101 protein-coding genes, 1 tRNA gene and 1 pseudogene (2 of these 103 only partly in view) are annotated in these 113,203 nt (G+C 71.9%); 66 read left to right on the plus strand and 37 right to left on the minus strand.

The window, feature by feature from the left end; all coding sequences use genetic code 11:
* The 4 genes from FHR36_RS02025 to FHR36_RS02040 form a co-directional block, all read left to right on the plus strand.
* Positions 1–9, plus strand: the final stretch of a protein-coding gene (locus FHR36_RS02025; protein WP_253793214.1) for an FtsB family cell division protein. Its footprint begins 447 nt before the window's first position; only the last 9 of its 456 coding nucleotides appear in the window; its start codon lies off the left edge, out of view; the stop codon is at positions 7–9.
* 14 nt (positions 10–23) lie between these two features.
* Positions 24–659 (plus strand): DUF501 domain-containing protein, encoded by a 636-nt coding sequence (locus FHR36_RS02030; RefSeq protein ID WP_253793215.1) that lies wholly within the window; start codon positions 24–26, stop codon positions 657–659.
* Positions 656–1,594, plus strand: a complete 939-nt coding sequence (locus FHR36_RS02035; RefSeq protein WP_253793216.1) for a Ppx/GppA phosphatase family protein — start codon at positions 656–658, stop codon at positions 1,592–1,594. The genes FHR36_RS02030 and FHR36_RS02035 overlap by 4 nt, the downstream gene beginning before the upstream one ends.
* Before the next feature lie 365 nt (positions 1,595–1,959).
* Positions 1,960–3,327, plus strand: coding sequence for an NAD(P)/FAD-dependent oxidoreductase (locus FHR36_RS02040; RefSeq protein ID WP_253793218.1), 1,368 nt, complete (start codon positions 1,960–1,962; stop codon positions 3,325–3,327).
* 269 nt (positions 3,328–3,596) lie between these two features.
* Here FHR36_RS02040 and FHR36_RS02045 read toward each other — a convergent pair whose 3' ends face one another.
* Entirely contained in the window at positions 3,597–6,152 is a 2,556-nt protein-coding gene (locus tag FHR36_RS02045) for an ABC transporter permease (RefSeq protein WP_253793220.1), read from the minus strand.
* A 47-nt stretch (positions 6,153–6,199) separates the two neighbouring features.
* The gene (locus tag FHR36_RS02050) at positions 6,200–6,973 is read right to left on the minus strand and encodes an ABC transporter ATP-binding protein (RefSeq protein ID WP_253793222.1); all 774 of its coding nucleotides are present in this window, start codon (positions 6,971–6,973) and stop codon (positions 6,200–6,202) included.
* 343 nt (positions 6,974–7,316) lie between these two features.
* On the opposite strand from FHR36_RS02050, the gene FHR36_RS02055 reads away from it, so the two are divergent.
* The 4 genes from FHR36_RS02055 to FHR36_RS02070 all read left to right on the plus strand — a co-directional run bounded on the left by FHR36_RS02055 (position 7,317) and on the right by FHR36_RS02070 (position 10,262).
* Positions 7,317–7,401, plus strand: a tRNA-Leu gene (locus FHR36_RS02055).
* A gap of 138 nt (positions 7,402–7,539) precedes the next feature.
* Entirely contained in the window at positions 7,540–8,904 is a 1,365-nt protein-coding gene (locus tag FHR36_RS02060; protein WP_253793223.1) for a VanZ family protein, read from the plus strand.
* Positions 8,905–9,020: 116 nt separating this feature from the next.
* A complete protein-coding gene (locus FHR36_RS02065; RefSeq protein WP_253793226.1) occupies positions 9,021–9,875 on the plus strand; it encodes a Bax inhibitor-1/YccA family protein in 855 nt (284 codons plus the stop codon).
* A gap of 63 nt (positions 9,876–9,938) precedes the next feature.
* A complete protein-coding gene (locus FHR36_RS02070; RefSeq protein ID WP_253793229.1) occupies positions 9,939–10,262 on the plus strand; it encodes a hypothetical protein in 324 nt (107 codons plus the stop codon).
* 74 nt (positions 10,263–10,336) lie between these two features.
* On the opposite strand, the gene FHR36_RS02075 is transcribed toward FHR36_RS02070, so the two are convergent.
* From FHR36_RS02075 to FHR36_RS02085, 3 genes are all read right to left on the minus strand, one after another.
* Positions 10,337–11,275: a hypothetical protein gene (locus FHR36_RS02075; protein WP_308199128.1), complete on the minus strand. Its 939-nt coding sequence runs from the start codon at positions 11,273–11,275 to the stop codon at positions 10,337–10,339.
* A 292-nt stretch (positions 11,276–11,567) separates the two neighbouring features.
* The gene (locus FHR36_RS02080; protein WP_253793230.1) at positions 11,568–12,788 is read right to left on the minus strand and encodes an acetyl-CoA C-acetyltransferase; all 1,221 of its coding nucleotides are present in this window, start codon (positions 12,786–12,788) and stop codon (positions 11,568–11,570) included.
* A 58-nt stretch (positions 12,789–12,846) separates the two neighbouring features.
* A complete protein-coding gene (locus FHR36_RS02085) occupies positions 12,847–13,914 on the minus strand; it encodes an SGNH/GDSL hydrolase family protein (protein ID WP_253793233.1) in 1,068 nt (355 codons plus the stop codon).
* 172 nt (positions 13,915–14,086) lie between these two features.
* Between FHR36_RS02085 and FHR36_RS02090 the strand changes: the two genes are divergently transcribed.
* The 4 genes from FHR36_RS02090 (at position 14,087) to FHR36_RS02105 (ending at position 19,268) form a co-directional block, all read left to right on the plus strand.
* The gene (locus FHR36_RS02090) at positions 14,087–15,511 is read left to right on the plus strand and encodes a cystathionine beta-synthase (RefSeq protein WP_301329681.1); all 1,425 of its coding nucleotides are present in this window, start codon (positions 14,087–14,089) and stop codon (positions 15,509–15,511) included.
* A gap of 467 nt (positions 15,512–15,978) precedes the next feature.
* Complete coding sequence (locus tag FHR36_RS02095; protein ID WP_253793236.1) at positions 15,979–16,308, plus strand: hypothetical protein; 330 nt, start codon at positions 15,979–15,981, stop codon at positions 16,306–16,308.
* Between the two features lie 126 nt (positions 16,309–16,434).
* Entirely contained in the window at positions 16,435–17,706 is a 1,272-nt protein-coding gene (locus FHR36_RS02100) for a L,D-transpeptidase (protein ID WP_253793239.1), read from the plus strand.
* Positions 17,707–18,308: 602 nt separating this feature from the next.
* Positions 18,309–19,268, plus strand: coding sequence for a hypothetical protein (locus FHR36_RS02105; protein ID WP_253793242.1), 960 nt, complete (start codon positions 18,309–18,311; stop codon positions 19,266–19,268).
* 63 nt (positions 19,269–19,331) lie between these two features.
* On the opposite strand, the gene FHR36_RS02110 is transcribed toward FHR36_RS02105, so the two are convergent.
* Positions 19,332–19,694 (minus strand): cupin domain-containing protein, encoded by a 363-nt coding sequence (locus FHR36_RS02110; RefSeq protein ID WP_253793245.1) that lies wholly within the window; start codon positions 19,692–19,694, stop codon positions 19,332–19,334.
* Between the two features lie 180 nt (positions 19,695–19,874).
* On the opposite strand from FHR36_RS02110, the gene FHR36_RS02115 reads away from it, so the two are divergent.
* Entirely contained in the window at positions 19,875–20,351 is a 477-nt protein-coding gene (locus FHR36_RS02115) for a hypothetical protein (RefSeq protein ID WP_253793247.1), read from the plus strand.
* A 74-nt stretch (positions 20,352–20,425) separates the two neighbouring features.
* Here FHR36_RS02115 and msrA read toward each other — a convergent pair whose 3' ends face one another.
* Positions 20,426–21,094 carry a peptide-methionine (S)-S-oxide reductase MsrA gene (gene msrA / locus FHR36_RS02120; protein ID WP_253794663.1) on the minus strand — a complete coding sequence of 223 codons (669 nt, stop codon included), beginning with the start codon at positions 21,092–21,094 and terminating at the stop codon, positions 20,426–20,428.
* Between the two features lie 136 nt (positions 21,095–21,230).
* Between msrA and FHR36_RS02125 the strand changes: the two genes are divergently transcribed.
* Positions 21,231–22,385, plus strand: a complete 1,155-nt coding sequence (locus tag FHR36_RS02125; RefSeq protein ID WP_253793249.1) for a cystathionine gamma-synthase — start codon at positions 21,231–21,233, stop codon at positions 22,383–22,385.
* Between the two features lie 82 nt (positions 22,386–22,467).
* Here FHR36_RS02125 and FHR36_RS02130 read toward each other — a convergent pair whose 3' ends face one another.
* Positions 22,468–22,941 carry a MarR family winged helix-turn-helix transcriptional regulator gene (locus FHR36_RS02130; protein ID WP_253793251.1) on the minus strand — a complete coding sequence of 158 codons (474 nt, stop codon included), beginning with the start codon at positions 22,939–22,941 and terminating at the stop codon, positions 22,468–22,470.
* A gap of 181 nt (positions 22,942–23,122) precedes the next feature.
* On the opposite strand from FHR36_RS02130, the gene ilvA reads away from it, so the two are divergent.
* The 3 genes from ilvA (at position 23,123) to FHR36_RS02145 (ending at position 26,419) form a co-directional block, all read left to right on the plus strand.
* Entirely contained in the window at positions 23,123–24,334 is a 1,212-nt protein-coding gene (ilvA, locus tag FHR36_RS02135) for a threonine ammonia-lyase (RefSeq protein ID WP_253793253.1), read from the plus strand.
* A 203-nt stretch (positions 24,335–24,537) separates the two neighbouring features.
* The gene (locus tag FHR36_RS02140; protein ID WP_253793255.1) at positions 24,538–25,548 is read left to right on the plus strand and encodes an ATP-binding cassette domain-containing protein; all 1,011 of its coding nucleotides are present in this window, start codon (positions 24,538–24,540) and stop codon (positions 25,546–25,548) included.
* Position 25,549: 1 nt separating this feature from the next.
* Positions 25,550–26,419 carry an ABC transporter permease gene (locus FHR36_RS02145; protein ID WP_253793256.1) on the plus strand — a complete coding sequence of 290 codons (870 nt, stop codon included), beginning with the start codon at positions 25,550–25,552 and terminating at the stop codon, positions 26,417–26,419.
* Positions 26,420–26,492: 73 nt separating this feature from the next.
* On the opposite strand, the gene greA is transcribed toward FHR36_RS02145, so the two are convergent.
* Both greA and FHR36_RS02155 read right to left on the minus strand, forming a co-directional pair.
* Complete coding sequence (greA, locus tag FHR36_RS02150) at positions 26,493–26,990, minus strand: transcription elongation factor GreA (RefSeq protein ID WP_253793257.1); 498 nt, start codon at positions 26,988–26,990, stop codon at positions 26,493–26,495.
* A 244-nt stretch (positions 26,991–27,234) separates the two neighbouring features.
* Positions 27,235–27,645 carry a DUF4307 domain-containing protein gene (locus FHR36_RS02155; RefSeq protein ID WP_253793258.1) on the minus strand — a complete coding sequence of 137 codons (411 nt, stop codon included), beginning with the start codon at positions 27,643–27,645 and terminating at the stop codon, positions 27,235–27,237.
* Between the two features lie 151 nt (positions 27,646–27,796).
* On the opposite strand from FHR36_RS02155, the gene mca reads away from it, so the two are divergent.
* The 4 genes from mca to FHR36_RS02175 are packed head-to-tail and all read left to right on the plus strand — an operon-like array spanning position 27,797 to position 31,884.
* Positions 27,797–28,666, plus strand: a complete 870-nt coding sequence (mca, locus tag FHR36_RS02160; protein ID WP_253793259.1) for a mycothiol conjugate amidase Mca — start codon at positions 27,797–27,799, stop codon at positions 28,664–28,666.
* 57 nt (positions 28,667–28,723) lie between these two features.
* On the plus strand, positions 28,724–28,918 hold the full coding sequence (locus FHR36_RS02165; protein ID WP_253793260.1) for a hypothetical protein: 195 nt from the start codon (positions 28,724–28,726) through the stop codon (positions 28,916–28,918).
* Positions 28,919–28,952: 34 nt separating this feature from the next.
* Positions 28,953–30,989, plus strand: a complete 2,037-nt coding sequence (locus FHR36_RS02170) for a thioredoxin domain-containing protein (protein WP_253793261.1) — start codon at positions 28,953–28,955, stop codon at positions 30,987–30,989.
* Positions 30,990–31,032: 43 nt separating this feature from the next.
* Positions 31,033–31,884, plus strand: a complete 852-nt coding sequence (locus FHR36_RS02175) for a GNAT family N-acetyltransferase (protein ID WP_253793262.1) — start codon at positions 31,033–31,035, stop codon at positions 31,882–31,884.
* Positions 31,885–31,909: 25 nt separating this feature from the next.
* On the opposite strand, the gene FHR36_RS02180 is transcribed toward FHR36_RS02175, so the two are convergent.
* Positions 31,910–32,839, minus strand: a complete 930-nt coding sequence (locus tag FHR36_RS02180; RefSeq protein WP_253793264.1) for a hypothetical protein — start codon at positions 32,837–32,839, stop codon at positions 31,910–31,912.
* Positions 32,840–33,081: 242 nt separating this feature from the next.
* Here FHR36_RS02180 and FHR36_RS02185 point away from each other — a divergent pair, with 242 nt between their 5' ends.
* The 3 genes from FHR36_RS02185 to FHR36_RS02195 all read left to right on the plus strand — a co-directional run bounded on the left by FHR36_RS02185 (position 33,082) and on the right by FHR36_RS02195 (position 35,025).
* Entirely contained in the window at positions 33,082–33,747 is a 666-nt protein-coding gene (locus FHR36_RS02185; RefSeq protein ID WP_253793266.1) for a papain-like cysteine protease family protein, read from the plus strand.
* A gap of 11 nt (positions 33,748–33,758) precedes the next feature.
* A complete protein-coding gene (locus FHR36_RS02190; RefSeq protein WP_253793268.1) occupies positions 33,759–34,610 on the plus strand; it encodes a hypothetical protein in 852 nt (283 codons plus the stop codon).
* Between the two features lie 163 nt (positions 34,611–34,773).
* Positions 34,774–35,025 carry a hypothetical protein gene (locus FHR36_RS02195; RefSeq protein WP_253793270.1) on the plus strand — a complete coding sequence of 84 codons (252 nt, stop codon included), beginning with the start codon at positions 34,774–34,776 and terminating at the stop codon, positions 35,023–35,025.
* A gap of 24 nt (positions 35,026–35,049) precedes the next feature.
* Here the strand turns inward: FHR36_RS02195 and trhA are convergent, their stop codons facing one another.
* Complete coding sequence (trhA, locus tag FHR36_RS02200) at positions 35,050–35,712, minus strand: PAQR family membrane homeostasis protein TrhA (RefSeq protein ID WP_253793272.1); 663 nt, start codon at positions 35,710–35,712, stop codon at positions 35,050–35,052.
* A 264-nt stretch (positions 35,713–35,976) separates the two neighbouring features.
* Here trhA and FHR36_RS02205 point away from each other — a divergent pair, with 264 nt between their 5' ends.
* Positions 35,977–37,803 carry a phosphoenolpyruvate carboxykinase (GTP) gene (locus tag FHR36_RS02205; protein ID WP_253793274.1) on the plus strand — a complete coding sequence of 609 codons (1,827 nt, stop codon included), beginning with the start codon at positions 35,977–35,979 and terminating at the stop codon, positions 37,801–37,803.
* Positions 37,804–37,933: 130 nt separating this feature from the next.
* Here FHR36_RS02205 and FHR36_RS02210 read toward each other — a convergent pair whose 3' ends face one another.
* Positions 37,934–39,148 (minus strand): pyridoxal phosphate-dependent aminotransferase, encoded by a 1,215-nt coding sequence (locus FHR36_RS02210; protein WP_253793275.1) that lies wholly within the window; start codon positions 39,146–39,148, stop codon positions 37,934–37,936.
* 105 nt (positions 39,149–39,253) lie between these two features.
* Between FHR36_RS02210 and FHR36_RS39145 the strand changes: the two genes are divergently transcribed.
* Both FHR36_RS39145 and FHR36_RS02220 read left to right on the plus strand, forming a co-directional pair.
* Complete coding sequence (locus FHR36_RS39145) at positions 39,254–39,919, plus strand: prepilin peptidase (RefSeq protein WP_308199130.1); 666 nt, start codon at positions 39,254–39,256, stop codon at positions 39,917–39,919.
* Between the two features lie 130 nt (positions 39,920–40,049).
* Positions 40,050–40,568, plus strand: a complete 519-nt coding sequence (locus tag FHR36_RS02220; protein ID WP_253793276.1) for a hypothetical protein — start codon at positions 40,050–40,052, stop codon at positions 40,566–40,568.
* A 102-nt stretch (positions 40,569–40,670) separates the two neighbouring features.
* Here FHR36_RS02220 and FHR36_RS02225 read toward each other — a convergent pair whose 3' ends face one another.
* On the minus strand, positions 40,671–42,254 hold the full coding sequence (locus tag FHR36_RS02225) for a chitinase (protein WP_253793277.1): 1,584 nt from the start codon (positions 42,252–42,254) through the stop codon (positions 40,671–40,673).
* 320 nt (positions 42,255–42,574) lie between these two features.
* On the opposite strand from FHR36_RS02225, the gene FHR36_RS02230 reads away from it, so the two are divergent.
* The 4 genes from FHR36_RS02230 to FHR36_RS02245 all read left to right on the plus strand — a co-directional run bounded on the left by FHR36_RS02230 (position 42,575) and on the right by FHR36_RS02245 (position 47,856).
* Complete coding sequence (locus FHR36_RS02230) at positions 42,575–43,369, plus strand: isoprenyl transferase (protein WP_253793278.1); 795 nt, start codon at positions 42,575–42,577, stop codon at positions 43,367–43,369.
* Positions 43,370–43,623: 254 nt separating this feature from the next.
* A complete protein-coding gene (locus tag FHR36_RS02235) occupies positions 43,624–44,952 on the plus strand; it encodes an RNA 5'-3' helicase PhoH2 (protein ID WP_253793279.1) in 1,329 nt (442 codons plus the stop codon).
* 402 nt (positions 44,953–45,354) lie between these two features.
* Entirely contained in the window at positions 45,355–46,029 is a 675-nt protein-coding gene (locus FHR36_RS02240) for an aggregation-promoting factor C-terminal-like domain-containing protein (protein ID WP_253793280.1), read from the plus strand.
* Between the two features lie 417 nt (positions 46,030–46,446).
* Positions 46,447–47,856 carry an AI-2E family transporter gene (locus FHR36_RS02245; RefSeq protein WP_253793281.1) on the plus strand — a complete coding sequence of 470 codons (1,410 nt, stop codon included), beginning with the start codon at positions 46,447–46,449 and terminating at the stop codon, positions 47,854–47,856.
* A 103-nt stretch (positions 47,857–47,959) separates the two neighbouring features.
* Here the strand turns inward: FHR36_RS02245 and FHR36_RS02250 are convergent, their stop codons facing one another.
* Both FHR36_RS02250 and FHR36_RS02255 read right to left on the minus strand, forming a co-directional pair.
* Positions 47,960–48,490 (minus strand): alkyl hydroperoxide reductase, encoded by a 531-nt coding sequence (locus FHR36_RS02250; protein WP_253793283.1) that lies wholly within the window; start codon positions 48,488–48,490, stop codon positions 47,960–47,962.
* Between the two features lie 3 nt (positions 48,491–48,493).
* The gene (locus FHR36_RS02255; protein ID WP_253793286.1) at positions 48,494–49,045 is read right to left on the minus strand and encodes a peroxiredoxin; all 552 of its coding nucleotides are present in this window, start codon (positions 49,043–49,045) and stop codon (positions 48,494–48,496) included.
* Positions 49,046–49,167: 122 nt separating this feature from the next.
* On the opposite strand from FHR36_RS02255, the gene FHR36_RS02260 reads away from it, so the two are divergent.
* The 3 genes from FHR36_RS02260 to FHR36_RS02270 all read left to right on the plus strand — a co-directional run bounded on the left by FHR36_RS02260 (position 49,168) and on the right by FHR36_RS02270 (position 52,077).
* Positions 49,168–50,118, plus strand: coding sequence for a LysR substrate-binding domain-containing protein (locus tag FHR36_RS02260; protein ID WP_253794667.1), 951 nt, complete (start codon positions 49,168–49,170; stop codon positions 50,116–50,118).
* Positions 50,119–50,431: 313 nt separating this feature from the next.
* Positions 50,432–51,358, plus strand: coding sequence for an AAA family ATPase (locus FHR36_RS02265; RefSeq protein ID WP_253793288.1), 927 nt, complete (start codon positions 50,432–50,434; stop codon positions 51,356–51,358).
* Positions 51,355–52,077, plus strand: coding sequence for an HNH endonuclease (locus FHR36_RS02270; RefSeq protein WP_253793290.1), 723 nt, complete (start codon positions 51,355–51,357; stop codon positions 52,075–52,077). The genes FHR36_RS02265 and FHR36_RS02270 overlap by 4 nt, the downstream gene beginning before the upstream one ends.
* An 8-nt stretch (positions 52,078–52,085) precedes the next feature.
* Here FHR36_RS02270 and FHR36_RS02275 read toward each other — a convergent pair whose 3' ends face one another.
* Entirely contained in the window at positions 52,086–53,852 is a 1,767-nt protein-coding gene (locus FHR36_RS02275; RefSeq protein WP_253793292.1) for an ATP-binding SpoIIE family protein phosphatase, read from the minus strand.
* Positions 53,853–54,447: 595 nt separating this feature from the next.
* Complete coding sequence (locus FHR36_RS02280; RefSeq protein WP_253793294.1) at positions 54,448–57,420, minus strand: AfsR/SARP family transcriptional regulator; 2,973 nt, start codon at positions 57,418–57,420, stop codon at positions 54,448–54,450.
* A gap of 193 nt (positions 57,421–57,613) precedes the next feature.
* Here FHR36_RS02280 and FHR36_RS02285 point away from each other — a divergent pair, with 193 nt between their 5' ends.
* On the plus strand, positions 57,614–57,817 hold the full coding sequence (locus tag FHR36_RS02285; RefSeq protein ID WP_253793296.1) for a hypothetical protein: 204 nt from the start codon (positions 57,614–57,616) through the stop codon (positions 57,815–57,817).
* A 55-nt stretch (positions 57,818–57,872) separates the two neighbouring features.
* Here FHR36_RS02285 and FHR36_RS02290 read toward each other — a convergent pair whose 3' ends face one another.
* Positions 57,873–59,540, minus strand: a complete 1,668-nt coding sequence (locus FHR36_RS02290; RefSeq protein WP_253793298.1) for a fumarate hydratase — start codon at positions 59,538–59,540, stop codon at positions 57,873–57,875.
* Positions 59,541–59,758: 218 nt separating this feature from the next.
* On the opposite strand from FHR36_RS02290, the gene FHR36_RS02295 reads away from it, so the two are divergent.
* Positions 59,759–60,472 (plus strand): DUF1707 SHOCT-like domain-containing protein, encoded by a 714-nt coding sequence (locus FHR36_RS02295; RefSeq protein ID WP_253793300.1) that lies wholly within the window; start codon positions 59,759–59,761, stop codon positions 60,470–60,472.
* A gap of 214 nt (positions 60,473–60,686) precedes the next feature.
* Positions 60,687–61,037 carry a WhiB family transcriptional regulator gene (locus FHR36_RS02300; protein ID WP_253793304.1) on the plus strand — a complete coding sequence of 117 codons (351 nt, stop codon included), beginning with the start codon at positions 60,687–60,689 and terminating at the stop codon, positions 61,035–61,037.
* A gap of 103 nt (positions 61,038–61,140) precedes the next feature.
* On the opposite strand, the gene glpX is transcribed toward FHR36_RS02300, so the two are convergent.
* Positions 61,141–62,172: a class II fructose-bisphosphatase gene (glpX, locus tag FHR36_RS02305; RefSeq protein WP_253793307.1), complete on the minus strand. Its 1,032-nt coding sequence runs from the start codon at positions 62,170–62,172 to the stop codon at positions 61,141–61,143.
* Positions 62,173–62,331: 159 nt separating this feature from the next.
* On the opposite strand from glpX, the gene FHR36_RS02310 reads away from it, so the two are divergent.
* On the plus strand, positions 62,332–62,856 hold the full coding sequence (locus tag FHR36_RS02310) for a DUF4245 domain-containing protein (protein ID WP_253793309.1): 525 nt from the start codon (positions 62,332–62,334) through the stop codon (positions 62,854–62,856).
* 128 nt (positions 62,857–62,984) lie between these two features.
* Here the strand turns inward: FHR36_RS02310 and FHR36_RS02315 are convergent, their stop codons facing one another.
* Both FHR36_RS02315 and FHR36_RS02320 read right to left on the minus strand, forming a co-directional pair.
* A complete protein-coding gene (locus FHR36_RS02315) occupies positions 62,985–63,575 on the minus strand; it encodes a malonic semialdehyde reductase (protein ID WP_253793311.1) in 591 nt (196 codons plus the stop codon).
* 121 nt (positions 63,576–63,696) lie between these two features.
* The gene (locus tag FHR36_RS02320; RefSeq protein ID WP_253793313.1) at positions 63,697–63,984 is read right to left on the minus strand and encodes an exodeoxyribonuclease VII small subunit; all 288 of its coding nucleotides are present in this window, start codon (positions 63,982–63,984) and stop codon (positions 63,697–63,699) included.
* A gap of 72 nt (positions 63,985–64,056) precedes the next feature.
* Between FHR36_RS02320 and FHR36_RS02325 the strand changes: the two genes are divergently transcribed.
* Complete coding sequence (locus FHR36_RS02325; RefSeq protein WP_253793315.1) at positions 64,057–64,536, plus strand: GNAT family N-acetyltransferase; 480 nt, start codon at positions 64,057–64,059, stop codon at positions 64,534–64,536.
* 36 nt (positions 64,537–64,572) lie between these two features.
* On the opposite strand, the gene FHR36_RS02330 is transcribed toward FHR36_RS02325, so the two are convergent.
* Entirely contained in the window at positions 64,573–65,124 is a 552-nt protein-coding gene (locus FHR36_RS02330) for an RNA polymerase sigma factor (protein ID WP_253793317.1), read from the minus strand.
* A 175-nt stretch (positions 65,125–65,299) separates the two neighbouring features.
* Here FHR36_RS02330 and FHR36_RS02335 point away from each other — a divergent pair, with 175 nt between their 5' ends.
* Complete coding sequence (locus FHR36_RS02335) at positions 65,300–65,761, plus strand: helix-turn-helix domain-containing protein (protein WP_253793319.1); 462 nt, start codon at positions 65,300–65,302, stop codon at positions 65,759–65,761.
* Positions 65,762–65,768: 7 nt separating this feature from the next.
* Positions 65,769–66,254 carry a hypothetical protein gene (locus FHR36_RS02340; protein ID WP_253793321.1) on the plus strand — a complete coding sequence of 162 codons (486 nt, stop codon included), beginning with the start codon at positions 65,769–65,771 and terminating at the stop codon, positions 66,252–66,254.
* A gap of 20 nt (positions 66,255–66,274) precedes the next feature.
* Here FHR36_RS02340 and xseA read toward each other — a convergent pair whose 3' ends face one another.
* Entirely contained in the window at positions 66,275–67,492 is a 1,218-nt protein-coding gene (xseA, locus tag FHR36_RS02345) for an exodeoxyribonuclease VII large subunit (protein WP_253793323.1), read from the minus strand.
* Between the two features lie 139 nt (positions 67,493–67,631).
* Here xseA and FHR36_RS02350 point away from each other — a divergent pair, with 139 nt between their 5' ends.
* Together FHR36_RS02350 and ppgK are read left to right on the plus strand one after the other, a co-directional pair.
* Positions 67,632–68,606 (plus strand): 4-hydroxy-3-methylbut-2-enyl diphosphate reductase, encoded by a 975-nt coding sequence (locus tag FHR36_RS02350; RefSeq protein ID WP_253793325.1) that lies wholly within the window; start codon positions 67,632–67,634, stop codon positions 68,604–68,606.
* A 147-nt stretch (positions 68,607–68,753) separates the two neighbouring features.
* Complete coding sequence (gene ppgK, locus FHR36_RS02355) at positions 68,754–69,497, plus strand: polyphosphate--glucose phosphotransferase (protein ID WP_253793327.1); 744 nt, start codon at positions 68,754–68,756, stop codon at positions 69,495–69,497.
* Between the two features lie 26 nt (positions 69,498–69,523).
* Here the strand turns inward: ppgK and FHR36_RS02360 are convergent, their stop codons facing one another.
* The gene (locus tag FHR36_RS02360) at positions 69,524–70,096 is read right to left on the minus strand and encodes a DUF6542 domain-containing protein (protein ID WP_253793329.1); all 573 of its coding nucleotides are present in this window, start codon (positions 70,094–70,096) and stop codon (positions 69,524–69,526) included.
* Positions 70,097–70,206: 110 nt separating this feature from the next.
* Here FHR36_RS02360 and FHR36_RS02365 point away from each other — a divergent pair, with 110 nt between their 5' ends.
* Together FHR36_RS02365 and ychF are read left to right on the plus strand one after the other, a co-directional pair.
* On the plus strand, positions 70,207–70,587 hold the full coding sequence (locus FHR36_RS02365; protein WP_253793331.1) for a VOC family protein: 381 nt from the start codon (positions 70,207–70,209) through the stop codon (positions 70,585–70,587).
* A gap of 76 nt (positions 70,588–70,663) precedes the next feature.
* Positions 70,664–71,737: a redox-regulated ATPase YchF gene (gene ychF / locus FHR36_RS02370; protein ID WP_253793333.1), complete on the plus strand. Its 1,074-nt coding sequence runs from the start codon at positions 70,664–70,666 to the stop codon at positions 71,735–71,737.
* Between the two features lie 80 nt (positions 71,738–71,817).
* Here the strand turns inward: ychF and FHR36_RS02375 are convergent, their stop codons facing one another.
* From FHR36_RS02375 to FHR36_RS02390, 4 genes are read right to left on the minus strand one after another with little or no spacing between them, the layout of a single operon-like run.
* Complete coding sequence (locus tag FHR36_RS02375) at positions 71,818–72,081, minus strand: type II toxin-antitoxin system RelE family toxin (RefSeq protein WP_253793334.1); 264 nt, start codon at positions 72,079–72,081, stop codon at positions 71,818–71,820.
* Entirely contained in the window at positions 72,074–72,343 is a 270-nt protein-coding gene (locus FHR36_RS02380) for a type II toxin-antitoxin system Phd/YefM family antitoxin (RefSeq protein WP_253793336.1), read from the minus strand. The genes FHR36_RS02375 and FHR36_RS02380 overlap by 8 nt, the downstream gene beginning before the upstream one ends.
* Positions 72,344–72,393: 50 nt before the next feature.
* Positions 72,394–74,961, minus strand: a complete 2,568-nt coding sequence (gene lanL, locus FHR36_RS02385) for a class IV lanthionine synthetase LanL (protein WP_253793337.1) — start codon at positions 74,959–74,961, stop codon at positions 72,394–72,396.
* Positions 74,962–74,963: 2 nt separating this feature from the next.
* Complete coding sequence (locus tag FHR36_RS02390; protein WP_253793338.1) at positions 74,964–75,143, minus strand: SflA family class IV lanthipeptide; 180 nt, start codon at positions 75,141–75,143, stop codon at positions 74,964–74,966.
* Between the two features lie 290 nt (positions 75,144–75,433).
* Here FHR36_RS02390 and FHR36_RS02395 point away from each other — a divergent pair, with 290 nt between their 5' ends.
* The 3 genes from FHR36_RS02395 (at position 75,434) to FHR36_RS02405 (ending at position 80,179) form a co-directional block, all read left to right on the plus strand.
* The gene (locus tag FHR36_RS02395) at positions 75,434–76,546 is read left to right on the plus strand and encodes a transposase domain-containing protein (protein ID WP_253793339.1); all 1,113 of its coding nucleotides are present in this window, start codon (positions 75,434–75,436) and stop codon (positions 76,544–76,546) included.
* A gap of 178 nt (positions 76,547–76,724) precedes the next feature.
* Complete coding sequence (locus tag FHR36_RS02400) at positions 76,725–78,776, plus strand: phosphocholine-specific phospholipase C (RefSeq protein ID WP_253793340.1); 2,052 nt, start codon at positions 76,725–76,727, stop codon at positions 78,774–78,776.
* A 146-nt stretch (positions 78,777–78,922) separates the two neighbouring features.
* Positions 78,923–80,179, plus strand: coding sequence for a serine hydrolase domain-containing protein (locus tag FHR36_RS02405; RefSeq protein ID WP_253793341.1), 1,257 nt, complete (start codon positions 78,923–78,925; stop codon positions 80,177–80,179).
* 19 nt (positions 80,180–80,198) lie between these two features.
* On the opposite strand, the gene FHR36_RS02410 is transcribed toward FHR36_RS02405, so the two are convergent.
* Positions 80,199–81,569: an FAD-binding oxidoreductase gene (locus tag FHR36_RS02410; RefSeq protein WP_253793342.1), complete on the minus strand. Its 1,371-nt coding sequence runs from the start codon at positions 81,567–81,569 to the stop codon at positions 80,199–80,201.
* A 210-nt stretch (positions 81,570–81,779) separates the two neighbouring features.
* Entirely contained in the window at positions 81,780–83,132 is a 1,353-nt protein-coding gene (locus FHR36_RS02415; protein WP_253793344.1) for an ALF repeat-containing protein, read from the minus strand.
* A 150-nt stretch (positions 83,133–83,282) separates the two neighbouring features.
* On the opposite strand from FHR36_RS02415, the gene FHR36_RS02420 reads away from it, so the two are divergent.
* The gene (locus FHR36_RS02420) at positions 83,283–83,639 is read left to right on the plus strand and encodes a VOC family protein (RefSeq protein WP_253793346.1); all 357 of its coding nucleotides are present in this window, start codon (positions 83,283–83,285) and stop codon (positions 83,637–83,639) included.
* A 260-nt stretch (positions 83,640–83,899) separates the two neighbouring features.
* Here FHR36_RS02420 and FHR36_RS02425 read toward each other — a convergent pair whose 3' ends face one another.
* From FHR36_RS02425 to FHR36_RS02435, 3 genes and pseudogenes are all read right to left on the minus strand, one after another.
* Positions 83,900–84,559 (minus strand): HAD-IA family hydrolase, encoded by a 660-nt coding sequence (locus tag FHR36_RS02425; RefSeq protein ID WP_253793347.1) that lies wholly within the window; start codon positions 84,557–84,559, stop codon positions 83,900–83,902.
* A 64-nt stretch (positions 84,560–84,623) separates the two neighbouring features.
* Positions 84,624–85,753 (minus strand): annotated as a pseudogene (locus tag FHR36_RS02430) (dihydrofolate reductase family protein).
* A 100-nt stretch (positions 85,754–85,853) separates the two neighbouring features.
* Positions 85,854–86,438 (minus strand): pyridoxamine 5'-phosphate oxidase family protein, encoded by a 585-nt coding sequence (locus FHR36_RS02435; protein WP_253793349.1) that lies wholly within the window; start codon positions 86,436–86,438, stop codon positions 85,854–85,856.
* Positions 86,439–86,512: 74 nt separating this feature from the next.
* Here FHR36_RS02435 and FHR36_RS02440 point away from each other — a divergent pair, with 74 nt between their 5' ends.
* From FHR36_RS02440 to FHR36_RS02465, 6 genes are all read left to right on the plus strand, one after another.
* Positions 86,513–87,325 (plus strand): methyltransferase domain-containing protein, encoded by an 813-nt coding sequence (locus FHR36_RS02440; protein ID WP_253793355.1) that lies wholly within the window; start codon positions 86,513–86,515, stop codon positions 87,323–87,325.
* 181 nt (positions 87,326–87,506) lie between these two features.
* Positions 87,507–87,659, plus strand: a complete 153-nt coding sequence (locus FHR36_RS02445) for an SPOR domain-containing protein (protein WP_308199132.1) — start codon at positions 87,507–87,509, stop codon at positions 87,657–87,659.
* Positions 87,660–87,669: 10 nt separating this feature from the next.
* Entirely contained in the window at positions 87,670–88,065 is a 396-nt protein-coding gene (locus tag FHR36_RS02450; RefSeq protein ID WP_253793356.1) for a (deoxy)nucleoside triphosphate pyrophosphohydrolase, read from the plus strand.
* Positions 88,066–88,287: 222 nt separating this feature from the next.
* Complete coding sequence (locus tag FHR36_RS02455; protein WP_253793357.1) at positions 88,288–91,035, plus strand: SpoIIE family protein phosphatase; 2,748 nt, start codon at positions 88,288–88,290, stop codon at positions 91,033–91,035.
* Between the two features lie 186 nt (positions 91,036–91,221).
* Entirely contained in the window at positions 91,222–93,696 is a 2,475-nt protein-coding gene (locus tag FHR36_RS02460) for a SpoIIE family protein phosphatase (protein ID WP_253793359.1), read from the plus strand.
* 136 nt (positions 93,697–93,832) lie between these two features.
* Positions 93,833–95,560 (plus strand): ABC transporter family substrate-binding protein, encoded by a 1,728-nt coding sequence (locus FHR36_RS02465; RefSeq protein ID WP_253793361.1) that lies wholly within the window; start codon positions 93,833–93,835, stop codon positions 95,558–95,560.
* Positions 95,561–95,578: 18 nt separating this feature from the next.
* On the opposite strand, the gene FHR36_RS02470 is transcribed toward FHR36_RS02465, so the two are convergent.
* Complete coding sequence (locus tag FHR36_RS02470) at positions 95,579–96,727, minus strand: hypothetical protein (protein ID WP_253793363.1); 1,149 nt, start codon at positions 96,725–96,727, stop codon at positions 95,579–95,581.
* 211 nt (positions 96,728–96,938) lie between these two features.
* On the opposite strand from FHR36_RS02470, the gene typA reads away from it, so the two are divergent.
* The 11 genes from typA (at position 96,939) to FHR36_RS02525 (ending at position 110,905) form a co-directional block, all read left to right on the plus strand.
* On the plus strand, positions 96,939–98,843 hold the full coding sequence (typA, locus tag FHR36_RS02475; protein WP_253793364.1) for a translational GTPase TypA: 1,905 nt from the start codon (positions 96,939–96,941) through the stop codon (positions 98,841–98,843).
* A gap of 366 nt (positions 98,844–99,209) precedes the next feature.
* On the plus strand, positions 99,210–100,844 hold the full coding sequence (locus tag FHR36_RS02480; protein WP_253793365.1) for a peptide ABC transporter substrate-binding protein: 1,635 nt from the start codon (positions 99,210–99,212) through the stop codon (positions 100,842–100,844).
* A 141-nt stretch (positions 100,845–100,985) separates the two neighbouring features.
* A complete protein-coding gene (locus FHR36_RS02485; protein ID WP_253793366.1) occupies positions 100,986–101,912 on the plus strand; it encodes an ABC transporter permease in 927 nt (308 codons plus the stop codon).
* Positions 101,905–102,846: an ABC transporter permease gene (locus FHR36_RS02490; protein ID WP_253793367.1), complete on the plus strand. Its 942-nt coding sequence runs from the start codon at positions 101,905–101,907 to the stop codon at positions 102,844–102,846. Before FHR36_RS02485 ends, FHR36_RS02490 begins: the two co-directional genes overlap by 8 nt.
* Positions 102,847–102,865: 19 nt before the next feature.
* Positions 102,866–103,918, plus strand: a complete 1,053-nt coding sequence (locus tag FHR36_RS02495) for an ABC transporter ATP-binding protein (RefSeq protein ID WP_253793368.1) — start codon at positions 102,866–102,868, stop codon at positions 103,916–103,918.
* The gene (locus FHR36_RS02500; RefSeq protein ID WP_253793369.1) at positions 103,911–104,927 is read left to right on the plus strand and encodes an ABC transporter ATP-binding protein; all 1,017 of its coding nucleotides are present in this window, start codon (positions 103,911–103,913) and stop codon (positions 104,925–104,927) included. Before FHR36_RS02495 ends, FHR36_RS02500 begins: the two co-directional genes overlap by 8 nt.
* A 190-nt stretch (positions 104,928–105,117) precedes the next feature.
* A complete protein-coding gene (locus FHR36_RS02505; protein WP_253793370.1) occupies positions 105,118–106,743 on the plus strand; it encodes a peptide ABC transporter substrate-binding protein in 1,626 nt (541 codons plus the stop codon).
* 81 nt (positions 106,744–106,824) lie between these two features.
* Positions 106,825–107,751: an ABC transporter permease gene (locus tag FHR36_RS02510; RefSeq protein ID WP_253793371.1), complete on the plus strand. Its 927-nt coding sequence runs from the start codon at positions 106,825–106,827 to the stop codon at positions 107,749–107,751.
* Complete coding sequence (locus FHR36_RS02515; protein ID WP_253793373.1) at positions 107,744–108,751, plus strand: ABC transporter permease; 1,008 nt, start codon at positions 107,744–107,746, stop codon at positions 108,749–108,751. Before FHR36_RS02510 ends, FHR36_RS02515 begins: the two co-directional genes overlap by 8 nt.
* Before the next feature lie 41 nt (positions 108,752–108,792).
* The gene (locus FHR36_RS02520) at positions 108,793–109,830 is read left to right on the plus strand and encodes an ABC transporter ATP-binding protein (RefSeq protein WP_253794671.1); all 1,038 of its coding nucleotides are present in this window, start codon (positions 108,793–108,795) and stop codon (positions 109,828–109,830) included.
* Entirely contained in the window at positions 109,820–110,905 is a 1,086-nt protein-coding gene (locus FHR36_RS02525; protein WP_253794672.1) for an ABC transporter ATP-binding protein, read from the plus strand. The genes FHR36_RS02520 and FHR36_RS02525 overlap by 11 nt, the downstream gene beginning before the upstream one ends.
* Positions 110,906–110,972: 67 nt before the next feature.
* Here FHR36_RS02525 and FHR36_RS02530 read toward each other — a convergent pair whose 3' ends face one another.
* Both FHR36_RS02530 and FHR36_RS02535 read right to left on the minus strand, forming a co-directional pair.
* Positions 110,973–112,109: an ABC transporter ATP-binding protein gene (locus FHR36_RS02530; RefSeq protein ID WP_301329685.1), complete on the minus strand. Its 1,137-nt coding sequence runs from the start codon at positions 112,107–112,109 to the stop codon at positions 110,973–110,975.
* Positions 112,110–112,140: 31 nt separating this feature from the next.
* Positions 112,141–113,203: the 3' portion of an ABC transporter ATP-binding protein gene (locus FHR36_RS02535; RefSeq protein WP_253793374.1), read on the minus strand. The gene runs 11 nt beyond the window's last position; only the last 1,063 of its 1,074 coding nucleotides appear in the window; its start codon lies beyond the right edge, outside the window — the gene reads right to left on this strand; it ends in the stop codon at positions 112,141–112,143.

The raw sequence follows: 113,203 nt of genomic DNA on the forward strand, positions 1-113,203 counted from the left end.
TCCCACTGAAGACAGACCTGCCGATGACCAACGAACACCCGGCCGTCCCCGACGCCGACGTCGCCGCCATCGCGGCCCAGCTCGGCCGCGTCCCGCGCGGCCTGCGCGGGGTGGCCCACCGCTGCCCCTGCGGCAACCCGGACGTCGTGGAGACCGCCCCCCGGCTGCCCGACGGCACGCCGTTCCCCACGCTGTACTACCTGACCTGCCCCAAGGCGGCCTCGCTGATCGGCACCCTGGAGGCCGAGGGCGTGATGAAGGACCAGACCGCCCGGCTGGCCACCGATCCGGACCTCGCCGCCGCCTACCAGCGGGCCCACGAGGACTACATCGCCCGCCGCGACGCCATCGAGGTGCTGGAGGGCTTCCCGAGCGCCGGCGGCATGCCGGACCGGGTGAAGTGCCTGCACGTCCTGGTCGGCCACGCGCTGGCGGCCGGCGAGGGCGTCAACCCGCTCGGCGACGAGGCGATCGGCATGCTGGAGGACTGGTGGGCCAAGGGCCCCTGCGTCTCCCCGGCCGAGGTCGAGGCGGCCGGCGAGCGGGTCTCCCGCAACCGCGCCAAGGACGAGGACCACGCGGCCGTGATCGCCGCCAAGGAGCAGAAGACGGCCGAGCGCGCCGAGAAGCGGCGCCAGGCCGAGGAGGAGGGCGAGTGACGACGACCCGGGTGGCCGCGATCGACTGCGGCACCAACTCGATCCGCCTGCTGGTCGCCGACCTCGACCCGGACACCGGCGCGATCACCGACCGCGACCGCAGGATGATCATCAACCGGCTGGGCCAGGGCGTCGACAAGACCGGCCGCCTCCACCCGGACGCGCTGGAGCGCACCTTCGCCGCCTGCCGCGAGTACGCCGAGGTCATCGCCGAGCACGGCGTCACCCCGGACCGGATCCGGATGGTCGCCACCAGCGCCTCGCGCGACGCCGAGAACGCCGCCGAGTTCACCGACGGCGTCCGGGAGATCCTGGGCGTCACCCCGAGCGTGGTCAGCGGCGACGAGGAGGCCCACCTCTCCTTCACCGGCGCCACCAAGGAACTGCTCGGCGGCCCCGCCAAGCCCCCGTACCTGGTCTTCGACCTGGGCGGCGGCTCGACCGAGTTCGTGCTGGGCGGCGAGGACGTGCAGGCCGCCCGCTCGGTGGACATCGGCTGCGTCCGGCTGACCGAGCGGCATTTCGCCGGGAGCGAGCGGCCGACCCAGGATCAGATCGCCGCCGCCCAGGCCGACATCAACGCCGCCCTGGACCGCGCCGCCGAGGCCGTCCCGCTGGACGGCGACGCCACCCTGGTCGGCCTGGCCGGCACGGTCACCACGGTCGCCGGCATCGTGCTCGACCTGCCCGAGTACCGGTCCGAGCGGATCCACCACGCCCGGCTCACCGTCGACCAGGTCCGCGAGGTCACCGCCCGGCTGCTGACCGCGAGCCACGACGAGCGGGCCGCGATCCCGGTCATGCACCCCGGTCGGGCCGACGTGATCGCCGCCGGTTCGCTGGTGCTGCTGGAGATTATGGAGCGGACCGGAGCCCTGGAGGTTCTGGTCAGCGAGCACGACATCCTCGACGGGATCGCCTGGAGCATCGACTGAGAGGCGTGTCGCCGAAAAGGTTCGTGAATTTCTTCACATGAGGATCCCGCCTTTCGTCGCACTCACGTGTCCGGTCCGTCCGATATGTGGGACCGAAGGCCGTCTCGGTGGGCGGACCACCGGATCGCAGGTGAGGCGGCGAGTTGGCCGGTGGAATCGCAAAGGCGCTCGGGAACCCGGGCACCACAAGGATCGTTGCTGCTCAGAGGCGCCACATGTGTCCGTCCGCTCACCACGGCCCCCCGCCGTCGGTGAGCGGACCGGCCGGCCCGGCTCATGTGGGCGCGTAGTGTAGCACCAGGTGTCCAGCACCTTGTGACGGGCCTCACGAAGTGTCCGTCAGAAGGGGGTGGATACTTTCGGATATGAGCACCACGGAGCGTCCTCGCATCCTGATCGTCGGCGGTGGTTACGTCGGCCTGTATGCCGCGATGCGCATCCTCAAGAAGATGCGCTACGGCGAAGCGACCGTCACGGTCGTCGACCCGCGGTCGTACATGACGTACCTGCCCTTCCTTCCCGAGGCGGCCGGCGGCAACGTCGCGCCTCGCAACCTCGTCGCGCCGCTGCGCAGCGCCCTCAAGAAGGCGGAGGTGCTCACCGGTGCGGTCACCGGTGTCGACCACGCCCGCAAGGTCGCCACCATCCAGCCCGCGGCCGGTGACTCCTACGAGCTGTCCTTCGACTACCTCGTCGTCGCGACCGGCTCGGTGTCCCGCACCTTCCCGATCCCCGGCTTGGCCGAGCACGGCATCGGCATGAAGACGGTCGAGGAGGCGATCACCCTCCGCAACCACGTCATGGCGCAGCTGGACAAGGCCGAGTCCACCACGGACGAGGCGATCCGCCGCAAGGCCCTGACCTTCGTGGTCATCGGTGGCGGCTTCGCCGGCATCGAGACCATCGCCGAGATCGAGGACATGGCGCGCGACGCCGCCAAGATCTACAAGACCGTCAGCCGCGACGACATGCGCTTCATCGTCGTCGAGGCCGCCAACCGCATCCTCCCCGAGATGGGCCCGGACCTCGGTCTGTGGACCAAGGAGAAGCTCGAGGAGCGGAACATCGAGATCTACATCGAGACCTCGATGGACTCCTGCGTCGACCAGCACGTGGTGCTGAAGAACGGCGTCGAGGTGGACGCCTCCACCATCGTGTGGACCGCCGGCGTCAAGCCCAACCCGGTGCTGAACCACTTCGGCCTCCCGCTCGGCCCGCGCGGCCACGTCGACACCGCCGCGACCCTCCAGGTCCAGGGCTTCGACTACGTCTGGGCCGCCGGCGACAACGCCCAGGTGCCGGACCTCGCCGCCGGCGAGGGTGCCTGGTGCCCGCCGAACGCCCAGCACGCGGTCCGTCAGGCCGCCGTCCTCGGCGACAACGTGGTCTCCGGCATGCGGGGCTTCCCGCAGAAGGAGTACAAGCACAAGAACCTCGGTGCCGTCGCCGGCCTCGGCCTGCACAAGGGTGTCGCGATCCTCTTCGGCAAGGTCAAGCTCAAGGGCCGCCTCGCCTGGTGGTTCCACCGCGGCTACCACGGCGCGATGGTCCCGACCATGAACCGCAAGGTCCGCGTTTTCACCGACTGGACCCTCGCGATGTTCCTCAAGCGCGAGACGGTCGGCCTCGGCGAGATGGAGAAGCCGTTCGCCGCGTTCCAGGAGGCTGCGGCGCCCGCGCCGAAGCCCGCCGCTGCCGCCGAGCCCGTCAAGGAGCTCGCGACCAGCAAGTAAGGCGACCAGACCCGACCATTCGGGTACGAGTCGGAGGCCCTCCGCCCGGCAGCGTTGCCGGACCACGACCTCCGTGGTGCTCAGCCGGCCGTGCGACCGGGCGGAGTACAGCAGCAGTTGAGAAGGCCCCTGCCGAGATCCTCGGCGGGGGCCTTCCGTTCTGGTGGGGCCAACCACTGGGGGCGCGAGGAACTGCGCGACCAGCCATGCACTCGGGTGAGTGGTGGGCTGGCCGCGCAGTTCCTCGCGCCCCTGTCGGTGAACCCGGATCAGTCAGTTTTGATGGAGTCGAGGATGTCGAGGCGGGAGGCGCGGCGGGCGGGCCAGAGGGCGGCGATCATGCCGACCAGGCCGGCGAGCGCCAGGAACAGGAGCAGCTGGCCGTAGGGAATCACGGTGGTCAGTCCCTTCAGGTCGGGGGCGAGGGTGCGGTTGGCGGCCCAGGCGACGAAGCAGCCGAGGCCGACGCCGATCAGGGCGCCGAAGACGGAGATGACGACCGACTCCAGCCGGACCATCCGCTTGATGCCGCGGCGGTCGAGGCCGATCGCCCGCAGCATGCCGATCTCCCGCTTGCGCTCGAAGACGGACATCGCCAGCGTGTTGATCACGCCGAGGACCGCGACCAGGACGGACATCGCCAGCAGTCCGTACATCAGGTTCAGCGCGAAGGTGATGATCCGGCTGAACTCGTCCTTCATGTCCTGCTTGCTCTTGACCTCGATCACCGGGTTGCTGCCGGTGGCGTCCTTGATGGCCTGCTTGAGGCCGGAGGTGGCGCCGTCGGTGCCCTTGACCAGGATCTCGCTGATGCTGCCGTCGGGCTCGTGCTTGGCGATGTCGGCGTTGGCCATCACCACGGGGGAGAGCATCTCGGAGCGCTGGAAGACGCCGCCGACGGTCAGGGAGCCGGTGGTCTCGTCGGGGTAGGTGACCTTGAGGGTCGAGCCGACGGAGAGGTGGGCGCTGGCGGCGAGTTCGTCGTTGACCAGGATCTGGCCCTGCTTCAGGGCCTGGGTGGAGCCGCCGTTCATGGTGACCGCGATCAGCTGGTCGAAGCTGGCGGCGTCGAAGCCCTGAATGGCGCGGGTCCTGCCGTCGAGGTCCCAGTACACGTTGGAGACGGCGCTGGCGGCGGTGACGCCGGGGGCCTTGGCGACCGCGGTGACGAGCTCGGGGGCGAGCTGGTCGCGGGTGGCCATGGCGACGTCGTAGTCGGCGCGCATGGAGTTGGTGACGGCCTTGCCGACGGCGTCGTTGACCGAGGCGCCGAGCACGGTGAGTGCGGAGACCAGGGTCAGACCGATGGTCAGGGCGGCGGCGGTGGCGGCGGTGCGGCGCGGGTTGCGGACGGCGTTCTGCCGGGCGAGCTTGCCGGGGGTGCCGAACAGCTTGCCGAGCACCGGGCCGACCAGGGCGATCACCGGGCGGGAGAGCAGCGGCAGCAGGATGAAGATGCCGATCATGGTGATCGGGGCGCCGGCCTCGATCATCTCCCGACCGGACTTGCCCGCGGCGGCGCCGCCCAGGATCAGGGCGATGCCGCCGCCGGTGATCAGCGAGCCGATGACGTTGCGGATCACCAGGCTCTTCTGGGTGGCGGGCTGGTCGCCGCTGCTCATCGCGGCGACCGGGGCGATCCGGGAGGCCCGGACGGCCGGGAGCACGGCGGAGAGCACGGTGACCAGGACGCCGACGGTCAGGCCGGTGACGACGGTGGCCGGGGCGAGCACCAGCGGGCCGGTCGGCATGCTGGGGTTGAGCGCGGCGATGACGGCCTGCATGCCGGCACCGATGCCGACACCGGCCAGCAGACCGGCCAGCGAGGCGGTCACGCCGATCACCAGGGCCTCGGCCAGCACGGACTTGGTGACCTGGGAACGGCCGGCGCCGACGGCGCGCAGCAGCGCCAGCTCCTTGGTGCGCTGGGCGATCAGCATGGTGAAGGTGTTGGCGATGATGAAGATGCCGACGAACAGCGAGATACCGGCGAAGACCAGCAGCATGGTCTTCATGCCGCTGGTCGAGTCGGCGATCATCCTGGTCTGCTCGTCCGTCAGCTGCTTGCCGGTCTCGGCGTCGAACTGGTTGCCGCCGGGCAGCTTCGGGGTGGCCTGGTTCAGCAGCTCGGTCTCGGAGGTGCCGGCCTTGGCGGTCAGCACGATCGAGCTGTACTGGCCAGGGGCGAGCAGCATCTTCTGCGCGCTGGCGGTGTCCAGCAGGGTGAGCGAGCTGCCGGAGGTGACCTCGGGGTCGTCGGTGGTGAAGACGCCGGTCAGCTTGGCGTCGACGGCCGGGCCGTTGCCGGCGATCCGGACGGTGTCGCCGACGTGGTACCCGCCCGTCTTCGCGGTCGCCTGGTCCAGCGCGATCTCACCGGCGGCCTTGGGGCCGCGGCCGTCGGCCATCGGGTAGCGGGGGTCGACGCCGGAGGCGTCCGGCACGAAGTTGGTGCCGCGGGCGCTCCACGCCTGGCCGATCAGGTTGCCCTTGCGGTCGGCGACGCCGGTGAAGCCGGCGACCACACCGCGGGCCTTGGCGGTGCCGGGCAGCGCGGCCAGCTCCTTGACCGTGGCGTCGGTCAGCGTGCCGGGCGCCTTCTCGCTCTTCTCCCGGGCGCTGGCGTGGCTGCCTGCCGCGCGGTCGGTGATCTGTACCGAGACGTCGGTGTAGCTCTTGGAGTAGCTGTTCCGCATGGCCTGGCCGGCCGTGTCGGAGAAGACCATGGTGCCGGCCACGAAGGCGGTGCCCAGCATGACGGCGAGCGCCGTCATCAGCAGTCGGCCCTTGTGGGCCAGCACATTGCGCAGTGCGGTGCGATACATGGGGTGTCCTGATGGGTCGTGACGGACGGGCTGCGGCTGGCGGGTCGTCAGCTCGTCCGGCCCTTGGCGTCGAAGCGGCGCATCCGGTCGAGCACCGCGTCGGCGGTGGGGGCGGTCAGCTCGTCGACGATGCGGCCGTCGGCGAGGAACACCACCCGGTCCGCGTACGAGGCGGCGACCGGGTCGTGGGTGACCATCACGACGGTCTGGCCGAGCTCGCGCACCGAGTTGCGCAGGAAGGAGAGGATCTCGGCGCCGGAGCGGGAGTCCAGGTTTCCGGTCGGCTCGTCGGCGAAGATGATCTCCGGCTTGCTCGCCAGCGCGCGGGCGCAGGCGACCCGCTGCTGCTGGCCGCCGGAGAGTTGCGAGGGACGGTGGCTCAGGCGGCCGGACAGGCCGACGGTGTCGACCACCCGGTCCAGCCACGCCTGGTCGACCTTGCGGCCGGCGATGTCCATCGGCAGCGTGATGTTCTCCAGCGCGGTGAGGGTCGGCAGCAGGTTGAACGCCTGGAAGACGAAGCCGATCTTGTCCCGGCGGAGCTTGGTGAGCTGCTTGTCCTTGAGGCCGACCAGCTCGGTGTCGCCGATCATCGCGGACCCGGAGGAGACCGTGTCCAGCCCGGCCATGCAGTGCATCAGGGTCGACTTGCCCGAGCCGGAGGGGCCCATGATCGCGGTGAACTCGCCCTGCGGGAACACCACGCTGACGTCGTCCAGGGCCACGACACGGGTCTCACCGTCTCCGTAGACCTTGTTGAGGCCGGTGGCGCGGGCGGCCGCCAGGCCGGTGGGTGCGGGCCATGCGGTCGTCGTGGTCATGGGACGTGCTCCTGTCGGGAAGGCGGTGATAAGTCTGGACGGCCGGTCGCACAGGCGCCGGCCGCTACTCCATCGTCCGCCACGTGATCATGGTTTTCCGTCGCTCCGGCGGACGGTTGGACCCACCGCCGCTGGACGTACACCGGGGGCGCCGTCTCCTCCTGCGGTATGACTCCACCCCTGAGGCCCGGCCCGCTGGCCGATTCCGGCCTCCGGCTGGCCGAATCGCGGACGGTTCGTCAGATCGCAAGGAAGCATGACAACTTCCGCAGCCGGAAATATGCGAAACGGGCGGGGAGACGACTAGGCTCAGGGGTAGCCCGCAGGGGCGGGAGTTGGGTCCGCCCGGGTGGTGGAATGCAGACACGGGCAGCTTAAAACTGCTTGGCCGCAAGGCCGTGCCGGTTCGAGTCCGGCTCCGGGCACCAAGCTCCGTATCGCCTCTGGCCTGGGGATATGGCCTGTCCAGGGCGCGCGGTGTTCTCCTTGCGGGAACACGGTGGGAACACCGCGCGTGGTCCGCGACACAGGGCGGGCGTCCACCGCTGTACGAACAGGATCCTTTGGTGCTGGAAGCTGTCTTCCACGGGCACATGACCTTTGTCGTCACCGCGTCGGCCATCACCGCCGCCTCGGCCGTGGTCGCATTCCTGCTCGCGCGGGCAAGGTCCGACCGGCCGGCGCTGATCGCCGTCTGGGTCGCCTCGGCCGTCGGCGCGGTGTGCCTGACCATGTGGTCCACCGGCGGGACCGGCGGCGTCGGCCGCTGCGTGGTCAACCTCTCCCTGTTCGAGCCGTTTCACGAGGTGCAGGGTCGGCTGAACCTGGCGATGTTCGTCCCCCTCGGGTTTCTGGGCGCACTGGTGACGCGGCGCATGGTGCCGGCGGCAGCGGCGGGCGTGATCCTTTCGGCAGGGATCGAGACGATCCAGGGCGCCTTTCCCGTTCTGGGGCGGGCCTGCGACACCAGTGACCTCGTCGCAAACTCCAGCGGTGCGGTGATCGGCGCGATCGCGGGGTGGCTGGTTGTCAGGATCGGATCCGGAAAGCGGCCGCCGATGGCGCTCGGAAGCAGGGTGACCGTGGTCGCACCGGTGGTTGTCGCCGTCCTTCTCGGCACGACCTGGGCCACGTCCATCGTGCCCACGACGGTCGCGGCGACCAGCGCGATCGGTCCGGCCAGCCCGGGGCAGGAGGCTGCGGCGCGGGAAGCCGTCGCTCGCGCTTTCGGTGATTACTACCCCATCAAGAAGGTCCAGTTCACGTCGCTGGACGGCAGGATCGGCACGGTGACGGCCTTCCTCTCGGCAGGAATGCTGGACGTCAGCTGGCCCGACCGCACGAGCATCACCGCCGACCTGGTGGCGTCCGACAGCGGTCCGGAATCCGGCTACCCGGTGCAAGGGGTGGCCGGTCCCGCAGCGTCCGACCGCGACGCGGTCGACATCGCGACGGCCTACGCCCGGCAGCGGTTTCCCTCGGACCTGCCAGGCAGTCAGGTCACGGTCGAGCCGGTCGGGGACAACGCCTCCCTCGGATGGCTGGTGAGCCGGCGCCGGTACCGCGACAACGTCCTCATGCCCATGCGCCTCGACGTCCAGGTCGACCGGGCGGGGCGAATCTCCCAGCTCTCGGCAGTCGACGTCGCAGATCCGGCCGAGCTGCCCACCGTCACCGTGTCGAAGGACATCGCGGGCAGGACCGCGTTGAACCTCGTGCCCTCGTGTCAGAAGGTCGAGGTCGGCGACCTCCTCGCGGTCCGCCACGAAGGCGCGTGGCGGACGGTCTGGCGGACCGTCGTCACCTGCGCGGACACGAGTGAAGTGATCAACGTCGACGCCCACTCGGGGACGGTCGAGTCACGGCAGACGTTCCGCGCACCGCCGAACCGATCTCCCCGGCCTGCTGCGCCCGGCGGCGCCCAGCAGTGATCGTCTTCAGGCTGGCCATTGGCTGCGGAGATCATCCTCGCGGCGTACGCGGATCCCTTTGCCAAACCATTACCCTGGTGCCGTGGGCGGCGTCGCGCCGCCCCGGAGGGAATGAGATGAGAAGCAGCAATCCGGTCTTCTCGCGGGAGGGGTCCTTCACCCGCGACTCGGGGTACGCGGGATTCGACGCCGGTCCCCGGAGTTCGGCCCACGCGGACAACCCGTACGCCCAGCAGGCCCCGTACGGCACCCAGCTGACCGACCAGCAGCTCGCCGAGATGTACGGCGCGCCCTCGGCCGGCCCGCTGCAGACCGGCCGGATGACCATGGACGACGTGGTGGCCCGGACGGCGCTCACCCTGCTCACCCTGGTCGCCGCCGGCACCGTCGCCTGGTTCACCGTGCCGGTCGAGAGCTACAACGTGGCCGTCCTGGTCGCCCTCGCCGCGTTCGCCGTCGGCCTGGTGATCACGTTCAAGCGGAGCGTCAGCCCGCCGCTGATCCTGCTCTACGCCGGTCTCGAGGGCTTCTTCCTCGGCACCCTGTCCAAGGTCTTCGAGACCCTGTGGCCGGGCATCGTGATCCAGGCGGTGCTGGGCACCACGGCCGTCTTCGCGGCCACCCTGATCGCGTACAAGAGCGGCCGGATCCGGGTCACCCCCCGCTACGCGAAGATCGGCATCTCGATCGCGATCGGGTTCGTGATCCTGCTGCTGGTCAACTCGATCGCCTGGGCGTTCGGCGCCGATCTCGGCCTGCGCTCCGGCCCGCTGGGCATCCTGGTCGGCCTGCTCGGCATCGCCCTCGGCGCCTTCTTCCTCACCCTGGACTTCAACGACATCGAGGGCGGCATCCGCGGCGGCGCCCCGCAGCAGGAGTCCTGGCGGGCCGCTTTCGGCCTGACGCTCTCGCTGGTGTGGATCTACCTGGAGATGCTCCGGCTGATCGCCATCCTGCGCGGCGACGACTGACGCACGACCGCCCGCGCAGCAGCCGACGTAGCCCCCGGTCCGCCGGGGGCTACGCTCGCTTCCATGCCTGATCAGACGCCGCTCACGGCCGCCGTCGACCGCCTGGCGGATCGTTTCCGCGCGATGCCGCAGTCCCGGCTGCAGGGCCCCGTGCCCGGCCACCCCTCCCGCGCCGCCGCCGGACTCGCGCTGGCCCGCCGCCTCGCCGCCACCGGCCTCGGGCTGGAGGGCGAGCCCGCCCGCGAGATCCCCGACGCCGGCGATTTCGCCGTCGGCGACCAGCTCGCCGTGGTCGGCCACGACCTCGCCGCCGCGGCGGTAGGCAATCCGGAGGTCCTGGCTGCGGCGCTCGCCGATGTGGAACGGGTCACCGAACTGGTCACGTGAACTGAGTGCGCGACCGGCCACCGCTCTACGTGAGTGCATGGCCGGTCGCGCAGTTCCCCGCGCCCCTGAAAGAGCTAGATCGAAGCGACCACGCGGTCCGCGAGGACGTACACCGCGTCCTCGTCCGTGGAGAAGGTCAGCGAGTACGAGCCGCTGAAGCGGGAGCCGCCGAGGAGGCGGACGTCCTCGCCGGCGCTGATGGCGTCGATGAGGCGGTAGGCGGCCTCGCGGTCGCCGGGGGCGACGCAGAGGGTGGTGCCGTCGGCGAAGGCGTACACGTCGAGGGTGCCGAGCGGGCCGGGGCGGACGTCGGTGAGGGCGACGCACTCCTCGGCGAGGGCGGTCAGCCGGTCGTCGGTCCACTCGCGCGAGGGGGTCGGGCTGGGGACGAAGTCCGGGTGCGAGGGGTGCCGGCGCGGGTCGGGCTTGGCGGCGGGCTCGGTCTCCGTCTCGGCGTCCAGCAGGCCGGCCTCCAGGCCGGTGGCGAGCAGGTCGGCCTCGCGGCGGGCGCGGACGTCGCCGCCGTCGGCCGGCAGGGCGGAGCCGCCGCCGAACACGGGGTGGCCGGGTCGCACGCCGCCGTCGCCGCCGTCGACGGTGTCAGGGACTGAGGGGCCGGCGGGGCCTTCCTTGATCAGGTCCTCGAGGGCGTTGCGCAGCGCCTCGCCGAACGCCGGGTCCATGGTGGGGGCGTTGTCGGCGGCGTCCTGCGGGCCGGTGGGGCGGGGGAAGAACAGCGGCCAGTCCTCGCCGATGGTGGTCAGCGGGGTGTCGAAGAGCGGCGCGTCCTCGGCGGCCCGCGCCTCCTGCTCGGCCCAGAACGCCCGGGCCTCGGTGATCTCGCGCTCACGGTCGGCGGCCAGCGCCTCGGTGACGGCCCGGCGTATCGAGGCCTCGTCGAGGGCAGGGTTCCGGTCCGCTGCCAACCGCCGCGTCAGGGCGCGGACGTGGAGCAGCGCGGCGGTCGCCACGGCGATCAGGATCAGGAGCAGAGAGGTGTAGACGACGCTCACGGAACGTACTCCCAACGAGGGGCGGAACGGGTTTACGCCTCCACATTGCCGTATGTGCGTCCGTTACTGCAGTGGCTGATGTCCGATTTGTGCTGGACTTTCTGCCTTGTCCTCAAATTGTTAGGTAACGCCCTCGACGCAGCGGAGTTGATCCATTCCGGTCCGTCGATGAAAGGCCCTCCGGAGGACGAAAAGAGGGCCGAACCGCACCCGGGGTGTGATTCGGCCCTCAATTACGCTCGGTGAGCCCGGACGAGTGAGTCGGGTGAGTCGAGCGAGTCGAACGAGGTGATCAGCTCAGGCGCTCGATCACCATGGCCATGCCCTGGCCGCCGCCGACGCACATGGTCTCCAGACCGAACTGCTTGTCGTGCCACTGCAGCGAGTTGATCAGGGTGGTGGTGATCCGGGCGCCGGTCATGCCGAAGGGGTGGCCGATGGCGATGCCGCCGCCGTTGACGTTCAGGCGGTCCAGGTCGATGCCGAGGTCGCGGTAGGACGGGATGACCTGCGCGGCGAACGCCTCGTTGATCTCGACCAGGTCGATGTCGGAGATCGACAGGCCGGCCCGCTTCAGCGCCTGCTTCGTGGCCTCGACCGGGCCGTAGCCCATGATCTCGGGGGAGAGGCCGGAGACGCCGGTGGACACCACCCGGGCGAGCGGGGTGATGCCCAGCTCGCGGGCCTTGGTGTCGGACATGATCACCAGTGCGGCGGCGCCGTCGTTGAGCGGGCAGCAGTTACCGGCGGTCACGGTGCCGTCGGGGCGGAACACCGGCTTCAGGCCCTGGACGGCCTCCAGGGTGACGCCGGCGCGCGGGCCGTCGTCGGTGGAGACCACGGTGCCGTCCGGGGTGGTGACCGGGGTGATCTCGCGGGCCCAGAAGCCGGCCTTGATCGCGGCCTCGGCCAGGTTCTGCGAGCGGACGCCGAACTCGTCCTGCTCGGCGCGGGTGATGCCCTTGAGCGCGGCCAGGTTCTCCGCGGTCTGGCCCATGGAGATGTAGGCGTCCGGCAGCAGGCCGTCCTCGCGCGGGTCGTGCCACTCGCCGCCGCCCTCCTGGGCGCGCCGGGCGGTGCGCGCCTGGGCCTCGTCGAAGAGCGGGTTCATGGTGCCCGGCATGCCGTCCGAGGAGCCGTTGACGAAGCGCGAGACGGTCTCCACACCGGCCGAGATGAAGACGTCGCCCTCGCCCGCCTTGATCGCGTGCAGCGCCATCCGGGTGGTCTGCAGCGAGGAGGAGCAGTAGCGGGTGACGGTGGCGCCGGGCAGGTAGTCCATGCCCATCTGGACCGCGATGATGCGGGCCAGGTTGTGGCCCTGCTCGCCGCCGGGCAGGCCGCAGCCGAGCATCAGGTCGTCGATGTCGCGCGGGTCGAGCTGCGGGACCTTGGCGAGGGCGGCGGCGATGATCTGAGCGGTCAGGTCGTCCGGGCGGACGTCCTTCAGCGAGCCCTTGCCCGCCCGGCCGATCGGCGAACGGGCGGCGCTGACGATTACGGCTTCGGGCATGGTGGCTCCTCGCTGCGTGTCCTCGGGCAGGTGCCCGGCCAGGACACCCCGAGGAAAGTTACCGCTTGGTAGCTCCGGCGTCACCGGTCCCGGAGTGTGAGTTGGCTGACGCGTTCGGTGGCGTCTCGGTGCCCGGCAGGCCCAGGCGCAGCCGGTGCCGCAGCGTCGCCCAGCGCCATGTCCCGCTCCCCTCGTCGGCCGCCGTCACCTCGGTGCCGGAGTGACCGGCGGCCGCGGCGGCCGCCACCGCCACCGGCAGCACCGCCTGCGGCTCCAGCGGCGGCTCGGCGCCAGTGAACGTCTCGTCCGGCCACAGGTCCAGGATCGCGCAGAGCGAGGGCAGCAGGGCCATCGCCGCGGTCGCGTACCCCTGGGCGGAGGGGTGGTAGCGGTCGGCGGCGAACATCTCCGGCCGGGCGGCGAACTCCGGACCGAGCAGCGAGCCCAGCGAGACGGTCCGCCCGCCCGCCTCCACCACCGCGATGGTCTGCGCCGCGGCCAGCTGCCGGCTGAGGCGCCGGGCCACCCAGCGCAGCGGCGGTCGGACCGGCTTGATGGTGCCCAGGTCCGGACAGGTGCCGACGACCACCTCGCAGCCCTCGGCGCGCAGCCGGCGCACCACGTCCCCCAGCTCCCGGACGCAGGTGGCCGCCGGGCTGTGCCGGGTCACGTCGTTGGCGCCGACCATCACCACCGCCAGCGTCGGCCGGGCCGACAGCGCCACCTCGACCTGCGCCGCCAGGTCGCAGGAGCGCGCGCCGGACTTGGCCACGTTCACCAGCCGCACCCGGCGCTCGGCGACCGAGGCCAGTCCGGCGGCCAGCAGCGCCCCCGGGGTCTCCCGGCCCCGGGACACCCCGAGCCCGGCCGCGGTGGAGTCGCCCAGGAAGGCCAGCACCAGCGGCGGCTCCCGGTCGGCGGGATCGGTGAACTCCGCCCCGTACACCCCGTCCGCGCGCGGCGGATCACCGTCGAGGAGTCCGATCGCCCGGATCGCCAGCCGGCTCTCGGTGAGCAGCACCCCGGCCAGCCCGACGCCGAGCAGTCCAAGGCCGCCTCCGCCGTACGCCGCCGCGGTGGCGATCCTCCGGGCAACCCGGGCCCTCGACGCCTGTGCCCCTGGCATCAGGTACCCCCTTGTCCGACGCTCGTCCGGTCCGCTCCGGTCCGCTCCGTACTCGTACCCCACTGGTACCCGACTCGTACCCCACTGGTACCCGCCCGCGCCGCGGCCTATGGGTGCGGATCGGCCATCCGGGCGGTGGAACGGCCTAGGCTTGCGGTACCCACAGTCACACATGCCACAGACCGGGAGGACCCCCGTGCGGTACCACAATTCGATCATTGAGCTGGTCGGCAACACGCCGCTGGTCAAGCTCACCAAGGTCACCGAGGGGATCAGCGCCACCGTGCTGGCGAAGGTCGAGTACTTCAACCCGGGCGGGTCGGTGAAGGACCGGATCGCGATGCGCATGATCGAGGCTGCCGAGGCGTCCGGCGCGCTGAAGCCCGGCGGCACCATCGTCGAGCCGACCTCCGGCAACACCGGTGTCGGTCTGGCGATCGTGGCCCAGCAGAAGGGCTACAAGTGCATCTTCGTGTGCCCGGACAAGGTCTCCACCGACAAGATCAACACCCTGCGCGCGTACGGCGCCGAGGTCGTGGTCTGCCCGACCGCGGTCGCCCCCGAGCACCCCGACTCGTACTACAACGTCTCCGACCGCCTGGTCCGCGAGACCCCGAACGCCTGGAAGCCGGACCAGTACTCCAACCCGGACAACCCGGCCTCGCACTACCACTCCACCGGTCCGGAGCTGTGGGAGCAGACCGAGGGCCGGATCACCCACTTCGTGGCGGGCGTCGGCACCGGCGGCACCATCTCCGGCACCGGCAAGTACCTGAAGGAGGCGTCCGGCGGCACGGTCCAGGTGATCGGCGCCGACCCTGAGGGCTCGGTCTACTCCGGCGGCACCGGCCGCCCGTACCTGGTCGAGGGTGTCGGCGAGGACTTCTGGCCCACCGCCTACGACCGCGACGTGGCCGACCGGATCGTGGCCGTGTCCGACAAGGACTCCTTCCAGATGACCCGCCGCCTCGCCAAGGAGGAGGGCCTCCTGGTCGGCGGTTCCTGCGGCATGGCCGTGGTGGCCGCGCTGGAGGTCGCCCGCGAGCTCGGCCCGGACGACGTCGTGGTGGTCCTGCTGCCGGACGGCGGCCGCGGCTACCTGTCGAAGATCTTCAACGACGACTGGATGGCCGACTACGGCTTCCTGCCCACCGCCACCGACGAGGCCCACATCGGCGAGGTGCTGGCCCGCAAGGACGCCATCGAGCACGAGGGCATCCCGCAGTTCGTCCACATGCACCCGGGCGAGACGGTCGCCGAGGCGGTCCGCGTGCTGCGCGACTTCGGGGTCTCGCAGATGCCGGTGGTCTCCCCGGGCGCCGGGCACCCCGACATCATGGCCGGCGAGGTGGTCGGCTCGGTGGTCGAGCGCGAGCTGCTGGAGGGCCTGTTCGCGCAGCGCATCCAGCTCACCGACACCCTGGACAACGTGATGTCCAAGCCGCTGCCGGTGGTCGGCTCCGGCGAGTCGGTGACCAACCTGATGACCGTGCTGGAGAAGGCCGACGCCGTGGTGGTGCTGGTCGAGGGCAAGCCGCAGGGCATCGTCACCCGGCAGGACCTGCTGGCCTTCCTGACCGCCCGGGCCGGTCACTGAGCCGCCGTCCGCGCCGCCCGGGTCGCTGATCCGTCGTCAGGGCGGCCTCGGGGCCGGACAGGTGAAACGGCCTCGCCCCACCTGTTGGTACGTGGACGTCACGTTCACGCATCACCGGGTTAACAACGGACGTGCATCGTAGTGAGCACGGCAAGACGCCGAGCAGGGTGACGGCGGGATCGGGAGCGGCTCCCCGGTCCGCGGTCATCCCGGACACGTCGGTCGGCCCTGACCCGGCCCACCGTGTCCGCCCGTGGGGGCTGCCGTCGTCCCGCCCCTGTCCGGGCTGCCGCGAGGCGGCCGAGGCAGGGTGCGGCGGCTCCCGCGGCACCCATCGCGCCGTGAGGCGCGTCTTTGCAGGCTCCCGGGTGGGGGAGCCTGCAAAGACGGCAGGGCCGGTCCCCGGTATCGGGGGCCGGCCCTCGCCGTTGTTTCCGGAAGCCCGGCGGACCCCCTACGCTCCAGACATGACCAGCACTGACCTGCCCGAGCAGGACGCCCCGCGTTTCGTACGCCTCACCATCGAGCTCATCGCCGAGATCACCGACGAGCAGGCCCTCAAGGCCGCCGCGCTCGCCCAGGTCGCGGAGGACGAGTACCTCGACGACGACGAGCGCGCCCAGTCCGCCGAGGCCATCGAGGTCGACCCGTCCGGGTCGCTCGCCCACTTCATCGACCCGGTCGCGCTGCTCGGCGACGTCCCGGGCGTCGAGCTGACCTCCGCCACCTGGGAGTCGGCCAACACCGACTACGACCCGGACGACGAGAGCTGGGACGAGTACGAGGTGCAGGAGTAGTCACGCACGGTACGCGGCAGGCGCCGCAGAGCCCGGCCCGGACCAGTCCGGGCCGGGCTTTTGTCCGTTATGGCGAAGGAATGGGTACTCTCGTACGATCTGAACATTTTTCGTAGGGAGTGTGACGTGACGGCATCCGAGAAGCAGGACCGCCCGCTCGGCGGTACCTGGAGCCGCCGCGGTGTCCTCGCCGGGCTGCTCGGCGCCCCCGTCCTGATGCTGGCGGCGTGCACCGACGACAAGAAGGGCAGCACCCCGAACGCGGCCGGCTCCGGCCCGGCCGGCGGCAGCGCCGGCCCGAGCCCGAGCCCGAGCCCCAAGGTCTCGGTCGCCAAGATCACCGTCACCCCGGCCGACGGCACCACGGACGCGCCCTTCACCAAGCCGGTCACCGTCACCGTCACCGACGGCATCCTCGGCTCCGTCACGCTCACCGACGGCAAGGGCAGGCAGATACCCGGCCAGCTGGGGCCCTACGGCACCAGCTGGACCTCCACCCAGCCGCTCAGCAGCGGCACCAGCTACACCCTGGCCGCGGCCGCCACCGACAAGGACAAGCTCGAGGCGGACGCCAACGCCAAGTTCGCCACCGCCTCGCCCGCCAACACCTTCGTGGGCTACTTCACCCCCGAGGACGGCTCCACCGTCGGCGTCGGCATGCCGGTCTCGATCAACTTCAACAAGCCGATCACCGACCGGGCCGCCGTCCAGCAGGCCATCACCGTGACCGCCGAACCCGGCGTCGAGATCGTCGGCCACTGGTTCTCCAGCACCCGCCTCGACTTCCGCCCGGAGACCTACTGGGCCAAGGGCACCAAGGTCACCATCCAGCTGCGGCTCAAGGACGTGCAGGGCGCCAAGGGCGTCTTCGGCACCCAGTCCAAGGACGTCGGCTTCACCATCGGCCGCAGCCAGACCAGCGTCGCCGACCTCAAGGCCGACACCCTCACCGTCACCACCGACGGGCAGGTCAGCGCCACCTACCCCGTCATCGGCGGCGGCCCCGACCACCGGACCTGGGGCGGCAAGCTGGTCATCTCCGAGCAGTACAAGGAGACCCGGATGAACTCCGGCACCGTCGGCCTCGGCAGCGAGTACGACATCCCGGACGTCCCGCACGCCCAGCGCCTCACCACCTCCGGCACCTTCATCCACGGCAACTACTGGTCGCCCGACTCCCAGTTCGGCAACGACAACACCAGCCACGGCTGCATCTCGCTGAAGGACGTCAAGGGTGCCGGCGACCCGTCCACCAACGCCGCCAAGTTCTACGCCAGTTCGATGATCGGTGACGTGGTCGAGGTGATCAACTCCGGCGACAAGAGGGTCGACCCGGCCAATGGCCTGAACGGCTGGAACATGACCTGGGCCGAGTGGAAGGCCGGCAGCGCGATCTGACCCGGCCGGCGAGCTGCGAGGGATCGGCCCAGGTGGGAGTGCTGATCAACCAGGTGGGAGGGTGGATCAACCCGGTGTGACCGCGGGTGCCACCATGATGGGCCGAGCGCCGACGACCCAGCCGTCGCGCCGCCCACGCCGCATCCCAGGAGCACCCCATCAACACCGCCACACCCCGCCGTCGCACCCGCACCACCCGGGCCGCGATCGCCACCGCCGCGTGCGCCGCGACCCTCGCCGCCGGCCTCACCGCCTGCGGCACCGTCAAGCAGCTGACCGCCGGGGAGAAGGTCGCGGACGCCTTCCGGCCGTTCGGCGACGGCACCACCTTCAAGGCCGAGCTCTCCGTCGAGGCCACCCCCGAGCAACTGGTCGCCTTCGGCAAGGCCATCGCCGACCCGATCAAGCCGGCGGAGGCCCAGTCCCTCTCCGACCTCACCCTCTCCCTCTCCCTCAGCGCCAAGAAGCCGCTCAAGGACATCAAGGGCCTCAACAACCCGAGCGGCGACGGTGCGGCCGGCGCGCTTCCCGCCGACAAGGACCTCGACTTCGAGTACGTCCTCGGCGGGAAGAAGAGCGGCAAGCCCTACCTCGACCTGCGGGTGGTCGACGGCAAGGGATACCTCCAGGTCGACGCCCACGCGCTGGCCGCGATCGGCGGCGGCGACGCCTCCATGGTCGACGAGATGGCCGACTCCGTCCCCGCCGGGATGAAGGTCGCCAAGGACCTGCTCCAGGGCAAGTGGATCTCCTTCGATCCCACCCTCATGCAGGAACTCGCCAAGGACGCCCCCGCCGGGCCCGCCGGCGCCGCCGGCTCCGGGGCCAAGCCGTCCGCCGCCCCGAGCCCCGCCGCGGCGCCCTCGCTCGATCCGCAGGCGCTCAAGGGCTTCTCCGACGCCCTCAAGGACCTGTTCGCCAAGAACGTCACCTTCGAGGACCGCGGCACCAAGGACGGCGTCAACGACATCCACGTCTCCGCCCAGGCCCGCACCCTGGTCGACGGCCTCCTCCAGGCCGCCAAGCCGCTCACCAAGGACCTGCCGCAGACCAAGCCGCTCCCGGACTCCGCCCCGAGCAGCGTCCCCGACCGCAGGATCGGCGCCGACCTCTTCCTCAAGAACGGCACCCTCTCCTACGCCACCATCGACCTCGCCCAGTTCAGCGACAAGGCGGGCCCCGGCCAGCGCCTCCCGCTCAAGCTCGCCCTCGGCAAGGACGTCCCCGCGATCCAGGCCCCGACCGGCGCCACCGAGGTCACCAAGCAGGACATCGACGGCGTCGTCGCCGGCATGATCGACCCCGCCGCCGGCCTGCCGGGCGGCATCACCGGCCTGGGCACCGGCCCCGGCGTGGGCCTCCCCGACCTCCCCGACCTCGGCGGCCTCGGCGACGCCGGCCCGGGCTCCGGCTCCGGCGTCGGCAAGGCCGACCCGCTCACCGACGCCCAGCTCGCCGAACTCGCCAAGCTCGGCCTGGACGCGACCCAGGCCAAGGCCATGAACCGGGCCGGCATCACCTTCGAGGAGCTCAAGCAGTTCGCGCAGCACCTGAAGGGCTGACCCGACCCCTCCCCGGCCGTCCGGCGCGCACCCCGCGCCGGGCGGCCTTCCGCTGTCCCGCCCTCACCGTTTCGCGTAGTCGGCGAACCCCTGCCAGTCGAGCACCACGCACGCCTCGTCCCCGAGCACCCACGCGTCGTGCCCCGGCGGGCAGACCATGAAGTCACCCGGGCCGAACTCCTCGCTCTGGCCGTCGTTCATCACGATCTTCATCCGGCCGGAGATCACGTACCCCGCATGCGAGGCCTGGCAACTCTCCGTCCCCGCGATCGGCGCCACGTGCTTCGACCACTGCCACCCCGGCTCGAACACCCCCCGCCCGACCCCACCGGTCGCCGTGTTCACCAGCGCCATCTGCCCCATTCCGCCCTCGAACGGACGGACCTCCTCCGGCTCATCCAGACTCATCCGCACCAGCCCGGCCATCACCGCACCTCCCAACCCACATCCCCGCCCCACCAGTCTCCGCGCCCCCACCCACCCCTGCCACGCGGAGGCCGCGGCCCAGGGCCCCGGTCGGTACGGGACGGACGGCTCAGGCGACCGGGACGTCGGGCGCTCCAGCCTGGACGTACAACGTCGGTCCCCCCACCCACAGGAGTCGCCATGCTTGCCAAACACGGACACCGAGCCGCCCTCGCCACGGCGGCGGCCGCTCTCACCCTCGCCGGAGGTCTGGGCGCCGGAGTCGCCACGGCGCAGGCCGCGCCCGCCGCCGTGACCAGCCAGTCCGGTGCCCAGAGCGCCAAGCCCCTGGACGTCTCGATGGGCGGAGGCACCGTCCTCACCCGCGGGGACAAGGTGAGTTCGGCCAAGGCCACGCTCATCATGCAGTCCGACGGCAACCTCGTCGTCTACGACGAGTACGGCAACGCCCGCTGGTCGGCGGGCACTCAGGGGCTGGGCGACTACGCCTACTTCCAGACCGACGGCAACCTCGTGGTCTACGACGAGTACAACTACGCGGTCTGGTCGTCGGGCACCGCCGGCTACACCGACGCCAACCTCAACGTCCTGGAGAACGGCAACGTCACCATCTGGTGGCGGGGTTACGTGGTCTGGCAGACCTACACCGCCCACTGACCCGAACCAGTACCCGCCTCCGGTCCCCGAGCCGGAGGCGGTTCAGTGACAGCCCCTGGGTCGCGACCGGCCGCTCAGCCGTTCGTCTTCGCGACCCCGATCGGGCAGCTCGCGCCGGTGCCGCCGAGGCCGCAATAGCCGCCGGGGTTCTTGGCGTCGGAGAGGTACTGCTGGTGGTAGGGCTCGGCAGGGTAGAAGGGGCCGGCGGGGAGGATCTCGGTGGTGATGGGGCCGAGGCCGAGGGCGGTGAGGGCGGGCTGGAAGGCGTCGCGGGAGGCTTCGGCGGCGGCCTGCTGGGCGGGGGAGTGGGTGTAGACCGCGGAGCGGTACTGGGTGCCGACGTCGTTGCCCTGGCGGAAGCCCTGGGTGGGGTCGTGGGCCTCCCAGAAGGTCTTGAGGAGGGTGTCGTAGGAGATGACGGCGGGGTCGTAGACCACGCGGACGGCCTCGGTGTGACCGGTGCGGCCGCTGCAGACCTCGTCGTAGGTGGGGTTGGGGGTGTGGCCGCCCTGGTAGCCGACCAGGGTGGTGAAGATGCCGTCGCCGAGGCGCCAGAAGGTGCGCTCGGCGCCCCAGAAGCAGCCCAGCCCGAAGTCGGCGGTCTCCAGTCCGGCGGGGTAGGGGCCGGTGAGGGGGTGGCCGAGGACGGTGTGCGGGTCGGTGAGCCGGAAGGCGGGCTCGGTGCGGCCGGGGAGGGCCTGGGCGGCGGTGACCAGTTCGGGCTTGAGGCGGAAGAACGACACGGTCTGCTCCAAAGCGGTGGCGCGGTGGCGGGACACGGCAGCGTGGGTGCCACGGTGGCAGTGGGTTCAACGCGGACCGTCGGCCGACGATTCCGATGGAGGGCTGCGGGGCCTTCGGCGGACTAGGCTCGGGGCCATGACCGAGCACCAGCTTCCCCAGGGCTTCGAGACCCTCGCCATCCACGCGGGTCAGGAAGCAGACCCCCAGACCGGGGCCGTCGTCACGCCGATCTACCAGGTGTCCACCTACAAGCAGGACGGGGTGGGCGGCCTGCGGGGCGGGTACGAGTACAGCCGCAGCGCCAACCCGACCCGGACCGCGCTGGAGGAGTGCCTCGCGGCGCTGGAGGGCGGCGCCCGCGGCCTCGCCTTCGCCTCCGGCCTGGCGGCCGAGGACACCCTGCTGCGCACGATCCTCAAGCCGGGCGACCACATCGTCATTCCGAACGACGCGTACGGCGGCACGTTCCGCCTGTTCGCGAAGGTGCTGACCCGTTGGGGCGTGGAGTTCTCCGTCGCCGACACGCACCACGCGGAGAAGGTGCGCGAGGCGATGCGGCCGAACACCCGTGCCGTGTGGGTGGAGACCCCGTCGAACCCGCTGCTGGGCATCGCCGACCTGGCCGCGCTGGCCGAGATCGCGCACGGCGCGGGCGCCCTGCTGGTGGTCGACAACACCTTCGCCAGCCCGTACCTGCAGCAGCCGATCGCGTTCGGCGCGGACGTGGTGGTGCACTCGACCACCAAGTACATGGGCGGCCACTCGGACGTGGTCGGCGGTGCGCTGGTCGCGGCGGACGCCGGGCTCGGCGAGGAGATCATGTACCACCAGAACGCGATGGGCGCGGTCTCGGGCCCGTTCGACGCCTGGCTGGTGCTGCGCGGCATCAAGACGCTCGGTGTCCGGATGGACCGGCACAGCTCGAACGCCGAGAAGGTGGTGGAGCTGCTGACCAAGCACCCGAAGGTCAGCCAGGTGCTGTACCCGGGGCTGCCCGGGCACCCCGGCCACGACGTGGCGGCCAAGCAGATGAAGGCTTTCGGCGGCATGGTGTCGTTCCGCGTCGCGGGTGGCGAGGAGGCGGCGGTCGAGGTCTGCAACCGGGCGAAGCTGTTCACGCTCGGCGAGTCGCTGGGCGGCGTGGAGTCGCTGATCGAGCACCCGGGCCGGATGACCCACGCCTCGGCGGCGGGTTCGCCGCTGGAGGTGCCGGCCGACCTGGTCCGCGTCTCGGTGGGCATCGAGTCGATCGACGACCTGCTGGCCGACCTGGAGCAGGCGCTCGGCTAGCTCGTAGGACGGTCGAAGAGGGGTCCGTGTCCTTCGGGGCGCGGGCCCCTCGCCGTTGCCGTCCAGGGCGGGGCGGGGCGGTTCAGGGCCGGTGGTCGGTGGTGAAGGTCTCCAGGGAGTCGTTGAAGCGGGTGAGCAGGCGGCAGAAGGCGTGCTGTTCGTCGGCGGGCCAGTCGGCGGTCAGTTGCTTCATCAACTCCTCGCGGTCGGCGCGCACTTCGGCGAGTCGGCGGCAGCCGAGCGGGGTGAGCGCGAGCCGGACGGTGCGGCGGTCGGCGGGGTAGGGGACCCGCCCGACCAGGTCGGCGCGGACGAGCGGGGCGGCCTGCCGGGTCACCGTGGAGGAGTCGATACCGAGGGCGTCGGCGAGCGCCTTGACGTTGGCCGGTCCGTGCCGGGCCAGGTGGTCGAGCAGCAGGTAGGAGGCGCGGTCCAGGGCGCCGACCGCGCCGAGCCGGGCCTGCTCCATCCGGCGGGCGAACACCGCCACCTGGTACTGGAGTTGGCCGTGGAGGGGATCGTTGCTTCCGGCGGTGCGGGGCGAGGGCGTGGTCATCGCGGCTCACGTTCGGGATGCGGTGAGGGTCGGTCGGTGGGGGAGGCGGCGGGGAGGCGGCGGGAGGGAGTAGGCGGTGAGCGACTGCGCGTGAACCAGCAGCGTACGCGCGCGCGGCGGCCCCGGGAACAGGCCCTGCGCTTACCGGCCGGCAACCGCCGGAGCCCCTACGCTGATCGGCATGGAGAGTTGGCCGATCACCGTGGACGACGTCCGGGGCGCTCAGAAGATGCTCGCCGGGATCGCCCGGGTCACGCCGATGGAGAGCAGCCGGCACCTCTCCGCGCTGGTCGGGGCGCCGGTCCACCTGAAGTGCGAGAACCTGCAGCGCACGGGTTCGTTCAAGCTGCGCGGCGCGTATGTGCGGATCGCGGGGCTGTCGCCGGTGGAGCGGGCGTGCGGGGTGGTGGCGGCGAGCGCCGGCAACCACGCGCAGGGGGTGGCGCTGGCGGCGTCGCTGCTGGGGGTGCACTCGACGGTGTTCATGCCGGTGGCGGCGCCGCTGCCGAAGGTGTCGGCGACCCGGGACTACGGCGCCGAGGTGCGGCTGCACGGCACGACGGTGGACGAGTCCCTGCAGGCGGCGCAGCGGTACGCGGACGCCACCGGGGCGGTGTTCATCCACCCCTTCGACCACTGGGACGTGATCACCGGCCAGGCGACCATGGGGCTGGAGATCCTGGAGCAGTGCCCGGAGGTGCGCACCATCGTGGCGGGGGTGGGCGGCGGCGGTCTGCTGGCCGGGATCGCGGCGGCGGTGAAGCCGCTGCGGCCGGACGTACGGGTGGTCGGGGTGCAGGCGGCCGCGGCCGCGGCGTACCCGCCGTCGCTGGCGGCCGGCCGGCCGGTGTCGCTGGAGCAGTTCTCGACCATGGCGGACGGGATCATGGTGGGCCGTCCGGGCGACCTCCCGTTCGAGGTGGTGAACACCCTGGCGGACGGGGTGCGGACGGTGTCGGAGGACGGGCTGTCGCGGGCGCTGCTGCTCGGTCTGGAGCGGTTGAAGCTGGTGGTGGAGCCGGCCGGGGCGAGCCCGATCGCGGCGCTGCTGGAGGACCCGTCGGCGTTCGAGGGGCCGGTGGTGGCGGTGCTGTCGGGCGGCAACATCGACCCGCAGCTGATGCAGCGGGTGCTGCGGCACGGCCTGGCGGCGGCCGGGCGCTACCTGTCGCTGCGGGTGCGGTTGGCGGACCGGCCGGGGGCGCTGGCCGGGCTGCTGGCGGTGCTGACCCGGGTGGACGCCAATGTGCTGGACGTGGCGCACGTGCGGATCGACCCGCAGCTGGGGCTGACCGAGGTCGAGGTGGACCTGCACCTGGAGACCAAGGGGCCGGAGCACTGCGCGGCGGTGCTGGCCGAGCTGCGGGAGGCGGGGTACGTGGTCTCCCGGTAGCCGCTCCGGCCCCTACCACGGCGGGGAAGCGCCGGGAAGCGCCGGGAAGCGCCGAGAAATTCGCTTGACGCGATATATCGCGAGCTGCCACCATCCCGCGATGTATCGCGAGCATCGGCGTCCGCCGGCCCGGGTACGACACAACAGGACAAAACCTCTCGAAACCTTCGACATCCCCCGATCAGGAGATGAGGCAGGTCCACATGGCGCCAGCCATCCAAGCCGAGAACCTGGTGAAGACCTTCGGTGACGTCCGCGCCCTCGACGGGGTCAGCCTGGACGTGCCCGAGGGCACCGTGCTCGGGCTGCTCGGCCCCAACGGCGCGGGCAAGACCACCACGGTCCGGGTGCTCACCACGCTGCTCCAGCCCGACTCGGGCAGCGCCCAGGTCGCCGGGGTGGACGTGCTGAAGCACCCGAACAAGGTGCGCAGCCTGATCGGCCTGTCCGGTCAGTTCGCGGCGGTCGACGAGTACCTCACCGGCCGGGAGAACCTTCAGATGGTCGGCGAGCTCTACCAGATGAGCAGCCGGGACGCGAAGGCCCGGGCACTGGAGCTGCTGGAGTGGTTCAACCTCGCCGACGCCGCCGACCGCACTGCCAAGACGTACTCCGGCGGCATGCGTCGCCGGCTCGACCTGGCCGCCGCCCTGGTCGTCAGGCCGCCGGTGATGTTCATGGACGAGCCGACCACCGGCCTCGACCCGCGCAACCGGCTCGCCCTGTGGGAGGTGATCGAGTCGCTGGTCGAGCAGGGCACCACCCTGCTGCTCACCACCCAGTACCTGGAGGAGGCGGACCGCCTCGCCCACGACATCGCCGTGGTCGACCACGGCAAGGTGATCGCCCGCGGCACCGCGGACGAGCTCAAGGCGCAGATCGGCGGCGAGCGGATCGAGGTCGTGGTGCACCGCCCCGACCTGGTCGCCGAGGCCCTGGCCGCGCTCACCCCGTACGCCAAGGGCGACCCGGCGGTGGAGAAGAACACCCGCCGGATCACCGTGCCGATCAGCGGCGGCGCCAAGGTGCTGGCGGACGTGATCCGCGAGCTGGACGCCCGCTCGATCGAGATCGACGACATCGGTCTGCGCCGCCCGACCCTGGACGACGTCTTCCTCTCGCTCACCGGCCACGCCACCGCGGCCGAGGACGAGAACGGCGAGGACGGGTCCGCGGAGCGCAAGGGCCGCCGCGCCAAGGGGAAGGACGCCTGAGATGACGACCACCGCGAGCACCTCCGCCCAGGGCGCCATCGGCCGCTCCCCGGTCACCCCGCGCAGCGGCGTGGCGGCCGTCCTGCACGACTCCTGGGTGGTGGCCAAGCGCAACCTGCGCCGGATGACCCGGATCCCGGAGATCGTGGTCTTCGGCCTGATGCAGCCGGTCATGTTCGTGCTGCTGTTCTCGTACGTGATGGGCGGCGCGATCCAGATCCCGGGGACGACCGCCAGCTCGGACGCCTACACCCAGTTCCTGATGGCGGGCATCTTCGCCCAGACCGTGACCTTCGCGGTGGCCGGCGCCTCGGCCGGCATCGCGGAGGACATGACCAAGGGCCTGGTGGACCGGTTCCGGGCGCTGCCGATGGCCCGCGCCGCGGTACTGACCGGCCGGACCTTCGCCGACCTGGTGCAGACCGCCTTCACCCTGGTGGTGCTGGCCCTGGTGGCGCTGCTGGTGGGCTGGCGGATCCACGAGGGCGTCCTCAGCGCGCTCGGCGCCTTCGCGCTGCTGCTCCTGCTGGGCTACGCCTTCTCCTGGATCGGCGCGCTGATCGGCCTGTCGGTGCGCAGCCCGGAGGCGGCCACCTCGGCCGGACTGATCTGGCTGTTCCCGCTGACCTTCATCTCCAACGCGTTCGTGCCGATCAGCTCGATGCCGGGCTGGCTGCAGCCGATCGCCTACTGGAACCCGTTCAGCGCCACCGTGCAGGCCTGCCGCAACCTGTTCGGCAACCAGGTCGGCCCGGTCGACCCGGCCTGGCCGATGCAGCACGCGGTGGTGGTGTCGATCGGCTGGTCGATCGTGATCACCGCGGTGTTCTCCTGGCTGTCGGTGCGCAAGTACCGGCGGGCGGCCGGCTGACCTGAACAGTCGCACTGGAAGCGCGAAGCGGCCGCACCCCGAGGGGTGCGGCCGCTTCGGCGTCTGCGGGGGCTCAGCCCTCGTACGGCTTGGCCTCGACGATCTTGACGGAGGCCTTCTTGCCGTTCGGCAGCTCGTAGACGGCGTTCTCGCCGACCGACTTGCCGTGGATGGCCTTGCCCAGCGGCGACTGCGGCGAGTAGACGTCGATGTCGCCGTCGGTGACCTCGCGGGAGGCGAGCAGGAACTCCATGGTGTCGTCCATGTCGCCGTCGAACGCGACGGTCACCAGCATGCCGGGGGCGACGACGCCGGAGTCGGCCGGGGCCTCGCCCACCTTGGCGCGCTCGAGCAGCTGGGTCAGCTGGCGGATCCGGGCCTCGGTCTTGCCCTGCTCGTCCTTGGCCGCGTGGTAGCCGGCGTTCTCCTTGAGGTCGCCCTCCTCGCGCGCGGCCTCGATCTTCTGGGCGATCTCCACGCGCCACGGGCCGGTCAGGTGCTCAAGCTCAGCCTTGAGCTTGTTGTAGTGGTCCTGAGTGAGCCAGGTCACGTCATCGCTGGTCTGGGTCACAGGGTGCTCCTCGTCGGTGCTGGCGGTGCTGAGGGGTTGATCGTCAGCAGGTGGTCGATTTCAGGCGTAGTACGCCGTACTGCGGCGAACTACAAAGCAACGCCCACTCCCGTGCCGACCGGCTCGGAAGGGGCGAAACCACGAGCCTAACAATTTCCCGGTGCGGACGGGAGTGCTGTTTCCCGGCCGCTCCCTCGAATATGCGCCCGAACGGGTGAGATGCGCAAAGGGCCGCCCGGCCTGCTCAGTGGCCCTGCGGCGTGCAACCCAGCAGCTGGGCGGTGGTGCCGCGGGCCGTGGTGCGCAGCGTCACCACCGCGTCGTAGCTGTCGCCCGCGTTGGGGACGGGGAAGTCGTGTTGCCCGACCACCGAACCGTCCTCGCCCTGCGAGCGGACCGTGCACACCCCGCCGGTGCCCTCGGTCTTGCGGACCGCCAGGTGCAGCTGCAGCTCGCTGTCCGAGACCGCCTGGAAGGTCGGCACCGAGCCGTTCATCGCCGTCTCGCGCAGCAGGTAGGACGTGCCGAGCCAGCCGATCAGGCCGAGGAAGAGCACCCCGCAGACCACCGCGGCGATCCGCAGCTTCCGGTCCGCCTCGCGGTCGGTGCGGCGGCTGTACCGGCCCTCGGGCAGGGAAGCGGTGCGCTGGTCCATGGCGGTCGTAGGTCCTTTCGACGAGGGGCCCTCGGTCCACGGCGGGAATGGACCGGCCCTCCAGTCCGTCACTATAGGAGGGGCACGTCCGCGCCGGAGGCGGCGGGGGAGCCGGCCCGACGAACCGGACATACCTGGAAGGAACCAGGCGTTGACTGAGCAGTTGCGACTGATGGCTGTGCACGCGCACCCGGACGACGAGTCCAGCAAGGGCGCGGCCACCATGGCGATGTACGTGTCGCAGGGGGTGGACGTGCTGGTTGCCACCTGTACCGGGGGAGAGCGCGGCTCGATCCTGAACCCGAAGCTCCAGGGCGACAAGTGGGTGGAGGAGAACATCCACGAGGTCCGCCGCAAGGAGATGGACGCCGCCCGGGAGATCCTCGGCGTCCAGCAGGCCTGGCTGGGCTACGTCGACTCGGGCCTGCCCGAGGGCGACCCGCTGCCCCCGCTCCCCGAGGGCTGCTTCGCCCTCGAGGACGTGAACGAGGCGGCCGGCGCCCTGGTCAAGCTGATCCGCGAGTTCCGCCCGCACGTGATCACCACGTACGACGAGAACGGCGGGTACCCGCACCCCGACCACATCATGACCCACAAGATCACCATGGTGGCCTTCGACGCCGCCGGCGACCCGGACGCCTACCCGGAGGCCGGCGAGCCCTGGCAGCCGCAGAAGCTGTACTACAACCACGGCTTCCCGATGGCCCGGATGCGCACCCTGCACACCTACCTCACCGAGCACGGGCACGACTCCCCGTACGGCGAGTGGATCGCCGGCTGGGAGAAGAGCGGCCGCAAGGAGCGGGAGATCACCACCCGCGTGACCTGCGACGACTTCTTCGAGATCCGGGACAAGGCGCTGATCGCCCACGCCACCCAGATCGACCCGGACGGCCCCTGGTTCCGCGTCCCGCTGGACATCCAGCGCGAGATCTGGCCGACCGAGGACTACGAGCTGGTCCGCTCCCACGTCGACACCGACCTGCCGGAGAGCGACCTCTTCGCCGGTCTGCGCAAGTAACGCCCCCTGCGGTACCCCGGTGACCCGGCCGCTGTCAGGCCGGGTCACCATGGAGGAATGAGCACCCCCGTGACCCTGAACCACCTCGCCGCCGCGAACCTCGCCCTGGACGACACCAAGGTGACCCCCGGCCTGCTGGGCTTCGTCGTCTTCGCCGCCCTCGGCGTGGCGACCTGGTTCCTGCTGAAGTCGATGAACGCCCGCTTCAAGAAGATCGACTTCGCCGAGGAGCCCGAGCAGCCCAAGGAGTAGCCGCCGCGGCGCCGCGATGCGCAAGGATGGGGGCATGCCGAACCGTCTCGCGGACGCGACCTCGCCGTACCTGCTGCAGCACGCCGACAACCCGGTCGACTGGTGGCCCTGGGGGCCCGAGGCCTTCGCGGAGGCGGAACGGCGCGGGGTGCCCGTGCTGCTCTCGGTCGGCTACGCGGCGTGCCACTGGTGCCACGTGATGGCCCACGAGTCGTTCGAGGACGAGACCGTCGGGGCGTACCTGAACGAGCACTTCGTCGCGGTGAAGGTCGACCGCGAGGAGCGGCCGGACGTGGACGCCGTCTACATGGAGGCCGTCCAGGCCGCCACCGGGCAGGGCGGCTGGCCCATGACGGTCTTCCTCACCCCCGAGAAGGACCCGTTCTACTTCGGCACCTACTTCCCGCCGCAGCCCCGGCACGGCATGCCCGGCTTCCGGCAGGTGCTGGAGGGCGTCGCCGCCGCCTGGCGCGACCGCCGCGACGAGGTCGGCGAGGTGGCCGGCCGGATCCGCGCCGACCTGGCCGAGCGCGCCTCGGTGTACGCCGTCGGCAGCGGCGTGATGAAGCCCCCCGGCGACGCCGAACTGCACCTCGCCCTCACCGAGCTCAGCCGCACCTTCGACGCCACCCACGGCGGTTTCGGCGGCGCCCCCAAGTTCCCGCCGTCCATGGCGATCGAGTTCCTGCTCCGCCACCACGCCCGCACCGGCTCCGAGGCCGCCCTCGAAATGGCGCAGCGCACCTGTGAGGCGATGGCCCGCGGCGGCCTCTACGACCAGCTCGGCGGCGGCTTCGCCCGGTACGCCGTCGACAACCGCTGGGTCGTCCCGCACTTCGAGAAGATGCTGTACGACAACGCCCTGCTGCTGCGCGGGTACCTCCACCTGTGGCGGGCCACCGGCAGCGCGCAGGCCCGCCGGGTCGCGCTGGAGACCGCCGACTTCCTGCTGCGCGAACTGCGCACCCCCGAAGGCGGATTCGCCTCCGCCCTGGACGCCGACAGCCTCGACGAGGAGACCGGGAAGAGCGCCGAGGGCGCCTACTACGCCTGGGATCCGGGACAGCTGGTCGACGTCCTCGGACCGACCGACGCCGCCCTGGCCGCCCGCCTGTTCACCGTCACCGCCGAAGGCACCTTCGAACACGGCACCTCCGTGCTCCAGTTGCTCGCCGACCCCGAGGACGAGGACGAGTACCGGCGCATCCGCGACCTGCTGCTCACCGCCCGCGGCCGCCGGCCCGCCCCCGCCCGCGACGACAAGGTGGTCGCCGCCTGGAACGGCCTCGCCGTCGCCGCCCTCGCCGAGACCGGCGCCCTGCTGGAGCGCCCCGACCTGATCGAGGCCGCCGAGCGCGCCGCCGACCTGCTGATCACCGTCCACCTCACCCCCGAGGGACGCCTGCTGCGCACCTCCCGCGACGGCCGGGCCGGCACCAACGCCGGCGTCCTGGAGGACTACGCCGACACCGCCGAGGGCTTCCTCGCCCTGTACGCCGTCACCGGCGACAGCTCCTGGCTCGACCTGGCCGGCGAACTGCTCGACATCGTCCTGCTGCACTTCACCGACGACGTCTCCGGCGCCCTCTACGACACCGCGGACGACGCCGAGGAACTCATCCGCCGTCCCCAGGACCCCAGCGACAACGCCACCCCCTCCGGCTGGACCGCCGCCGCCGGCGCCCTGCTCGGCTACGCCGCCTACACCGGCTCCGAGCGGCACCGCACCGCCGCCGAACGCGCCCTCGGCGTGGTCACCGCACTCGGCACCCGCGCCCCCCGGTTCATCGGCTGGGGCCTCGCCGTCGCCGAGGCCCTGCTCGACGGCCCGCGCGAGGTCGCCGTGGTCGGCGCCGAGGGCGACCCCGCCCGCGCCCTGCTGCACCGCACCGCCCTCGCCGCCACCGCCCCCGGCGCCGTCGTCGCCGTCGGCGAGCCCGGCAGCACCGAGGTGCCGCTGCTGGCCGACCGGCCGCTGCTCGACGGCCGGGCCGCCGCGTACGTCTGCCGGCACTTCACCTGCGACGCGCCGACGGCGGACGCCGAGGCGCTGGCGGAGAAGCTGGCGTAAATCCGTTGGTGCCAGGGCGCGGACGGGGGACAGGCTTGGAAACATGACCTGGACCCTGACCGCATCCCTGGACGAGTTCCGCGCCGAGGCGGGCGCCCTCCTCACCGCCCACCCTGCGCAGAACACGGTGCTGCTCACCATCGCCGACCGGCTCGCCCGGAGCGGCCCGCACGTCTTCGGCACCGAGCCGCCCCGCTTCGGCTGGTGGCGGCCGGAGCCGGACGGCCCGGTCACCGGCGTCTACCTGCAGACCCCGCCGTACCCGCCCCGGCTCGGGGTGATGCCCGTCGAGGCAGGCGCCGCCCTCGCCGACGCGCTGAACGCCCGCACCCCGGCACCGACCGGGGTCAGCGGCACCAAACCCGCGGCGCTCGCCTTCGCCGAGCGGTGGCAGGCCCTGACCGGCACCACCGCGCACCTGCTGCGGGACGAACGGCTCTACCGGCTCGGCCGGTTGACGCCGCCCGACCCCGCGCCCGCCGGGCACGTCCGCACCGCCGGGCCGGGCGACCGGGAGCTGCTGATCCGCTGGTTCGGCGCTTTCGCGACCGAGGTCGGCATCGACCGGCACGCCGACCTCGGCGCCCAGGCGGACCGGTGGATCGCCGAGGGCAGCTCGCACCTCTGGGAGGACGGCGGCCGCCCGGTCTCCCTGGCGGGCGCCGGTCCGGTCGTCGCCGGCATGTCCCGGATCGGCCCGGTCTACACGCCGCCCGAGCTCCGCGCCCGCGGCTACGCCGCCGCCGTGGTCGCCGCCGCGTCCGCCCACGCGATCGCCGCGGGCGCCGGCGAGGTCCTCCTCTACACCGACCTGGCCAACCCCACCAGCAACTCCCTCTACCAGCGCCTCGGCTACCGCCCGGTCGAGGACAGCGTGGTCCTGTCGCTGCACTGAGCCGTCCGGGCGCGGGAGTCCAGGCTCAGTCCCACTCCCAGGTGATGCCGAGGAGGCCGGGGCGGAGGTCGGTGGCGACGAGGTGGACGCAGTGGTGGCCGTCGAGGGTGAGGTCCTCGGTCTCGTACGGTCTGCCGCCGGGGTCGCGGACGGCGAAGCGGGCGCAGCGCACGGGGAGGGCGCGGGGGTGGAAGCTCACCTGGAGGACGTACTGGCCGGCGCCGGCGTTGAAGCCGCGGACGTACTCGCGGCTGGGTCCGGTGCCCGGGGCGTCGTCGAAGCCGTAGGCGAGCAGGTGGGTGTCGCCGGTGCGCAGCCGGCGGTCCAGGAGGAGTTCGGCGACCAGCATCTCGGCGGCGGGGTCGCGGCGGATCCGGCCCGGACGGCAGTTCTCCTCGGCGCGGACGGCGACGCGGTCGATGTCGCAGCCCGGGTCGCCCTGGTAGAGCGCGAGGTAGCGGTCGAGGCCGTCGCGGTGGGCGCGCAGCACGTGCTGGGAGTCGCGGCGGACCTGGCGGCGGTCGGGGCCGATCCGGATCCGTTCCAGGTGGGTGACGGTGTGCAGGCCGGTGTCGGGCGGTCCGGCGATGACGGCGAGCAGGCCGTCGACCGCCTCGGCGGGGGCGATCAGGTCGCGGTACGGGCGGACGGCGGGCGCGGCCGGTCCGCCGGGCGCACGGCGGGGGCCGAGCAGCCGGGTGAGTGAGTGGGCGGGGAGGTCGAGCACCTCCTCCAAGGCCCGGACGGCACGCAGGGATTCGGGCCGTTCGGGCCGGCGCCGCCCCTGCTGCCAGTAGCTGAGGCTGGTCACGCCGACCCGGACGCCGCGCCGGGCCAGGTGCTGCTGCACCCGGTGCAGGGCGAGGCCGCGGGTGGCGATGGCGGTGCGCAGGGCGAGGTGGAACGGCCCGGTGCGCAGGGCCGCGGCGAGTTCGGGCTGGACGGTCTGCTGCATGGCCACCTCCGGAACCGATGGTGAATGTTCACACCATCACGGCGGGTTGTCACCGGTCGCGGCGAGACAACGGCGGCCGGGCGAGGCCCCGTTCACACCCGAGCCGGTCCGTTCACATCCGAACTCCGGCCGGAAACACGCTTGTTGACCGCTTTCGGTCAACGGCTCGATGCTCACTCCCAGCGCGTCCGGACGCCGCCCCCACATCCCTCTCCTGCGTATCGCAAGGAGGTCCATCCCCCATGCCCCACACCCCCACCGGATGGCGCCGCACCGTGGCGGCCCTCGCCCTGGGCGTCCTGGCGCCGGCCCTGACCGTCGCCACCTCCACTCCCGCCTCCGCCCAGGCGGGCCCGCCGGCCGTGGTGGCGCCCCCCACCGCCACCACGGCCGGTACCGCCCGCGCGGCCTCGACCGCGCTCGACGGCACCTGGCGCACCCTCGACATCTCCATGCAGCAACAGCAGCAGGACAACTGGTGCTGGGCGGCGAGCGGCAACACCATCGCCACCTGGTTCGGCTACTCGTACAGCCAGAACCAGTTCTGCAACGCCGCCTTCAACCGCTCGACCGACTCGACCTGCCCCAACAACCAGGCGACGCTCGGCAACGTGCAGACCGCGTTCAGCCGGATCGGCATCAACCCCGGCTCGTACGTGACCGGCTACCTGCGCTACGCCACGGTGCAGAGCGAGATCGACGGCAACCGGCCGATCGAGACCCGGATCCAGTGGAGCTCCGGCGGCGGCCACATGCACGTGGTGTACGGCTACGACGCCGGCAACGACTGGGTCTACTGGGGCGACCCGTGGCCGTCCAACTACCGCTACAACTGGGCGGACTACTGGTACTACGTGAACAACGACTCGTTCTCGTGGACCCACTCCCTGTACCGGATCGGCGCGTGAGGAGCGAAGCCATGACCGACCACCGCAAGCACCTCGCCCGCGCCGCCGCCGCGGCGCTGCTGGCCTCGGCCCTGAGCCTGGCCGCCGCTCCGGCCGCCACCGCGGCGGACGCTTCCGCCCCGCTCGCCCCGGTGCCCGGGGCCGACCTGGCGGCCGCCCGCGGCGCCGTCCAGGCCCCCGCGGTCCTGGACCAGCTGGGGCACTTCTTCGCCCGCCGGGGAGTGCCGCCCACCCAGCCGTCGGCGCTGAGCCCGGCCCAGGAGGCGCAGGCCGCCGCCGAGGCCTCCCCGCGGCTCAGCGGTGACACCGTCCCCGTCTACAGCCTGGCCGCGGACTTCGTGGCCGGCAGCCCCGGGGCGGCCGTCGCCCGGGCCGAGTTCACCGCCACCCGGGCGGTCTCGGCCGACGGCCAGGTCGCCTCGGTCTGGACCGTCCGGCAGGGCGGCTCCTGGAAGGTGGTCAACATCGCCTCCGGCGGCGACGAGACCGACTACGCGGCCCGGGCCGCGGCCGGCGGGGGCGGCACCGCCTTCCGCGAGCCGCAGATCGACGCCTGGTACGTGCTGCGCGGCGGCCGCGTGCTGCCGCTGGACGACGCCGCCCGCCGCTCGGTCGGCGACGGCGGGGTGAGCCTGGCCGGGTACCAGAAGCTGGTCCACCAGCGGTACGGGGACAAGCTGCCCGGCTCGGCCTACGACCGGGCCGGCCGCGGCGGCGGGTATGCCGCGGAGCCGCCCGGCGTCGGTGACGGGGCCGGTGGCGGGCTGCTGCCGGCGACCGCCGCGGCGGCGCTCGGGGCGACGGCGCTGGCCGGCGTCGGGCTCGCCCTGCGCCGTCGAAAGGCGGTGGGGCAGCGCGTCTAGAGCGGCGTGGCGCGGCGGCCGGGTCCGGGCAGGACCCGGCCGCCGTGTGTCGACCACTGGAATTGATGCAACGTTGATCCCCCGTTCGCCCCGGCAGGTGCTGAACATGTCACCGTAGGTGGGGAGGTTTCTGACACCGGGTCACACGGCGGGAGGTTGCCGGATGGAGCTCAGTGGAGCGCAGTTCTGGGGCGCGGTGACGGCGGTGACCGCCGCCCTGGCCGTGGTCGCGGGCTATCTGCTCGGCGGGCCGCGGATGGTCTGGGCGGTCTCCGCCGTCGAGGTGCTGGTGCTGATGGCGTACGTCGGGTGGAAGTTCCGCGCCAAGGCGCATGTGCGCACGGCAGGCGAAGGGCCCGACGCGGCGCACTGCGAGCGCTGCCGTCGGGCCCGGGAGAGGCTGGACGCGGCCTGAGTCGTCCCGAGTGGGCCGCCGGGTTCAGACCGAGGTGTAGGCGACCATCGAGATGCCCACGTACTGCACGATGAACGCCCCCAGGGTGAACGCGTGGAAGACCTCGTGGAAGCCGAACCAGCGCGGTGACGGGTCCGGCCGCTTCAGGCCGTACACCAGGCCGCCGAGGGTGTAGAGCACGCCGCCGACGATGATCAGGGTGACCACCGCCGCGCCGCCGCGGTGCAGGAAGTCCGGCAGGAAGAACACCGCGGCCCAGCCCAGTGCCACGTAGCAGGGCGTGTAGAGCCAGCGGGGTGCGCCGACCCAGAACACCCGGAAGGCGATCCCGGCCAGCGCGCCGCCCCACACCAGCCAGAGCAGCAGCTGCTGGCGCGCGCCCTGGAGCAGCAGCATGGTGAACGGCGTGTAGGTGCCGGCGATGATCAGGAAGATGTTGGCGTGGTCCAGCCGGCGCAGGATCGCGTCGCCGCGCGGACCCCAGGTGAAGCGGTGGTAGACCGCGCTGACACCGAACAGCATCCAGGCGCTCGCCGAGTAGACGGCGCAGGCCACCGTTGCCGCGGTCGAGTCGGCAAGACAGATCAACACGATTCCGGCGGCGATGGACGCCGGGAACATCCCGGCGTGCAGCCAGCCGCGCCACTTGGGCTTGATCACGAGGGCTTCGGCAGTCATGCGCAGCATCCTACGGAACCGTAGGTTACTCGATGGTAGGAAGTGGCAATGGTCACTTTTAGACGTTCTGGAGTGTTCGACGTCTCTCCGAGGCGCCCTTGAGTCGGCCCGATCGACCCTCTCGGGGCCACCAAATCTGCCACTTCGTAGTAAAAATTGCGTCAATAGCGCCGATCCGACGAAGGACGGGCTGGTGTACGGGGCTACGGTGTAAGCACCCTCAACCCCCCGCGATGCCGTCTCCTGGCCGAGATGGTGTGAAACGGAGCGATCGTGAACTTCGAGATCTCTGCGCTCGCCGAGTCCGCGCCCACCCGCCACCAGCGACTGCTGGCCTGGGTCAGCGAGATCGCCGAGCTGACCCAGCCCGACCGCGTCGAGTGGTGCAACGGCTCCGAGGAGGAGTACGAGCGCCTCGCGGACCTGCTGGTCGCCCAGGGAACCTTCACGAAGCTCAACGACGAGAAGCGCCCCAACTCGTACTACGCCGCCTCCGACCCCAGCGACGTGGCCCGGGTCGAGGACCGCACCTTCATCTGCTCCGAGAAGGAGGAGGACGCCGGCCCGACCAACCACTGGAAGGCCCCGGCGGAGATGAAGGACATCTTCCAGGGCGAGCAGGGCCTGTTCCGCGGCGCGATGAAGGGCCGCACGATGTACGTCGTGCCCTTCTCCATGGGCCCGGTCGGCTCCCCGCTGGCCGCGTACGGCGTCGAGATCACCGACTCCGCCTACGTCGCCGTCTCGATGCGCGTGATGACCCGCATGGGCCAGGCCGTGCTCGACCAGCTGGGTGAGGACGGCGACTTCGTCAAGGCCGTCCACACCGTCGGCGCGCCGCTCGCCGAGGGCGAGGCCGACGTCGCGTGGCCGTGCAACACCACCAAGTACATCTCGCACTTCCCGGAGACCAAGGAGATCTGGTCCTTCGGCTCCGGCTACGGCGGCAACGCCCTGCTCGGCAAGAAGTGCTACGCGCTGCGCATCGCCTCGACGATGGCCCGCGACGAGGGCTGGCTGGCCGAGCACATGCTGATCCTCAAGCTCACCCCGCCGAGCGGCGAGGTCAAGTACGTCGCCGCCGCCTTCCCGTCCGCCTGCGGCAAGACCAACCTGGCGATGCTCCAGCCCACCATCGAGGGCTGGAAGGTCGAGACCATCGGCGACGACATCGCCTGGATGCGCTTCGGCGCCGACGGCCGCCTCTACGCCATCAACCCGGAGGCCGGCTTCTTCGGCGTCGCCCCCGGCACCGGCGAGGACACCAACGCCAACGCGATCAAGACCCTCTGGGGCAACACCGTCTTCACCAACGTCGCGCTCACCGACGACGGCGACGTCTGGTGGGAGGGCCTCACCGAGGAGCCCCCGGCCCACCTCACCGACTGGCGCGGCAACAGCTGGACCCCCGAGTCCGGCACCCCCGCCGCCCACCCCAACGCGCGGTTCGCCGTCCCGGCCGCGCAGTGCCCGACCATCGCGCCCGAGTGGGAGGACCAGGCCGGCGTCCCGATCTCGGCCATCCTCTTCGGCGGCCGCCGCGCCAGCGCCGTCCCGCTGGTGACCGAGTCCTTCGACTGGCAGCACGGCGTCTTCCTCGGCGCCAACATCGCCTCGGAGAAGACCGCGGCCGCCGAGGGCACCGTCGGCGAGCTGCGCCGCGACCCGTTCGCGATGCTGCCCTTCTGCGGCTACAACATGGGCGACTACTTCGCCCACTGGCTGAAGGTCGGCCGCCAGGCCGACGCCGAGAAGCTGCCCCGGATCTACTACGTCAACTGGTTCCGCAAGAACGCCGACGGCCAGTTCGTGTGGCCCGGCTACGGCGAGAACAGCCGCGTCCTGAAGTGGATCGTCGAGCGCCTCGAGGGCACCGCCGAGGGCGTCGAGACCCCGATCGGCGTGCTGCCGGCCGTCGACGGCTTCGACCTGGACGGCCTGGAGCTCGCGGACGCCGACAAGGAGCTGCTGTTCACGGTCGACGCCGAGATCTGGCGGCAGGAGGCGGCCCTGGTCCCGGCCCACCTGGAGATGTTCGGCGAGCACACGCCGACCGAGCTCTGGGACGAGTACCGGGACCTGGTCAAGCGACTGGGCTGACGCCCGCACTGACAGGGGCGCGTGGGGGCACCTCCCGGCCGAAGGCTGGGGGAGAACTGCGCGACCGGCCAATGCACTCGGGTGAGAGTGTGGCCGGGCGCGCAGTTCCCCGCGCCTTTTGTGGTTGCCGCTACGGCTGCGCGTAGCCCGAGAGGAAGTCCCCGATCCGGGTCACCGCGTCGGTGATGTCCTCCGGCCGCGGCAGGGTGACCAGGCGGAAGTGGTCCGGGTCGGGCCAGTTGAAGCCGGTGCCCTGGACGATCAGGATCCGCTGACTGCGCAGCAGGTCGAGCACCATCTGCGCGTCGTCCTTGATCTTGTACACGTTCGGGTCCAGCCGCGGGAACGCGTACAGCGCACCCATCGGCTTGACGCACGAGACACCGGGGATGTCGTTCAGCAGCTGGTACGCCGCGTCGCGCGACTCCTTCAACCGCCCGCCGGGCAGCACCAGGTCGCGGATCGACTGCCGGCCGCCGAGCGCGGCGGCCACCGCGTGCTGGGCCGGCATGTTGGCGCACAGCCGCATCGAGGCCAGTACGTTCAGCCCCTCGATGTAGCTGCGGGCCCGGTGCCGGTCGCCGGAGAGCACCATCCAGCCGCTGCGGAAGCCGGCCACCCGGTACGACTTGGACATGCCGTTGAAGGTGACGCAGAACAGGTCGGGGGCGAGCGTCGCGAGCGGCACATGCTCGGCGTCGTCGTAGAGGATCTTGTCGTAGATCTCGTCCGCGTAGACCACCAGGTCGTGCCGGCGGGCGATCTCGACGATCCCCTCCAGCACCTCGCGCGGGTAGACGGCACCGGTCGGGTTGTTGGGGTTGATCACCACGATGGCGCGGGTCCGGTCGGTGACCTTGGCGGCGATGTCGGCCAGGTCCGGGTACCACTCGGACTGCTCGTCGCAGCGGTAGTGCACGGCGGTGCCGCCGGACAGCGAGACGGAGGCCGTCCACAGCGGGTAGTCGGGGGCAGGGACGAGCACCTCGTCGCCGTCGTCGAGCAGCGCCGTCATGGCGAGCTGGATCAGCTCGGATACGCCGTTGCCGAGGAACACGTCGTTGACGTCCAGGCCGTGCAGGCCGCGGTCCTCGTAGTGCATCACCACCGCGCGGCGGGCGGAGAGCAGACCCTTGGAGTCGCCGTAGCCGTGTGCGCCGGCGAGGTTCTTCAGGATGTCCTGCAGGATCTCCGGGGGCGCGTCGAAGCCGAACGCGGCGGGGTTCCCGGTGTTCAGCTTGAGAATGCGATGCCCCTGGTCCTCCAGTCGCATCGCCTCGTCGAGCACCGGGCCGCGGATGTCGTAGCAGACATTGGCGAGCTTGCTGGACTGGATGACCTGCATACCGCATCACTTTACGGCGCCGTAACACCGAAACCCGAGTGGTGTTCGCCACCTGGACTCCAACGGACGCATTACTCTCGCACCGACCGCATCGGGGGAGGGCGTGTGATCGGGGCACTGCTGGGCCTGGCGCTGGCGCCGCTGCTGCGCGCCGGGGTGGTGCGCTTCGCCGTCCCGTACGGGGAGCCGCGCGTCGCCTGCTGTCCGGGGCCGGTGCCGGCGCTGCCGCACGGGCGGTGCCTGCGCTGCGGGGTGCGGGGCGGGCCGCCGCCGGGGGCAGTGGAGCTGGTCGCGGTGGCCGTCGGGTGGGCGGTGGAGCGGGCGGCGTCCTGGCCCGAGGTGCTGGTGCTCGGCTGGCTGGCGGCGTTCGGGGTGGTGCTGGCGTTCGTCGACGGCGCGGTCCACCGACTGCCGGACGCGCTCACCCTGCCGTTGCTGGCCGGTACCGCGGTGCTGCTGCCGCTGGTCGAGCACCGGCCGGTGGTGCTGCTGCGCTGCCTGGAGGCGGGGGCCGGGCTGGCGCTGCTGTTCGCGGTGCTGGCGCTGCTCGGCCCGGTCGGGCTCGGCGATGTGAAGCTCGCGCCGAGCCTCGGGGCGGTCCTCGCGCTGTACGGCCTGCGGGCGGTGGCGACCGGGCTGGTGTACGCCTGCCTGCTGGCCGGGCTGTGGGCCGCGGTCCTGCTGCTCACCCGCCGGGCCGGCCGGGGCGCCGAACTCGCTTTCGGCCCGGCCCTCCTGTTGGGCACACTGCTGGCGGTCTGGAATCACTGAGCGGGGGGCCATGGGCAGGAAGACGGAGCGTCGGCGGCGGATCCGGGCCGATCGGAAGAAGGTGGCGCCCACGCCGCGCCGCCCTCCGCGGCGACAGCCGCCGCGGCCGTGGTCGCGACCGAAGGGCCTGGTGGCCGCGTCGGTGGGCCACCTGGGCATCGCAGCGGCCGGCGTGGCGCTGCTGGTGTACTGCGGGGCCGACCTGGACTTCGTCACGGGGCAGAGCGGCAGCCCGCGGCTGGCGATGACGGTCTCGGGCTGCGAGTCCCATCAGAGCGGGAAGAACCGCGTCACCGACTGCTACGGCAGCGGCGATGCGCACGGCGGGGCGGTCGGGCCGGTCTGGAACATCCGCGAGGTCGCGAGGCCCTACCGGATCGGCGCGGTGGTTCCGGTGCGCTGCCACGACGGCGGGGAGTGCGAGGAGACCGGGACCGGACCGGTCGCCGCAGACCTCGGCGGGCTGGCCTTCGGGCTCGGGATGCTCTCCGCCGCCGTCCTCGGCGGCTTCAACCTGTTCGCCCAGGCGCGGCCCGCACCGCGGTTCGCCCCGCTCGGCACCCGGCGCCGCCGCCGCGCGGTCACCGGCTGGTTCGGTGCGGTCGGCGCGTTGGCGGTGCTGTTCTTCGTGGTGTCCCTGGCCGCCTGACCCGGGCGGGGCCATGGGCGGGGCCCGCCGTACCCCAGCGGTACGGCGGGCCCCTTCTGTTGTGCGTGACCCCACCCTCGAGAGGCCCCGCACGTTCGGGAGTTACGGCATGGCGTGGGCGTGGGCACCCACGTTGGTGGAGAAGTCGTTGCCGTTCTTGGCGTCCCAGTTGGTCGACCAGGTCATCGCGCCGCGGATGGTCGGCCACTTGGCCGGCGGGACGAAGCTGCCGCAGTGGGTGCCGGTGGCCAGGCAGTCCAGGGCGTTGTTGACGACGGTGGAGTTGACGTAACCGCCGCCCGCCGCCTGGGCGGAGGCCGGGACGCCGATGCCGACCTGGTCCGGACGCAGGCCGCCCTGGATGTGGGTGCAGATCTGCGAGGTGATGAAGTCGATGGTGCCCTGGGTGTAGACCTTGCCGTCGCAGCCGTTCATGCCGCCCGAGTTGTAGAACTGGGTGTTGACGACGGTCAGGATGTCCTTGGTGTTGAGCGCCAGCTGGAAGTACGCGCCGGAGGTGGAGTACATCCCGATGGTCTCGGGGGCCATGGTCAGGATGAAGTTCGGGCCGACCTTGGACTGCAGGGTGTGCAGCGCCTGCGCCATGTAGGTCGGGTCGACGCCGTTCTCCAGGTCGATGTCGACGCCGTCGAAGCCGTACTGCTGGATCAGCGCGTAGGCGGTGTTGGCGAAGTTGGTCGCCGCGGTGGCGTTGCCGACCGAGATGGCGCCGTTCTGGCCGCCGACCGAGAGCACGACCCGCTTGCCGGCCGCGTGCTTGGCGGCGATGTCGGCCTTGAAGTCGGCGTCGGTGTAGCCGCCGAGCTTGGTGCCCAGGGCCGGGTCCAGGGTGAAGCTGATCGCGCCCTGGGTGGTGGTGGCGTCGGCGAAGGAGACGGCGATGATGTCGTACGCGCTCTGCACGTCGCGCAGGCGCTGGACGGTGGCGCCATTGTCGAAGTTCTGCCAGTAGCCGGTCAGCGCGTGCTTGGGCAGGTTCCCGCCCGGCGGGGTGGTCTGCGTCGCGGTCGGGCTGGGGCTGGTGGAGGTCTGCGACGGGGACGGCGAGGCGGAGGTCTGGGTCGGCGAGGGGGACGGCGTCGGCGAGGCCGAGGTCGCGGAGGGCGACGGGGTCGGCGAGGAGGTGCCGGCCGGGCCGGTCAGGGTCAGGTCGTCCGCGTTGTACGCGCCCTGGCCGTACCAGCCGTGCACGTAGAGCGTGACGCTGGTGGTGTTCGCGCCGGTGGTGAAGGCGGTGGAGAGCTGGTTCCACGAGGTGAGGCTGGACCAGGTGGACGGGTCGGTACCGCCGGTGCCGCGGGCGCCGAGGTAGACGTACGGGCCCTGGACCCAGCCGCTCAGGGTGTAGGCGGTGTTCGGCAGGACGCTGACGGTCTGGGTGCACTCGGCGGTGTCCGAGGCGCTCGGCGACGCGGTCAGCGCGTACGAGCCGCTGTGGACCGGGGAGCCGGCCGCGCTCGCGGTGCCGGTGCAGGTCCAGCCGGAGAGGTTGCCGGCCTCGAACCCGCCGTTGGTCACCAGGTTGCCGACGGCGGCGTTCGCGCCGCCCGCGAACAGGGCCAGGCCGGTGGCGGCCAGGGCGGCGGCGGTGGTGCCGGCGGCGAGGACGGCGGGGAGCTTGGAGCGGCGCCGCCGGTGGGACGGCTGCTGCAGCGTACGGGCCATGTGGGGGGCTCCTGGGGGGATCCGGACAAGCAGGAGAAGGGGGAAGGAGCCGCCGCGGTGGGGGTCACGGCGGCTCCGCGTGGGGGAGGGTCCGCGTGGTGCCGGTGTGGTGCTGACCACACGCTGGACTAGACCAATGGCAAGCGTCAAGGACCCCGCTGCGGGCTTAGGGGTCGTTTAAGGAAGCGGAGACCGTTCCGTATCCGTACGCGGACTGTGACAACCTCGGTACCTGCGGCTTTACCGTGCTTCACGCGGCGGGAGTAGGCTGCGCCGGGGGAGTTCGCACCCGGAGATGAGCACGGAGGGGCCGTACAACCATGGGTCTGCGCGATGTGGTCGAGCGCACGCCGGGTCTTCGCACCCTGCTGGACAACGCGTACCGGCTCTACGGCCGCCGGGTCGAGGTCCACCTCAACAACACTCCGCGCCACATCGGCGTGATCCTCGACGGCAACCGCCGCTGGGCCAAGGCCACCGGCGGCACCACCGCGTACGGCCACCAGCGCGGTGCCGACAAGATCAGCGAGTTCCTCGGCTGGTGCGACGAGACCCACGTCCGGGTCGTCACCCTCTGGATGCTCTCCACCGACAACCTCTCCCGGCCCGCCGAGGAACTGGTCCCGCTGCTCGGGATCATCGAGGACGCGGTCCGCGGGCTGGCCGCCGCCGGCCGGTGGAAGGTCAACCCGGTCGGCGCGCTCGACCTGCTGCCCGCCCGCACCTCCGAGGTGCTCAAGGAGGCGGCCGAGGCCACCGCCCACATCCAGGGCATCACCGTCAACGTCGCGATCGGGTACGGCGGGCGGCGCGAGATCGCCGACGCCGTCCGCTCGCTGCTCCAGGAGCACGCCGGCCGGGGCACCTCGATCGAGCAGCTGGCCGAGATCCTGGACGTCGAGCACATCGCCGAGCACCTCTACACCAAGGGCCAGCCCGACCCCGACCTGGTCATCCGCACCTCGGGCGAGCAGCGGCTGTCCGGGTTCCTGCTCTGGCAGAGCGCCCACAGCGAGTTCTACTTCTGCGAGGCCTACTGGCCCGCCTTCCGCAAGGTCGACTTCCTGCGGGCGCTGCGCGACTTCCAGGAGCGCAACCGCCGGATGGGCCTGTAGAAGCCGGTTCCAGCCCCGGCGGCGGACCGCGGGGGCGGGGGGCGCCGTCGGCGTGCGCTGACGGCCGGTCAGTGCGGCATACCCGCAGGCCAGCGGCGTGAAACGTTCACCAGTTGTGACCCCGCTGTTCTTCCCTGCGGGCATGCGGTGCGTTTCCACTGGGAATAGAACCAGTCAGACCGGTACCCCGGCCACCGGGGCCGCGGGGACCGGTGAGCCGCGGATGACGTCGGGTCATCCGCTCTGGAGGCCTAGTGGTCAGTACCAAGAGCCGCCGGACACCAGACCGGCGCACGTACGTTCTCGACACCAGCGTGCTCCTGGCCGATCCGCTGGCCATGACCCGCTTCGAGGAGCACGAGGTCGTCCTCCCGGTGGTCGTGGTCACCGAGCTGGAGGCCAAGCGCCACCACCCGGAGCTGGGCTACTTCGCCCGCCAGGCCCTGCGGATGCTGGACGACTACCGCGTCCGGCACGGCCGCCTCGACGAGCCGATCCCGGTCGGGGAGCTCGGCGGCACCATCCGGGTCGAGCTCAACCACTCGGACACCTCGATCCTGCCGGCCGGCTACCGCGCCGGCGGCGAGGCGGACACCCGGATCCTGGCGGTCGCCCGCAACCTGCAGGCCGAGGGGTACGACGTCACCGTCGTCTCCAAGGACCTGCCGCTGCGGATCAAGGCGAGCTCGGTCGGCCTGCTGGCCGAGGAGTACCGGGCCGAGCTGGCGATCACCTCGGGCTGGACCGGCATGTCCGAACTGCACGTCTCCGGCGACCAGGTCGACGCCCTGTTCAACGCCGAGCACGCCGCGGTGGACATCGACGGCGCCGCCGAACTCCCGGTGCACACCGGTCTGGTGCTGCACTCGGAGCGCGGCCGGGCGCTCGGCCGGGTCACCCAGGACGGCGGGGTCCGGCTGGTCCGCGGCGACCGGGAGGCGTTCGGCCTGCGCGGCCGCAGCGCCGAGCAGCGGGTGGCGCTCGACATCCTGCTCGACCCCGAGGTCGGCATCGTGTCGATGGGCGGCCGGGCCGGCACCGGAAAGTCCGCGCTGGCGCTCTGCGCCGGCCTGGAGGCCGTGCTCGAGCGGCGCCAGCACCGCAAGGTGATGGTGTTCCGCCCGCTGTACGCGGTCGGCGGCCAGGAACTCGGCTACCTGCCCGGCAGCGAGGCCGAGAAGATGGGCCCGTGGGCGCAGGCGGTCTTCGACACCCTGTCCGCGGTCACCACCCCGGACGTGATCGAGGAGGTGATCTCCCGCGGGATGCTGGAGGTCCTGCCGCTCACCCACATCCGCGGGCGTTCGCTGCACGACGCGTTCGTGATCGTCGACGAGGCCCAGTCGCTGGAGCGGAACGTGCTGCTCACGGTGCTCTCCCGGATCGGCCAGGGCTCGCGGGTGGTGCTCACCCACGACGTGGCCCAGCGGGACAACCTGCGGGTCGGCCGGTACGACGGCGTGGTCGCGGTGGTGGAGAAGCTGAAGGGGCATCCGCTGTTCGCCCACATCACCCTGACCCGCTCGGAGCGCTCGCCGATCGCCGCGCTGGTCACGGAAATGCTGGAGGACATCCAGCCCTAAACAGGACAGAGTCGGGCAAAGGAACCTGCATGCATAGCGTGCAGGTTCCTTTGCTGTCATCACATCTGACTACCTCTTGTCGGACTGACTGCCAAAGCCCCAGCTCGCAAACTCTGTGAGATGCGCCACGCAACAGGGAATTGCGTAGACACGTCCCCGTGCGGCATGGTGAGGGTTCTGTCAGGCCCCGCGTACGGCAGAATCGCGCCCGGCAACTCCGGTCGGCGGGCGGACAACTGAACACCGATAGGTCGTACGCCGCTCGATTCACCCACCGCTCCGAGGCGACTCGGCTCGGAGGCCGAGCCAGTGCCTCCCGCGACCAGAGCTGGGTGGAGGCGAGCGCCAAGGGGTAGATCGCACCCGTACGGTCGCGCATGGGTGCTGCTGGAAGGAAACCATGTGACTCGGATCTCGGTCCGGGGAGTCGCTGTCGCCTCCGCCACCGCGGTGACCGCCGTCGGTGCCGTCGTGGGCGCAGCCTCGGGTAGTGAGGGCAAGACCGTCCAGACGGTCGACGTCGCGAGCGCCACGCTGCTCGCCGACGTACCCACCGGCGCCCAGGCGCAGAACGTCAGCGACAGCTTCGCCGCCCAGGCGACCGCGCAGCAGGCATCGGCCGACGCTGCCGCCAAGAAGGCCGCCGAGGAGGCAGCCCGTCAGAAGGCGGCCGCCGACGCCCAGGCCAAGGCGGACGCGGACAAGGCGGCCAAGGCCGCCGACGACAAGCGCAAGGCCGAAGAGGCCAACCGCTCCGCCGCGCGCAGCGCACTGGCGGCCATCAGCCCTGGCTCGGTCCAGGACATGGCGCTCCAGATGATCGGCGACGCCAACCAGTTCCAGTGCTTCTCCCAGATCGTGAAGCGCGAGAGCGGTTGGGACTACACCGCCACCAACGCCTCCTCCGGCGCGTACGGCCTCGTCCAGGCGCTGCCCGGCTCCAAGATGGCCTCGGCCGGCGCCGACTGGCGGACCAACCCCGCCACCCAGATCAAGTGGGGCCTCGGCTACATGAACGACCGCTACGGCAGCCCCTGCGGCGCCTGGTCGTTCTGGCAGGCCCACCACTGGTACTAGGCCGACCGCCGGTACCGGGCCGCCACTTTGTGAGCGCGCCGAAGGCCCCGACCCGTTGCAACGGGTCGGGGCCTTCGTGCTGCCGCGAGACAGCGGCGACGGGGGGCCGCGCCGCCCGGGCGGCGCTGACCAGTGCGCTCACGGGCGGTGCGGTCCGACTGCGGACGCGGGGAGCCGGAGAGGGTCCTGGTACCTCCGGCCCCGGCCGGTCCGCTTGCAGTTGGTCCGTATGTACGGCCTCCTCCCCCCTTCCATGGGTCTGAAACCAGCGGCTTCCTCCGGATTCGCCCCGATTCGCCACCCGGCCGGGCCTCCCCCGGCCACCGGGCCCGTGGCGGCGCCGACCGGCCGGACGGGTAGCGTCGTCCCCGACGGCCGTGGCCCATCCACGGCACAGCAGCCGAACGGGGAGCGGTCATGCCGGACGAGGCACGGGGCGGGAAGGCCGAGAAGGGCGGAAAGAGCTGGCTCGGCCTGGCCAAGGTCGGGGCCGTGGTGGCCGGAGCCGTCGCGGCGGTCGAACGCCGCCGCCGCGCCCTCGCCGCCGCCGAGCGCGCCGCCATCCGCTCCGAGATCCTGCACAGCGACGGCCTGCACAGCGACGGCCTCCCCGGAGACGGGCTGCGCGACCGCGCCCTCCGGGGCGACGGCCCGGGCGTCGAGGAGGCGACCATCCCCGCACCCCGTACACCCCGCACGTCGTTCCCGCCCGGACAGCCGCTCGGCCGGCCCGCCACCCCGGCCGAAGCCGTCCCGTGGAGCCTGCGGGTCGCCGCCGAGTCGACCTGGCGACTGTTGCTGCTCGGCGTCGCCCTCTACGTGGTTTTCCGGGTGGTCGACACCCTGCGCCTGGTCGCCTTCGCGGTGCTCGCCGCGCTGCTGATCTCCGCACTGCTGGAGCCCACCGTCTCCTGGCTGCGCCGGCACGGAGTCCCGCGCTCGCTCGCCGCGGCCGGCACCTTCCTCAGCGGCGTGGCCGGCATCGGCCTGGTCGGCTGGTTCGTGGTCTGGCAGGTCTCCGCCAACCTCGACAAGGTCACCGGCCGGGTCCAGGACGGTGTGAAGTCGGTCCGGGACTGGCTCGTCACCGGCCCGCTGCACCTGACCCAGCAGCAGATCAACGACTTCGCCAACCAGATCTCCACCGCGATCGGCACCAACTCCGAGCAGATCACCTCGGCCGGCTTCACCGGCGTCACCATCGCCGTCGAACTGCTCACCGGCGTGGTGCTCACCGCCTTCACCACATTCTTCCTGCTCTACGACGGAGCCAGGATCTGGAGCTGGGTGCTGCGCGGTCTGCCGCAGCACTCCCGCTACGCGATGGCCGGCGCCGGCCCCAAGGCCTGGACCACGCTGACCGCGTACGTCCGCGGCACCGTCGCGGTGGCCTTCATCGACGCGCTCTGCATCGGCATCGGGATCCAGCTGTTGGGCGTGCCGATGGCCCTTCCGCTGGCGGTGATCATCTTCCTGGGCGCCTTCGTGCCCCTGGTCGGCGCCCTGGTCACCGGCACCATCGCGGTGCTGATCGCCCTGGTCGCGGTGGGACCCTTCACCGCGCTGATGACGCTGGTGGTGCTGGTCGCCGTGCAGCAGATCGAGGGGCACGTGCTGCAACCGCTGATCCTCGGGCGCGCCGTGCGGGTGCACCCGCTGGGCGTGGTGCTGGGCGTGGCCGCCGGGTCCATCGTCGGCGGGATCGCCGGCGCCATCGTCGCCGTCCCGCTGATCGCCGTCACCAACACCGTGGTCGGCCACCTGCGGCGCCGCAACGCGGCGGGGCTGGAGGTCTTCGAGGCGATCGAGGCCGCGCGGGCGAAGTAGCCGGGGCAACCACTGAGGGGCGCGGGGAACCGCGCGCGGCGGAAGAAGCCGAGGTTCGGCTCTTCCACTGCGCGCGGTTCCCCGCGCCCCTTCAGTACGGCTGTTACGCCAGGACGTTCTCGGCGTCGAGGACGGCGGCCACCGCCTGGACCACCGCGGCGATCTTGACCGACGCCTGGATGACCTCGCGGTCGACGCCCGCCTTCCGCAGGACCGCCTCGTGCGAGTCGAGGCACTGACCGCAGCCGTTGATCGCGGAGACCGCGAAGCACCACAGCTCGAAGTCGGCCTTGTCCACGCCCGGGTTGCCGATGATGTTCATCCGCAGACCCGCCCGCATGCTGCCGTACTCCTTGTCGGAGAGCAGGTGCAGCGTCCGGTAGTAGACGTTGTTCATCGCCATGATCGCGGCGGCGCCCTTGGCGGCCTCGTACGCCTCGGGCTTCAGGTTGGCCTTGGCCTCCGGCTCCAGCTCGCGCAGCACGGCCGCCGAGCGGGTGGCCATCGCGCAGGCCAGGACGGTGCCCCAGAGCTGCTGCTCGGGCAGGTCCGAGTTGCCGATGACCGAGCCCAGGTTGAGCTTGAGGTCCTTGGCGTACTCGGGAAGCGCGGCCTTCAGTTCGTCCAGCGCCATGGGTCAGCCCGCCAGCAGGGCCTGGGCGTCCAGGGTCTCGTCGCCCTTGGTCCAGTTGCACGGGCACAGCTCGTCGGTCTGCAGGGCGTCCAGCACCCGCAGGACCTCCTTGGGGTTACGGCCGACGGAGCCGGCGGTCACCATGACGAACTGGATCTCGTTGTTCGGGTCCACGATGAACACCGCGCGCTGGGCGGTGCCGTCGGCCGCCTCGACGCCGCACGCCTGCATCAGCTCGTGCTTGACGTCGGCCAGCATCGGGAACGGCAGGTCGCGCAGGTCCTTGTGGTCCTTGCGCCACGCGTGGTGGACGAACTCGCTGTCGCCGGAGACGCCGAGGATCTGGGCGTCACGGTCGGCGAACTCCTCGTTCAGCTTGCCGAACGCGGCGATCTCGGTCGGGCAGACGAAGGTGAAGTCCATCGGCCAGAAGAAGACGATCTTCCACTTGCCCTCGTAGGTCTTGTGGTTGATCTGGGCGAACGCGTTCGCGGCGTCGAGGTCGACGCAGGCGTTGAGTTCGAACTCGGGGAACTTGTCACCGATCGTGAGCACGTTCGCTTCTCCTGGTGTTGAGCGTGAGGGTGGCCGTCCGGATTGCGGACGGATGCCAGCGTTCCACATCGTGGACTGATCAGGGAAATAGCTACACTCGATGCATCTGATCGGAGAGAGCTATCAGTACTGTTCAGCCCAGGCACCGCACCCCCACCGTCGCCCAGCTCCGCGCCTTCGTCGCCGTCACGGAACACCTGCACTTCCGCGAAGCCGCCGCCGCGATCGGCACCAGCCAACCCGCCCTGTCCGGCGCCGTCGCCGCCCTCGAGGAGGCCCTCGGCGCGCAGCTCGTCGAGCGTACGACGCGCAGAGTCATCATCACCCCGCTCGGCGACCGCGTCGCCGTGCATGCTCGTCGGGTGCTCGCCTCCCTCCACGCACTCACCGACGAGGTCGAAGCCGCCCGCCGCCCCTTCACCGGCCCGCTGCACCTCGGCGTCATCCCCACCGTCGCGCCCTACCTGCTGCCCGCCGTGCTGCGACTCGTCCGCGACAGCTACCCCGAACTCGAACTGCACGTCCACGAGGAACGCACCCCCTCCCTGCTCGACGGCCTCGCCGCCGGACGCCTCGACGTCCTGCTGCTCGCCCTCCCCGCCGGCGGCACCAGCCCCACCCGGGACATCCCGCTGTTCGACGAGGACTTCGTCCTCATCACCCCGCCCGGCCACGAGCTGGACGGGCGCACCGACGTACCGCGCGACGTCCTGCTCGACCTCGACGTGCTGCTCCTCGAAGAAGGCCACTGCCTGCGCGACCAGGCACTCGACATCTGCCGCGAAGTCGGCGCCGAACCCTCCGGCGGCACCACCCGCGCCGCCGGGCTCTCCACCCTCGTCCAGCTCGTCGCCGGCGGTCTCGGCGTCACCCTGCTCCCCGCCACCGCCCTCGCCGTCGAAGCCGGCCGCACCGACCTCATCACCGCCGTCCACTTCGCCGACCCCGCCCCCGGCCGCCGCATCGGCCTCGCCCACCGCCCCGGCTCCGCCCGCACCGCCGAGTACGACCGCTTCGCGGCGGCCCTCCGCGAGGCCCTCGGCGGGCTGCCGATCCGCCTCGCTTCCCTGTAGGGGCTCGGGGAACCGCGAGCCGGTGCGCCGGGCGGGGGTGTTCTGCAGGGGCTCGGGGAACTGCGAGGCCGGCCCGGGGGGTGGTGGGCTTCGCGTGGTGCGCCGGCCCCGGGTGGGGGTTCGGGGGCGGTCGGCGGGTGCGGGTGGTGCGTGGCTGGTCGCGCAGTTCCCCGCGCCCCTGATGGGTTGGCCCGATCCGCAGCAGTTCCCCGCGCCCCTGAGGGGTTGGCCACCTGCCCCGACCGGGCATATGTTCCTCGTTCCTCGGTGATCGAGTCGACGGGGGTGGGCCGTGTACGTGTCGCGGATCCGGGTGTCCGGACTGAAGTGCTTCGGCGGGCCGCGCGAGGTGGATCTGGAGGTGGATCCGGAACCCGGATGGACGGTCCTCGCGGGGCCGAACGGCTCCGGCAAGTCGACGCTCCTGCACGCCGTCGCCCTCGCCCTCGGCGCCCGCAGTGCCACCCCCGCGTCCCACTGGCTCGCCCCGGGCCACGACGACGCGTGGGCCGAGGCGTCCCCGGCTCCCCGCTGGCGGCTCTCCGAGTTCTCCGACCCGTCGGCGCAGGCCCGCACCCCGCTCGCCCTCCACCTCGGCGGGGCCCCCGTGGCGCTCGTCCCGGAACTCCTCCGTGAGGGCATCCTCCCGGACGGCTGGCGGGTCACCGATCCGGTCCGCCACCACGTGGCGCGCGGCGGCCTGGAGGTGCCGCTCGCCGAACTCGGCGACGGGGTGGCGGCGCTGGCGGTGCTGGTGAGCGAGGTGGCGGGGCGCCCGTCCGGCCCGGTGCTGATCGACGACGTGGAGCGCCACCTGCACCCGGTGTGGCAGCAGCGCATCGGCGGCTGGCTCACCGAGAGATTCCCGGAGGCGCAGTTCCTGGTGGCCACCCACAGCCCGTACGTGTGCCAGGCGGCCGACCCGGGGGCGCTGGTCCACCTGCCCGCCGCGGAGAGCGGCCGCCCGCCGTACCGGATCGACGAGGCGGTGCAGCAGCGGATCCTGTACGGCAGCGGCGACGACGCCGCCGTCTCGGAGCTGTTCGGGCTGCCGAGTTCGTACTCGCCGGCCGCGGAGGCGGAGCGGCGGCTGCTGGTGCGGCTGGAGCGCAAGCTGTACGCGGGGCTGGCGTCCGACGCCGAACTGGCCGAGTACCGCGAGCTGGGGGCGAAGCTGAACAGTTCGCTCGGGGCGCGCGCGGACGAGGTGGCGGCGCGGCTGCTCGGCAGAGAGCCGTGATCCCGCTGCAGCGGCCGCGGCTCCAGCCGCACCTGGCCGCCGAACTGGCCCGGCACACCGCCGGCATACGCCAGGCCGGTCCGAACACCGCCACCGGGCGGGCGGCATGGCACAAGGCCGTCCGCCAGAAGGCCCAACTCCGCCTGCTGCTGCGGCAGATGGCGCCGGGCCTGGAGCGCTGCATGTACTGCGGCGACAACCTGGGGACGGACATCGACCACTTCGAGCCGATCGCGCTCGCACCGCTGCGCACCTTCGACTGGCAGAACCACCTGCTCGCCTGCGCCCACTGCAACAGCAACCAGAAGCGCGACCGCTTCCCGCGCGACCCGGTCACCGGCGAGCACCTGCTGGTCGACCCGTCGCGCGAGGACCCGGCCGACCACCTGCGGCTGTACCTGGACTCCGGCGAGTACGACCCGCTGACCGCCAAGGGCGAGGCCACCATCGACGTGTTCGGCCTCAACTCCCGGGCCGAGCTGGTCCGGGGGCGGCGGATGATGTTCAGCGTGGTCAAGGCGCTGCTGCTGACGTGGCACGCCGCCGCGCCCGGCGACGACCTGGAGTACGCGGACGCGCTCGGCCTGCTGCACCACGCCGACGTCCTCCGGGCGGTCCTGCGGCTGCGCCGCAGCCCCGGTGTCGCCGAGGCGGTGCTCGGCCCCGACGTCCTGCTCGCCCTGCACCAACTGGCCAGGGCGGAAAGGAGATTCCGCTAGCACCCGGGTCAGAAGGGCCGGGTCGGGATCACGCCCGGCAGTCGCTGCTCGAACCAGACCACCTTGCCGGTGCCGAGCCGGGTCGCCCCCCAGCGGTCGGCGCAGCGGGAGACGATCTGCAGGCCGCGCCCCCGCTCCTCGTCCGGCCCGGCCCGGCGCGATCGGGGCAGCGCGGCGTTGTCGTCGCCGACCTCGCAGCGCAGCAGGGAGGTGCGCACCAGCCGGAGCGTGACCGGCCGGGTGGCATGCTGGATCGCATTGGTGACCAGCTCGCTGACCATCAACTCGGTGTTCTCGATGAGTGGTTCGAGCCCCCAGCGGCGCAGCGCGTGGGCGGCGAGCCGACGGGCCCGGCCGGGGGTCTCGTGCCGGGGCTGGAGGTACCAGTACGCGACGTCGTCGGCGGGGATGCCGTCGAAGCTGGCGGCAAGCAGCGCGATGTCGTCGCCGCGGTCGCCGGGCGGCAGGATGCGCAGCGCCTCCTGGCACAGGTGCTCGGGCGAGTGCAGGTGGGCGGTGGCCAGGCGGCTGCGGAGCAGCTCCAGGCCGGTGCCGAGCGGGCGGCGGCGGGTCTCCACCAGGCCGTCGGTGAACAGCAGCAGCGCGGAACCGGGCGGCGCCGGCAGCGCCACCGAGGTGAAGTCCACCCCGCCGACGCCGATCGGCGCGCCGGGCGGCAGGTCGAGCAGCTCGCTGCGCCCGCCCGGCTGGACCAGCACCGGCGGCACGTGGCCGGCGTTGGCCACCACCACCCGGTTGGCGATCGGGTCGTAGACCGCGTACACGCAGGTGGCCAGGTGCTGTTCCCGGCCGAGCCGCTGGGCCTGCTCGTCGAGGTGGTACAGCACCTCGTGCGGCGGCAGGTCCAGCCCGGCCAGGGTCTGGGCGGTGGTCCGCAGCTGGCCCATGACGGCGGCCGAGGTCAGCGAGTGGCCCATCACGTCGCCGACGATCAGGGCCACCCGGTTGCCGGGCAGCGGGACGGAGTCGTACCAGTCGCCGCCGACCTGCGCCCCGCGCTCGCCGGGCAGGTAGCGGTGCGCCAGGCGCACACCGTGCGGCTGCGGCAGGTGGGCGGGCAGCATGGAGCGCTGCAGCCGGTCGGCGATCTCCCACTCGCGGGTGTAGCGCAGCGCGGTGTCCACGGCCAGGCCGGCCTGGGTGGCGAGGTGCGCGGCGGTGGCGGTGTCGGCGGCGTCGAACGGGGTCGTCCCCTCCTTGCCGGGCCGGCGAATCAGCAGCAGCATGCCCAGCGCGGTCTTCCGCCCGTGCAGCGGCAGTGCCAGCAGCGCCGTGCCGGCCGGCAGCCGGCCGAGGCTCCGGGCGCCGAGCAGCTCGGTCAGCAGCGCCCGGTGGGCGCCGGCGCCGGCGGTGCCGAGCACCAGCGGACCGTCCGGGAGCCGGTGCCGCAGCGCGTGCGCCAGCGGACCGCCGGCCGCCACCGGGCGCAGCCCCGTACGTCGGCCGAGCCGGGTGCCGTGGGTGTGGTGGACCCGCAGCGCCTCCGGCCGTCCGGGGTCGGTCTCCACGTTGGGCAGCGGGTCGCGCAGCTGCACCACCACGGCGTCGGCAAGCGTCGGCACCAGGACCCGCCCCAGGTTGCGCAGGGTGCCGGGCAGGTCGAGGGAGCTGTTGATCCGCCGCGCGGCACCGTCCAGGTAGGCCAGCCGCTCGGCCAGCCGCGGCGGTTCGTCCAGCCGGTCCCGAGGCGGCGGACGGCGCTGCTCCGGTACGGCGGGCGGCTGCCCCGCGGAGGGCTTGAGGTGGTCGCGCACAGGCTGCCCGATCTTCAGGAGTGGGGGCGGGGACGGTCAGCCGACGCGCCGACAGTACGGGGACAGCTGCTCCTCGGGCGGAAGGGCGGTCCGGGCCCGTGCGCGCGGGCGGGTCCGGGCCCGCGCGCGGCCGGCGCGGCGGCGCCCGTTGTCCACGCGGTCGTCAGGGGAGCCCGTCCCGGCGGTGCCTGAGATCTGTCCGGTCGTCACGATGCGAGTGGCACCCCTTCCGCGCTGTCCTGCCCCTGGTAGCCGATGGCCGCCCTTCCCTGGAGGTACTGGCCTTCGAGGATAAGCGTGATCACTCCGCCGTGGCGTCCCTTTCCGGCCAACTCGTCTCCCTTCGGCCCGATATCACCGGCCGCCGGAAGCACGGGGTGCGGCCGGGGTGGTGCGCACCCCTGGCTCACGCCGCGTGGCGCGCTCCGTGGCACCCGTGCCCACCTGCGACGGAACGACTACGGACGGCGTTTATCGAACGTCAATCGCCACCTGTCAGAGTCTTCTCAGCGCCGGGGAAGCGTCAGGGCGCTCCCGCAGCCGGGGGGCTGCGGGAGCGCCGACGCACGGGGGAGCACTCGTTGGGGGACGGGAGCTACGGCGCGGGGGGAAGGGAGGGCTCGGTGTGCTGCCGAGTGATGAGGCCCTGCACGGGGAGGGCCTCGGGCACACCGAGCCGGGTGAACACCGTGTGCGCCTCACGCAGACACGCCAGCCCACGCGCCGGCTGGGCCAGCTCCAACAACGCCTCTCCGAGCGCCGCGTTGGCCAGGCCCTGGCAGTACGCGGCGTCGATCTCCTGCGCGATGGACAGCGACTCCTCGGCCGCGGTCGCCGCCTCGGGGTACTGGCCCTGGTCCAGCAGACAGGCCGCCAGGCGGGCGAGCGAGTAGCCCTCCCAGAAGCGGTACTGCTGGGACTGGAAGAGTCCGTGTGCCTCCCGCAGGTGCTCCGCCGCCTCCGCGGTCGAACCGGTCGCCCGCAGCACCACGCCGAGCTGGTACAGAGTGTCGGCCAGACACGGCGTGTTGCCCGACTCGCGGGCCGCCGCGACCGCCTGCCGCGCCGACTCGACGGCCTCCTCGTGCCGGTCCAGCCCGACGTACGCCCGCGCCATGTTGGCCAGCAGTCGGGCCTCGCCGATGGACGCGCCCAGCGCGCGGCTGATCTTGTGCGCCTGCTGGTAGAACGGCAGCGCCTCGGCCGGGCGTCCGGCCTGGATCAGCACCACGGCCAGCTCGTTGGCGACGGAGATCTTCAGGTGGGTGCACTCCTCCGCGGCCTGGAGGGCGAGGCTCTGCCGCAGCGACGACTCGGCGTCGCCGAGCTCGCCGGCCATCCGGTGGAGATGGCCGAGCGCGAACCGGATCCTGGCGAGCGCGTCGGTGTCCTGGTACGACTGGGCGTTGACCGCGGCGGTCCGGAGCGCGGCACCGATCCGGCGTCCGATGGTCGGGTCCTCGACCAGCGCGCGCAGGACGAGCACCAGGTCGACGGCGGGCCGCAGCCGCTCCCGGGGCTCGTCCACGGCGCGTTCCACCGTGCTGAGCAGCAGGGCGAGTTCGGACCGCAGCCAGCGTCGGCCGGCGCCGCTGTCCGCCAGCTGCAGGCCCGCCGAGACGGGAACGTGCAGCAGTTCGGTCAGCATGTCGTCCGGCTCGATGACCTGGGCGGCGTTCTGCAGGGTGGCCACCAGGAGGTCCAGCAACCTGAGCAGGGCATCGCGCTGGGCGTCGAGATCCCCCTCCTTCTGGTTCTGCGCCTGGGCGAACAGCCGCAGCAGGTCGTGGTACCGGTACCGGCCGGGCGTGAAGCACTCCAGCATGTTGGCCTCGACCAGTGCCTCGGCCAGGTCCTCGGCCTCCCGCTCCTCGGTGCCGAGCAGGGCGGCGACGGCGGCGAGCGGAAGGTCGGGGGAGTCGACGACGGAGAGCAGCCGGAACGCCCGGGCCTCCTCGGGCCGCAGTTGGCCGTAGCCGAGGCCGATGGTGGTCTCGACGGCGAGGTTGCCGAGCTGGAGCTCCTGGAGGCGGTTGCGCTGGTCGGCTAAGCGCCGGGCGAGGTCCGAGACGCTCCACCGGGGACGGCTGGCCAGCCGGGCCGCCGCGATCCGGACGGCCAGCGGCAGGAAACCGCAGGCGGTGACGACGGCGAGGGCGGCCTCCGGTTCGGCGGCCACCCGCTCGATCCCGACGATGGCCGAGAACAGTGCCAGCGCCTCGTCCGGGGTCAGCTCCTCGATGTCCACCAGGTGCGCGCCGGGGATCTCGGCCAGCCGGGACCGGCTGGTCACCATCACGGCGTTGCCGGAGACACCGGGGATCAGCGGCAGCAGCTGCCGGGCGTCCTTGGCGTTGTCGAGCAGGATCAGCATCCGCTTGTCGGCCAGCAGCGAGCGGTAGAGCGCCGCTCGCTGGTCGAGCGAGTCCGGGGTGTCCGAGCTGCCGAGCGCGTGCAGGAAGTCGCCGAGCACGACGGCCGGGTCGGCCGGGGAGTCACCGGCGCCACGCAGGTCGACGTACAGCTGGCCGTCCGGGAAGTCGGGGCGCAGGGTGTGGGCGACGTGCACGGCCAGGGTGGTCTTGCCGACGCCGCCGATGCCGGCGAGCGAGGTGACGACCACGGCCTGGCCGGAACCGGCCCGCAGGACGTCGTGGAGCTCGCTGACCAGCTTGGACCGACCGCTGAAGTCCGACACGTCGGCCGGAAGTTGGGCCGGCGGGACGAAGGTGACGGGCTCCTCGGCGTCTGCGCGGGGATGGGCCGTGACGGCCGGCATCAGGGCCGGGTCGCCGGCCAGGATGCGCGCGTGCATGGCGGCCAGGCCGGTGCCGGGCTCGACGCCCAGTTCCTCGATCAGCAGCTTGCGGGTGTCCGCGTAGACACCGAGCGACTCGGCCTGGCGGCCGCAGCGGTAGAGCGCCAGCATCAGCAGTTCGCGCAGCCGCTCGCGCAGCGGTTGCGCCGCGCAGAGCGCGCTGAGCTCGGACACCACCTCGGCGTGCAGCCCGATCTCCAGCGCGACCGCGCAGCGCTCCTCGGCGACGGCGATCTGGCGCTCCGACAGCCGGCCGCGCTGCGACTCGGCGTACGGTCCGGGCAGGCCGGGCAGCGGTTTGCCCCGCCACAGGGCGAGAGCGGACAGCAGCAGCTCGTGCGAGGTGTGGAAGTCGCCCTCGGCCTTGGACTCGGCGGCCGCCGCCACCTGCTGGTCGAAGGCGGCGAGGTCGAGTGCGCCGACGGGGATGCGCAGTGCGTACCCGTCGCTGACCGAGACCAGGATCTCGGCCGGCTTGCGCACTTCGCGGTTGGGTTCGATGACGGTGCGCAGACGGGAGATGTAGGTGCGGAGCGCGGCCACCGCCTGGGGCGGGGTGCGGTCGCCCCAGATGCCGTCGACGAGGTCGTCGGTGGTCACCGGTCGGCCGTGGCTGAGCAGGAGGGCCGTGAGTACCGCTTGCTGCTGCGGGGATCCGAGGGCCAGTTGCTTCTCGCCCCGCCAGGCCTGGACGGGACCGAGTACCTGGAACCGCAGCGCATCGGGGGACGGTGTCCCTTGATGCTCCATGTCCTCCCCCGATGTGACGGCCGATTCGCTGTGATGTGAAGTGTCAGCTTATGAGGCCGCGCGCAAACATCCGCGAACAGGATGGGGGGCACAGCGTTTATAGGACATTTAACGGTCCCTACGATACTGTCCGGGCGCCCAGGACGATCCTGTCAGGCCGTTCAATCTGATGACTCGAAAGGCGGCCCACGTCATGGCCGACGAGACCACCACCCCGGTTGCCACCCCGACCGCGCCCACCGAGCACACCGCCGCCCCGGTCGACCCCAACGCCATCGAGCACGCGCTCGAGGTGCTCGCCGAGCAGCCCGAGCCGACCACCGAGCAGCCGGCCGCCGACAAGCCGAAGTCCGACGAGGTCTTCGAGCCGCTCGGCAACGTCAGCAGCTGCCCGTGACCTCACGCGACGAATGCCCCGGTCCTCACCGACCGGGGCATTCGCCGTTTTCGGACTACTGCGCGGAGCGGACGCGGAGGTTGGTGATCAGCGGGCCGTCGGTGACCTCGGCGAAGAAGTCGTTGCCCTTGTCGTCGACCACGATGAAGGCCGGGAAGTCCTCGACCTCGATCCGCCAGACCGCCTCCATGCCGAGCTCGGGGTACTCCAGGACCTCGACCTTCTTGATGCAGTCCTGGGCGAGGCGGGCGGCGGGGCCGCCGATCGAGCCGAGGTAGAAGCCGCCGTGGGTGTTGCAGGCCTGGGTGACCTGCTTGGAGCGGTTGCCCTTGGCGAGCATGACCATGGAGCCGCCGGCGGCCTGGAACTGGTCGACGTAGGAGTCCATCCGGCCGGCGGTGGTGGGGCCGAAGGAGCCGGAGGCGTAGCCCTCGGGGGTCTTGGCGGGGCCGGCGTAGTAGACCGGGTGGTCCTTCATGTACTGCGGCATGCCCTGGCCGGCGTCCAGACGCTCCTTGATCTTGGCGTGGGCGATGTCGCGGGCCACCACGAGGGTGCCGCTGAGCGAGAGGCGGGTCTTGACCGGGTACTTGGCCAGCTGGGCGCGGATGTCGCTCATCGGCTGGTTGAGGTCGACCTTGACGACGTCGCCGTCGAGCTGGGAGTCGGTGGTCTCGGGCAGGTACTTGGCCGGCTCGGTCTCGAGCTGCTCCAGGAAGACGCCCTCGGCGGTGATCTTGCCGAGTGCCTGGCGGTCGGCGGAGCAGGAGACGGCCATCGCGACCGGCAGCGAGGCGCCGTGGCGGGGCAGGCGGATGACGCGGACGTCGTGGCAGAAGTACTTGCCGCCGAACTGCGCGCCGATGCCGATCTTCTGGGTGAGCTCGAAGACCTTCTGCTCCAGCTCCAGGTCGCGGAAGCCGTGGCCGGTCTTCGCGTCGCCGCCGGTGGGCAGGTTGTCCAGGTAGTGCGCGGAGGCGTACTTGGCGGTCTTCAGCGCGAACTCGGCGCTGGTGCCGCCGACCACGATCGCCAGGTGGTACGGCGGGCAGGCCGCGGTGCCGAGCGAGCGGATCTTCTGCTCCAGGAAGGAGAGCATGGACGACTCGTTGAGGATCGCCTTGGTCTCCTGGTACAGGTACGACTTGTTGGCCGAGCCGCCGCCCTTGGCCATGAAGAGGAACTTGTACGCGTCGCCGTCGGTGGCGTACAGCTCGATCTGGGCCGGCAGGTTGTTGCCGGTGTTCTTCTCGTCCCACATGGTGACCGGGGCCATCTGGGAGTAGCGCAGGTTGAGCTCGGTGTACGCGTCGTACACGCCGCGGGCGATGGCGGACTCGTCCTGGCCGGAGGTGAGGACGTTCTGGCCGCGCTTGCCCATGACGATCGCGGTGCCGGTGTCCTGGCACATCGGGAGGATGCCGCCGGCGGAGATGTTGACGTTCTTCAGCAGGTCCAGTGCGACGAAGCGGTCGTTGGGGCTGGCCTCGGGGTCGTCCAGGATGCGGCGCAGCTGGGCGAGGTGGGCGGGCCGCAGGTAGTGCGAGATGTCGTGCATCGCCTCGGCGGTGAGCAGCCGGAGGGCCTCGGGCTCCACCTGGAGGAAGGTGCGGCCGCCGGCCTCGAAGGTGGAGACACCCTCGGAGGTGATCTTCCGGTACGGCGTCGGGTCGGCACCGAGGGGGAGCAGGTCGCTGTAGGCGAACTCTGGCGTGGGAGCCATCGTGGAGATCCTCAGTTCTTTCAGCTGCGTCGACGAAGCATCCTCCAGGGTAGGCGCCCCCGGGGCGGGGGAGGCGGTCAGGTCGGCCTGCGTGACCGGGGTCACGCGGAAAGCCCCGAACCGATGTTCGGGGCGGCGGCGTCCTCGCTAGGCTGTGTGACGTGGACAACTCTCCTTCGCAGGACGGGCGGGACGCCCGGGGCCAGGAGCCCGTACCGATGAGGAAGACCGACGCCCCGGAGCCCCAGGCCGCCCCGGTGGTCCCTGCGACGCCCGCCGAGCACCTGCCGGTCGCCGAGGCCGACATGCGGGCCTCGGACGCGGACCGCGAGCGGGTCGCCGAGCTGCTGCGCGACGCGTACGCCGAGGGCCGGCTGACCGTGGACGAGCACGCCGAGCGGATCGAGGCGGCGTACGGCGCCCGGACCTTCGGCGAGCTGGCGCCGCTCACCCGTGACCTGCCGGCTGCCGCGGCGGCCGGTGCGGTGCCGCGGATCTCGATGGAGAAGCCCCCGCTGCGGGCGCCCGGCCCGGCGCTGCCGCCGGCCCGCACGGAGTCGCCGTCGATGGTGGCGGTGTTCGGCGGGGCCACCCGCAAGGGCCGCTGGCGGGTCGGTTCGCACCTGCGCGCGGTGGCGATCTTCGGTGGCGTGGACATCGACCTCAGCGACGCGGTGTTCGAGTCGCCCGAGGTGGTGATCGAGGTGGTGGCGGTCTTCGGCGGCGTGGACATCAAGGTGCCGGAGAACGTGTCGCTGCACGGCAGCGGCGTCGGCGTCTTCGGCGGCTTCGACGTGCAGGAGCAGACCGCGGCGGACCCGTACGCGCCGGTGGTGCGGGTGAAGGGCGGCGCGGTGTTCGGCGGCTGCAGCGCGCGGCCGCGCCGGGGCAAGAAGCTCAAGGAGTGGGTGCGCAAGCAGCTGGACGGCTGAGCCGGGCGCCCGCGCCTGCGGCGGACCGCCGACCGGAGCGTCGACCGGAACGGCACGTTCCGTCAACTCCCGGGTGGGCACTTGTCGTTGCGGCGAGTGCAGTCCGTAGTCGGTTGCGTGCGGTGTGCATGAATCGGGCTACCGCGGGGTAGTTCCCCTCGCACACTTCCCCCGGCCACGACGTGCCGTGTGCCCGGCCAGTCAGGAGTACGCCGTGCTGCATCCCATCGACTCCAGCTCCCCCCGCTCGGTGGTGGAGGACAACCCGTGGCACACCGGTGCGGCCTGCCGCAGCGACGAGGCGGGCCTGTTCTTCGCCCCGTCGAAGGAGCCGACCGCCGCCCGGTTGGCCCGGGAGGAGCAGGCCAAGCGGGTGTGTGCCCGCTGCCCGGTGCTGCTGGAGTGCCGGGAGCACGCGCTGGCCCAGCCGGAGCCGTACGGCGTCTGGGGCGGGCTGACCGCGGCGGAGCGCCGGGTGGTGCTGGCCCGGCGCCGGCGCCGGGACGTGGAGCTGCGCGAGGCGCGCCGGGTGGGCGTGCAGCAGCCGCGCCGGATAGCGGGCTGAGCGGCGGTACGCGCCCGCGGCCGGGGGCGCCGGGGGCGCCGGGAACGCCGACGGCGGCCGCCCCGCGTGCCTCGCACGGGGGAGCCGCCGTCCGGTGGACGTGTCAGTTGGCGCGGTCGAAGTCGATCGCGCTGTAGGCCCGCAGCTTCGACAGCTTGTGCACGGAGTCGATCTGCCGGATGGTGCCGCTCTTGGAGCGCATCACCAGCGAGCTGGTGGTGGCGGTCTCCGAGCGGTAGTGGACGCCGCGCAGCAGCTCGCCGTCGGTGATGCCGGTGGCGACGAAGAACACGTTCTCGCCGCTGACCAGGTCGTCGGTGGTGAGCACCCGGTCCAGGTCGTGCCCGGCGTCCAGCGCCTTCTGGCGCTCCGCCTCGTCCTTCGGCCACAGCCGGCCCTGGATGACGCCGCCCATGCACTTCATCGCGCAGGCCGCGATGATGCCCTCGGGGGTGCCGCCGATGCCCATCAGCAGGTCCACGCCGGTGCCCTCGCGGGCGGCCATGATGGCGCCGGCCACGTCGCCGTCCGAGATGAACTTGATCCGGGCGCCGGCCTCGCGGATCTCCTTCACCAGCCCCTCGTGGCGGGGACGGTCCAGCAGCACCACGGTGACGTCCTCCACCGAGCTGCCCTTGGCCTTGGCGACCCGGCGGATGTTGACCGCGGCCGGGGCGGTGATGTCGACGAAGTCGGCGGCCTCCGGGCCGCACACCAGCTTGTCCATGTAGAACACGGCGCTGGGGTCGAACATGGTGCCGCGGTCGGCCACCGCCAGCACGGCGACGGCGTTGTTCATGCCCTTGGCGGTCAGCGTGGTGCCGTCCACCGGGTCGACCGCGACGTCGCACTCGGCGCCGGTGCCGTCGCCGACCCGCTCGCCGTTGTAGAGCATCGGGGCCTCGTCCTTCTCGCCCTCGCCGATGACGACCACGCCGTTCATCGAGACGGTGGAGACGAGGGTGCGCATGGCCTTCACGGCCGCGCCGTCGGCGCCGTTCTTGTCACCGCGGCCGACCCAACGGCCGGCCGCCATCGCGGCGGCCTCGGTGACCCGGACGAGCTCGAGTGCCAGGTTGCGGTCCGGCGCCTCGGGGGCTACCTCGAGGGAGCTCGGGAGGTGGTGCGTGGTCATCGTCGTTACCTCTCTGTACGCGACGGCCAGTGAGCGCCCGACTACTGCCAGGTCGAACGCCGTGGTGAGGGTTGCTGCGATCGTATCTGCCCGGCTCCGGGCTGTCTGTGGCGCACTCCCCGTGGCAGCGGGCGCCGTACGGCCACCTACCATGGCCGGGTGGCAGGCAACAGCAGCAAGAGAGGCCGGCAGACGGTACGGGACATGATCCTGTCGATGCTGGCGGTCGGCGTCGTGGTGTTCGTGGGGTACGTCTTCCTCCCGGGCGCGCAGGGGGACGGCGTCCACGTGATCGACTACCGGAGCGCGCTCGCCTCGGCGAAGCGCGGTGCGCCGTACCCGGTCCTCGGGCCCGAGGGGCTGTCCGACAAGTGGCGGGCGACCTCGGTCGACTACCGCCCGGACAAGCAGGGCCACAACGTCTGGCACCTCGGCTTCGTCACCCCGTCCGGGCAGTACGCGGCCGTCGAGCAGAGCGACGCCGCGCACGACGCCGCGGTGGCCGCGGCCGTGGCCGGCGCCAAGGAGGACGGCACCGCCACCGTGGCCGGCGACACCTGGCAGCGCTTCCAGGGCGAGCGCTACCGCGGCCTGGTCCACCCGGCCGGCACCACCGGCACCACGGTGGTCACCGGCACGGCGACCTACGAGGAGCTGGCGCAGCTCGCCGAGGCGCTGAAGTAGCCGCCTCGGCCGGAGCAGGACGACGGAAGGGCCCCCGCGATCGCGATCGCGGGGGCCCTTCCGGTGCCGGCGGGGCGACGGGCCCGGCGGCTTCAGGCTGCTCGGCCTGCTCGGCCTGCTCGGCCGGCTCAGACGGTGGTGACGACCTCGTCGTAGGCCAGGCGCGGGCCGCGCGGGTACCAGGCGTCCTCGCCCGGCTTGCCGATGTTGACCACGGCCAGCACCGAGTGCTCGCCGTCGCCGAAGAACTCCTTGTTGATGCCCTCAGCGTCGTAACCGGCCATCGGGCCCGCGGCCAGACCGGCGGCGCGGATGCCGATGATGAAGTACGCGGCCTGCAGCGAGCCGTTCATGGAGGCCACGGCCTCGCGGACCGGACGCTCGGAGAAGACGTCCTTGGCACCCGGGAAGTGCGGGAACTGGGTCGGCAGCTCCTCGTGGAACTCGTTGTCCACGGCCAGGATGGCGGTCAGCGGGGCGGAGGCGGTCTTCGCCTTGTTGCCCTCGGACATCTGGTCCACCAGACGCCGGCGACCCTCCGGGGTGCGGACCAGCACGATGCGCAGCGGCTGCGCGTTCATCGCGGTCGGGCCGAACTTGACCAGGTCGTAGATCGCCTGGACCTGCTCGTCGGTGACCGGCTCGTCGGTGAAGGTGTTGGCGGTCCGGGCCTCGCGGAACAGCAGGTCCTGAGCGACGGTGTCGAGTTCCAGGGTCATGGTGGGTCCTACCTCGTGCTGGACGGGAATCTGTGCGGCGGGTGCCGTTCGACGTGGTCCAACAGTCGGTGAACTTTAAACCATTCCACCGCGGGGCGTGATGTGCATCACTCTCCCGGGATCACTCCCGGCCGGGCTGCCCCTCCTCCGCCGCCAGCGCCGCGTCCAGCCGGGCCCGGGCGCCGTCCAGCCAGCGCTGACACACCTTCGCCAACTGCTCGCCGCGCTCCCACAGGGCCAGCGACTCCTCGAGCGTGGTGCCGCCCGTCTCCAGTCGGCGCACCACGTCCAGCAGCTCGTCCCGCGCCTGCTCGTAGCCGAGCGCGTCGTCCGCCGGAGTGGTGTCCGCCGCAGCCGTGCCCGTGGGGGCGGTGTCGCCCGGAGTGCCGGTCGTCTCCTGATCAGCCATGGCGCCCAGCGTAGGACCTCCGGCCGACAAATCCGGTGCGGCGGGCGGTCCGGGGTCGCTAACCTCCGCGGCATGATCACGGTACGGGCCGGGCGGCCCGGCGACGCCCCGGAATTGGTCCGGCTGCGCGCCCTGATGTTCGAGTCGATGCACGGACGGGCCGACGACGGCCCCTGGAAGGCCGCGGCCGAGTCCGAACTCCGCACCCGGCTGGCCGCGTTCGAGCCCACCATGGGGGTCTATGTGGTCGACGACCCGGACCGGCCCGGACGGCTGGCCTCCTGCGCGGTCGGCACCCTGGAGCGCCGACTGGCCGCGCCCGGTCACCCCGACGGCCTGTTCGGCTTCGTCTTCAACATCTGCACCGACCCCGACCGCCGCCACCGCGGCTACGCCCGGGCCTGCACCGAGGCGCTGCTCGGCTGGTTCGACGAGCGCCGGGTCACCCGGATCGACCTGCACGCCTCCCGCGGCGGCGAGTCGCTCTACCGCAGCCTCGGCTTCGGCGAGCACTCCGTCGCGCTCTCCCGCCAGCGGCTGCTCACCGACTGAGCGGACGTCGGGGCCGGGCCGCCGGCCGTGCGGGCGTCAGGACTTGGGGGCGGCCTGCGCCGCCAGGGTGCGGCGCAGGTTGACCCTGGCCCGGTAGGTCAGCGTCTTCACCGCACCCACCCGCAGCCCGATCCGGTCGGCGATCTCGTTCGAGGTCAGGCCCTCCCAGTAGCGCAGCGCGACCACGGTCCGCTGCCGGTCGTTGAGGGCGGCCATCGCGGCGAAGATCCGGTCCGCCTCGGCCGCGGCTATCACCAACTCCTCGACCCGGACGCCCGAATCGGTGTCGGCGACCGTGGCGACCGCCGACTCGCGCCGGGTGGAACGCCGCTTGTCGTGGTCGAGCATCACGTTGCGGGCGATGGTGACAATCCATGCGCCCATGTCCTTGCCGGTCCAGTGGTAACCGCGAATTCCCGCCATTGCCCTGACAAATGTGTCCTGGGCGAGATCCTCGGCCAGGAGCCGATTCCCCGTTCTTCGGGTGAGGAACGCCAGCACCAGCCCGTGATAAGCGAGGTAGAGCTGCGCCCAGGCGTCGCGGTCCCCGGACTTCGCGGCCTCGATGAGGGCAGGTCTCACATCCATGTGAACCTCCGGAATTGGGGAGGTGCGTCACCCTACGAGCGGCCGTGCAGGCGTGCAAGCGATTCTCGGGAATTACCCTCTGATGGTCTGAAGATCCTTGCGGGGCCTGTCGGAAGGGGCTTGCATGCGTGCAAGTGAGCGGCCCTGTCGGGGAGTACGCGGTAGCCTGCGCGCCATGCAGCCGACAGAGGGCACCTCCGACGCGAACACACCCGCCCGGCGCTTCGGGGCGGTCGTCCACGAGGCCGCGCAACGCGCCGGCTACGACCTGCGCCCCGGCGCCGGCGGACGCCTCGCCCTGGCCAGGGACACCGGAATGAGCGCCTCCGCCGTCGGCCGCATGCTGCGCGGCGAGACCCTGCCCCGGCCGTCCCAATTCCAGCGAATTGCCCAGGCACTCGATCTCGACCTCCCCGACCTGTTGGTCCGCGGAGGGGTAATTTCCGAGGATTCCGCCAACGATCTCTCCCAAGGAGTACGCTCACCCATCACCCCCGAGGGAGCGTTGGACACCTGGGGAATCACCCACCCGGTCATCCGTCGATTCCTGCTCGCCTCGATCGCCCAGGCGGTCGCTCTGCAACGGGAATGCGAGACGGAAAGCCTCCGGGGAGGAACTGCGCACACGCGGAGGTGAGCCCCACATGCCGAGAATCTCGCCGACCACCATCGATGTGCTGAGAGCGGCGGGCGCATTCGCCGGCATCGCCCTCATCGTGGCGGGCACGTACGACTCACGCTGGACCCCGCTGCTCGGCTGCCTGGCCGTCGCGGCGCTCTCCACCACCGAGTACGCGCTGGCCAGGACCAGGCGCTTCGTCCGCGCGGCCGAGGAGCGCGAGGCCCGGCGGCTGGCCGAGCTGACGGCCGAACAGACGGTCCGGGCCGTCCGGGCGGTACCGGCCGGCGGCGGGCGGACCGTCCGCGCTCAGGGCGGCGACCCCACCGTCGCCGCCCTGACCGCGGACGGTCTGCTCCGCCTGCTGGAAGCCGTCCACAGCGAACTGCTCCACGCCAACGCGGCCGCCGCCGAGGCGCAGGCCGAACTCGCCGACCTCACCCGGGAGTGGAACACCCTGGTGCAGGAGTCAATGGGCCACCACCCGTGCGCCCACCGGGCACCTCGCTAGCCCCCTCTCGTTGTCCGCCGTCAGTCCTGCGACGGCTCCACCGTGACGTCCAGGCCGCCGCCCGCCACCCGGGCGTGCAGCCGCTCGCCGACCAGGGCCTGCTGCGGATCGGTCACCACCGTGCCGTCCGGGCGCTGCAGCACCGCGTAGCCGCGCTCCAGCGTGGCCAACGGGGACAGCGCCACCACCCGGGCCAGGGCGTGGCCGAGGTCGGTCTGCGCGTGGTCCAGCCGGTGCCCGAGCATCCGGCGGGCCCGCTCCACCAGTGCGGTCACCTCCTCGCCGCGCTCCGCCAGCGCCCGGTGCGGGGCCGCCAGCGCGGGCCGGCTGCGCACCCCGGCCAGGCCGGCCTGCTCCCGCTCGACCCGGTGCACCACGTACCGCCGTGCCCGGTCGCGCAGTTGGTGCACCTTCGCCAGCTCCTCGCCGACGTCCGGCACCACCCGCTTGGCGGCGTCGGTCGGGGTGGAGGCGCGCAGGTCGGCGACCAGGTCCAGCAGCGGCTGGTCGGGCTCGTGCCCGATCGCGCTGACCACCGGCGTACCGGCGGCCGCGACGGTGCGGATCAACTCCTCGTCGGAGAACGGCAGCAGGTCCTCCACGCTGCCACCGCCGCGCGCCACCACGATCACATCCACCTCGGGCATCGCGTCCAACTCCCGCACCGCGGCCGCCACCTGGGCCGCCGCGCTGGGGCCCTGCACCAGCACGTTGCGGACCTCGAAGCGGACCGCGGGCCAGCGCCGCCGGGCGTTCTCCAGCACGTCCCGCTCGGCCGCCGAGCCGCGGCCGGTGACCAGCCCGATCCGGTGCGGCAGGAACGGCAGCGGCCGCTTGCGGGCGGTCTCGAACAGGCCCTCCGCGCCCAGCTTCCGCTTCAGCTGCTCCAGCCGGGCCAGCAGCTCGCCCAGCCCCACCAGCCGGATCTCGGTGGCCCGCAACGAGAGCGTGCCGCGCGCCGTGTACCACTCGGGCTTGGCGTGCACGACGATCCGGGAGCCCTCCTGGACCGCCTCCGCCACCTGCTCGAAGACCGACCGGAAGCAGGTGACGGTCAGCGAGACGTCCCGCTCCGGGTCGCGCAGGGTCAGGAACACCATGCCCGCGCCGGGTCGCCGGTTGAGCTGGGCGATCTGTCCCTCCACCCAGATCTCGCCGAGCCGGTCGATCCAGCCGCCGATCAGCGCGGACACCCGGCCGACCGGGATCGGGGCGTCGGGGGAGCTCGTGTTGGCCATGGGACGAGGCTAGCCGTCACCCCCGTCACGGCCCAGGTCCGCGCGGCCCGGGCGCCCGAGTCCGTACGGCCCGGGCGCCACGCCCCGCCGGGGTGACCGCGGGCGGGGCGTGGCGCGCCCGCGCCCGTACGATGGAGCCATGTCCACCACTGCTCAGCGCCGTGTCCTGCTCGCCGCCCCCCGGGGCTACTGCGCGGGCGTCGACCGCGCCGTGATCGCCGTGGAGAAGGCCCTGGAGCAGTACGGGGCGCCGATCTACGTCCGCAAGCAGATCGTCCACAACAAGTACGTCGTGCAGACCCTGGAGAAGAAGGGCGCGATCTTCGTCGACGAGACGGAGGAGGTGCCCGAGGGCTCGATCGTGGTCTTCTCGGCGCACGGCGTCGCGCCGTCCGTGCACGACGAGGCCAAGGCCGGCAGGCTCGCCACCATCGACGCCACCTGCCCGCTGGTCACCAAGGTGCACAAGGAGGCCGTGCGCTTCGCCGACGAGGACTACGACATCCTCCTGATCGGCCACGAGGGCCACGAGGAGGTCATCGGCACGATGGGCGAGGCCCCGGACCGGATCCACCTGGTGGACGGTGCCGAGGACGTCGCCAATGTGCAGGTCCGCGACGAGTCGAAGCTCGTCTGGCTCTCCCAGACCACCCTCTCGGTGGACGAGACCATGGAGACCGTCGGCGAGCTGAAGAAGCGCTTCCCGCTGCTGGTCAGCCCGCCCAGCGACGACATCTGCTACGCCACCCAGAACCGCCAGGTCGCGGTCAAGAAGATGGCCCCCGAGACCGATCTGCTGATCGTCGTCGGCTCCAAGAACTCCTCCAACTCGGTCCGCCTGGTCGAGGTCGGCCTGGAGTACGGCGCCAAGGCCGCCCACCTGGTCGACTTCGCCGAGGAGATCGACGACGCCTGGTTCGACGGCGTCACCACGGTCGGCCTGACCAGTGGCGCCTCGGTGCCGGAGATCCTGGTCGAGGGCGTCCTCGCGCACCTCTCCGACCTCGGCTACACCGACGTCGAGACGGTCAAGACCGCCGAGGAGCACCTCACCTTCTCGCTCCCCAAGGAGCTCCGCCGCGACCTGCGCGCCGAGGCCGCCGGCAAGCTGTAGTCCCGCTCGTACCCGCTCGTACCCGCCCGGGCTCCCTCACGGGGGCCCGGGCGTCGTGCTTCCCCCGGACGGGTATCAGGCTGCGGGGGCGGAGCCGCGCCCGTAGGTTTGTGCACAGGCCTGTGGATGACGGAGGGCGACGGACAGATGACGACGGTATTCGGCGTGGACATCGGCGGCTCGGGCATCAAGGGCGCCCCGGTCGACCTGGCGGCCGGAGCCCTCAGCCAGGAGCGGCACAAGGTGCTCACCCCCCGGCCCTCCGCACCCGAGGCCGTGGTGCAGGCGGTCTGCGAGGTGGTCCGCCACTTCGACCACCGCGGACCGGTCGGCCTCACCTTCCCCGGCGTGGTGGTCGACGGCCACACCCGGACCGCCGCCAACGTGGACAAGGGCTGGGTCGGCCGCGACGCCGCCGACCTGTTCAGTACGGCGCTCGGACTGCCCGCCACCGTCCTCAACGACGCCGACGCCGCCGGCGTCGCCGAGGTCACCCACGGCGCCGGACGCGACCGGGGCGGCGTCGTCCTGGTGCTCACCTTCGGCACCGGCATCGGCAGCGCCCTCTTCGTCGACGGCGCGCTCGTCCCCAACACCGAACTCGGCCACCTCGAACTGCGCGGCAAGGACGCCGAACGGCGCGCCTCCTCCGCCGCCAAGGAACGGCACGACCTCAGCTGGGCCGACTGGGCCGTCCGGGTGGACGAGTACCTCGACCTGGTGGAGATGCTGTTCTCCCCGCAGCTGGTGATCATCGGCGGCGGGGTCAGCCGCAAGAGCGAGAAGTTCCTGCCGCTGCTCCGGGCCCGCGAGGCCGAGGTCGTCCCGGCGCAGCTGCGCAACGACGCCGGCATCGTCGGTGCGGCGATGGCCGCGGCGAAGGACCTCTGACCTGCTCCTGCTCTACGCCGACGGGCTCAGCGGGTACGGCGGAAGCGGCGCTGGGCGACGAAGCGGGCCGCCACGATCGCCGCGGCCAGCCCCGTCCCGGTGAACAGCCAGCCCGCCCGCAGCGCCAGCCCGGACGCCAGCGCGACGACCTGCCCGGTCACCCCGTGCGCCGCCACCGGCTGCACCAGCACCAGCGCCGCCGCGAACGCGATCGGCCCGCTGATCGGCGCCGCCGGCAGGTCGCAGGACCGCACCCGCACCGCCAGCTGGAAGCACACCACCAGGTAGCCCAGGCCGAACAGCACCCCGAGCCCGTCGAACAGCAGCCGGTCCACACCCGCCACCACCAGCATCCCGGCGACCGCCGCCACCCCCGCGCCGATCGCGGTCAGCCGGGCCGGTCGCCCGGTCCGCGGGCGGGAACGGCCGACCGGCAGCCGCAGGCGCAGCCGGGGCCGCGGTACGGCGCGGATGCCGGAGGCCGTCCGCAACCGCGAGTCGGGGGGCGACGACGGCCCCGGAACGGCGGCGTCGGCGGCGCCGCGGCCCGGCGGTCGCCTTCTCGGCCCTGGCGGCTGGGTACGGATGCTCTGCTCCACCGGTCCAACGTACGGTCCGATCATCGCCACCCTGTGTAATGGAGGCGGATCGGTTCCTCCGTGTCCGCCCTTCGGAGTACGGTCGGCGTGTCGACGTGAAGGGGGAGATCATGACCGCGTTCGCATTCGAACGACTGCACCACGTCCAGCTCGACGTCCCGGCCGGTTCCGAGGACCGGTGCCGCGCCTTCTGGGGCGGCGTCCTCGGGATGACCGAACTGGAGAAGCCGCCCGTCCTCGCCGCCCGCGGCGGCTGCTGGTTCCGCGGCGGCGGGTACGAGGTCCACCTCGGCGTCGTCGCCGAGCAGTCCCCGTCGCCCAAGGCCCACCCGGGCATCCTGGTCACCGGCCTGGACGCGGTCGCCGACCGGCTGGCGGCCGCCGGCGCCCCGGTCAGCTGGGACGACAACTTCCCCGGCTACCGCCGCTTCCACTCCGCCGACCCCTTCGGCAACCGCCTGGAGTTCCTGGAGGCCGACCGGCCCGCCTGACCCGGCCCCGTAGACTGGGGGATCGGCCCGGCCCCCGGCGCCGCCCCACTCCTCCAAGCCCACGGGACATCGCTTCATGTCGCTCACGATCGGAATCGTCGGCCTGCCGAACGTCGGCAAGTCGACCCTGTTCAACGCCCTGACCAAGAACGACGTGCTGGCGGCCAACTACCCGTTCGCCACCATCGAGCCCAACGTGGGTGTCGTCGGCGTCCCCGACGAGCGGCTGACCAAGCTGGCCGAGATCTTCAACTCCCAGCGCGTCCTGCCCGCCACCGTCGACTTCGTCGACATCGCCGGCATCGTCCGCGGCGCGAGCGAGGGCGAGGGCCTGGGCAACAAGTTCCTCGCCAACATCCGCGAGTCGGACGCCATCTGCCAGGTCGTGCGCGCCTTCACCGACCCCGACGTGGTCCACGTGGACGGCAAGGTCTCGCCCAAGGACGACATCGAGACCATCCACACCGAGCTGATCCTCGCCGACCTCCAGTCGGTCGAGAAGGCCCTGCCGCGCCTGGAGAAGGAGGCCCGGCTCAAGAAGGACACCGCCCCCGTGCTGGCCGCCGCCAAGGAGGCCCAGGCGATCCTGGAGACCGGCAAGACCCTCTTCGAGGCCGGCTTCGACACCGCCCCGATCCGCGAGCTCCACCTGCTCACGGCCAAGCCCTTCCTCTACGTCTTCAACGTGGACGAGGACGAGCTCGCCGACGAGGACTTCAAGAACGCCCAGCGCGAGCTGGTCGCCCCCGCCGAGGCGATCTTCCTCAACGCCAAGATCGAGTCCGAGCTGATCGAGCTCGACGACGCCGAGGCCCTCGAACTCCTCCAGTCCATGGGCCAGGACGAGCCCGGCCTCGCCACCCTCGCCCGGGTCGGCTTCAACACCCTCGGCCTGCAGACCTACCTCACCGCCGGCCCCAAGGAAGCCCGCGCCTGGACCATCAAGAAGGGCGCCACCGCCCCCGAGGCGGCCGGTGTGATCCACACCGACTTCCAGAAGGGCTTCATCAAGGCCGAGATCGTCTCCTTCGCCGACCTCGTCGACACCGGCTCCATCGCCGAGGCCCGCGCCAAGGGCAAGGCCCGCATCGAGGGCAAGGAGTACGTCATGCAGGACGGCGACGTCGTGGAGTTCCGCTTCAACGTCTGACCGAACTGCCGAGAGGCCGCCTGACCTGCGACAAAGCGGGCCGGGCGGCCTCTCTGCTGCCTCGGAGCAGTCGCGAGAGCTCAGGCGTCGTAGACCGTGGAGCGGTGTCCGACGTGGACCACCCAGACGACCAGCTCGCCGTTGTCCACGGTGTAGACGATGCGGTAGTCGCCCACCCGCAGGCGGCGTCTGTCCGGCTGGGAGACAAGTGCGGTGGTGTTGAATCCGAACGGATCGCTCTCCAGCTCGCTCAGCTTGGCAAGGATGCGCAGGGCCATGTTCCTGGGAATCTTGCGCAGTTCGGCCTGAGCCTCGGGTCGGAAGACGGTGCGGTACTCACTCACTGCGCGCCAGCGTCTCCCTCATGACGTCCTCGAGCGGGACGCCGGCCGCGGGGTTGGCCATGCGCTCGTCGATGATCCGGTTGATCTCGCGCTCTTCCCATTCCTGGTACTTGCGCAGGACCTCGATCGACACCACTGCGGCCACCTCTCTGCCGCGGCGCGTGATGACGGTGGGCACGTCGTCGCGATCGGCCCGCTCCACCACCTCGGCCAAGTGGGCGCGGACGTCGCGGATGGACTCTATGGGCATCGGCTGCGTCATGAGCCCAAGCGTACCGAGTGTTCCATGTGTACACAATCGCGGGGAAGCGGTCAGGGGAGGTGGGCGGGGCGGGGGGTGGTGGGGTGGTGGAGGCGGCGGAGGAAGGTGAGGACGCCGGAGGTGCCGGTGGCCCAAGGGGTGCTGGGGCGGGTGAGGCCGGTGTCGGGGAAGGTGGGGCGGGTGGGGGTGCCGCCGCTGCGGGCGAGGATGATCAGGGCGGTGGTCCGGGCGCCGGTGAGGAGTTCGTCGGAGTCGGTGGCCCGGGCGGCGTCGAGGAGGAAGTCGCCGACGCCGGCGAGGCCGCAGCACTGAGTGACCAGGGGCATCCGCGGCGCGAGGCCGAGGCAGGTCTGCGCGGCCTGCCGGGCGAGGTCGAGGTGGGCGGGTTCGCCGAGGCGGTCGGCCGCGCGGAGGTGGACGGAGCCGATGCCGGCCAGGCCGCGGCACCAGGAGCCGTAGCGGCGGGTCGCGTCGGGCTGCTTCGCCGCCGCGATGATGCGGGGGGTGGCGGCGGCGAGCCGGTCGCATGCCTCCCGCGCCGCGTCGGCCGCGGCCGGGTCGCCGCTGCTGTGGGCGTACTCGAGCAGGAAGGACGCGATGCCCGCGTGGCCGTGGGCGAGGCCGTCGTGGAGGGCGGCGCTGCCCCTGGTGTCGGGTCCGGCGGGTGTCAGGCGGGCGCGGCCGGTGGTGAGCAGGCGGTGGCAGTCGGCGGCGACGGCGAGGTGGCGGTCGGCGGCGACGGCGAGGTGGCGGTCGGCGGTGGGGTGGTCGCCGGTGGTGCGGGCGTGGTGGGCCAGGAGCAGGTGGCCGGTGCCGATGCCGGCGATGCCTTCGATCAGGTCGGCTTCGGGTGGTCCGCCGTCCGGGCCGCGGTCGGGCAGGTCAGGCCGGTCGTGCCGGTGGGCGGGGGTGGGTGTTCCCGCTTCGGCGAGGAAGAGGTCGACGCCGGTGCGGCCGGACCACAGGCCGGGGGAGAGGGGCCCGGTCCGGCGGGCGGTCCAGTCGGCAAGGGCGTCGACGGTTTCGCGGACCCGGGGCCGGTCGGTGTGGTGGAGCAGTTCGAGGCCGAGGCCGGAGCTGCCGCCGTAGAGGTCGACGGGGGTGGGGATGGCCGCGCGGGCGGAGAGTTCGGGGTCGGCGATCCGCCGGGCTTCGTCGGCGCAGTACGCGACGGTGTGCTCGATGATCTCCGCGAGCCGGTCGTCGTCGAGTCGCTCCGGCGCCCGCGGCCGGGGCGGGGCGGGGGCGGGCTGCCCGGTGCGGAGCCGTTCGGCGGTGGCGGTGCGGACGGCGGGGTCGGGGTTCAGCAGTCCGGCGATGGTGGCGCGGAGTTGCCGGTGGCGGTCGCCGGGAAGGGCGTGGGTGAGGCTGTCGAGGGTGCGGCCGCGGTTGACGGCGGGGTCGGCGTCGACGATCACGGGGTCGAGGCCGGTGGCGGCGAAGTGCAGGGTGGCGCCGAGGGAGTAGTAGTCGTCGGCGAACCCGCCGGTGGCGTACCGGGGTGGTGCGCTGTAGCCGGGGGTGGCGCCGCCGGGGCCGGTGCCGTCGAGGGTGCTGATGCCGAAGTCGATCACGTGGCAGCGGCCGGCCGCGTCGAGCACGACGTTGTCGGGCTTGAGGTCGCGGACGACGACGCCGCGCTCGTGGATGCGGTCGAGGACGTGCAGCAGCCGGGCGGCGAGTGCGGCGGGCGTGCGCCCGGGCTGCTCGGAGCGGTCGCGGTGGGGGCCGTGGTCCTGCACATCGCGGCGCAGGTTGCGGTCGCCGCAGTCGGTCAGGACGAGGTACTCGTCGGCGTGGTGCCGGAAGTAGTCGAGGGCGCGCGGTACCCCGTCGACGGAGGCGAGCGCGGCGAGGACGGCGCGTTCGTTGCGCAGGCGGTCGCGGGTGTCGGTGCCGGATTCGTCCTCGGCGACGTAGGCGCGGGCCTGCTTGACGACGACCGGGTGGCCGGTGGTCCGGTCGACGGCGCGGTAGAGGTTGCCCTGCGGTTTGCGGGCGATGCCGCGGGTGACGCGGTAGCGTCCGCCGCCGAAGCCGGTCCCGGACGGTGGCGGCGTCGGCGCGGGCGCGACCTGCTCCGACCGGTCGGTGAAGGGGTCCTCGGCCCAGGGCGGGCAGCGGTAGGTGTTGCCGGCGAGCCCGTCGAAGAGTTGTCCGTCGGGGCCGGTCATCACGGACTCCAACCGCCCGCTGCGGCCGGTCCGGTAGTCGCCGGTGAAGGGGCCGTAGCGGTAGTAGACCGGGGCTCCGGGGTCGACCCGGCGGTCGCTGACGACCTGGGGGCCCTCACGGCCGCGCAGGACGGTGACGAGTTCCGCGGCGAGGGCGGCGACGGTGCCGGCGGCGGGGTAGACGGTGATCGCCTTCCCGACGACGCCCGCGCTCGCCGTCCCGGAGTTGATCTGCCGCAGGGTCTCCGCGTCGCGGGCGTACTTGGCGTGGCAGACGTGGCGCCGCAGGACCGGCAGGACGAGGTCGAGGACGGCGTCCAGTTCACCGGGTCGGGTCGAGACGTGCAGTTTCCAGCCGTGCTCCATCGCCGGCATCCGCGGATCGCTCAGGTACGACCAGGTGTCGTCGGACCGGCCGCCGATGCCGGCGATGGACTGGTCCACCGTCAGGAGTTGCGATCGCAGGCGAAGCGGGTGGTGGCGGTCACCCACGGGTCGGCGAGGCACGCGGTGACCTCGCGGTCGGCGCGGTCGTCGTCCTCGAACGCGAGGGTCTCGTCGTCGATCGCCAGCGGACCGGCATCGCGGAAGTCGGTCGGCGAGAGCTCCATCAGGGCTGCGGGCATGTGACGCCTCCAGGTCTCGTGGTGCGTTCGGCGGGACGCGGGTCGCGGCCGCCACCGGGCCGTCGGCCTGTTGGGCCGCGGTCCGATCCATGACGGTAGGTACGAACGATCGAGCTGACAAGACGTCAGATATCGCTAACTTAACGACTGTTCCTGAACGGATCGTTCGCAGCTTTTGCACGTTTCCTCCCTCTGGCCTTCGCTTCGCCTCCGCCGGAGGCTTCCATTCCGGACACCGCCGTGGTTGCATGGGCGCGCCGGGCGAGTGACGTGTTGGGGGGCCGACGATCGTGGCGCGAACCGGGCCGGTCCCGGCGGTGCCGGGCGAGCGGCCTGCGGATCTGCTCGGCGTCCGCGCCCTGACCTGGGCGCTGCCGCGGGCGGTGGTGGACGGGGCCGTCGCGGCCGCCGGACGGACCGAGCGCCGCACCCGGGCGCTGCCGGCCCGGACGGTCGTGTACTTCACCCTGGCGATGTGGCTCTACCCGACCTGCGGGTACGGCGAGGTGATGCGGCTGCTGCTGGCAGGGCTGGCCCGCAAGCACCGCTGGGTGGAGCCGGCGCCGGTGCCGTCCACGGCGGCGATCACCAAGGCCCGGCAGCGGCTCGGTCCGCGCCCGCTGCGGCTGCTGTTCGAGGAGGTGGCCGGGCCGGCCGCGAGAGCCGGGACGACGGGCGCCTTCCACCGGCGGTGGCGCCTGATGTCCCTGGACGGGGTGCTGCTGGCGGTCCAGGACTCGTCCGACAACCGGGCGGCGTACGGCACCGGCGAGGGCCGGTACGGGCTGCCGTGCGTCCGGGTCCTGGCGCTGGCCGAGAACGCCACCCACGCGGTCTGCGCCGCCGAACTCGGCGTTCCCGGGAGGCCGCACGGCGGACCGGACGCGGGGGCCTCGGGACCGGTGCTCGCGGCGCTGCGGCCCGGGCAGCTGGTGGTGGCGGACCGGCCGGCGCTGTCCCCCGGCCTGTGGACCGCCGCCCGCGGGCGCGGTGCGGAGCTGCTGTGGCGCGCGGGGGCAGAGCTGGAGCTGCCCGTGCTGGAGGTCCTCGACGACGGCTCGTACCTCTCCGAGCTGGCGGCGCTCGACCGCACCCTCCCGGTACGGGTGGTCGCGTGCGGGCCGGCGGGGGCGTCCGCCGTCCCGTCGGCACGCCTGGTCTGCTCGATCCTCGATCCGGCGGAGGCCGCCGCCACGGACCTGGTCCGGCTGTACCGCGAACGCTGGCGGCTGGACGCGCTGTTCGACGAACTGGGGGCCCGGAAGGGGAGCGGCCGCCCGGTGCTGCGGTCGCGGTCGCCGGCCATGGTCGAGCAGGAGGTGTGGGCGATGTTCCTGGCCCACCACGCGATCCGCGCGCTGGTCGTGGACGCCGCGGAGGACGGGGCGGCCCCCGCGTACTGAGCGCTGCCCGCGACCCGCTGCCCGCTCACCCGACTCCCGGGCGCGGCCGCCCCCGGGGCGGCGCGTTCGCGGAGGCTTCGCCGCGGCGCCTCGTGGCGGCAGCGGGGTGTTCGTACGGGCCTGGCGACATGGGTCGCGGCAGCCCGCCGTGGCCCGGACGACCAGGAGAGACGCCCCCATGAGCGCCATCGACCGCCGACGATTCATCCAACTGGCAGGCGGCACAGCCGCGTTGTCCCTGCTGTCGACCAGCATCGCGCGGGCCGCCGAGATCCGGGCGGACCGCCGCACCGGCACCCTGAAGGACATCGACCACGTCGTGGTGCTGATGCAGGAGAACCGGTCGTTCGACCACTACTTCGGCACCCTGCGCGGCGTCCGCGGCTTCGGTGACCCGCGTCCGGTGACCCTGCCGAGCGGCAAGCCGGTCTGGCACCAGTCGGACGGGGAGAAGGAGGTACTGCCCTTCCGCCCGGCCGCGGACGACCTGGGCATGCGCTTCCTGGAGGACCTGAACCACGACTGGAACGGCGGCCACCAGGCCTTCAACGGGGGCCGCTACGACCGGTGGGTGCCCGCCAAGACCGCCACCACCATGGCGTACCTGACCCGCGAGGACATCCCGTTCCACTACGCGCTGGCCGACGCCTTCACCGTCTGCGACGCGTACCACTGCTCGCTGATCGGCCCGACCGATCCCAACCGCTACTACCTGTGGAGCGGGTTCACCGGCAACGACGGCAAGGGCGGCGGCCCGGTGGTCACCAACGCCGAACTGGGCTACGACTGGACCACGTACCCCGAGCGGCTGGAGAAGGCGGGCGTCTCCTGGAAGGTCTACCAGGACATCGGCGACGGCCTGGACGCCGCCGGCTCCTGGGGCTGGATCGGCGACGCCTACCGGGGCAACTACGGCGACAACTCGCTGCTGTACTTCAACCGCTACCGCAACGCCAAGCCCGGCGAGCCGCTGTACGACAAGGCCCGCACCGGCACCGACGCCAAGGCCGGCCAGGGCTACTTCGACCTCCTCAAGGCCGACGTCGTGGCCGGGAAGCTGCCGCAGGTCTCCTGGATCGTCGCCCCCGAGGCGTTCACCGAGCACCCCAACTGGCCGGTCAACTACGGCGCCTGGTACATCGCGCAGGTGCTGGACGCGCTGACCGCCGACCCCGCCGTGTGGGCCCGCACCGCGCTGTTCATCACCTACGACGAGAACGACGGCTTCTTCGACCACGTCGTCCCGCCCTTCCCGCCGGCCACCCGCGACCAGGGCCGCTCCACCGCCGACGCGAGCACCGAGATCTTCCGGCCCGCCGCCGGCGACCCGCACGTGGCAGGACCGTACGGCCTCGGCCAGCGGGTGCCGATGCTGGTGGTCTCGCCGTGGAGCCGCGGCGGCTACGTCTGCTCGCAGACCTTCGACCACACCTCGGTGATCCAGTTCCTGGAGCGCCGCTTCGGCGTGCACGAGCCGAACATCTCGCCCTGGCGCCGGGCGGTCTGCGGCGACCTGACCGCCGCCTTCGACTTCGGACACGCCGACCCGGCCGTCCCGGACCTGCCGGACACCGCCGGCTACCTCCCGCCCGACCGCGAGCGGCACCCCGACTACGTGCCCGTCCCGCCGGCCCGGCCCGAACTGCCCGCGCAGGAGCACGGCCTGCGCCCCGCCCGGCCGCTGCCGTACGACCTGTCGGTGGACGGCCGCACCGGCGCCGGCAAGGTGGCCCTCGAATTCGCCAGCCACGGCGAGGTCGGCGCGCACTTCCTGGTCACCTCGGCGACCCGCACCGACGGCCCCTGGACGTACACCGTCGGCGCCGGCCGCGAACTGCTCGACCGGTGGACCGAGGCCGGCCCGTACGACCTCACCGTGCACGGTCCGAACGGCTTCCTCCGGCGTTACAAGGGCGCGGCGGCGACGGCCGGACCCGAGGTGGCCGCCCGGCACGACGGGCACAACGGCCAGGTCCGGATGATCCTCACCAACGACGGTGCCGAGCCCGTCCAGCTCAGCGTGGTCGACGCGTACGGCCGGGAGCGGCCCGCCGTCTACCGGCTGCGGCCCGGCCAGCGGGCCCTGCACACCGTGCCCGCCGACCGGAACCACGGCTGGTACGACGTCTCGGTGCTGACCGACCGGGAGGACGGGTTCCTGCGCCGGCTGGCCGGCCATGTGGAGACCGGCCGCGAGTCGACCAGCGACCCGGCGACCGCCACGGTCTGACCCCGGCCGTCCCGGCCCTGACCCTGACGGGGGATCAGGGAAGCTTGGCAGGGTCGGTTCAGGGGTGGTCCCGGATGTCCGCGCCCGCGGTGCTCGACAAGACTCGTGGACGAACCGAGACCACCGCCGAGCCCGGAGGCCCGACCGTGAACACCCGTACCCGCCACGCCCGTTCGACTGCTCTCGCGGTTGCCGGAACGCTGCTGGCCGCGCTCGCCGTGGGGGCCGCCACCCCCGCGGTGGCGGCCGGCGCCGACCGCCCGGCCGCGAGCGCCACCGCGCTGCCGCCGATCGACCGCGACGCCGTCCGGCAGGCGATCGGCGACCTGCCCAACGCCTACGTGACCGGCGCCTTCGTCCGGGTGACCGGCAGCGCCGGACGCTACGAGACCTCCGCCGGGCTCGGCGACGCGGCGACCGGCAGCGCGCCCGACCCCGAGGGCCGGTTCCGGATCGGCTCCATCTCCAAGGTGTTCACCGCCGCGGTGGTGCTGCAGCTGGCCGGCGAGCACCGGATCGACCTCGACGGCACCGTCCAGCAGTACCTGCCGGGGGTACTCCCCGCCGACCTGCCGCCGGTCACCGTCGGCCAACTCCTCGACCACACCAGCGGGTTGCCGGGCGGCGGCAAGCTCAACGACAGCGACGGCAGCACCGCCTGGTTCGCCGCGCACCGCTTCGACAGCTGGACGCCCCAGCAGGTCGTCGCCTCGCTCGCCGGACAGCCGATGAGCTTCCCGCCCGGCACCGCCCAGCAGTACAACGGCATCAACTACTACCTGGCCGGCCTGCTGATCGAGAAGACCACCGGGCACAGCTACGCGGACGAGGTGCAGCGCCGCCTCATCCGCCCGCTCCACCTGCGCGACACCGCCGTGCCCGACCGCGACGACCCGCGGCTCGCCCACCCCGCCTCGCACGGCTACCTCACCGTCCACGACCCCGACGGCACCACCCACCCGGTCGACGTCACCGAACAGAGCCCCTGGCCCTGGGCCGAGGGCGGCCTGATCTCCAGCGCCCCCGACCTCGACCGCTTCCTCGGCGCACTGCTCCAGGGCCGGCTGCTGCCCGCCGCCGAGCAGCAGCGCCTGTTCGACGTCCCGGACGTGCCCAACCAGCAGAACTCGCACTGCACCACCGGCCCCACCGCCGGACGGGCCTGCATGTCGATGGGCCTGGAGCGGGTCGACATCAACGGCGTGACCCTGTGGGGCAAGACCGGCAGCCGGCCCGGCTACGTCAGCGGGGTGTTCGCCACCCGCGACCTGGGCCGCCGGATCGTCTACTCGCTCAACCCGACCGGCTTCGACGGCGCCGAGAGCCGCTACATCCTCCGGCTCGCCCAAGCCGTCTTCCCCGCCGCCCCGGCGGCCGGTACCGGGCGGGGCAGCGGGTCCTGACGTCCGGGCTGCGGGTCGCTCAGGGCGCGATGTTGTGGTTCACGTGGAAGAGGTTGCCCGGGTCGTACGCCCGCTTGGCCTCGACCAGCCGCCCGTAGTTGCCCGCGTAGTTGTCGGCGACCCGGTGCTGGTCGTCGACGCCCATGAAGTTGACGTACCCGCCGGCCGTGGAGTGCGGGGCCAGGGCCGCGTAGTAGTCCCGCACCCACGCCGTGCCGGCCTCGTTGCCCGCCGGATCCGGCCAGGCGCCGACGATCACCGTCGCGAAGGTGGAGTCCCGGTACGCGAAGGCGGTGGCGTCCGGTGCGACCCGCTGGACGGCGCCGTCCAACGGGTACACGTGGCAGGTCGAGTGGACCGTCGGCACCTTGGGCCCGTGCTCCAGGTGGGCGGTGATGGCGTCGTCGGTCAACTCGGTCGAGAACAGGCCCTTCCAGTACTGGAACAGCCCCGGCGGCAGCAGCGCGTCGAACGCGCTCACCAGCGCCGGGTACGGCATCACCCCGACCGCCTCGGCGACCACCGGCGCCGCGTCCCGGAACGGCCGCACCGCCTCCGGGCCCTCCTCCGGCGGACCGGTCCAGCACGCCACCAGGATCCCCATCGTGTCGCCGTGCCGGTCGGCCGGGATGAACGGCAACGGCGGCGCGATCTGGAAGCCCGGGAAGACGGCCAGCTCCTCCGGCGCACTGCGGATCCCGTCCCGGTAGGTGCGCATCACGGCACCGATGTCGTCCAGCTCGTACAGGATCGGCCCCGCGTACACGTCCTTGACCGGGCTCAGCCGGAACTCGAACGAGGTCACCACGCCGAAGTTCCCGCTGCCGCCGCGCAGCGCCCAGAAGAGGTCGGGCTCGTGCGACTCGTCCACCACCAGCAGGCGGCCGTCGGCCGTCACCACGTCCGCCGAGACCAGGTTGTCGCAGGTCAGGCCCAACTTTCGGGACAGGTAGCCGAAGCCGCCGCCCAGCGTCAGACCCGCCACCCCGGTGGTGGAGATGATCCCGCCGGTCACCGCCAGCCCGAACGGATACGTCGCCGCGTTCAGGTCCGCCAGCGTTGCACCGCCGTCCACCCGGGCGGTCCGCGCGACCGGGTCCACCCGCACCCCGCGCATCGGCGACAGGTCCGCGACCACGCCGTCGTCGCAGGTGCCGTAGCCCGGCGCGCTGTGCGCACCGCCGCGCACCGCCAGGTCCAGCCCGTTCGCCCGGGCGTACCCGACCACCGCCAGTACGTCGCCCGCGTTCGCACACCGCACCACCACGGACGGCTTGCGGTCGATCATCGCGTTGTACACCTTGCGGGCCTCGTCGTAGCCGGGCTCCCCGGCGGCCACCACGGCCCCGTGCACCTGGCCGGCCAGCTCCTCGACCGTCTGCCTGCTCATCACACCACTCCCGACTCCCGCGTCCGGACACCCTGACGGCGGCCGACGGGAACGGGGGCAGGCGAGGCCGACGCTTCCGTGGGCCTCTCTCGACGCTACGCCCGCCCCCGCGCACCGCCCACCGGGCGCGGTCCCGCCGGGAGCGGGCCCCATGGCAAAGGGCCGGGGCCGGGGGAGTCCCGGCACCGGCCCTTGCGGGGTGGTGCTTCGTTACGCCTGCGTGCGGCGGCGGCCCGCGATCAGCGCGCCCGCGCCCAGGACGACGGCCGCGCCGCCGGCCGCGGCGAGGCCGCCGAGTGGGGCGTCGGTGCCGGTCGACGCCAGCCGGTCGGCGCCGGTGTCGGCGGTGGTCGCGACGGTGGTGGTGCCGGTGCCGGAGGTGCTCCCGTTGGCGGTGGTCTCGGACGCCGGGGTGACCGTGGTGCCGGAGGTGCCCTGCGCGCCGGTGCCGGCCCGGTCTGCCGCGGCCCGGTCCGCCGCGGCCTGGTCCTTCGCCCGGGCCTCGGCCAGTCCGGTGGTCAGGAACACCCGGAGCGACAGGGGAGTGTCGATGTCCAGCGCGGCGCCGGCCGCCTTCCGAACCTCGGGGCCACCGGTCGACATCGCCTGTGACACCCGCAGCAGGTCGTCCGAGAACCGCAGCTGCGGCAGCTTGTCGAGGAACGCGTCGACGTCCGCATCGGTGCCGTTCATCGCCTTGACGGCGGCGTCGTGCAGGATCCGGCCGATGCCCGGCTCACCGAGCACCCGCGCCACCTCGATCCGGTGGTCGTCGGCGATGATCTTCGGCAGCTCGACGGCGACGAAGCGCGCGATCTCCTCGTCCGAGGCGTTGAACGCCTTCTGGGCCGCCTCGCGCAGGTACGCGCTGCTCCCCGGGGCCGACATCGCCTGAAGCAGCCGGATCCGGTTGTCGTCCGCGATGATCTTCGGCAGCTCGGCGGTCAGGAAGTGCTCGATCTCCGCGTCCGTACCGTTGAGCGCCTTCCGGGCGGCCTCGTGCAGGAAGCTGCTGTGCGACGGGTCGGCGATCAGCTGGGCCAGCCGGACGCGGTTGTCCTCGGCACGCAGGCGCGGCAGCTCGACGGTGAGGAAACGCTCGACGTCAGCGGCGGTGCCGTCCAGCGCCTTGTTGGCCGCCTCGCGCACGGCCCGTCCGGTCGTCGGGTCGGCCAGCACCTTCAGCACCCGTACCTGGTTGTCCTCGGCGCGAGCCTTGAACTGTCCGACCGCCAGGAACTGCTTGCGGTCCTCCGCGGTACCGGCCAGCGCCTTGTCCGCCGCCTCGCGGACACCACGGCCGCTCTTCGGGTCGGCCAGGATCGCCTCGATCGCGGCACGGTTGGCCGCGTCCTGCTTCGCCGCCTCGTCAGCGGCCGGGTCGGCGGCGGGCTTCGTCTCAGGCTTGGTGTCGGGCTTGGTGTCCTGCTCGGCCGCAGCGGCGTCCGGCTGGGACTGCCCGGTGGGCAGGTCCGCGGCCATGGCCGGGGCGGCGCCGAAGGCGACCGGTGCGGTCACCGCGGCGACGAAAACGGCAGCGGCCAGCGAACGACGAATGTTCACAAATCCCCCCGAAAAGATGTCCAGACATGGCACGGTCGGCGCGGAACCTCACACGCGACGGGCAAGTGTGATCGTATATCAACTGAACCGAACGCCGGCGAACCGTCTTTCCCTCGACTTTGCCGGAACGAGGCATCAGGAGTCACAGCCATGCCGCCGATTGCCACCCTGCACGCCGTCGTCCTCGACTGCGCGGACCCCGACCAGCTGGCCGCCTTCTACCGGACCGTCACCGGTTGGGACGTCAGCTACCGCAGCGAGACGTTCGTCTTCATCGGCGAGGGCGCCACCCGGATCGGCTTCCAGCGGATCGGCGGCTACCGCCGCCCCGACTGGCCGGGCGGCAACCCCCGAGCCCACCTCGACTTCACCGTTCCCGACCTCGACACCGGCATCGCCGACCTCCTCGCCGCCGGCGCCACCCTCCCCGCCGACCAGCCGGGCAACGCCGCCTGGACCGTCCTCCTCGACCCCGCGGGCCATCCCCTCTGCCTCACCACCACCTGACCCCCCGCCACCGCTTCTCCTTCTCAGGGGCACGGCAAGCCACCTACTGCCCGCACCCGTCGGTCCTTCCCGAGCCACCGCTTCTCTTCAGGGGCGCGGGGAACTGCGCGACAAACCACCCGCTGCCCGCAGTCGCCGTTCGTCCCGAGCCCCAATCCCGGGGTCGGCGCACCAACGCCAGGCACCCATTCCCGTGGTCGGCCTCGCAGTTCCCCGAGCCCCTGGTGGTGTGTCGGCCTCGCAGTTCCCCGAGCCCCTGGCTAGCAGTGCGCCAGCGAAACCGTCAGCACCCCCTCCGCCCCCGCGGTGACCGTGACGCCGGTGAGGTCGGGCACGTGGTGGGTCGGGCCGTGGGCGGCGGCGCGGGGGCCGATGCCGAGCACTCGCATGCCGGCGGCCAGCCCTGCGGCGATCCCCGCCTGGGAGTCCTCCAGGACGAGGCAGTCGGCGGGGTCGATCCCGAGTTCGGCGGCGGCCTTGAGGAAGCCCTCGGGGTCGGGCTTGCCGGCGCCGACGCTCTCGGCGGTGACGAGCAGCGGGGGGAGGGGCAGCCCGGCGGCGTCCATGCGGACGCGGGCGAGGGCGTGGTCGGCGGAGGTGACCAGGGCGTGGGGGAGTCCGTCGAGCTGTCGCAGGAAGGCGGCCGCGCCGCCGACGGGCACGACGCCGTCGGTGTCGGCGGTTTCCTCGGTGAGCATGTCGCGGTTCTCGGCGAGGTTCTGTTCCATGGGCCGGTCCGGGAGCAGCAGCGCCATGCTGAGGTGGCCCTGGCGTCCGTGGACGATGTGCATGACGGCGTCGCCGTCGAGTCCGTGCCGGTCGGCCCAGCGGCGCCAGCAGCGTTCGACCACGGCGTCGGAGTTGACCAGGGTGCCGTCCATGTCGAGGAGCAGCGCGCGGACGGTCAGCGTGGTGGGCATGCGGGTGCTCCTTGGGCGACGACAGCAGCGTTTGTTCCCCAAGGATACAAAACTCAAAAAACTGCTACGGGGCGAGCAGATGGGCGTTGACTGCCCGTGCGGCCTCCGCCAGCTCGGGCAGTTCGACGACCTCGATGCCGGCGGCCTCCAGCAGGGCGGTGCCCTGGCAGGCGGCGACGAAGAGGTCGGGCTCGCGCCAGGCGACCACCACGCGCGGGATGCCGGCGGCGATGATCAGCCGGGCGCAGGGGACCGGGCGGGAGGCCCGCTCGCCGCAGGGTTCGAGCGAGCTGTAGACGGTGGCGGTGCGCAGTCGCGGGTCGTCGGCGGGGAGCTTGGCGAGGGCGGCTTCCTCGGCGTGGTTTTGGGGGTCGAGCTCCCGGCTGTAGCCCTCGCTGAGGACCTCGCCGTCGGCGCCGACGATCACCGCGCCGACCGAGAAGGCGGTCTCGGAGGGCGGGCAGAGCCGGGAGAGTTCCACCGCGCGGGTGAGGAAACCCAGGTCATCGGTCACGGGGTGGACTCCTTCGGGGCGTAACGGAGCAGGACGACGTCCCCCACCGTACGTGCCTCCAGCAGGCGCATCCGCCGCCGCGGACCGCCGGGGTAGGCGGCGGGGCCGAGGAAGCGGGGTGCGTCGGGCTGGCCGACGAGCAGCGGGGCGACGGCGAGCTGCAGTTCGTCGGCGAGGCCCTGGGCGAGGAACTGGGTGTGGACGCTGCCGCCGCCCTCGACCATCAGCCGGGTGACGCCGCGGGCGCCGAGGTCGTCGAGTACCGCGCCGAGGACGACCTCGTGGCCGACCGCGACCACGTCGGCGAGGCCGGACAGGTCGGCGCGGAGCGCGGGGGCGGCGGCGTCGGTGGTGTAGGCGACCTTGTCACCGCCGGTGTGCCAGAAGGCGAGGTCGGCGGGGAGGGCGCCGCGGGCGCTGAGGGTCACCTTGAGCGGGTACGCGGGCTTGCCGGCGGCGGTGCGGGCGGCCCGCCGGTCCGCGGAGTTGACCAGCAGTCGGGGGTTGTCGCGGCGCAGGGTGTTGCCGCCGACCAGGATGGCGTCGCAGCCGGCGCGCAGCTCGTCGACGCGGTCGAAGTCCTCGGCGTTGGAGAGCAGGAGCCGTTCGGGGGAGGCGTCGTCCAGGTGGCCGTCGAGCGAGACGGCGGCGCTGAGCAGGACGTACGGGCGGGTGGGCACGGGCTGGGCTCCTTCGTCGGCGACTCGCCGTCCACGGTACGGCCCGCGGAGCGGGGGTCCGCCCCGCGGGCCGCCCCTGCGCGCCCCTGCGCAGAAGGGCCTACGCCGGGCGGGGCGGCAGTGGCAGCGGGAGCGCGGGCAGGCCGTCGATGCTGGTGCCCACGTACTCCTTGCCCTCGCAGTAGGTGCCGAACTCCTCGTCGGTCTTGCGGTCGAAGTACTGCACGTGCAGGTCCCGGTCGGCGCGGTAGTCCATCAGCGGTACGGCGAACCCGCAGGAGTCGCTGACCCGTTCGGCGTGGACCAGCACGATCGCGCGCAGCGCCGACCCGTCCGCGGCCGGGTCGAAGTGGCCGAGCAGCTCGGCGAAGCGCGGGTCGTCGCGGAAGACGGGCTCGCCCCGGCCGTGCACCCGCACCACGGTGGGTGGACCGTCGAAGGCGCACCACATCAGGGTGATCCGGCCGTTCTCCCGCAGGTGGGCGATGGTCTCGGCGGTGGAGCCGCCGAAGTCCAGGTAGGCGACGGTCAGTTCGTCGAGCACCGCGAGGGTCCCGGAGCGGCCCTTGGGGGAGACGTTGACGTGCCCGTCCGCGTCGAGCGGCGCGGTGGCGACGAAGTAGACGGGCTGGTTCTCGATGAAGGTCCGCAGGCGGCCGTCGATCCGCTCATATCTCTTTCCCATACGGCGATCGTACGCCGTCTCGCCAGGCAAGACCATATTTCTCGACTGTCGAGACGCGCGTACGATCGCCGGACATGACGGACCATCGCATCCCCTACACCCACGGCCACCAGGAGTCGGTGCTGCGTTCCCACCGCTCCCGCACCGCGGCCAACTCCGCCGCCTACCTGCTGCCCGAACTCCGGCCCGGACAGGCGGTGCTGGACGTGGGCTGCGGGCCCGGCACGATCACCGCCGACCTCGCCGACCTGGTCGGCCCGAGCGGCCGGGTGATCGGCGTGGACAGCTCCGCCGAGGTGCTCGCCGAAGCCCGTGCGCACGCCGCCGAACGGGGCGCAGCCAACCTCGCTTTCGAGGTCGCCGACGTCTACCGGCTGCCCTACGGGGACGGCGAGTTCGACGTGGTCCACGCCCACCAGGTGCTGCAGCACCTCGCCGACCCGGTGGCCGCGCTGCGCGAACTGCGCCGGGTCACCGCGCCGGGCGGGGTGGTCGCGGTCCGCGACGCCGACTACGCCGCGATGGCCTGGTACCCGCAGCCGCCCGAGCTGGACGAGTGGCTGGCCCTCTACCGCCGGATCGCCCGCGCCAACGGCGGCGAGCCCGATGCCGGGCGCCGGCTGCTCGCCTGGGCCCGCGCGGCCGGCCTCACCGACGCCGTCGCCACCACCGCCACCTGGACCTTCGCCACCCCCGAGCAGTGCGCCTGGTGGGCCGGGATGTGGGCCGACCGCACCCTCGGCTCGGCCACCGCCGCCACCGCCCTCGCCCACGGCTTCGCCACCGCGGCCGACCTGGCGCGGATCGCGGACGCCTGGCGCGCGTGGGCCACCGCCCCCGACGCCTGGTTCGCCGTCCTGCACGGCGAACTGCTGGCCCGGGTCTGAACGGCGTCCGAAACCGGTGTTGTCCGAGACCGGCGTTACCCGAGACCGGCGCTTTCCCGCCGGCGTTTGACGAGCCGTTAACCCGCCCTGCACGCGCCGGAAGCACAGCAGTCGTACGGTCGTACCCCAGGTCGGCAGCCCGGCCCGCCCCCCACCGGGCCGGGCTCGCTACCGTGGAGCCGTGGAGACCTTTCGGGTGATGCGCCAGGACGACAACGGCAACCGCTTCCTGGTGGCCGCGGGCCTCGACCGCGCCGCCGCCGAGGCCCTGGCGGCCGAGTACGAGGCCCGCGGCCACAAGCAGCTGTACTGGGTGGAGCGCGAGGCGCAATAGGCTCGGCCGCATGGAGAACCGGATCGTGGTCGGCGCCGCCCTCATCCACCGTGGCCGGGTGCTGGCGGCCCGTCGCAAGGCGCCGTCCGAGGTGGCCGGCTTCTGGGAGTTCCCGGGCGGCAAGACCGAGCCGGGGGAGACCGAGGAGCAGGCGCTGGAGCGCGAGCTGCAGGAGGAACTCGGCGTCCGCGCCCGCGCCCTGCGGCCGCTGCCCGGCCGGTGGCCGGTCCGCCCCGGCCTGGAACTGCGGATCTGGGCCGCCGAGCTGGTCTCCGGCGAGCCCGAGCCGCTCCAGGACCACTCCGAACTGCGCTGGCTGGGCCCGGACGAGCTCGACGCCGTCGACTGGCTCGCCCACGACCGCGAGGCCCTCCCGCACGTGGCGGAACTCCTCCGCGCACCCTGACCACTCCGCGCACCCGGGCCGTGCTCGCCCCGACGGGCCCGCGGCTCCGTACGCCGAACGGGAAGACGACCCGGATGCCGGGATAGTGCCGCCTTCATCGGGGTATGTCACTTTTCGGCAGTATTCGTCACCATCGGTGAGCCCGGGCGGCGTCGCCGGACGGAGCTGCCCGCACCCGGCGGCCCGTCGCGGTGCGCGGTCCGACGGCCGGAGGCCCGGTAGGTGTCGAGCAGGGATGGCGGTGGGCGGCCCGTCCGCCGCAGCGGTGGGGTCGGCGGGGCGTCGGCCCGGGCCCGGTTGCGTCGCCGGGCGCGCCGCGCCCGCCCCGCCGCGGAGCCGGCCGGGGCCGCGCCGGCGGCCCACGGCACGCCAGTCCCGCCGGTCGTCCCGCTGCGCGGTCTGCCGTCGCTGGCCTTCCCGGGTGCGCCCGCGGTGCCGGTGGCGGAGCCGGGCGCGGGCCGGACGGCGGGCAGTCTGCTGGACGTGGTCCGGGTGGCGATCGTGATCCTGGACACGTCCGGCCGGGTGGTGCTGTGGAGTCCGGCGGCGGAGGAGATGCTCGGCTGGCCCAGTGAGGTGCTGGTCGGCCGGGCGATCGACGAGCTGATGGCGGACGCGGACCAGATCGGCCGGGCCCGGGCCGCGATCCAGGAGACCCTGCGGGCGGGCAGCTGGCACGGGGTCGCCGAGCTGACCGACCGGGACGGGGTGGGGGTGGCCGTGGAGGCCCGGCTGTCCCTGCTGGTGGACGGCGACGGCACGCCGTTCCTCCAGGTGGCGCTGGCCGACGCCGGTGCCCTCCAGGCGGTCGAGCGGGACCTGGCGGTCCGGGACGCGCTGTTCGAGCAGTCGCCGCTCGGCATCGCCATCCTCGACACCGAGCTGCGCTACACGGCGGTCAACCAGACCCTCGCCGACATGAACGGCATCCCGCCGGAGGAGCACGTCGGCCGCACCACGGGCGAGACCCTGCCCGAGCGGGCCGCGGACGAGATCACCGCGATCCAGCGCCAGGTGCTGGCGACCGGTGAGCCGGTGATCGATGTCACCCTGTCCTCGCCGGTGACGGCGCGATCCGGGTTCCGGTCGATCTCCTACAGCCGGATGACCGACCGGTCGGGCCGGGTGCTGGGGATCTCCGGCACGGTGATGGACGTGACCGAGCGCTACCGCGCGGTCGCCAAGGTCGAGCACGCCCGCCGCCGGCTCTCGCTGCTGAACGAGTTCGGCTCCCGGGTGGGCGACCTGCTGGACGCGTCCCGGATCGCCCAGGAGCTGGCCGGAGCGGTCGTTCCCCGGCTCGCCGACTACGCCGGGGTGATCCTGCTCCAGGCGGTGGCGCACGGCGACGACCTGCCCCGGCACGGCCACGACCGCCGCACCTCGCTGCTGCAGCTGGGGGTCGCCTCGGTGCAGGACGGGCCGGAGGTGCAGGTGATGCTCCGCCACGGTGCCCGGATCACGTTCACCGAGGACTCCGCCTTCGGCCGGGTGCTGCGCAGCGGTGTGCCGGAGCTGCTGTCCGGCAGTGACGAGCTCAGTGACGTCAGCTACCCGGGCGATCCGAAGGTGCAGGCCGCGCACGAGCTCGGGGTGCACTCGCGGCTGGTCGTCCCGCTGCGCGCCCGGGGCATCGTGATCGGGCTGCTGGTGGTCAGCCGGGCCGGCTACCGGGAGGGCTTCGACCGGGACGACCTGGCCTTCACCGTGGAGCTGGCCGACCGGGCCGGCAGCTCGCTGGACAACGCCCGGCTGTACGCCCGGGAGCGGTCCGCCGCGCTCACCCTGCAGCGCACCCTGCTGCCGCAGCAGGTCCCGCAGCCGACCGGTGTCGAGGTGGCCTACCGCTACGTGCCGGGTTCCAGCGGCACCGAGGTCGGCGGCGACTGGTTCGACGTGATCCCGCTGCCCGGCGACCGGACCGCGATGGTGGTCGGCGACGTGATGGGCCACGGCCTGCGGGCCGCCGCCACCATGGGTCGGCTGCGGACCGCGGTGCGGGTGCTGGCCGCGCTGGACCTGCCGCCGGACGTGCTGCTGCGGCACGTCCACGAGCTGGCCGACGACCTCGCCCAGGGGCCGGACGAGGCGCTGCTGGCCACCTGTGTGTACGCGGTCTTCGACCCGGTGCGGCGCCGGCTGACCGTCACCAAGGCCGGCCACATCCCGCCGGTGCTGGTGGTGCCCAAGCGGGAGGAGGGCGACGGTCCGGTGCGGACCGGCTCCCCGCTGCCCGGGGGCGTGGGCCAGGTGCTCGACCTGCCCTCGGGCGCGCCGCTCGGGGTGGGCGGGGTGCCGTTCGAGTCGGTCGAGCTGGAGATCCCCGAGGGCACCCTGCTGGCCCTGTGCACCGACGGCCTGGTGGAGTCGCGGGACAAGGACCTCGATGTGGGCCTGGGGCGGCTGATCGACGTCCTGGAGCAGCCGCACGCCTCCATCCAGCAGGCCTGCGAGGCGGTGCTGGACACCATGGAGCAGGGGCGCGAGCCGGACGACGTGGCCCTGCTGCTGGCCCGGCTGGGCCGTGGCCAGGCCGGTACGCCGACGGCCGGCTGGACCCTGCCCGCCGAGCCCACCGCGGTCTCCCGGGCCCGCCGGCTGGTCCGCGGCACGCTGGCCGACTGGAGCGTGGAGCAGCTCACCGACACCGCGGAGCTACTGGTCAGCGAGCTGGTCACCAACTCGGTGCGGTACGCCAGCGCCCCGATCGGGGTCCGCCTCACCCTGGGTGACCGGCTGCTGGTGGAGATCTCCGACCCGCTGCCGGACCCGCCGCGCGAGCGCCAGGCGGCCGAGGGCGACGAGGGCGGCCGCGGTCTGGAGCTGGTCAGCCGGCTCGCCCTGCACTGGGGTGCCCGGGCGGAGGGCATGGGCAAGGTGGTCTGGTTCGAACTGGACCTGAACGAATCCGAACAGGAGTACGGAAACGGGCCCGTTCCGGAATTCGAACCCGAACCGGACGTGGTCTGACCGGCCGTTCAACTGCCCGATTCGATGTTGTGATGTCGGAGACGTGTGCGCTCCCGCCCGGATGATGAATACTCGGACATCGAATACTCGGTCTTCTCGACATCCGGATGGGCGCGGGTTGGAGGGGTCGGTCAGTTGAACAGCATCCCGACACGGAACGCGACGAGTGGCAGCAGCCACGCCGCGGTGCCGATCCAACCCGGTGCCCGGACGCCGCAGCCTGCGCCGCCGTCCTGGGGACGGGAGCGCACGGCGCACTCCATCTACGACTACATCCGGGTCGCCACCTTCGCGATCGGCCCGGACGGCAGGATCGCGCAGTGGAGCGACCGGGCCGCCGAGTTCTTCGGCGTGCCCGCCGCCGACGCGGTCGGCGCCGACCCGATCACCACCTTCGTCCCGCGCGAGCTGTGGCAGCGCGGCCGCGCCCGCCTGGAGCGCATCCTGGCCGGCGAGGAGTGGGTGGGCACCGCCCCGTACCGGGACGTCACCGGCGCCGAGAGCATCGCCGAGGTGTACGTGATGCCGGCCCGTGAGGCCGGCTCGGCGACCTGCCTGGCCGTCGACCTCGGCCGGCTCCGCTCGGTCGAGACCGACCTGGCCGCCTCCGAGGCGGTGTTCGGCCAGACCCCGACCGGGTTCTTCCTGTTCGACCTGGAGCTGCGGCTGCAGCGGGTCAACGACGCCTTCGCGGCCGGCGTGGGCCTCGCCCCCGAGGCGCTGCAGGGCCTCGCCCCGGCCGACATCTTCCAGCCGAGCGACGCCGACCGGCTGCTGGTCGCCCTGCGCAAGGTGCTCTCCGGCGACGAGCCGGTGCTCGACCTGCGCCTCAATGGCACCCACCACCCCGACCGGCTGCCCGCCGCCCGCGACGACCAGCGCACCTGGGCGGTCTCGCTGTACCGCCTGAACGGCCCGGCCGGCCGCCCGATGGGCGTGGCCGGACAGGTGCAGGACGTCACCAGCCGGCACATCGCCGAGCGCGAGGCCGCGGGCGTCCGCCGCAACCTGGCCCTGCTCAACGAGGCCAGCAGCCACATCGGCTCCACCCTCGACCTGGAGACCACCGCCAAGGAGCTGCTGGACGTGATCGTCCCGCAGTTCTGCGACGTCGCCACCGTCGATCTCTACACCGCCCTGCTCACCGGCGACACCGGACCGCTGCAGGCCAACCCGGAGACCGGCGAGCTGCGCCGGGTCGCCGTCTCCAGCGTGGTCGGCAACGCCTCCTCGGTGCTCGGCGCCGAACGCGTCCCGCACCGCGTCGCGGAGGCCGGCGGCACCCTCTGCTACCCGCCGCGCTCCCCGCACGCCCGGGCGCTGCGCACCGGCCGCAGCGTGGTGCCGCAGCCCGGCCCCGACCCGCTGCTGCGCTCCACCCTGGTGGTCCCGCTGGTCGCCCGCGACCAGGTGCTCGGCCTGGTGCAGCTCTCCCGGGCGATCGGCAGCGAGCCGTTCGACGCCCGCGAGGTGGCGATCGCCGAGGAGCTGGTCGCCCGCGCCGCCGTCTGCGTCGACAACGCCCGGCTCTACCGCCGCGAGCACGAGCGCGCCCTGATCCTCCAGCGCAGCCTGCTGCCCCCGGGCAACCCGGCCGCCAGCGGCCTGGAGATCGCCCGCCGCTACCTGCCCAGCAACAACAACACCGAGGTCGGCGGCGACTGGTTCGACGTCATCCCGCTGCCCGGCTCGCGCACCGCGCTGGTGATCGGCGACGTGATGGGCCGCGGCCTGCGCGCCGCGGTCGCGATGGGCCAGCTGCGCACCGCCGTCCGCACCCTGGCGATGCTCGACCTGGACCCGGCCGAGGTGCTCACCGCCCTGGACGAGATCGCCCGCGGCCTCGGCGACGGCGGCCCGGAGGCGGCCGGACTGCCCGGCCAGTCCGGCGCCGAGGTCTACCTCGCCACCTGCGTGTACGCCGTCTACGACGCGGTCAAGCAGCGCTGCACCTTCGCCAACGCCGGCCACCTGCCGCCCGCCCTGCTCAGCCCGGGCGAGCCGGCCAGGATGATCGACGTCCCGCCCGGCCTGCCGCTGGGCGTGGGCGGCGAGCCCTTCGAGGAGGTCACCGTCGCGCTGCCGGACGGCGCCGTGCTCGGCCTCTACACCGACGGCCTGGTGGAGTCCCGCAAGCACCAGCTGGACGAGGGCCTGAAGGCCTTCCGCACCGCGCTGGGCAACGGCTCCGCCGAGCTGGAGGAGCTGTGCGACCAGGTGCTGGAGGAGCTCAACCCGCACCACGGCGAGGACGACATCGCCCTGCTGATGGCCAAGGTCCAGGGCCTGCCCAACGGCGCGGTCGGCGACTGGAAGCTCCCGCCCGAGCCCACCTCGGTGGCCAAGGCCCGCGAGGCCGCCTGCGGCTGGCTGATCGAGCGCGGCCTGGACGAGCTGGTGGACACCTCCGAGCTGCTGGTCAGCGAGCTGGTCACCAACGCGCTGCGGCACGGCCGGGGCGAGATCCGGCTGCGCCTGCTGCGCGACCGGACCATGGTCTGCGAGGTGTGGGACGACGGCTACGCCCAGCCCCGCCAGCGCCGCGCCCAGGAGACCGACGAGGGCGGCCGCGGCCTGCAGCTGGTCAGTCTGCTGGCCGAGCGCTGGGGCAGCCGCCGCACCCCCAAGGGCAAGATCGTCTGGTTCGAACTGGCCCTCTGACCGGCCGCCATTGGGCCACCGGGGTGCTTCCCGGGCCCTCCTCGGTCGTGTCTCGGCGCACAGGGTCGCCGCATCCCGTTCAGTGGTCAGCCGACCGGCTCAATCGGTCGGCCGACCACCCGGACCGGAGGCCCGCATGCGCAAGCAGCTCGTCGCGACGGCAGTGACCGTACTCCTCTCGGCCGGCCTGGCCGGCTGCTCGGACGATTCCGCACCCTCGTCCGCCGGCTCCGGCGGCACCGACCGGGGGGCCGTCCGCGACGGCGGCACCCTGCGCTGGGCCGTCGACGCCGTACCCGCCACGCTCAACGTCTACCAGCCGGACGCCACCCCCGACTCCGACCTGGTCGCCCGCGCCCTGCTGCCCAGCCTGTTCCGGCTGGACGCGCACGCGGTCGCCACCGCGGACCCCGACTACCTGGTGTCCGCCCAGTCCACCCCGGCCGGGCAGAGCCCGCAGACGGTCACCTACCGGCTCAACCCCAAGGCGGTGTGGAGCGACGGCACCCCGCTGAGCGCCGCCGACTTCACCGCCCAGTGGAAGGCCCTCTCCGGCGCCGACCCGGCCTACCGCACCGACCACCCCGCCGGGTACGCGGCGATCGACTCGATCAGCCAGGGCGCCGACCCGCACGAGGTCCGGGTGGTGTTCAAGCAGCCGTACGCCTCGTGGAAGGGCCTGTTCAGCCCGCTCTACCCGGCCGCCGCCACCGGCAGCCCGGACGCCTTCAACCAGCCGCTGACCAAGGCCCCCTCGGCCGGCCCGTTCACCCTCCAGGGCCTGGACCAGGGCGGCGGCAAGGCGGTCCTGGTGCGCAATCCGTCCTGGTGGGGCGACCGGGCCAAGGCCGAGGAGATCGACTTCCTGGCCGTCCCGGCCGCCGACCGGCTGGACGCCCTCGACCAGGACCGGCTCGACGTCGCCGGGCTGACCGCCTCGGTCGACCGGGCCCTGCCGCCCGGCACCGCCAAGACCGCGCCCCCGCCGGACGCCGCCGCGGTCGCCGAGGCATCCGCCCAGGCGCTCAAGCGGGCCGAGTCGCTGCCCGGCCTCACCCTGCAGCGGGCCGCGGCCGCCGCCTTCACCCAGCTCACCCTGAACTCGGCCCGCGGCCCGCTCGCCGACCAGGCGGTCCGCCGCGCGGTGGTCCGCGCCGTGGACCGCCAGCAGGTCGCCGCCGCCGCGCTCGGCCCGCTCGGCCTGACCGCCGTCCCGCTCGGCAACCACCTGCTGATGGCCGGCCAGGACGGCTACCGCGACAACAGCGCCGCGCTCGGCTCCGAGCCGGCCGCCCAGCTGCTGGACCAGGCCGGCTGGAAGGCCGGCGACTCCGGCACCCGCAGCAAGGACGGCAAGGACCTCGCCCTGACCCTGCTGCTGCCCGACGGCTCGGTCACCGCCAAGCGCACCGCCGACGCCCTGACCAGCGAGCTGGCCGCCGCCGGCATCGCCGTCAAGGCGCAGGCGGTCGCCGCCGACGCCTTCGTCAAGGACCACCTGGCCACCGGCGACTTCGACCTGGCGCTGTTCTCCTGGCCGGCCAGCGGATTCCCCGCCGCCGACGAGCGGGCGCTGTACACCAAGCCCCAGCCCGGCCCGGACGGCGTCCCGGTGGTCGGCCTGAACTACGCCCGCACCGGCAGCGCCGAGCTGGACCAGCTGCTCGACAAGGCCTCCACCGAACTCGACCCGGCCGCCCAGCGCAACCTGCTGCAGGAGGCCGACGCCCGGATCTGGCAGCTGGCCCACTCCGTCCCGCTCTACCAGCGCCCGGACCTGGTGGCCGTTCGCAACTCGGTGGCCGGGGCCGGCGCCTTCGGCTTCACCGCCCCGCGCTACCAGGACCTGGGCTTCCGCAAGTAGCCCCGCGGCGGGCGGCGGTCAGGCCTCGATCACGTTCAGCTCGATCCGCCGCGCCACCCACGCGATCCGGGCCAAATCCGGGGCGGCGGCCCGGGCCCGGTCCAGCGCGGCGCGGGCGTCCGCGGTGCGGGCCAGCGAGGCCAGCGCAAGGGCGTGGCTGCACTCCGCGACCGCCAGCCACAGCCGGTCCGGAGCGTTGCCGACGGCCTGCCGGGCCAGGGCCAACGCCTCCTCCCGGCGGCCCTCCAGCAGCGCCAGGTCGGCCGCCGCGGCGGAGGCCCGGGCCAGCGCCGGCTGCGCCGTGCGCGCGGTCTCGACCGCCCGGGCCAGCCGGGGCAGGTAGTCGGCCGGCGGCAGCAGGCCGGTCTCGGCCGCGCCGACCAGTGCGGCGGCCAGCAGCAGCTGCGCGGGAGCCCCGTGCCGGGAGTGCGGTGCCAGGGTCGTGGCCCGCCCGGCCTCCGCCAGCGCCGACTCGTACTCCCCGCGGGCCAGCGCCAGGCAGGCCCGCAGGTGGCGGCCCTGGAACCCGGTGCCCGGCACGGGCAGTGCGGCCGCCTCGGCGATCCGCCCGGCCCGCAGCGCCCGGGTCGTCGCCAGTTCGTCCCCGGTCGCGGCGAACGGCGCCAGCGCGTCCGCGGGCAGGAACGGCAGCCGCAGCAGCACCCACCCCGCCGACAGCGGCACCTTGGCGAACCAGGTCAGCATCAGCGCCGGCAGCAGCAGGAGGCCGAGCCCGAAGTACCGGCCGGCGCCGGACCCGGCCACCACCAGCCACAGGCCCAGCGCCAGCTGCACCCCGGTGGACGCCGCGGTGGCGAGCCACAGGCGCGCCCGCAGACCCGGCCGGTCGGCGATCACCCAGGAGCCCGCCAGGAAGGGCACCGGCACCCGGCGCACCGTGAACGGCATCCCGCCGATCCGCCACTCGCGCAGCCGCGGTCCCAGGCCCAGGCTCAGCCCGAGCAGCGCGTACCCGCCGGCCCGGCCGACGGCCAGGGTCACCAGCTGGCCGAGCTGGAGGCCGGCGATCGGACCGAGGCCGCCGACCAGGAAGGCGAGCGGGTGGGAGCCGTCGGAGGGGCGGCCGTCGGTGGCGTTGACGACGGCGAGCACGATCACGAGGAGGAACAGCAGGATCCGCAGGTAGCGGCGGGGGGATTTCTTCACCGGCCAAGGCTGGTGCACGGCCTCCCGGGAGGGACAGTCGTGTGACGTACTTGTGATCTTGGCCTCGCCCGCGCTGCCCGTTTCGGCTCCATTGGGGGGTTCGCCGTACGATAGGAGGAAGCCGTGGCATGTCCTGCCCGGCGGGTGGACCGGTAGGAGCTGAACGCGGCCGGGGCACCGTGACCCACGATTCCGGGAGAATCAGCGCCGCATGCCCACGCGCAACGACATCCGTAACGTCGCCATCGTCGCCCACGTCGACCACGGCAAGACCACCCTGGTCGACGCCATGCTGAAGCAGGCCGGCGCCTTCGCGGCCCATCAGCAGCTCGACGACCGCATGATGGACTCCAACGACCTGGAGCGCGAGAAGGGCATCACCATTCTCGCGAAGAACACCGCGGTCAAGTACCACCCGAAGGACGGTGGCGCTCCGATCACCATCAACATCATCGACACCCCGGGCCACGCCGACTTCGGTGGCGAGGTCGAGCGCGGTCTGTCGATGGTGGACGCGGTCGTCCTGCTGGTCGACGCCTCCGAGGGGCCGCTTCCGCAGACCCGCTTCGTGCTGCGCAAGGCGCTCACGGCCCGGCTGCCCGTCATCCTCTGCATCAACAAGACCGACCGTCCGGACGCCCGGATCGACGAGGTCATCAACGAGACCTACGACCTGTTCCTGGACCTGGACGCGGACGAGGACCAGATCGAGTTCCCGATCGTCTACGCCTGCGCCCGTGACGGCGTCGCCTCGCTGACCAAGCCGGAGAACGGCACCGTCCCGGCCGACTCCACCAGCCTGGAGCCGTTCTTCTCCACCATCCTGGAGCACGTCCCGGCGCCGGTCTACGACGACGCCGCCCCGCTGCAGGCCCACGTCACCAACCTGGACGCCGACAACTTCCTCGGCCGCATCGCGCTGCTGCGCGTCGAGCAGGGCGAGCTGCGCAAGGGCCAGACGGTGGCCTGGATCAAGCGCGACGGCTCGATCCAGAACGTCCGCATCTCCGAGCTGCTGATGACCGAGGCGCTCACCCGCAAGCCGGCCGAGGTGGCGGGCCCCGGTGACATCTGCGCCGTCGCGGGCATCTCCGACATCATGATCGGCGAGACCCTGGCCGACACCGAGAACCCGATCGCCCTGCCGCTGATCACGGTGGACGAGCCGGCCATCTCGATGACCATCGGCACCAACACCTCGCCGCTGGTCGGCAAGGGCGGCTCCGGCAAGGGCGCGGACGCCAAGTCCGCCGGCAAGGTGGACCGCAAGGTCACCGCCCGCCAGGTGAAGGACCGCCTGGACCGCGAGCTGATCGGTAACGTCTCGCTGCGCGTGCTGGACACCGAGCGCCCGGACGCCTGGGAGGTGCAGGGCCGCGGTGAGCTGGCGCTGGCCATCCTGATCGAGACCATGCGCCGCGAGGGCTTCGAGCTGACTGTCGGCAAGCCGCAGGTGGTCACCCGCGAGGTCAACGGCAAGACCCACGAGCCGGTCGAGCGCCTCACCGTGGACGTGCCCGAGGAGCACATGGGTGCCGTCACCCAGCTCATGGGCATCCGCAAGGGCCGGATGGACAACATGTCCAACCACGGCTCGGGCTGGGTCCGGATGGAGTTCGTCGTGCCGTCCCGCGGCCTGATCGGATTCCGGACGGAGTTCCTCACCAACACCCGCGGCACCGGCATCGCGCACTCGATCCACGAGGGCTACGAGCCGTGGTTCGGCGCGCTGACGACCCGCAACAACGGCTCGCTGGTCGCCGACCGCTCCGGTGTGGTCACCGCCTTCGCGATGACCAACCTGCAGGAGCGCGGCGTGCTGTTCTGCGACCCGGGCACCGAGGTGTACGAGGGCATGATCGTCGGTGAGAACTCGCGCGCCGACGACATGGACGTGAACATCACCAAGGAGAAGAAGCTCACCAACATGCGTTCCTCGAACGCTGACGTGGCCGAGTCGATCGTCCCGCCGCGCAAGCTCTCGCTGGAGCAGTCGCTGGAGTTCTGCCGCGAGGACGAGTGCATCGAGGTGACCCCGGAGACCGTGCGCATCCGCAAGGTCGTCCTGGACGCCAAGGACCGCGGCCGTACCGCCTCGCGCGCCAAGAAGGGCTGACACGCGCCTGCTGAAGGCCTGAGCCACTGACGGCCGGCGTCCTCCGGGACGCCGGCCGTTCGCTTTTCCCACACCCCGCCCCACTCAGTTGAAGATCACGCTGAGTCATCGGCGGGGTGTTCGCTTTCCGGACACTACCGTCCGTCATGCGTGACGACTGTCCGTTTTACCCATGTCTGCGTATGTCTTGAATGTCCGTTTCTTGAGATTCATCCGCCGTTCATGTGACCAAATTGAGATCGCTAATGCTTGGGTTCGTATCCGTAGGTGACTGATAGTGGGTTCAGTCGAGCTCGGGTCAAGGCTCCAAGCGCAGGGGTGCGCGCCAGGCCGCGAGTGTGTAACACGGATTCAGGAGGCACACCGATGCGCGGTGCCAGCCAGGCCAAGTGGGTCGTCGCAGCTGTCGCGGTCGCCCTCGCCGCTACCGCTTGCGGCGGCAACGGCGGTTCCAACGACGGCTCCGCGGGCGGACCGGTCAACGCTCAGGGCATGTTCAGCTACCAGAGCAGCGAGCCGCAGAACCCGCTCCAGCCGGCCAACGCCATGGAGGTCGGTGGCGGCCGCGTCATCAAGTCCCTCTTCAAGGGCCTGGTCGACTACGACCCCTCCAACGGCCAGCTGCGCAACCAGGTCGCCGACAAGATCGAGACCACCGACGCGCAGAACTACACCGTCACCCTGAAGTCCGGTTGGACCTTCCACGACGGCACCCCGGTCACCGCCGCCTCCTTCGTGGACGCGTGGAACTGGTCGGCCAACGTCAAGAACAACCAGATCAACTCGGACTGGTTCTCCGACATCGAGGGCTACGACGCCGTCCACCCGGACAAGGGCGACCCGACCGCCGACACGATGTCCGGCCTCAAGGTCGTGGACGACACCCACTTCACCATCAAGCTGACCGGCCCGGTCTCGTACTTCCAGTACAAGCTCGGCTACACGGCCTTCTCGCCGCTGCCGAAGGCCTTCTACAGCGACCCGGCGAAGTTCGGCCAGTCGCCGATCGGCAACGGCCCCTACAAGTTCGTGTCGTGGGAGCACAACAAGGCGATCACCGTCGCCGCCTACGACAAGTACCAGGGCGTCGACAAGCCGAAGAACGGCGGCATCGTCTTCAAGAACTACTCGCAGGCCGAGTCCGCGTACAAGGACCTGGTCTCCGACAACCTGGACGTGCTGGACCAGGTCGACCCGAGCGACCTCGCCTCGTACAAGAGCGACCTGGGCGACCGCGCCGTGGACCAGGCCCAGGGCGCCATCCAGAACATCTCCTTCGCGATGTACCAGCCGGAGTGGCAGGGCGTCGACAAGGCCAAGGTCCGCCAGGGCCTGTCGATGGCGATCGACCGCGACACCATCACCAAGACCGTGCTGAACGGCTCGCGCCAGCCCGCCGACAGCTGGGTCGCCCCGGGCGCCATGGGCTACAAGGCCGGCACCTGCGGCGAGTACTGCAAGTACGACCCGGCCAAGGCCAAGCAGTTGGTGACCGAGGGCGGCGGCGTTCCGAACAACAAGCTGACGATCATCTACAACTCCGACGGCGGCCACAAGGAGTGGGTGGACGCGGTCTGCAACTCCATCCGCCAGGCCACCGGCGTGGAGTGCGTCGGCGACCCGAAGCCGGACTTCAAGACCTCGCGCGACATCATCAAGAAGAAGCAGGTCCAGAGCCTGATGCGGACCGGCTGGGTGCAGGACTACCCGCTGAACGCCAACTTCCTGCGTGACGTCTACGGCACCGGTGCCGCGGCCAACGACGCCGGTTACTCCTCGCCCGAGTTCGACAAGCTCGCCGCCGAGGCGGACAAGGCGACCTCGGTCGACAAGACCGCCGAGCTGTACCAGCAGGCCGAGGCCCAGCTGGCCAAGGACATGCCGGCCATCCCGCTCTGGTACTACAAGACCACCGCGGGCTACTCGAAGAACGTCCAGAACGTCAAGTACGACTCCTTCGGCGACCCGGTGTTCACCCAGGTCGAGGTCAAGCAGAAGTAATCAGCCGGCGCACCGCGCGGCTTGATCCGACGCGGCCGGTGCCGGATCCGCCCCACAAGGGCGGACCGGCGCCGGCCGTCGTCGCGCCGAGATATCTCTGCATCGGGATGACGGCCCGGCAGAGCAGCAAATGGAGGCACAGTGGGGCGCTTTGTCGCGAGGCGACTGCTCCAAATGATCCCGGTCTTCCTCGGGACGACCACGCTGATCTTCTTCATGGTCCGCGTGCTCCCCGGTGACCCGGTCGCCGCGATGTGGGGCGACAAGGCCCCGGACCCGGCGCAGGTCGCCGCGTTCAAGCACCGCATGGGGCTCGACAAGTCCATGATCCAGCAGTACGTGGACTACATGGCCAACCTGTTCACCGGCAACTTCGGTCAGACCATGGCGGGCCGCAAGGTCATCGACGTGATCGGCGAGGCCCTCCCGGTGACCGTCCGGCTGGCCCTGCTGGCCTTCGCCATCGAGCTGGTGCTCGGTGTGGCGATCGGTCTGATCGCGGGTCTCAAGCGCGGCAAGTCGGTGGACAAGGGCACCCTGCTCTTCACCCTGCTGCTGATCTCCATCCCGGTGCCGGTGCTGGGCTTCATCTTCCAGAACATCTTCGCCACCAACCTCGGCTGGGTCACCCCGACCGTCCAGGACTCGATGAACCTCGGTCAGCTGCTGCTGCCCGCCGTCGTGCTGGGCTCGCTGTCGCTCGCGTACGTCGCGCGACTGACCCGCACCTCGATCGTCGAGAACGTCAAGTCCGACTACATGCGCACCGCGGTGGCCAAGGGCCTGCCCAAGCGCAAGGTGATCGGCACGCACCTGCTGCGCAACTCGATGATCCCGGTGATCACCTTCCTCGGCACCGACCTGGGCGCCCTGATGGGCGGCGCGATCGTGACCGAGGGCATCTTCAACGTCAAGGGCGTCGGCAACGCGCTGTACCACGCGATCAACCTCAAGGAGGGCGCGACCGTCTCCGGCTTCGTCGTCGTCCTGGTGCTCGTCTTCCTCGCCGCCAGCCTGATCGTCGACCTGCTCTACGCGGTCCTGGACCCGAGGATCCGGTATGCCTGACCTGATCGAGAAGAAGAACGCCGCCATCCCGGCGCAGCGCGGCGCCGACAGCGCCGAGCCCAAGCCGGAGAAGGCCCGCAGCCTCGGCCTGGACGCCTGGCACGACCTGCGCAAGCGCCCGATCTTCATCGTCTCCGCGCTGCTGATCGTCCTGCTGGTCCTGATCGCCGCCGCGCCCGGCCTGTTCACCTCGGTGGACCCGCGCGCCGGCGACCTGCGCAACCACTACCTGACCAAGCCCGACTGGTCGGACGTCTTCGGCGCCGGCTGGTTCGGCTACGACGGCCAGGGCCGCTCGATCTTCGCCCGCGTCATCTACGGCGCCCGCGCCTCGGTCGTGGTCGGCATCTGCGTCACCGTCGGCGTGACCGTCCTCGGCGGCCTGTCCGGCATGCTGGCCGGCTACTTCGGCGGCTGGGTGGACGCGGTCGTCTCCCGGATCACCGACATCTTCTTCGGCGTCCCGCTGCTGCTCGGCGCGCTGGTCATCCTGAACGCCTTCTCGGTGCGCACCGTCTGGTCGGTGGTCTTCGCCCTGGTCGCCCTCGGCTGGACCCAGATGACCCGCGTGATGCGCGGTTCGGTGATCACCGTGAAGCAGGCCGACTACGTGACGGCCGCCAAGGCGCTCGGCGCCGGCACCGGCCGGATCATGTTCAAGCACATCCTGCCGAACGCGATCGCCCCGGTGATCGTGGTCGCCACCATCGCGCTCGGCGGCTACATCGCCACCGAGGCCACGCTGAGCTTCCTCGGCATCGGCCTGCAGGACCCGACCATCTCCTGGGGCATCGACATCAACTCGGCCCAGAAGGTGATCCGGACCGCGCCGTTCGCGCTGTTCTTCCCGGCCGGCATGCTCAGCATCACGGTGCTGGCGTTCATCATGCTCGGTGACGCGGTGCGCGACGCCCTCGACCCGAAGCTGCGCTGAGAGAGAGGGATTGCGCACCATGACCACTGCACTTGAGACCACCCCGAAGGCCAAGGAGCGCCTGGTCCCCGGCACTCCGCTGCTGGAGGTCCGCGACCTGCACGTCGAGTTCAAGACCCGCGACGGCATCGCCAAGGCCGTCAACGGCGTGAACTACTCGGTCGCCGCCGGTGAGACCCTCGCGGTCCTCGGCGAGTCCGGCTCCGGCAAGTCCGTCACCGCCCAGACCATCATGGGCATCCTGGACATGCCGCCCGGCCGGGTGACCGCCGGTGAGATCCTCTACCGCGGCCAGGACATGCTGAAGATGTCCGGCGAGGAGCGGCGGAAGATCCGCGGCCGGAAGATCGCGATGATCTTCCAGGACGCCCTCTCCTCGCTCAACCCGGTGCTGTCCGTCGGCTACCAGCTCGGCGAGATGTTCCGGGTGCACGAGGGTGCCTCCAAGAAGGAGGCCAAGGCCAAGGCCATCGAGCTGATGGACCGCGTCCGCATCCCGGCCGCCGCCCAGCGGGTGGGCGACTACCCGCACCAGTTCTCCGGCGGCATGCGCCAGCGCATCATGATCGCCATGGCGCTGGCGCTCCAGCCCGACCTGATCATCGCCGACGAGCCCACCACCGCCCTGGACGTCACCGTCCAGGCCCAGGTGATGGACCTGCTCGCCGAGCTGCAGGCCGAGTACCACATGGGCCTGATCCTGATCACCCACGACCTCGGCGTGGTCGCCGACGTCGCGGACAAGATCGCCGTGATGTACGCGGGCCGGATCGTCGAGACCGCCCCGGTCCACGACCTGTACGCCAGCCCCGCCCACCCGTACACCAAGGGCCTGCTCCGGTCGATCCCGCGGCTGGACCAGAAGGGCGAGGAGCTGTACGCGATCAAGGGTCTGCCGCCCAACCTGTACAAGGTCCCGGCCGGTTGCGCCTTCAACCCGCGCTGCGACGTCGCCACCGACCTCTGCCGCACCGAGATCCCCGCGCTGCACCAGGTGACGGACAGGGACGGCGCCGAGCTCGCCGGCCGCAAGAGCGCCTGCCACCTCTGGAAGGAGACCCTCCATGGCTGAGCCCATCCTGGAGGTCAAGGACCTGGTCAAGCACTACCCGCTGCACCAGGGCATCCTCTTCAAGAAGCAGGTCGGCGCGGTCAAGGCCGTGGACGGCATCTCCTTCGCCCTGCACAAGGGCGAGACCCTGGGCATCGTCGGCGAGTCGGGCTGCGGCAAGTCGACCCTGGCCAAGGTGCTGATGAACCTGGAGCGGGCCACCGCCGGCCAGGTGCTCTACAAGGGCGAGGACATCTCGCGCCTGTCGGGTGCCGCGCTGAAGGCCGTCCGCCGCAACATCCAGATGGTGTTCCAGGACCCGTACACCTCGCTCAACCCGCGCATGACGGTCGGCGACATCATCGGGGAGCCGTACGAGATCCACCCCGAGGTGGCCCCGAAGGGCGACCGCCGCAAGGCCGTCCAGGACCTGCTGGACGTCGTCGGCCTCAACCCGGAGTACATCAACCGGTACCCGCACCAGTTCTCCGGCGGTCAGCGCCAGCGCATCGGCATCGCCCGCGGCCTCGCCCTCAAGCCCGAGGTCATCATCTGCGACGAGCCGGTCTCCGCACTGGACGTCTCGGTGCAGGCCCAGGTGATCAACCTGCTGGACCAGCTCCAGAAGGACTTCGAGCTCTCCTACATGTTCATCGCCCACGACCTCTCCATCGTCCGGCACATCTCGGACCGGGTCGGCGTGATGTACCTCGGCAAGATGGTCGAGATCGGCAGCGACGAGGAGATCTACGAGCACGCCACCCACCCGTACACCCAGGCGCTGCTCTCCGCGGTGCCGGTGCCGGACCCGACGGGTCGCGAGGGCCGCGAGCGGATCATCCTCTCCGGCGACATCCCCTCGCCGGCCAACCCGCCGTCCGGCTGCCGCTTCCGCACCCGCTGCTGGAAGGCGGAGGAGCGCTGCTCCACCGAACTGCCGCTGCTCGCGGTGCCGGAGCTGCTGAGCGGCCCGGCCAAGCACGAGTCGGCGTGCCACTTCGCCGCCGTACGGGAGACCGTCTCCGCGTAGTTCTCGTTCCAGGGCGCGGGGAACTGCGCGACCGGCCGACAGCTCGACCTGAGCTGTCGGCCGGTCGCGCAGTTCCCCGCGCCGCTGTCGTTTTCGGCCTAGCCCATCCGGCGGAGCACCGGTCGCGCCGCCGCGACGGGCACCTTCGAATGGGGTGAGATGCGTCATAAACCCCCGAGGAGGTAGCTCCATGTCTGCAGCCACCCGAGTGCGCTGGGCCGTCGTCGGTGTGACATCCGTGGCCCTGGTGGCCACCGGGTGCGGCAGCAGTGGAGGAGGCGGAGCGGGTGGCAGCACCAACGCCTCCGCGACCTTCAGCTACCAGTCCAGCGAACCGCAGAACCCGCTCCAGCCGTCCAACGCCAACGAGACCGGTGGCGGTCGCATCCTCCAGAACCTCTTCAAGGGCCTGGTCGACTACGACCCCTCCAACGGCCAGCTGCGCAACCAGGTCGCCAAGTCGATCGACACCAGCGACTCGCAGACCTTCAACGTCACGCTGAACTCCGGCTGGACCTTCCACGACGGCACCCCGGTCACCGCCCAGAGCTTCGTGGACGCCTGGAACTTCGGCGCCAACGTCAAGAACAACCAGATCAACAGCTCCTGGTTCTCGGACATCGACGGCTACGCCGACGTCCACCCGAACCAGGGCACCCCGGTCGGCGCCACGATGAAGGGCCTGACCGTCCAGGACGACACCCACTTCACCATCAAGCTGGCCGGCAAGGTCTCGTACTTCCCGTACAAGCTGGGCTACATCGCCTTCTCGCCGCTGCCGCAGGGGTTCTTCAAGGACCCGGACGGGTATGGCCAGAAGCCCGTCGGCAACGGCCCGTACCAGTTCGTCAGCTGGGACCACAACTCGCAGGTGGTCACCAAGACCTTCGCCAACTACCAGGGCGTGGACAAGCCGAAGAACGGCGGCATCGTCTTCAAGATGTACACCACCGCCGAGGCGGCGTACGCGGACCTGCAGTCCAACAACCTGGACGTGATGGACCAGGTGCCGCCGTCGGCGCTGGCGACGTACAAGAGCGACCTGGGCGACCGGGCGATCGACTCCCCGCAGGGCGCGATCCAGAACATCGGCTTCACCCTGTACCAGCCCGAGTGGTCCAACCCGAACACCGCGAAGGTGCGGCAGGGCCTGTCGATGGCGATCGACCGTGACACCATCACCAAGACCGTGCTCCAGGGCTCCCGTTCGCCCGCCAGTGCGTGGACGGCCGAGGGTGTCGCCGGCTACAAGGCCGGGACCTGCGGCCAGTACTGCACCTTCAACCCGACCATGGCGAAGCAGCTGATCCAGCAGGGCGGCGGCGTCCCCGGGAACAGCCTGAAGATCACCTACAACGCGGACGGCGGCCACAAGGAGTGGGTCGACGCGGTCTGCAACAACATCCGCCAGAACACCGGCGTGGACTGCGTGGGCGACCCGAAGACCGACTTCAAGACGGCCCGCGCGGCGATCACCGGCCACACCATCAACGGCGCCTTCCGTACCGGCTGGGTGCAGGACTACCCGCTGAACGCCAACTTCCTGGCGGACGTCTACCGCACCGGCGCGGCCTCCAACGACTTCGGCTACTCGAGCCCGCAGTTCGACCAGCTGGCCACCCAGGCCGACCAGGCGGCCAGCATCGCGGACACCGAGGCCGGCTACCAGAAGGCCGAGGCCGTCCTCGCCCAGGACTTCCCGGCGATCCCGCTCTGGTACTACCGGACCAACTCCGGCTACTCCACCAAGGTGCAGAACGTGGCGTTCGACTCCTTCGGCAACCCGAACTGGACCCAGGTCGGGGTCAAGAGCTGACCCCACCCGACGCCGGCCCCGTCCTCCCCGCACGGAGGGCGGGGCTCCGGTACTACGTCACTCCCTCGGAGGGAGGTCCCCATGGGCCACTACGTCCTACGTCGACTGCTCCAGATGATCCCGGTCTTCTTCGGAGCCACGTTCCTGATCTTCCTGATGGTGTACACCCTGCCCGGCGACCCGATCGCGGCGCTCTTCGGTGAGAAGGCCGCGGACCCGGCGCAGGTGGCGAGCCTGCGGCACAAGTACTACCTCGACCAGCCGCTGTGGAAGCAGTACCTGCACTACATGAACAACGTCTTCCACCTGGACTTCGGCACCAGCTTCACCGGGCGCTCGGTCTCGTCCATCATGGCGGACGCCTTCCCGGTCACCATCCGGCTCGCCCTGGTCGCCTTCTTCTTCGAGATCTTCGTCGGCCTGCCGCTCGGCCTGATCTCCGGCCTGAAGCGCGGCAGCATCGCCGACACCGCGGTGCTGCTGATCACCCTGATCGTGATCTCGATCCCGGTGTTCGTCCTCGGCTACATCGCCCAGACGATCTTCGCGACCAATCTGGGCTGGGTGACACCGACCGTCCAGGACTCCACCGACATCACCCAACTAATTTTGCCAGGCGCCGTCCTGGCCTCCCTCTCGCTCGCGTTCGTCGCCCGGCTCACCCGCACCTCGATCGGCGAGAACCTGCGCGCCGACTACATGCGCACCGCAGTGGCCAAGGGCCTGCCGCGCACCACCATCATCAGCCGCCACCTGCTGCGCAACTCGCTGATCCCGGTGGTCACCTTCCTCGGCACCGACCTGGGCGCGCTGATGGGCGGTGCGATCGTCACCGAGGGCATCTTCAACATCGCGGGCGTCGGCAACATCCTCTACAAGGCGATCCGGACCAAGGAGGGGCCGACCGTGGTCGGCATCGTCACCGTCCTGGTGATCGTCTACCTGGTGGCGAGCCTCGTCGTCGACCTGCTGTACGCCGTCCTGGACCCGAGGATCCGCTATGCCTGAGCACGACCTCCCCGACGACCACGACCCACTCAGGCACATCCAGCCGACCGACAGCGACCACCTCGACTACGTCGGTCAGCAGGGACTCGCGGTCGAGCAGGACACTTTAATCGAACCGGACGTCATCAAGCGCGAGGAGGCGCGCAGCCTCTGGGGCCACGCCTGGCGGGACCTGCGGCGCCGGCCGATCTTCATCGTCTCGACCCTGCTGATCATCCTGCTGCTGCTGATGGCCATCTGGCCGGGGCTGTTCACCGACGCCAACCCGCGGCAGGCCGACCTCGCCCACGACTTCCTGAGGAAGCCGGACTACACCGACTTCTTCGGGGCCGGCTGGTTCGGCTACGACGGCCAGGGCCGCTCGGTCTACGCCCGGGTGATCTACGGCGCCCGCGCCTCGATCACCGTCGGCATCTGCGTCACCCTCGCCGTGGTGATCGTCGGCGGGCTGGCCGGCATGGTCGCCGGCTACTTCGGCGGCTGGAGCGACGCGGTGATCTCCCGCATCATCGACATCTTCTTCGGCATCCCGCTGCTGCTCGGCGCCCTGGTCCTGCTGAACGCCTTCTCGGTGCGCACCGTCTGGTCCGTGGTGGTCGCCCTGGCGTTCCTCGGCTGGACACAGCTGGCCCGCGTGATGCGCGGCTCGGTCCTGACGATCAAACAGTCCGACTACGTGGTGGCCGGCCGGGCGCTCGGCGCCGGCACCGGTCGGCTGATGTTCCGGCACATCCTGCCGAACGCGGTCGCCCCGGTGATCGTGGTCGCGACGATCTCGCTCGGTGGCTACATCACTGCGGAGGCCACGCTGAGCTTCCTCGGCATCGGCCTGCAGGACCCGACCATCTCCTGGGGCGTGGACATCTCCTCGGCCCAGAAGTTCATCCGGACGGCGCCCTTCGTGCTGTTCTTCCCGGCCGCCGCGCTCTCGCTCACCGTGCTGGCCTTCATCATGATGGGCGACGCGGTGCGCGACGCCCTCGACCCGAAGCTGCGCTGAACGAGGGGAGCCGCACAGTGACCACTCAGGTGGGCAGCACCATGCCGGTCCACGAGGAGCCGTACAGCGGTCCGCTGCTGGACGTCCGCGATCTGCATGTGGAGTTCAAGACCCGGGACGGCGTGGCGCGGGCCGTCAACGGCGTCAACTACAGCGTCAGCGCGGGTGAGACCCTGGCGGTGCTGGGCGAGTCCGGCTCCGGCAAGTCCGTCACCGCGCAGGCCATCATGGGCATCCTCGACATGCCGCCGGCCCGGATCCCCCAGGGGGAGATCCTCTTCCGCGGGAAGGACATGCTGACCATGGGCCGCGAGGAGCGGCGGCAGATCCGCGGCCAGCGGATCGCGATGATCTTCCAGGACGCCCTCTCCTCGCTCAACCCCGTCCTGACCGTCGGCTACCAGCTCGGCGAGATGTACCGGGCCCACCACGGCACCGACCGCAAGGAAGCCAAGGCCAAGGCCATCGAGCTGATGGAGCGGGTGCGCATCCCGGCCGCCGCCGAGCGGGTCGGGGACTACCCGCACCAGTTCTCCGGCGGCATGCGCCAGCGCATCATGATCGCCATGGCGCTGGCCCTGGAACCGGACCTGATCATCGCCGACGAGCCCACCACCGCCCTCGACGTCACCGTCCAGGCCCAGGTGATGGACCTGCTCGCCGAGCTCCAGTCCGAGTACCACATGGGCCTGATCCTGATCACCCACGACCTCGGCGTGGTCGCCGACGTCGCGGACAAGATCGCCGTGATGTACGCGGGACGGATCGTCGAGACCGCCCCGGTGCACGACCTGTACGCGGCCCCCGCCCACCCGTACACCCGCGGCCTGCTGGACTCCATCCCCCGGCTGGACCAGAAGGGCCAGGAGCTCTACGCGATCAAGGGCCTGCCGCCCAACCTGATGCGGATCCCGCCCGGCTGCGCCTTCAACCCGCGCTGCCCCCGCGCCCAGGAGATCTGCCGGCGGGAGGTGCCCCGGCTGTTCGAGGTCACGGGGGACAACGACAGCCCGGTCCCGGGGCGCGGCAGCGCCTGCTTCTTCTGGAAGGAGACCCTCCATGACGCCGATGACGCCTAACGGAGCCACCCCGGTCGGTGCCGCCCTGGCGGAGGAGGCCGCCTTCGAGAAGCCGGTGTCGCGCGGTGAGCCGATCCTGGAAGTACGGGACCTGGTCAAGCACTTCCCGCTGACCAGGGGCGTCGTGTTCAAGAAGCAGGTCGGCGCGGTCAAGGCGGTGGACGGCGTCTCCTTCGACCTGATGCAGGGCGAGACGCTGGGCATCGTCGGCGAGTCCGGCTGCGGCAAGTCCACGCTGGCCAAGGTGCTGATGAACCTCGAGCCCGCCACCGCCGGGTCGGTGCGGTACAAGGGCGAGGAGATCTCCCACCTGACCGGCTCGGCGCTGAAGGCCGTCCGCCGCAACATCCAGATGGTGTTCCAGGACCCGTACACCTCGCTCAACCCGCGCATGACGGTCGGCGACATCATCGGGGAGCCGTACGAGATCCACCCCGAGGTGGCCCCGAAGGGCGACCGCCGCAAGGCCGTCCAGGACCTGCTGGACGTCGTCGGCCTCAACCCGGAGTACATCAACCGGTACCCGCACCAGTTCTCCGGCGGCCAGCGACAGCGCATCGGCATCGCCCGCGGCCTCGCCCTCAAGCCGGAGATCATCATCTGCGACGAGCCGGTCTCCGCACTGGACGTCTCGGTGCAGGCCCAGGTGATCAACCTGCTGGAGAAGCTGCAGAACGAGTTCAACCTGTCGTACATGTTCATCGCCCACGACCTCTCCATCGTCCGGCACATCTCGGACCGGGTCGGCGTCATGTACCTCGGCCGGATCGTCGAGATCGGCACCGACGAGGAGATCTACGAGCACCCCACCCACCCCTACACCCAGGCGCTGCTCTCCGCCGTCCCGGTGCCCGACCCGGTCGCGCGCGAGTCGCGGGACCGGATCGTGCTCGTCGGCGACGTGCCCTCGCCGGCCAACCCGCCCTCGGGCTGCCGCTTCCGCACCCGGTGCTGGAAGGCGCAGGAGAAGTGCGCCCAGGAGGTGCCGGCGCTCACCGTCCGGGAGTGGTTGGAGGGGCCGGCGGCCCACGACTCGGCCTGCCACTTCGCGGCCGAGCGGGAGAACGGGCAGTGAGCGGCGACCGCCGGAACTGAGAAAGGGCCCCCGGGTGACCGGGGGCCCTCTCACGTACTGCCGCGAGCTACTCGGCGGACTCGCGCTGCTCCGGGACGGAGGCCTTCGCCTCGGACTCCGGAGCCGTGGCGGCCTCGGTGGCAGGCGCCTTCGCGTTGCCCTGCACGTCCCCGAACTCGGGGAAGTGGCAGGCGGTCAGGTGACCGTCGGCGCTGCCGGAGAGCTGCACCAGCGGCGGCTCCTCGGTCGCGCACTTCTCCTGCGCCTTCCAGCAGCGGGTGCGGAAGCGGCAGCCGGACGGCGGGTTGAGCGGCGACGGGACGTCACCGGTCAGCCGGATCCGCTCGCCGGCCAGGTTGTCCGGGTCCGCGTCCGGCGCGGCCGACAGCAGCGCGTGGGTGTACGGGTGCCGGGGCGCCTCGTACAGCGAGTCGCGGTCGGCGATCTCGACGACCTTGCCGAGGTACATCACCGCGACACGCTGCGAGAAGTGCCGGACGATCGACAGGTCGTGCGCGATGAAGACGAAGGCGATCCCCAGCTCCTTCTGCAGCTCCTGCAGCAGGTTGACGACCTGGGCCTGGATCGACACGTCCAGGGCCGAGACCGGCTCGTCCGCGACGATCAGCTTCGGGTTGAGCGCGAGCGCGCGGGCGACACCGATGCGCTGGCGCTGACCGCCGGAGAACTCGTGCGGGAAGCGGTTGTAGTGCTCCGGGTTGAGACCGACGATCTCCAGCAGCTCCTTGACCCGGGCCTCACGGCCCTGGGGCGGGTTGATGCCGTTGATCTCCATCGGGCCGCTGATGATCGTGCCGACGGTGTGGCGCGGGTTCAGCGAGGAGTACGGGTCCTGGAAGATCATCTGGATCTCGGACCGGATCGGCGCCAGCTCCTTGCGGGAGGCGTGCGCGATGTCCTGACCCATGTACTTGATCGAACCGGCGGTGGGCTCGTACAGCCGGGTCACCAGGCGGCCGGTGGTGGACTTGCCGCAGCCGGACTCGCCGACCAGGCCGAGGCTCTCGCCGGCGTTCACGGTGAAGCTGACGTCGTCGACCGCCTGCACCGCGCCGACCTGGCGCTTGAACGGGAAGCCGCCCATCACCGGGAAGTGCTTGGTGAGGCCGGACACCTCCAGCAGCGGGGTGCCGGTGGCCACCGGCTTGGCGGCCGCGCCGCTCACGGTCTGCTCTGCGCTCATGGTTCTTTGCTCCTTAACCGAGAATCCGGACTCAGCTGCTCAGCCGGGGCAGGATCTGCTCGGTGAGGATGGACTGCTTCTGCGCGGGGGTGAGGTGGCAGGCGGAGAGGTGGCCGTTGGCCTCCTCCAGCGCCGGGCGCTCGGTGCGGCACTTGTCGCCGGTGACCTGCTCGCGGAACTCGCAGCGCGGGTTGAAGGCGCAGCCCGACGGCGGGTTGAGCAGCGACGGCGGCGAGCCCGGGATCGGCCGCAGCGGGATGTCCACCGAGGCGTTGATCCGCGGGATGGAGCTCAGCAGGCCCCAGCCGTACGGGTGCTGCGGGGTCTTCAGGATCTCGCGCATGGTGCCGCGCTCGACGGCCCGGCCCGCGTACATCACCAGCACGTCGTCGGCGATCTCGCGGATCACGCCGAGGTCGTGGGTGATGAAGATGATCGAGGTGCCGAACTCCTGCTGGAGGTCCTTCAGCAGGTCGACGATCTGGGCCTGCACGGTCACGTCGAGCGCGGTGGTCGGCTCGTCGGCGATCAGCAGCTTGGGGTTGCAGACCAGCGACATGGCGATCATCGCGCGCTGGCGCATACCACCGGAGAACTCGTGCGGGTAGGAGTCGACGCGCTTGTCGGGCTGCGGGATGCCGACCTTGGCCAGCATCTCGATGGCCCGCTCGCGGCCTTCCTTCTTGTTCGCGCCGGTGTGCTTCATGAACGGCTCGGCGATCTGCCGGCCGATCGTGTAGTACGGAGAGAGCGCGGCCAGCGAGTCCTGGAAGATCATCGCCATCTTGTTGCCGCGGAGCTTCTCGAGGTCTCGCTGCGGCAGGCCGATGAGCTCCTGGCCCTCCAGCTTGATGGAGCCCTCGATGGTGGTGTTGCGCGGGTTGTGCAGCCCCATCACGGCGAGGTTGGAGACCGACTTGCCGGAGCCGGACTCACCCACGATGCCGAGGGTCTTCCCGGCCTCCAGGTCGAAGTTGAGTTCGTTGACGGCCTTGACGATGCCGTCCTCGGTCCGGAAGCGGACGCGCAGGTCGCGGACGGAGAGGAAGGCGTCGCCTGCGCCGGCCGGGGTGCCGGCGGCCTCGGGCTTGGTG

The sequence above is a fragment of the Kitasatospora cinereorecta genome, assembly GCF_024172095.1.
GTDB lineage: Bacteria > Actinomycetota > Actinomycetes > Streptomycetales > Streptomycetaceae > Kitasatospora > Kitasatospora cinereorecta.

Excerpts from the sequence above, each read along its gene's own strand:
- FHR36_RS02030 (WP_253793215.1), top strand. The coding sequence starts at position 24 with ATGACCAACGAACACCCGGCCGTCCCCGACGCCGACGTCGCCGCCATC.
- FHR36_RS02040 (WP_253793218.1), top strand. The coding sequence starts at position 1,960 with ATGAGCACCACGGAGCGTCCTCGCATCCTGATCGTCGGCGGTGGTTAC.
- FHR36_RS02045 (WP_253793220.1), bottom strand. The coding sequence starts at position 6,152 with ATGTATCGCACCGCACTGCGCAATGTGCTGGCCCACAAGGGCCGACTG.
- FHR36_RS02050 (WP_253793222.1), bottom strand. The coding sequence starts at position 6,973 with ATGACCACGACGACCGCATGGCCCGCACCCACCGGCCTGGCGGCCGCC.
- FHR36_RS02065 (WP_253793226.1), top strand. The coding sequence starts at position 9,021 with ATGAGAAGCAGCAATCCGGTCTTCTCGCGGGAGGGGTCCTTCACCCGC.
- FHR36_RS02070 (WP_253793229.1), top strand. The coding sequence starts at position 9,939 with ATGCCTGATCAGACGCCGCTCACGGCCGCCGTCGACCGCCTGGCGGAT.
- FHR36_RS02080 (WP_253793230.1), bottom strand. The coding sequence starts at position 12,788 with ATGCCCGAAGCCGTAATCGTCAGCGCCGCCCGTTCGCCGATCGGCCGG.
- FHR36_RS02085 (WP_253793233.1), bottom strand. The coding sequence starts at position 13,914 with ATGCCAGGGGCACAGGCGTCGAGGGCCCGGGTTGCCCGGAGGATCGCC.
- FHR36_RS02090 (WP_301329681.1), top strand. The coding sequence starts at position 14,087 with ATGCCACAGACCGGGAGGACCCCCGTGCGGTACCACAATTCGATCATT.
- FHR36_RS02095 (WP_253793236.1), top strand. The coding sequence starts at position 15,979 with ATGACCAGCACTGACCTGCCCGAGCAGGACGCCCCGCGTTTCGTACGC.
- FHR36_RS02110 (WP_253793245.1), bottom strand. The coding sequence starts at position 19,694 with ATGGCCGGGCTGGTGCGGATGAGTCTGGATGAGCCGGAGGAGGTCCGT.
- FHR36_RS02115 (WP_253793247.1), top strand. The coding sequence starts at position 19,875 with ATGCTTGCCAAACACGGACACCGAGCCGCCCTCGCCACGGCGGCGGCC.
- FHR36_RS02125 (WP_253793249.1), top strand. The coding sequence starts at position 21,231 with ATGACCGAGCACCAGCTTCCCCAGGGCTTCGAGACCCTCGCCATCCAC.
- FHR36_RS02130 (WP_253793251.1), bottom strand. The coding sequence starts at position 22,941 with ATGACCACGCCCTCGCCCCGCACCGCCGGAAGCAACGATCCCCTCCAC.
- ilvA (WP_253793253.1), top strand. The coding sequence starts at position 23,123 with ATGGAGAGTTGGCCGATCACCGTGGACGACGTCCGGGGCGCTCAGAAG.
- FHR36_RS02140 (WP_253793255.1), top strand. The coding sequence starts at position 24,538 with ATGGCGCCAGCCATCCAAGCCGAGAACCTGGTGAAGACCTTCGGTGAC.
- FHR36_RS02145 (WP_253793256.1), top strand. The coding sequence starts at position 25,550 with ATGACGACCACCGCGAGCACCTCCGCCCAGGGCGCCATCGGCCGCTCC.
- FHR36_RS02155 (WP_253793258.1), bottom strand. The coding sequence starts at position 27,645 with ATGGACCAGCGCACCGCTTCCCTGCCCGAGGGCCGGTACAGCCGCCGC.
- FHR36_RS02165 (WP_253793260.1), top strand. The coding sequence starts at position 28,724 with ATGAGCACCCCCGTGACCCTGAACCACCTCGCCGCCGCGAACCTCGCC.
- FHR36_RS02170 (WP_253793261.1), top strand. The coding sequence starts at position 28,953 with ATGCCGAACCGTCTCGCGGACGCGACCTCGCCGTACCTGCTGCAGCAC.
- FHR36_RS02175 (WP_253793262.1), top strand. The coding sequence starts at position 31,033 with ATGACCTGGACCCTGACCGCATCCCTGGACGAGTTCCGCGCCGAGGCG.
- FHR36_RS02180 (WP_253793264.1), bottom strand. The coding sequence starts at position 32,839 with ATGCAGCAGACCGTCCAGCCCGAACTCGCCGCGGCCCTGCGCACCGGG.
- FHR36_RS02185 (WP_253793266.1), top strand. The coding sequence starts at position 33,082 with ATGCCCCACACCCCCACCGGATGGCGCCGCACCGTGGCGGCCCTCGCC.
- FHR36_RS02190 (WP_253793268.1), top strand. The coding sequence starts at position 33,759 with ATGACCGACCACCGCAAGCACCTCGCCCGCGCCGCCGCCGCGGCGCTG.
- FHR36_RS02195 (WP_253793270.1), top strand. The coding sequence starts at position 34,774 with ATGGAGCTCAGTGGAGCGCAGTTCTGGGGCGCGGTGACGGCGGTGACC.
- trhA (WP_253793272.1), bottom strand. The coding sequence starts at position 35,712 with ATGCTGCGCATGACTGCCGAAGCCCTCGTGATCAAGCCCAAGTGGCGC.
- FHR36_RS02210 (WP_253793275.1), bottom strand. The coding sequence starts at position 39,148 with ATGCAGGTCATCCAGTCCAGCAAGCTCGCCAATGTCTGCTACGACATC.
- FHR36_RS02225 (WP_253793277.1), bottom strand. The coding sequence starts at position 42,254 with ATGGCCCGTACGCTGCAGCAGCCGTCCCACCGGCGGCGCCGCTCCAAG.
- FHR36_RS02230 (WP_253793278.1), top strand. The coding sequence starts at position 42,575 with ATGGGTCTGCGCGATGTGGTCGAGCGCACGCCGGGTCTTCGCACCCTG.
- FHR36_RS02245 (WP_253793281.1), top strand. The coding sequence starts at position 46,447 with ATGCCGGACGAGGCACGGGGCGGGAAGGCCGAGAAGGGCGGAAAGAGC.
- FHR36_RS02250 (WP_253793283.1), bottom strand. The coding sequence starts at position 48,490 with ATGGCGCTGGACGAACTGAAGGCCGCGCTTCCCGAGTACGCCAAGGAC.
- FHR36_RS02280 (WP_253793294.1), bottom strand. The coding sequence starts at position 57,420 with ATGGAGCATCAAGGGACACCGTCCCCCGATGCGCTGCGGTTCCAGGTA.
- FHR36_RS02285 (WP_253793296.1), top strand. The coding sequence starts at position 57,614 with ATGGCCGACGAGACCACCACCCCGGTTGCCACCCCGACCGCGCCCACC.
- FHR36_RS02290 (WP_253793298.1), bottom strand. The coding sequence starts at position 59,540 with ATGGCTCCCACGCCAGAGTTCGCCTACAGCGACCTGCTCCCCCTCGGT.
- FHR36_RS02295 (WP_253793300.1), top strand. The coding sequence starts at position 59,759 with ATGAGGAAGACCGACGCCCCGGAGCCCCAGGCCGCCCCGGTGGTCCCT.
- glpX (WP_253793307.1), bottom strand. The coding sequence starts at position 62,172 with ATGACCACGCACCACCTCCCGAGCTCCCTCGAGGTAGCCCCCGAGGCG.
- FHR36_RS02315 (WP_253793311.1), bottom strand. The coding sequence starts at position 63,575 with ATGACCCTGGAACTCGACACCGTCGCTCAGGACCTGCTGTTCCGCGAG.
- FHR36_RS02320 (WP_253793313.1), bottom strand. The coding sequence starts at position 63,984 with ATGGCTGATCAGGAGACGACCGGCACTCCGGGCGACACCGCCCCCACG.
- FHR36_RS02325 (WP_253793315.1), top strand. The coding sequence starts at position 64,057 with ATGATCACGGTACGGGCCGGGCGGCCCGGCGACGCCCCGGAATTGGTC.
- FHR36_RS02330 (WP_253793317.1), bottom strand. The coding sequence starts at position 65,124 with ATGGATGTGAGACCTGCCCTCATCGAGGCCGCGAAGTCCGGGGACCGC.
- FHR36_RS02335 (WP_253793319.1), top strand. The coding sequence starts at position 65,300 with ATGCAGCCGACAGAGGGCACCTCCGACGCGAACACACCCGCCCGGCGC.
- FHR36_RS02340 (WP_253793321.1), top strand. The coding sequence starts at position 65,769 with ATGCCGAGAATCTCGCCGACCACCATCGATGTGCTGAGAGCGGCGGGC.
- xseA (WP_253793323.1), bottom strand. The coding sequence starts at position 67,492 with ATGGCCAACACGAGCTCCCCCGACGCCCCGATCCCGGTCGGCCGGGTG.
- FHR36_RS02350 (WP_253793325.1), top strand. The coding sequence starts at position 67,632 with ATGTCCACCACTGCTCAGCGCCGTGTCCTGCTCGCCGCCCCCCGGGGC.
- ppgK (WP_253793327.1), top strand. The coding sequence starts at position 68,754 with ATGACGACGGTATTCGGCGTGGACATCGGCGGCTCGGGCATCAAGGGC.
- FHR36_RS02365 (WP_253793331.1), top strand. The coding sequence starts at position 70,207 with ATGACCGCGTTCGCATTCGAACGACTGCACCACGTCCAGCTCGACGTC.
- ychF (WP_253793333.1), top strand. The coding sequence starts at position 70,664 with ATGTCGCTCACGATCGGAATCGTCGGCCTGCCGAACGTCGGCAAGTCG.
- FHR36_RS02380 (WP_253793336.1), bottom strand. The coding sequence starts at position 72,343 with ATGACGCAGCCGATGCCCATAGAGTCCATCCGCGACGTCCGCGCCCAC.
- FHR36_RS02390 (WP_253793338.1), bottom strand. The coding sequence starts at position 75,143 with ATGCCCGCAGCCCTGATGGAGCTCTCGCCGACCGACTTCCGCGATGCC.
- FHR36_RS02400 (WP_253793340.1), top strand. The coding sequence starts at position 76,725 with ATGAGCGCCATCGACCGCCGACGATTCATCCAACTGGCAGGCGGCACA.
- FHR36_RS02410 (WP_253793342.1), bottom strand. The coding sequence starts at position 81,569 with ATGAGCAGGCAGACGGTCGAGGAGCTGGCCGGCCAGGTGCACGGGGCC.
- FHR36_RS02420 (WP_253793346.1), top strand. The coding sequence starts at position 83,283 with ATGCCGCCGATTGCCACCCTGCACGCCGTCGTCCTCGACTGCGCGGAC.
- FHR36_RS02425 (WP_253793347.1), bottom strand. The coding sequence starts at position 84,559 with ATGCCCACCACGCTGACCGTCCGCGCGCTGCTCCTCGACATGGACGGC.
- FHR36_RS02435 (WP_253793349.1), bottom strand. The coding sequence starts at position 86,438 with ATGGGAAAGAGATATGAGCGGATCGACGGCCGCCTGCGGACCTTCATC.
- FHR36_RS02440 (WP_253793355.1), top strand. The coding sequence starts at position 86,513 with ATGACGGACCATCGCATCCCCTACACCCACGGCCACCAGGAGTCGGTG.
- FHR36_RS02450 (WP_253793356.1), top strand. The coding sequence starts at position 87,670 with ATGGAGAACCGGATCGTGGTCGGCGCCGCCCTCATCCACCGTGGCCGG.
- FHR36_RS02465 (WP_253793361.1), top strand. The coding sequence starts at position 93,833 with ATGCGCAAGCAGCTCGTCGCGACGGCAGTGACCGTACTCCTCTCGGCC.
- typA (WP_253793364.1), top strand. The coding sequence starts at position 96,939 with ATGCCCACGCGCAACGACATCCGTAACGTCGCCATCGTCGCCCACGTC.
- FHR36_RS02480 (WP_253793365.1), top strand. The coding sequence starts at position 99,210 with ATGCGCGGTGCCAGCCAGGCCAAGTGGGTCGTCGCAGCTGTCGCGGTC.
- FHR36_RS02490 (WP_253793367.1), top strand. The coding sequence starts at position 101,905 with ATGCCTGACCTGATCGAGAAGAAGAACGCCGCCATCCCGGCGCAGCGC.
- FHR36_RS02495 (WP_253793368.1), top strand. The coding sequence starts at position 102,866 with ATGACCACTGCACTTGAGACCACCCCGAAGGCCAAGGAGCGCCTGGTC.
- FHR36_RS02500 (WP_253793369.1), top strand. The coding sequence starts at position 103,911 with ATGGCTGAGCCCATCCTGGAGGTCAAGGACCTGGTCAAGCACTACCCG.
- FHR36_RS02505 (WP_253793370.1), top strand. The coding sequence starts at position 105,118 with ATGTCTGCAGCCACCCGAGTGCGCTGGGCCGTCGTCGGTGTGACATCC.
- FHR36_RS02510 (WP_253793371.1), top strand. The coding sequence starts at position 106,825 with ATGGGCCACTACGTCCTACGTCGACTGCTCCAGATGATCCCGGTCTTC.
- FHR36_RS02515 (WP_253793373.1), top strand. The coding sequence starts at position 107,744 with ATGCCTGAGCACGACCTCCCCGACGACCACGACCCACTCAGGCACATC.
- FHR36_RS02520 (WP_253794671.1), top strand. The coding sequence starts at position 108,793 with ATGCCGGTCCACGAGGAGCCGTACAGCGGTCCGCTGCTGGACGTCCGC.
- FHR36_RS02525 (WP_253794672.1), top strand. The coding sequence starts at position 109,820 with ATGACGCCTAACGGAGCCACCCCGGTCGGTGCCGCCCTGGCGGAGGAG.
- FHR36_RS02530 (WP_301329685.1), bottom strand. The coding sequence starts at position 112,109 with ATGAGCGCAGAGCAGACCGTGAGCGGCGCGGCCGCCAAGCCGGTGGCC.